At 71.8% G+C, this 114325-nt stretch carries 98 protein-coding genes, 2 tRNA genes and 2 pseudogenes (2 of these 102 only partly in view); 40 read left to right on the plus strand and 62 right to left on the minus strand.

The features are described from left to right. The 5 genes in view from WMF28_RS09675 to WMF28_RS09695 are tightly spaced (at most 50 nt apart) and all read right to left on the minus strand, a layout consistent with a single transcriptional unit that may run on beyond the window. Positions 1–790: the 5' portion of a hypothetical protein gene (locus WMF28_RS09675; protein WP_437601844.1), read on the minus strand. It extends 2837 nt beyond the left edge of the window; 790 of the gene's 3627 nt are visible here — the first part of the coding sequence; the start codon lies at positions 788–790; its stop codon lies off the left edge, out of view. 16 nt (positions 791–806) lie between these two features. Continuing rightward, on the minus strand, positions 807–1346 hold the full coding sequence (locus WMF28_RS09680; protein ID WP_437601845.1) for a hypothetical protein: 540 nt from the start codon (positions 1344–1346) through the stop codon (positions 807–809). Positions 1347–1396: 50 nt separating this feature from the next. Continuing rightward, on the minus strand, positions 1397–2758 hold the full coding sequence (locus WMF28_RS09685) for a PilW family protein (protein ID WP_437601846.1): 1362 nt from the start codon (positions 2756–2758) through the stop codon (positions 1397–1399). Further along, positions 2755–3366: a type IV pilus modification PilV family protein gene (locus WMF28_RS09690; RefSeq protein WP_437601848.1), complete on the minus strand. Its 612-nt coding sequence runs from the start codon at positions 3364–3366 to the stop codon at positions 2755–2757. The genes WMF28_RS09685 and WMF28_RS09690 overlap by 4 nt, the downstream gene beginning before the upstream one ends. After that, positions 3363–4196, minus strand: coding sequence for a pilus assembly FimT family protein (locus WMF28_RS09695; RefSeq protein ID WP_437601849.1), 834 nt, complete (start codon positions 4194–4196; stop codon positions 3363–3365). Before WMF28_RS09695 ends, WMF28_RS09690 begins: the two co-directional genes overlap by 4 nt. Here WMF28_RS09695 and WMF28_RS09700 point away from each other — a divergent pair. Next, positions 4169–5353, plus strand: a complete 1185-nt coding sequence (locus tag WMF28_RS09700) for a DUF6599 family protein (protein ID WP_437601850.1) — start codon at positions 4169–4171, stop codon at positions 5351–5353. The genes WMF28_RS09695 and WMF28_RS09700 overlap by 28 nt on opposite strands. 74 nt (positions 5354–5427) lie before the next feature. On the opposite strand, the gene WMF28_RS09705 is transcribed toward WMF28_RS09700, so the two are convergent. The 4 genes from WMF28_RS09705 to WMF28_RS09720 all read right to left on the minus strand — a co-directional run bounded on the left by WMF28_RS09705 (position 5428) and on the right by WMF28_RS09720 (position 10267). Next, positions 5428–6156: a peptidylprolyl isomerase gene (locus WMF28_RS09705; protein WP_437601851.1), complete on the minus strand. Its 729-nt coding sequence runs from the start codon at positions 6154–6156 to the stop codon at positions 5428–5430. Positions 6157–6207: 51 nt separating this feature from the next. Beyond that, positions 6208–7056: a MaoC/PaaZ C-terminal domain-containing protein gene (locus tag WMF28_RS09710; protein ID WP_437601852.1), complete on the minus strand. Its 849-nt coding sequence runs from the start codon at positions 7054–7056 to the stop codon at positions 6208–6210. Positions 7057–7155: 99 nt separating this feature from the next. After that, the gene (locus WMF28_RS09715) at positions 7156–7995 is read right to left on the minus strand and encodes a hypothetical protein (RefSeq protein ID WP_437601853.1); all 840 of its coding nucleotides are present in this window, start codon (positions 7993–7995) and stop codon (positions 7156–7158) included. A 10-nt stretch (positions 7996–8005) separates the two neighbouring features. After that, positions 8006–10267 (minus strand): protein kinase domain-containing protein, encoded by a 2262-nt coding sequence (locus WMF28_RS09720; RefSeq protein WP_437601854.1) that lies wholly within the window; start codon positions 10265–10267, stop codon positions 8006–8008. A gap of 125 nt (positions 10268–10392) precedes the next feature. On the opposite strand from WMF28_RS09720, the gene WMF28_RS09725 reads away from it, so the two are divergent. Both WMF28_RS09725 and scpB read left to right on the plus strand, forming a co-directional pair. Continuing rightward, positions 10393–11787: a segregation/condensation protein A gene (locus WMF28_RS09725; RefSeq protein ID WP_437601855.1), complete on the plus strand. Its 1395-nt coding sequence runs from the start codon at positions 10393–10395 to the stop codon at positions 11785–11787. Next, positions 11774–13408: an SMC-Scp complex subunit ScpB gene (gene scpB / locus WMF28_RS09730; protein WP_437601856.1), complete on the plus strand. Its 1635-nt coding sequence runs from the start codon at positions 11774–11776 to the stop codon at positions 13406–13408. The genes WMF28_RS09725 and scpB overlap by 14 nt, the downstream gene beginning before the upstream one ends. Positions 13409–13450: 42 nt before the next feature. On the opposite strand, the gene WMF28_RS09735 is transcribed toward scpB, so the two are convergent. Next, on the minus strand, positions 13451–13795 hold the full coding sequence (locus tag WMF28_RS09735) for a helix-turn-helix domain-containing protein (protein ID WP_437601857.1): 345 nt from the start codon (positions 13793–13795) through the stop codon (positions 13451–13453). Positions 13796–13872: 77 nt separating this feature from the next. On the opposite strand from WMF28_RS09735, the gene WMF28_RS09740 reads away from it, so the two are divergent. Beyond that, positions 13873–15468 (plus strand): lamin tail domain-containing protein, encoded by a 1596-nt coding sequence (locus WMF28_RS09740; RefSeq protein ID WP_437601858.1) that lies wholly within the window; start codon positions 13873–13875, stop codon positions 15466–15468. A gap of 200 nt (positions 15469–15668) precedes the next feature. After that, positions 15669–16298: a helix-turn-helix domain-containing protein gene (locus tag WMF28_RS09745; RefSeq protein ID WP_437601859.1), complete on the plus strand. Its 630-nt coding sequence runs from the start codon at positions 15669–15671 to the stop codon at positions 16296–16298. A 251-nt stretch (positions 16299–16549) separates the two neighbouring features. Here the strand turns inward: WMF28_RS09745 and WMF28_RS09750 are convergent, their stop codons facing one another. Next, positions 16550–17914 carry a TldD/PmbA family protein gene (locus WMF28_RS09750; protein ID WP_437601860.1) on the minus strand — a complete coding sequence of 455 codons (1365 nt, stop codon included), beginning with the start codon at positions 17912–17914 and terminating at the stop codon, positions 16550–16552. A gap of 168 nt (positions 17915–18082) precedes the next feature. Then, positions 18083–18835 carry a hypothetical protein gene (locus tag WMF28_RS09755; protein ID WP_437601861.1) on the minus strand — a complete coding sequence of 251 codons (753 nt, stop codon included), beginning with the start codon at positions 18833–18835 and terminating at the stop codon, positions 18083–18085. A gap of 196 nt (positions 18836–19031) precedes the next feature. On the opposite strand from WMF28_RS09755, the gene larB reads away from it, so the two are divergent. Then, on the plus strand, positions 19032–19784 hold the full coding sequence (larB, locus tag WMF28_RS09760; RefSeq protein ID WP_437601863.1) for a nickel pincer cofactor biosynthesis protein LarB: 753 nt from the start codon (positions 19032–19034) through the stop codon (positions 19782–19784). A 68-nt stretch (positions 19785–19852) separates the two neighbouring features. Next, the gene (gene larC, locus WMF28_RS09765; protein WP_437601864.1) at positions 19853–21265 is read left to right on the plus strand and encodes a nickel pincer cofactor biosynthesis protein LarC; all 1413 of its coding nucleotides are present in this window, start codon (positions 19853–19855) and stop codon (positions 21263–21265) included. A gap of 93 nt (positions 21266–21358) precedes the next feature. On the opposite strand, the gene trxA is transcribed toward larC, so the two are convergent. The 8 genes from trxA to WMF28_RS09805 all read right to left on the minus strand — a co-directional run bounded on the left by trxA (position 21359) and on the right by WMF28_RS09805 (position 32091). Then, entirely contained in the window at positions 21359–22000 is a 642-nt protein-coding gene (gene trxA, locus WMF28_RS09770; RefSeq protein WP_437601865.1) for a thioredoxin, read from the minus strand. Positions 22001–22185: 185 nt separating this feature from the next. Beyond that, positions 22186–23181: an ABC transporter permease gene (locus WMF28_RS09775; protein WP_437601866.1), complete on the minus strand. Its 996-nt coding sequence runs from the start codon at positions 23179–23181 to the stop codon at positions 22186–22188. After that, positions 23178–24707, minus strand: coding sequence for an ABC transporter permease (locus WMF28_RS09780; protein ID WP_437601867.1), 1530 nt, complete (start codon positions 24705–24707; stop codon positions 23178–23180). The genes WMF28_RS09775 and WMF28_RS09780 overlap by 4 nt, the downstream gene beginning before the upstream one ends. Positions 24708–24723: 16 nt before the next feature. Continuing rightward, on the minus strand, positions 24724–26316 hold the full coding sequence (locus tag WMF28_RS09785) for a trypsin-like peptidase domain-containing protein (RefSeq protein ID WP_437604234.1): 1593 nt from the start codon (positions 26314–26316) through the stop codon (positions 24724–24726). Beyond that, complete coding sequence (locus tag WMF28_RS09790; RefSeq protein ID WP_437601868.1) at positions 26316–27389, minus strand: S1 family peptidase; 1074 nt, start codon at positions 27387–27389, stop codon at positions 26316–26318. Before WMF28_RS09790 ends, WMF28_RS09785 begins: the two co-directional genes overlap by 1 nt. A 37-nt stretch (positions 27390–27426) precedes the next feature. Continuing rightward, the gene (locus WMF28_RS09795) at positions 27427–29271 is read right to left on the minus strand and encodes a Stp1/IreP family PP2C-type Ser/Thr phosphatase (RefSeq protein WP_437601869.1); all 1845 of its coding nucleotides are present in this window, start codon (positions 29269–29271) and stop codon (positions 27427–27429) included. Beyond that, the gene (locus tag WMF28_RS09800; RefSeq protein WP_437601870.1) at positions 29268–31250 is read right to left on the minus strand and encodes an FHA domain-containing protein; all 1983 of its coding nucleotides are present in this window, start codon (positions 31248–31250) and stop codon (positions 29268–29270) included. Before WMF28_RS09800 ends, WMF28_RS09795 begins: the two co-directional genes overlap by 4 nt. Before the next feature lie 73 nt (positions 31251–31323). Beyond that, the gene (locus WMF28_RS09805) at positions 31324–32091 is read right to left on the minus strand and encodes a hypothetical protein (RefSeq protein WP_437601871.1); all 768 of its coding nucleotides are present in this window, start codon (positions 32089–32091) and stop codon (positions 31324–31326) included. 287 nt (positions 32092–32378) lie between these two features. Between WMF28_RS09805 and WMF28_RS09810 the strand changes: the two genes are divergently transcribed. Continuing rightward, entirely contained in the window at positions 32379–32765 is a 387-nt protein-coding gene (locus WMF28_RS09810) for a hypothetical protein (protein ID WP_437601872.1), read from the plus strand. A gap of 36 nt (positions 32766–32801) precedes the next feature. Here WMF28_RS09810 and WMF28_RS09815 read toward each other — a convergent pair whose 3' ends face one another. Genes WMF28_RS09815 through WMF28_RS09830 form a run of 4 tightly spaced genes read right to left on the minus strand, consistent with a single transcriptional unit; the run spans position 32802 to position 37240 of the window. Continuing rightward, complete coding sequence (locus WMF28_RS09815; protein ID WP_437601874.1) at positions 32802–33914, minus strand: tetratricopeptide repeat protein; 1113 nt, start codon at positions 33912–33914, stop codon at positions 32802–32804. Continuing rightward, entirely contained in the window at positions 33911–35014 is a 1104-nt protein-coding gene (gene ltaE, locus WMF28_RS09820) for a low-specificity L-threonine aldolase (RefSeq protein WP_437601875.1), read from the minus strand. The genes WMF28_RS09815 and ltaE overlap by 4 nt, the downstream gene beginning before the upstream one ends. A 55-nt stretch (positions 35015–35069) precedes the next feature. After that, positions 35070–36644 (minus strand): GMC family oxidoreductase N-terminal domain-containing protein, encoded by a 1575-nt coding sequence (locus WMF28_RS09825; protein WP_437601876.1) that lies wholly within the window; start codon positions 36642–36644, stop codon positions 35070–35072. Then, positions 36641–37240, minus strand: coding sequence for a hypothetical protein (locus tag WMF28_RS09830; RefSeq protein ID WP_437601878.1), 600 nt, complete (start codon positions 37238–37240; stop codon positions 36641–36643). The genes WMF28_RS09825 and WMF28_RS09830 overlap by 4 nt, the downstream gene beginning before the upstream one ends. Positions 37241–37552: 312 nt before the next feature. Here WMF28_RS09830 and WMF28_RS09835 point away from each other — a divergent pair, with 312 nt between their 5' ends. The 8 genes from WMF28_RS09835 (at position 37553) to WMF28_RS09870 (ending at position 44832) form a co-directional block, all read left to right on the plus strand. Beyond that, complete coding sequence (locus WMF28_RS09835; RefSeq protein ID WP_437601879.1) at positions 37553–39184, plus strand: hypothetical protein; 1632 nt, start codon at positions 37553–37555, stop codon at positions 39182–39184. A gap of 342 nt (positions 39185–39526) precedes the next feature. Further along, entirely contained in the window at positions 39527–40075 is a 549-nt protein-coding gene (locus WMF28_RS09840; RefSeq protein WP_437601881.1) for a Spy/CpxP family protein refolding chaperone, read from the plus strand. 16 nt (positions 40076–40091) lie between these two features. Next, the gene (locus tag WMF28_RS09845; RefSeq protein ID WP_437601882.1) at positions 40092–40322 is read left to right on the plus strand and encodes a hypothetical protein; all 231 of its coding nucleotides are present in this window, start codon (positions 40092–40094) and stop codon (positions 40320–40322) included. A 58-nt stretch (positions 40323–40380) separates the two neighbouring features. Beyond that, the gene (locus WMF28_RS09850) at positions 40381–41067 is read left to right on the plus strand and encodes a response regulator (RefSeq protein ID WP_437601883.1); all 687 of its coding nucleotides are present in this window, start codon (positions 40381–40383) and stop codon (positions 41065–41067) included. Then, positions 41064–42431: an ATP-binding protein gene (locus WMF28_RS09855; protein WP_437601884.1), complete on the plus strand. Its 1368-nt coding sequence runs from the start codon at positions 41064–41066 to the stop codon at positions 42429–42431. The genes WMF28_RS09850 and WMF28_RS09855 overlap by 4 nt, the downstream gene beginning before the upstream one ends. Before the next feature lie 92 nt (positions 42432–42523). Further along, positions 42524–42898: a response regulator transcription factor gene (locus WMF28_RS09860; protein WP_437601885.1), complete on the plus strand. Its 375-nt coding sequence runs from the start codon at positions 42524–42526 to the stop codon at positions 42896–42898. Positions 42899–43016: 118 nt separating this feature from the next. Further along, entirely contained in the window at positions 43017–44138 is a 1122-nt protein-coding gene (locus WMF28_RS09865) for a hypothetical protein (RefSeq protein ID WP_437601886.1), read from the plus strand. Positions 44139–44379: 241 nt separating this feature from the next. Continuing rightward, entirely contained in the window at positions 44380–44832 is a 453-nt protein-coding gene (locus WMF28_RS09870; protein WP_437601887.1) for a hypothetical protein, read from the plus strand. A gap of 22 nt (positions 44833–44854) precedes the next feature. On the opposite strand, the gene WMF28_RS09875 is transcribed toward WMF28_RS09870, so the two are convergent. The 6 genes from WMF28_RS09875 to WMF28_RS09900 form a co-directional block, all read right to left on the minus strand. Continuing rightward, positions 44855–45841, minus strand: coding sequence for a hypothetical protein (locus WMF28_RS09875; RefSeq protein WP_437601888.1), 987 nt, complete (start codon positions 45839–45841; stop codon positions 44855–44857). Beyond that, a complete protein-coding gene (locus tag WMF28_RS09880; RefSeq protein WP_437601889.1) occupies positions 45838–48438 on the minus strand; it encodes a Kelch repeat-containing protein in 2601 nt (866 codons plus the stop codon). Before WMF28_RS09880 ends, WMF28_RS09875 begins: the two co-directional genes overlap by 4 nt. Before the next feature lie 19 nt (positions 48439–48457). Continuing rightward, the gene (locus WMF28_RS09885; RefSeq protein WP_437601890.1) at positions 48458–50086 is read right to left on the minus strand and encodes a serine/threonine-protein kinase; all 1629 of its coding nucleotides are present in this window, start codon (positions 50084–50086) and stop codon (positions 48458–48460) included. Positions 50087–50164: 78 nt separating this feature from the next. Further along, positions 50165–51205, minus strand: coding sequence for a diacylglycerol/lipid kinase family protein (locus WMF28_RS09890; protein ID WP_437601891.1), 1041 nt, complete (start codon positions 51203–51205; stop codon positions 50165–50167). Then, positions 51206–52474 (minus strand): hypothetical protein, encoded by a 1269-nt coding sequence (locus tag WMF28_RS09895; protein WP_437601892.1) that lies wholly within the window; start codon positions 52472–52474, stop codon positions 51206–51208. A gap of 144 nt (positions 52475–52618) precedes the next feature. After that, positions 52619–53887: a hypothetical protein gene (locus WMF28_RS09900; protein ID WP_437601893.1), complete on the minus strand. Its 1269-nt coding sequence runs from the start codon at positions 53885–53887 to the stop codon at positions 52619–52621. 342 nt (positions 53888–54229) lie between these two features. On the opposite strand from WMF28_RS09900, the gene WMF28_RS09905 reads away from it, so the two are divergent. The 3 genes from WMF28_RS09905 to WMF28_RS09915 all read left to right on the plus strand — a co-directional run bounded on the left by WMF28_RS09905 (position 54230) and on the right by WMF28_RS09915 (position 58804). Further along, positions 54230–55609, plus strand: coding sequence for an MFS transporter (locus WMF28_RS09905; protein WP_437601894.1), 1380 nt, complete (start codon positions 54230–54232; stop codon positions 55607–55609). Positions 55610–55778: 169 nt separating this feature from the next. After that, on the plus strand, positions 55779–57269 hold the full coding sequence (locus WMF28_RS09910; RefSeq protein ID WP_437601895.1) for a M16 family metallopeptidase: 1491 nt from the start codon (positions 55779–55781) through the stop codon (positions 57267–57269). Then, positions 57266–58804, plus strand: coding sequence for a M16 family metallopeptidase (locus WMF28_RS09915; protein ID WP_437601896.1), 1539 nt, complete (start codon positions 57266–57268; stop codon positions 58802–58804). Before WMF28_RS09910 ends, WMF28_RS09915 begins: the two co-directional genes overlap by 4 nt. Before the next feature lie 61 nt (positions 58805–58865). Here the strand turns inward: WMF28_RS09915 and WMF28_RS09920 are convergent, their stop codons facing one another. From WMF28_RS09920 to WMF28_RS09930, 3 genes are all read right to left on the minus strand, one after another. Then, positions 58866–59498: a hypothetical protein gene (locus tag WMF28_RS09920; RefSeq protein ID WP_437601897.1), complete on the minus strand. Its 633-nt coding sequence runs from the start codon at positions 59496–59498 to the stop codon at positions 58866–58868. Between the two features lie 45 nt (positions 59499–59543). Then, positions 59544–61136, minus strand: coding sequence for a DUF6600 domain-containing protein (locus WMF28_RS09925; protein WP_437601898.1), 1593 nt, complete (start codon positions 61134–61136; stop codon positions 59544–59546). Between the two features lie 229 nt (positions 61137–61365). Continuing rightward, a complete protein-coding gene (locus WMF28_RS09930) occupies positions 61366–64941 on the minus strand; it encodes a HEAT repeat domain-containing protein (RefSeq protein ID WP_437601899.1) in 3576 nt (1191 codons plus the stop codon). A gap of 342 nt (positions 64942–65283) precedes the next feature. Here WMF28_RS09930 and WMF28_RS09935 point away from each other — a divergent pair, with 342 nt between their 5' ends. Both WMF28_RS09935 and WMF28_RS09940 read left to right on the plus strand, forming a co-directional pair. Next, positions 65284–66438 carry a hypothetical protein gene (locus WMF28_RS09935; protein ID WP_437601900.1) on the plus strand — a complete coding sequence of 385 codons (1155 nt, stop codon included), beginning with the start codon at positions 65284–65286 and terminating at the stop codon, positions 66436–66438. After that, complete coding sequence (locus WMF28_RS09940) at positions 66435–67223, plus strand: MXAN_2562 family outer membrane beta-barrel protein (RefSeq protein WP_437601901.1); 789 nt, start codon at positions 66435–66437, stop codon at positions 67221–67223. Before WMF28_RS09935 ends, WMF28_RS09940 begins: the two co-directional genes overlap by 4 nt. A 116-nt stretch (positions 67224–67339) precedes the next feature. Here the strand turns inward: WMF28_RS09940 and WMF28_RS09945 are convergent, their stop codons facing one another. Together WMF28_RS09945 and WMF28_RS09950 are read right to left on the minus strand one after the other, a co-directional pair. Continuing rightward, positions 67340–67930 carry a serine protease gene (locus tag WMF28_RS09945; protein WP_437601902.1) on the minus strand — a complete coding sequence of 197 codons (591 nt, stop codon included), beginning with the start codon at positions 67928–67930 and terminating at the stop codon, positions 67340–67342. 143 nt (positions 67931–68073) lie between these two features. Next, positions 68074–68147: transfer RNA gene (locus tag WMF28_RS09950), tRNA-Pro, on the minus strand. Positions 68148–68311: 164 nt separating this feature from the next. Between WMF28_RS09950 and WMF28_RS09955 the strand changes: the two genes are divergently transcribed. From WMF28_RS09955 to WMF28_RS09970, 4 genes are all read left to right on the plus strand, one after another. Beyond that, a complete protein-coding gene (locus WMF28_RS09955) occupies positions 68312–68728 on the plus strand; it encodes a VOC family protein (RefSeq protein WP_437601903.1) in 417 nt (138 codons plus the stop codon). A 226-nt stretch (positions 68729–68954) separates the two neighbouring features. Further along, positions 68955–69947: a hypothetical protein gene (locus WMF28_RS09960; protein WP_437601904.1), complete on the plus strand. Its 993-nt coding sequence runs from the start codon at positions 68955–68957 to the stop codon at positions 69945–69947. Positions 69948–70120: 173 nt separating this feature from the next. Continuing rightward, a tRNA-Arg gene (locus WMF28_RS09965) sits at positions 70121–70193 on the plus strand. A gap of 693 nt (positions 70194–70886) precedes the next feature. Continuing rightward, entirely contained in the window at positions 70887–71315 is a 429-nt protein-coding gene (locus tag WMF28_RS09970; RefSeq protein WP_437601906.1) for a hypothetical protein, read from the plus strand. Positions 71316–71349: 34 nt separating this feature from the next. Here WMF28_RS09970 and WMF28_RS09975 read toward each other — a convergent pair whose 3' ends face one another. Beyond that, the gene (locus WMF28_RS09975; RefSeq protein WP_437601907.1) at positions 71350–71499 is read right to left on the minus strand and encodes a hypothetical protein; all 150 of its coding nucleotides are present in this window, start codon (positions 71497–71499) and stop codon (positions 71350–71352) included. A 293-nt stretch (positions 71500–71792) separates the two neighbouring features. On the opposite strand from WMF28_RS09975, the gene WMF28_RS09980 reads away from it, so the two are divergent. From WMF28_RS09980 to WMF28_RS09990, 3 genes are all read left to right on the plus strand, one after another. Then, on the plus strand, positions 71793–72893 hold the full coding sequence (locus tag WMF28_RS09980) for an IS1 family transposase (RefSeq protein WP_437601908.1): 1101 nt from the start codon (positions 71793–71795) through the stop codon (positions 72891–72893). A gap of 139 nt (positions 72894–73032) precedes the next feature. Then, complete coding sequence (locus tag WMF28_RS09985; RefSeq protein WP_437601910.1) at positions 73033–73683, plus strand: hypothetical protein; 651 nt, start codon at positions 73033–73035, stop codon at positions 73681–73683. Beyond that, positions 73664–74764 carry an ImmA/IrrE family metallo-endopeptidase gene (locus WMF28_RS09990; RefSeq protein ID WP_437601911.1) on the plus strand — a complete coding sequence of 367 codons (1101 nt, stop codon included), beginning with the start codon at positions 73664–73666 and terminating at the stop codon, positions 74762–74764. The genes WMF28_RS09985 and WMF28_RS09990 overlap by 20 nt, the downstream gene beginning before the upstream one ends. A gap of 168 nt (positions 74765–74932) precedes the next feature. On the opposite strand, the gene WMF28_RS09995 is transcribed toward WMF28_RS09990, so the two are convergent. From WMF28_RS09995 to WMF28_RS10015, 5 genes are all read right to left on the minus strand, one after another. Further along, on the minus strand, positions 74933–75223 hold the full coding sequence (locus WMF28_RS09995; RefSeq protein WP_437601913.1) for a hypothetical protein: 291 nt from the start codon (positions 75221–75223) through the stop codon (positions 74933–74935). After that, positions 75220–75786 carry an RNA polymerase sigma factor gene (locus tag WMF28_RS10000; RefSeq protein ID WP_437601915.1) on the minus strand — a complete coding sequence of 189 codons (567 nt, stop codon included), beginning with the start codon at positions 75784–75786 and terminating at the stop codon, positions 75220–75222. The genes WMF28_RS09995 and WMF28_RS10000 overlap by 4 nt, the downstream gene beginning before the upstream one ends. Continuing rightward, on the minus strand, positions 75783–76004 hold the full coding sequence (locus tag WMF28_RS10005) for a hypothetical protein (RefSeq protein WP_437601917.1): 222 nt from the start codon (positions 76002–76004) through the stop codon (positions 75783–75785). Before WMF28_RS10005 ends, WMF28_RS10000 begins: the two co-directional genes overlap by 4 nt. Before the next feature lie 520 nt (positions 76005–76524). Then, positions 76525–76716 (minus strand): hypothetical protein, encoded by a 192-nt coding sequence (locus tag WMF28_RS10010; protein WP_437601919.1) that lies wholly within the window; start codon positions 76714–76716, stop codon positions 76525–76527. A gap of 130 nt (positions 76717–76846) precedes the next feature. Continuing rightward, the gene (locus WMF28_RS10015; RefSeq protein ID WP_437601920.1) at positions 76847–77071 is read right to left on the minus strand and encodes a hypothetical protein; all 225 of its coding nucleotides are present in this window, start codon (positions 77069–77071) and stop codon (positions 76847–76849) included. 92 nt (positions 77072–77163) lie between these two features. On the opposite strand from WMF28_RS10015, the gene WMF28_RS10020 reads away from it, so the two are divergent. Further along, positions 77164–77670, plus strand: a complete 507-nt coding sequence (locus tag WMF28_RS10020) for a hypothetical protein (protein ID WP_437601921.1) — start codon at positions 77164–77166, stop codon at positions 77668–77670. Between the two features lie 127 nt (positions 77671–77797). Here the strand turns inward: WMF28_RS10020 and WMF28_RS10025 are convergent, their stop codons facing one another. Further along, positions 77798–78403 carry a LexA family protein gene (locus tag WMF28_RS10025; protein WP_437601922.1) on the minus strand — a complete coding sequence of 202 codons (606 nt, stop codon included), beginning with the start codon at positions 78401–78403 and terminating at the stop codon, positions 77798–77800. A 672-nt stretch (positions 78404–79075) separates the two neighbouring features. On the opposite strand from WMF28_RS10025, the gene WMF28_RS10030 reads away from it, so the two are divergent. Continuing rightward, on the plus strand, positions 79076–79876 hold the full coding sequence (locus WMF28_RS10030; protein WP_437601923.1) for a hypothetical protein: 801 nt from the start codon (positions 79076–79078) through the stop codon (positions 79874–79876). A gap of 80 nt (positions 79877–79956) precedes the next feature. On the opposite strand, the gene WMF28_RS10035 is transcribed toward WMF28_RS10030, so the two are convergent. Then, a complete protein-coding gene (locus WMF28_RS10035; protein WP_437601925.1) occupies positions 79957–80214 on the minus strand; it encodes an SEC-C metal-binding domain-containing protein in 258 nt (85 codons plus the stop codon). On the opposite strand from WMF28_RS10035, the pseudogene WMF28_RS10040 reads away from it, so the two are divergent. From WMF28_RS10040 to WMF28_RS10070, 7 genes and pseudogenes are all read left to right on the plus strand, one after another. Beyond that, a pseudogene (locus tag WMF28_RS10040) lies at positions 80132–81299 on the plus strand (IS3 family transposase). The gene WMF28_RS10035 and the pseudogene WMF28_RS10040 sit on opposite strands and share 83 nt — an antisense overlap. A gap of 395 nt (positions 81300–81694) precedes the next feature. Then, on the plus strand, positions 81695–83167 hold the full coding sequence (locus WMF28_RS10045) for a serine/threonine-protein kinase (protein ID WP_437604235.1): 1473 nt from the start codon (positions 81695–81697) through the stop codon (positions 83165–83167). Between the two features lie 97 nt (positions 83168–83264). After that, complete coding sequence (locus WMF28_RS10050) at positions 83265–84266, plus strand: hypothetical protein (RefSeq protein ID WP_437601927.1); 1002 nt, start codon at positions 83265–83267, stop codon at positions 84264–84266. Beyond that, entirely contained in the window at positions 84266–85681 is a 1416-nt protein-coding gene (locus WMF28_RS10055; protein WP_437601928.1) for a hypothetical protein, read from the plus strand. The genes WMF28_RS10050 and WMF28_RS10055 overlap by 1 nt, the downstream gene beginning before the upstream one ends. Positions 85682–86147: 466 nt before the next feature. Then, a pseudogene (locus tag WMF28_RS10060) lies at positions 86148–86486 on the plus strand (thrombospondin type 3 repeat-containing protein); the annotation flags it as partial. Between the two features lie 74 nt (positions 86487–86560). Next, entirely contained in the window at positions 86561–88033 is a 1473-nt protein-coding gene (locus WMF28_RS10065; protein ID WP_437604236.1) for a thrombospondin type 3 repeat-containing protein, read from the plus strand. A gap of 222 nt (positions 88034–88255) precedes the next feature. Continuing rightward, positions 88256–90184 carry a thrombospondin type 3 repeat-containing protein gene (locus WMF28_RS10070; protein WP_437601929.1) on the plus strand — a complete coding sequence of 643 codons (1929 nt, stop codon included), beginning with the start codon at positions 88256–88258 and terminating at the stop codon, positions 90182–90184. An 802-nt stretch (positions 90185–90986) separates the two neighbouring features. Here the strand turns inward: WMF28_RS10070 and WMF28_RS10075 are convergent. From WMF28_RS10075 to WMF28_RS10105, 7 genes are all read right to left on the minus strand, one after another. Next, entirely contained in the window at positions 90987–91178 is a 192-nt protein-coding gene (locus tag WMF28_RS10075) for a hypothetical protein (RefSeq protein ID WP_437601931.1), read from the minus strand. A 31-nt stretch (positions 91179–91209) separates the two neighbouring features. Further along, entirely contained in the window at positions 91210–91605 is a 396-nt protein-coding gene (locus WMF28_RS10080) for a DUF6884 domain-containing protein (protein WP_437601932.1), read from the minus strand. 81 nt (positions 91606–91686) lie between these two features. Further along, positions 91687–91902 (minus strand): hypothetical protein, encoded by a 216-nt coding sequence (locus WMF28_RS10085; RefSeq protein WP_437601934.1) that lies wholly within the window; start codon positions 91900–91902, stop codon positions 91687–91689. Further along, positions 91899–92186, minus strand: coding sequence for a hypothetical protein (locus tag WMF28_RS10090; RefSeq protein ID WP_437601935.1), 288 nt, complete (start codon positions 92184–92186; stop codon positions 91899–91901). The genes WMF28_RS10085 and WMF28_RS10090 overlap by 4 nt, the downstream gene beginning before the upstream one ends. Then, entirely contained in the window at positions 92183–92581 is a 399-nt protein-coding gene (locus WMF28_RS10095) for a hypothetical protein (protein ID WP_437601936.1), read from the minus strand. Before WMF28_RS10095 ends, WMF28_RS10090 begins: the two co-directional genes overlap by 4 nt. Before the next feature lie 65 nt (positions 92582–92646). Beyond that, positions 92647–94287: a YifB family Mg chelatase-like AAA ATPase gene (locus tag WMF28_RS10100; RefSeq protein WP_437601938.1), complete on the minus strand. Its 1641-nt coding sequence runs from the start codon at positions 94285–94287 to the stop codon at positions 92647–92649. A gap of 152 nt (positions 94288–94439) precedes the next feature. Next, a complete protein-coding gene (locus tag WMF28_RS10105; protein ID WP_437601940.1) occupies positions 94440–94598 on the minus strand; it encodes a hypothetical protein in 159 nt (52 codons plus the stop codon). Between the two features lie 494 nt (positions 94599–95092). On the opposite strand from WMF28_RS10105, the gene WMF28_RS10110 reads away from it, so the two are divergent. Continuing rightward, the gene (locus WMF28_RS10110) at positions 95093–95299 is read left to right on the plus strand and encodes a hypothetical protein (protein WP_437601942.1); all 207 of its coding nucleotides are present in this window, start codon (positions 95093–95095) and stop codon (positions 95297–95299) included. 233 nt (positions 95300–95532) lie between these two features. Here WMF28_RS10110 and WMF28_RS10115 read toward each other — a convergent pair whose 3' ends face one another. Then, positions 95533–96321, minus strand: a complete 789-nt coding sequence (locus WMF28_RS10115) for an ATP-grasp domain-containing protein (RefSeq protein WP_437601943.1) — start codon at positions 96319–96321, stop codon at positions 95533–95535. Between WMF28_RS10115 and WMF28_RS10120 the strand changes: the two genes are divergently transcribed. Then, positions 96322–96546, plus strand: coding sequence for a hypothetical protein (locus WMF28_RS10120; protein WP_437601944.1), 225 nt, complete (start codon positions 96322–96324; stop codon positions 96544–96546). 114 nt (positions 96547–96660) lie between these two features. On the opposite strand, the gene WMF28_RS10125 is transcribed toward WMF28_RS10120, so the two are convergent. The 8 genes from WMF28_RS10125 to WMF28_RS10160 form a co-directional block, all read right to left on the minus strand. Next, on the minus strand, positions 96661–98460 hold the full coding sequence (locus tag WMF28_RS10125; RefSeq protein WP_437601945.1) for a hypothetical protein: 1800 nt from the start codon (positions 98458–98460) through the stop codon (positions 96661–96663). 10 nt (positions 98461–98470) lie between these two features. Beyond that, the gene (locus WMF28_RS10130; protein WP_437601947.1) at positions 98471–98887 is read right to left on the minus strand and encodes a PAAR domain-containing protein; all 417 of its coding nucleotides are present in this window, start codon (positions 98885–98887) and stop codon (positions 98471–98473) included. 197 nt (positions 98888–99084) lie between these two features. Continuing rightward, entirely contained in the window at positions 99085–99840 is a 756-nt protein-coding gene (locus WMF28_RS10135) for a hypothetical protein (RefSeq protein WP_437601948.1), read from the minus strand. A 15-nt stretch (positions 99841–99855) separates the two neighbouring features. Next, complete coding sequence (locus tag WMF28_RS10140; RefSeq protein ID WP_437601950.1) at positions 99856–101193, minus strand: hypothetical protein; 1338 nt, start codon at positions 101191–101193, stop codon at positions 99856–99858. Beyond that, positions 101174–103576, minus strand: a complete 2403-nt coding sequence (locus WMF28_RS10145) for a hypothetical protein (protein ID WP_437601951.1) — start codon at positions 103574–103576, stop codon at positions 101174–101176. The genes WMF28_RS10140 and WMF28_RS10145 overlap by 20 nt, the downstream gene beginning before the upstream one ends. 11 nt (positions 103577–103587) lie before the next feature. Further along, the gene (locus tag WMF28_RS10150; RefSeq protein ID WP_437601952.1) at positions 103588–103998 is read right to left on the minus strand and encodes a peptidoglycan-binding domain-containing protein; all 411 of its coding nucleotides are present in this window, start codon (positions 103996–103998) and stop codon (positions 103588–103590) included. A gap of 615 nt (positions 103999–104613) precedes the next feature. Continuing rightward, entirely contained in the window at positions 104614–105777 is a 1164-nt protein-coding gene (locus tag WMF28_RS10155; RefSeq protein ID WP_437601953.1) for a hypothetical protein, read from the minus strand. Positions 105778–105834: 57 nt separating this feature from the next. Next, positions 105835–106257 carry a hypothetical protein gene (locus WMF28_RS10160; protein ID WP_437601954.1) on the minus strand — a complete coding sequence of 141 codons (423 nt, stop codon included), beginning with the start codon at positions 106255–106257 and terminating at the stop codon, positions 105835–105837. A gap of 51 nt (positions 106258–106308) precedes the next feature. Here WMF28_RS10160 and WMF28_RS10165 point away from each other — a divergent pair, with 51 nt between their 5' ends. After that, positions 106309–108342, plus strand: coding sequence for a hypothetical protein (locus WMF28_RS10165; RefSeq protein ID WP_437601956.1), 2034 nt, complete (start codon positions 106309–106311; stop codon positions 108340–108342). Positions 108343–108540: 198 nt separating this feature from the next. Here the strand turns inward: WMF28_RS10165 and WMF28_RS10170 are convergent, their stop codons facing one another. The 3 genes in view from WMF28_RS10170 to WMF28_RS10180 are tightly spaced (at most 3 nt apart) and all read right to left on the minus strand, a layout consistent with a single transcriptional unit that may run on beyond the window. Next, positions 108541–110208 (minus strand): hypothetical protein, encoded by a 1668-nt coding sequence (locus tag WMF28_RS10170; protein WP_437601958.1) that lies wholly within the window; start codon positions 110206–110208, stop codon positions 108541–108543. Next, positions 110205–114227 (minus strand): RHS repeat-associated core domain-containing protein, encoded by a 4023-nt coding sequence (locus tag WMF28_RS10175; RefSeq protein WP_437601959.1) that lies wholly within the window; start codon positions 114225–114227, stop codon positions 110205–110207. Before WMF28_RS10175 ends, WMF28_RS10170 begins: the two co-directional genes overlap by 4 nt. A 3-nt stretch (positions 114228–114230) precedes the next feature. Further along, positions 114231–114325: the end of a PAAR-like domain-containing protein gene (locus WMF28_RS10180; protein ID WP_437601960.1), read on the minus strand. Its footprint extends 226 nt past the window's final position; 95 of the gene's 321 nt are visible here — the last part of the coding sequence; its start codon lies beyond the right edge, outside the window; its stop codon occupies positions 114231–114233.

Here is a 114325-nt window from a genome sequence, read left to right on the forward strand (position 1 = left end):
TCTGGATGCGATCGTTCCGCGTGCGCACCTCGGTGATGTCGGCGGTGTAGGTCGGGAAGGGGATGAGCGGCCCCTCCCAGAGCGGCGCGGCCGGGTTCCTGGCGCCGACCTCCACGTCCTCGACGGCGCAGTCGGGCGGGTTGCCCCGCGCCGGGTAGCCTGTGCCGTTCTCGAACCCGAGGAAGTAGCTCCACATCCCCCGCATGCCGGTCGCGGCGTTGGGCACGCCGCCGCCGAGCCCGGTGCCCGCGTCGGGGAGCGTGTCGAACGTCATGAGCGAGAACCGGATCCGGTCCCGGTAAACGTCCAGCAGGCCGGGCCCCTGCGCGGGCCACGCGCAGGCCTGGGCCGCATCGTCGTACCTGTGCCATCCCACGCTGCCGTAGGTCGCCCCGGGCCCGGGCGTGCAGCCGTTGGAGAGCAGGCGATGGAAGGGGATATAGTAGTTCGCGTCGTACGGCGGCTCCGAGTCGATGCTGAACTCGTCGATGAACTCGGACTGGGTGCGGGGCTGCGCGTAGCACGAGAAGTCCTGGATCGGGCCGGTGAGCGACTCGACGAGCTTCGTCCAGCGGCTCTTCAGGTCCTCGGAGGCGGGGGGCGTGAGCGGGTTGCAGTCCGGCTCTCCGCCCGCCACCGTCTTCTCCATCGAGCCCGACGTGTCGACGAGCAAGAGGACGTTCGGCAGCGGTGGCTCGACATCGACGGCCTGCGCGCGCGCGCGCGCGGCGAGGAGGCTGACCGCCGCCGCGGAGCCCATCGTGACAAGGACCTTCGTCAGGTTTCGCATCGTGCGCTCCGGTTCGTCACTTCGAGCAGAGGACATCGGCAACGACGGACATGGATTCCTGGCTGCCCTCGGCGGCCAGGGCCAGGGCCGCGTTACCGGGCCAGGCGATGAGCCGCGCGTTCATGGTGACCGTGCAGTAATCGGCGTTCACGGCGTTCTGGCCACCCTGGTCGCTGCCGGCGCGATTCCCTATCGCGGGCTTGATCTTGTCGGTGATCTCCACCTTGGCGATCCACTGGACGGCGGCGCGCCCGAGGCTCCCCGGTGAATCGGGCTCGGGCAGCTCCACGAGGTCTTCCGCCGCGTTGAAGGTGTGCGGCAGGAAGGACCAGCATTCGTCGGTGATGACCGAGCAGGTCGCCGATCTGGGCATCCCGTCCAGGCCGCCCTGTCGCTCGATCTCGGCGATCGCGAGCAGCATCGCATATTCGGTGAGGTAATGCGTCTGCGTCATCCGGCGCTCATGGCCGCTGGCGATGGTCGACAGCGTGGCGGCGTGGGCCGCGAACAGTCCGATGGCGGTGAGCATCGTGATGACCAGCACGACGATGAACACGGCGGCGCCCCGCTCGCGGGAGCGCCTGCGGGACCGGGCGATGCTTGCGCTTACCATGTGACGTAGGCCTGGTTCGGGAGCGCGATGTCGGCGTAGAGCGTGCGCATCCGGGCGAACACGGGTGGGGCTCCGGCAGGTATGGCTCCAGCAAGCTGCGCGGCCGCCAGCGTGTCGACGCCGGTGACGATGCCAGGGATCAGGAATCTGCGCCTGCGGCCGTCGGGGCCCCCGGGGAGGTCGGCGTCGCGATCGGGCGCCCGGGTGCGGGTCGAGAGCCGGACCTGGACCGACCGCACGCGCTGCGGCGCGGCCCCTGACTGGCTGTTCTCGGCGGCGATGTTGTACACGTTCGTGTCGTCGATCGCGGTGATCGGAAACCGCTCGATGGAAGGATTTGTCACGCCCGGAACACCGCCCTCGTTCGCGATGGAGATCCCGAACTTGAGATCGACGGCGTACTCGGCGATGAGCTCGGTCGTCTCCAAGATCGGCTGATCTGCATCGTCGAGCTCGACCCGTACGAGCTCGGTGCGGCCGTCGTCGCCGGTCTGCGCCGGCGCGATGGGCGTCACGAGAGGGGTGTAGGGCGTCCCTGCGGTGCGGAGGCTCCGGATCTCGTAGCGGACGCGGTTGACGACGTTCACCCATCCACCGTCGCCGGTGTTGCCGCCGGGGGTCACGCCGCACCGAGCGAGCCCCTCCAGCCTCGGCAGGCCGGGATCCAACTTGAGGGTGATGGTGATGGCGGTGAGAGTGGGCGGAGCGCCCTGCACGGTGGCGCTCTCGATCACTCCATACTGGAACTGGGTCTGACCTCGGACCATGACGCGCAGGATGCGGTCGGGGGCGAAGATCTGGAGCAGACCCTGCCCGCTGCCGTTCGCTCGCGCGAGCGTGCGTTGCACGGCGGCGCTGTTCGGATTGAGCTCGACGATTAGGGTGCCGCTGGCGTCGCTGATATTCCTGAACTCGAAGAGCTCGGTGCTGCTCAAGCTGCCGCCGATGACGATGGAGTCCGGATACAGCTCGTTGGCATTGCTCTGGCCGTGATCAGGCGCGTTGCGGATCACCGACCCTCCACGCAGGATCGAGATGCCCGCGAGGTGCCGCAGGCCGATCGGCGTGGGCGGGACCTGGCAGACGTCCGGATCGACGAGGATGTTGGGCGTCGAGAGGTACGCGGCGCGCTGCAGGTCCGCGGCGAGCCGGTTCAGCCCGATCGTCGCCGCGAGGTGCGAGGCGGAGGCCCTCGTCTCGTTCTGGAAGAAGCGCGTCGCGTTCTTCGAGAGCAGGAAGGCCGCCAGCGACACGACAAGGCCGGCAGCCATCGCCACGATCAGCTCCACGAGCGTGAAGCCTCGCTGTCCTGAAGCGCGCGCCCGCGCGGGGGGGAGGCGGCGGCTCGTCGTCATCGTCGGTCCTCGCTCGTGTTCCGGAGAATGCCGGTCGTCAGGTACACCGCGCCGAAGCGCCCCGGATCCTGATCGACATTGACCGGGTTGATCGCGCAGTTGATCGGGTTTCCATTGCGCTCCCAGATGACGCGGATCTCGGCGCGGATGAGGCTCTCCCAGATCCGCGTACCCGTCGCGGGGTCGTTGAACTGGCGGAGGCGGACGTGCGTGCAGAACGCGGGCTGCGACGTGGTGTCGCCCGCGAGGATGTCGGTCCCGAACACGTCGGCGCTCGGCGCCGCCCCGAGCGCGATGTCCGGCGGGGGCGTCACCTTCGCCGGGAACGGGGAGGTGTTGATCAGCCGGAGCCAGTCGGTGTCGCCGTCGAGGTCGGGGACCCGCAGGGGGTCGTTCCACTGGAGCGCGTCCACCCGCAACCGCTCCGCCCAGGTCATGGCGATGTTGTTGGCGATCACGAGGTTGCGCGCGTTCGTGTTGCTGATGAGCGTCGCCTTCTGCAGCGCGAGCACCCCGGTGGCGCCGATCGCGAGCACGCCGAGCGCCGCCATGACCTCGATGAGCGTGTAGCCGCCGCTCGCCGCCCGCCTCGCGCGCGCCGCGCTCACAGGCCGAGCCTCGCGACGCCGTTCGGCGGGACGAAGACCGAGCGCAGGAGGCCGGTCCCGCTGTTGGTCACGTTCACCCGGAGCGCGCCGAGCAGCGGCACGAACTGCCCGCCGGGGTTGTAGCGGACGTACGTCCGCCCCCGCGGCGTGAAGCAGACATCGGCGTCCGCTTGCACGACGCCGTCGGGGGCGGTGGGATCGCGGAGCTCCACCGCGGCCAGCTCGATGCCCGTGGTGCCGAACGTCGTGACGGGGGTGGTCGTGGCCGGATCCATCCAGTTGATGACGCTGCCGCAGCTGTGCGAGAGCAGCGAGCCGGTGACAATGCCCTGGACCTGCGCCTGCCGCACCTGGAAGTCCCCGGCGGAGGCCGTCCACCGCACGAGCACCGCCGTCCCGCGCCCGATCGCCTGGTAGCGGGCGAGCCGGTAAATGCCGCTGATCTCCATCGCGGTGCGGTTCACGCGGCGATCGCGCATGCCGTTCACGAAGCTCGGCGACGCGGCGGCCGCCAGGATGCCGATGAGGACGACCACCGCGAGCAGCTCCGGGAGGGTGAAGCCACGCGCATTGCGGCGGCGCCGCGCGCGCGCTCGCGGCGACGAAGCCCGCGGTCGATCGGGATCACGAAGGGGAGGTCGCGAATAGGAGAAAGGACGCACCAGACGCCCGGGAAAGGCAAGCCGCATGCCTTTGGCGGTGCGCGCTAAGCCATGGAATTGCATGGTGAATCTCTCAAAGCGGTCCAGGGCGGGCGCTAACGATTGCGGCGCTATGAAAAAAGGTGCAAGGCGAACGGGCCATGCGATTCCCGCCGGAAAGGTGTTCATCGAGCGTCCCGTCCACCCACAGCGCGCCTGTCGCGTGCCGCGCCAGGCCCCGGCGCTTCCGCGCGGGGAGGTGCGCGCTGCTCGCGGGCGCGCTCGCCGCCGCGCTGTCTGCGGGCTGCAGCAAGAAGGAGGAGCCCATGGGCGCACCGCCGCCTCCGCCGCCGGCTGCCAAGCCGGCGGCGTGCGCGGAGGGGGGCGGGACGATCGGCGACGCGGCGAGCGCGCCGTTCTTCCCGCGCATGACGGGCGGGTTCTGCCTCGACCCGAACGGCGCCGAGAAGACGTTCGGCGAATCGGCGTCCCTGCCGCTCGACAGCATCTGCGACATGTTCGACGGGGAGTGCGAGATCTACAAGGGATTCGGCGTGCGGCGGGTGGTCGAGGCGCGGTACGTGAGCGGCGCCGGGGGCACGGCGACCGTCGATGTGCACCTCTCGAAGTTCGGGTCCACCGAGGGCGCCTACGGGATGTTCACGAAGCGCATCGTGGGCGACGGCGACCCCGCCGACGAGGCGACGCCGCGCCAGATCGACGGCGGCGGCGCGGCCGCGATGGGGGTCGGGAACGCGTACCTCTGGCGCGGGCAGTACCTCGCCGAGATCACGTACAACGACGAGGCGCTGGCCGAGGCGGCGCTCAAGTCGTCGAGCGAGAAGGTCCTGCCCGGGCTCGTGAAGGAGCTGGGCTCGAAGCTGCCCGGCGAGCCGTCGCTGCCGCCGGCGGCGGCGGCGCTCCCCAAGGACAACATGATCCCGCTCGGGATCCGCTACGAGACAAAGGACGTGCTCGGGGTCGGCGGCGCGGGGCCGGGCGCGTTCGGCTACTACACGGAGGTCGACAAGCGCTACCGGGTGGTCGCGATCGTGCGCGACGACGTCGATCAGGCCAAGGACGTGCTGTCGACGCTGGCGAAGCTGCCGGGCGCCGCCCGGGAGAAGGGCATCGGCGACGGCGCGGTGCGCCTCATGCACAAGGAAGGCGAGGGCCCCGCCACCGAGTGGATCTTCGCCCGCGCGGGCAAGACCGTCTACGGGGTCGGCGACGAGGCCCGCGTGCTCCGCAGCGGCATGACGGCCGACGAGCACGCCAAGCTGACGCTGCCCAAGGAAGAGAAGTCGGCGAGGCTGAAGAAGTTCGTCACCGCGCCGGCGCGCTGAGCGCCGCGGCTGGAGAACGGAGCGCCCCGGCGGCCTGCGGCGCTCTCGGCGCCGCGAGCCGGGGCGCCGCGCGCTCACTGCGTGCGGAGGATGACGTGGAAGCCGAACGGCGTCTCGACGAGCTCGCTCACCTGGCCGACCTTGATCTTCTCGAGGCCCGCCTGGAACTCCGGGACCATCGCGCCCTTCGGGAACTTGCCGAGGTCGCCGCCGCGCCTGTCGGCGCCCGGCTCGTCCGAGTACTCCTTCACGATGTCCGTGAACTTGCTCGGGTCGGCCTTGGCCTTCGTCATGGCCTCGGTCGCGCGGACCTTCGCCTCGTCCTTCGAGCGCGTGACGGTCGGGGGCGCGCGGCGGCTCCCCGTGTACATCACGAGCAGGTGCTTCGCGCCGAACATCTCCCGGGGCGCCTGCGCTGACTGCGCCGGGCGGGGCTGCGCCTGCGCGGGCGCGGGCGCGGGAGACGCGGCGACCGCGTGCGCGTGCTCGTCCGGCTCCGGGGCGACAGGGGCCGCGAGGCGAGCGAGCGGCGTCTGGTTGAACATGCCGAAGAAGCCGAGGAGCCCGATCAGCACGAGCGCGCTGAGCACCGCGTGCGGCGCCCACCAGTACGGTTCTTCCGCGACGACGCCGTCGTCCTCCGCGTCGTCGTCGTCCTCGTCGTCGTGAGCGTGGCCGCGACCGCGGACCGCGGCGGCCTTCGTTTCTTCCTCCTCCCCGTCGTCGTTGCCTTCGTCGGTCGACTCGTCCTCGTCGAGGTCCTCGTCGTCCTTGGCCCTGTCCTTCTCGGTCGTCTTGCTCATATCGCTTCCCTGATCCGGGCCTCGGCACTTAGCACGCGGCCGCGCCGGCCGTCAGCCGATCTCCGCCCACGCGCTCGTGAGCACGGGATCAGGGCGATCCTTGACGGCGGTGACCACCGCGACCTTGCCGCCGTCGAGCGTGTAGCCCCGCGTGATGAGGGTGTCGCCGGGCCACACCGGCTTGCGGAACTGCGCGCCGTAGGCCCGCAGCCGGCTCGCATCGCCGCCCGCCGCCTTCTGGATGATCGCGCGCGCCGCGAAGCCGTACGTGCAGAGGCCGTGCAGGATGGGGCCCTGCGTGAAGCCCGCCTTCGCCGCGACCTCCGGGTCGGCGTGGAGCGGGTTCTCGTCGCCCGAGAGCCGGTACAGCAGCGCCTGTTCGGGCGCGGTCGCCTGCTCGACCACCCAGTCGGGCTCGCGGTCCTTCGGCACCGGGGCAGGAGACTCGCTGTGCGGCGGGCGCGGCCCGCCGAAGCCGCCGACGCCGCGGGCGATGATCGACCACACCGTGTCGAAGAGCGGCTCGCCGTCGAGCGTCGTCTTCGTCGCGACGATCAGCTGCGCGAACTTCTTGAGATCGTAGATGCCCGTCAGGGTGGCGGTCGTGAGCAGCGTCCCGCTGGTCGGGAGCGGCCGGTGCACGCGGAGCGTCTGACCGCCGTGGACGATGAGCGGCAGCTCGGCCCCGGCCACCTCGAGCGCCTCGAACACGGCGTTCTGCGAGGGGATGACGCCGAACGTGGGGTAGACCTTCATGCCTCCCGGCGCGCCCTCGTAGAGGTACTCGAGCTCCTCGCGCCGGGCGCCGATGCCGAGCGCGTACGTGGCCAGGGTCTTCCAGTTGACGGTGAAGGCGCTGGGCTGGGTCGTGTGGCCGACCTTCGAGAGATTCAGCGGCATCGGGGGCTCCTCGCTGGATGAGAACGACCGAGGAGGCGTACAGACCTGGCGATGTCGCGTCAACTGCCGGCCGCCGGGCGATCACGGCGGGCAGCGGGATCAGAGCGCCACGCGGTACGCGATGAGGACTCCGATGTTGAACATGTCGACGCGCTCGGAGAGCGAGGCGCGATCGCGGGTCGGCGAGACCTTGCGCTGCTCCGGGAGGAACCAGCTCGAGTAGCGGAGGTGGCTCCCGACGCTCCAGTTCTCGGCGAAGGCCCAGTCGCCGCCGAGCGCGAGCCCCGCGGCGACCCCTTCGGTGCCGATCGTCGCCGCCCTCGGACCGACGTAGGCCGTGTCGGAGTACGGGTTGCGATCGGCCTCGACCGACCAGGAGTCGTTGACGACGACGCCGCCGAGCGTCGCGCCGACCCACCACTCCGTCTTGAGCGTGCGGAGGGCGTAGTAGCGGAACACTCCGTCGAGCATGAAGTAGCGGCGCGAGTGCTCGCGCTCGAGGCTGCGTGCGCCGCGCGCGGCGTCGGTGCTCAGCGTCGCCGCCCAGAAGATGCCCGCGCCGAAGCCGATGTCGCCCCAGCGGAAGAGGTTGTGGATGCCGAGGGAGACGCTCGTCTCGCCCTGCTCGCACGTGTCGGGGAACAGCGAGACGGGGCAGACGTCGGCGCCGGGGAGCGTCATCACGCCGCCGCTCACCTCCACCATGGTGTAGGGGCGATCTCGCTCGCGCGCGGCGGCGGCGCGGCGGGCGGCCCTGCTCTCGTCGGCGCGCCCCGGGGCCGCGAGCAGGAGCAGGGCGAGCGCGGCGCCGCACGCTGCGCCCGCGGCGCCGCGCTTCGGTCGAGCGCTCTCACGGCGCGGCGGTGCCGCTCGGTCGCGCTCCCCAGCGCGGACGTGGGTGGGCGCTCGCGATGTCGGGTACCAACCGCCTGGATTCACCTTCATTGAATTATAGCCAAGGACCCGTGGACGAGGGGAGCGGCGACGTGGCGTCCGTGGGCAGCGGCGGCGGCGAGGGGGGCAAGACCGGCGCGGGCGTGTCGCTGGCCGGCGGCGAGGCGGCGCCTGTCGTGGCGGGCGCGCCTGAGCCCCTCGGCGCCGGCGGCGGGGCCGGCGCGCCCCGGGGACCCGGCGCCGGCGGCTGGCCGGGGGGCGCGCGGCGGTCCTCGGCCGGCGGGGGCCGGCGCGGCGGCGGCCTGCGGTCGGGGCCTGCGGTCGGGCGCCCGGTGCTCTGCGGGGCGACCTGGGGGGGCGGCTCCGGGGGGGCGGCCGGCGGGCGGTCCGAGAGCTCGGCGACGAGGTGCTGGGCCGTGGTGAGCTCCGGGTGCAGCTCGATCGCGAGCCTGGCCAGGCGGATGGCGCCGGCCCTGTCCCCGGCGTACTTCCGCCCGAGGGCGTCGGCGACGATGCGCTCGGACGACTCGCGCCGGAGCTCGACGAGCCGCGCGTCCCTCGGCCACCGCGCGAGCGCCTGCGAGACGATGTCCCTCACGTTCTCGCCGGGCGGGGTGTCCCACGCGTGCCTGCCCATGCAGTCGCGCGCGCGCTCGATGTGTCCCTCCAGGGAGTCGCTCGCGGCCGGCCCCCCGAAGGCGCCGAGGTGCCGCCCGCCGAGGAACGCGACGAACCCCACCGCGCCGGCGCACGCGAGGAGGGCGGTGGCGCGGGCGATCATCGCGCGGCGGGGGAGCGGCGGCGCTGCGGACGCGACGCCCTGCATGGTCGACGGGGCCGGCGCGGAGTCGCGCAGGGGGTCGACGCCGAGGCCGACCGGCGTCCGCGCGGGCTCGTCCGCCGCGCTGCCGAAGTCCCCCGCGCTGCTGAAGGAGGAGCGCTCGACGCCGCTCGCTCGGGGCGAGGAGGAGCGGTCCGCGTCGCGCACGGAGGAGAGCTCGACGCCGCTCGATCGGGGCGACGAGGAGCGGTCTGCGTCACTCACGGAGGACCGATCCTCCTCGCGGCGAGGCGACGGAGGGTCTCCGTAGAGCGCTGCCGCGCTCCCCGGGAGGAGCGGCTCGAGGTCGCTGACGTGGGCGCTCTCCAGCGTGGGCGCGGCGATGCCTCCGATCTGGGCGGCGAGGGCGGGGGAGAGGTCGAGCGACTTGGTGCGCGACTTCGAGGCCAGCTTCATGACCGCGCTGGCGCGCAGGAGCCCCGGCTGGGCGGCGATCTCGTCGGGGTCGAGGCCGCTCGCGCGCACGGCGAGGGCGAGGTCGCGGCCCAGGGCGCGCGCGTCGGGGGCGCGCTCCGAGGGCTTCTTGGCGAGGTTCTGCATGACGACCTGCGCGATGGGCGCGGGCACGTAGCTCGATCGCGCGATGCTGCGCAGATCCGCGGGCGGGGCGTGCGTGTGCTGGACGAGCAGCGCGACGGGGGAGTCGCCCTCGAACGGGGCGCGCCCGGCGAGGCACTGGTAGAGCATCGTCGCGATGGAGTAGACGTCCGCCGGCGGGCCGACCCGCTGCCCCTCGGCGCCTTCGGGCGAGATGTACTTGGCAGTGCCGAAGATGAGCCCGGCCTGGGTGGTCATCGCCTTGTCGGCCCAGTCGAGGCGGGCGATGCCGAAGTCGAGCACCTTCACGTAATCCGGGTCCTCGCCGCGGCGGACGAGCATGATGTTCTCGGGCTTGAGATCCCGGTGGACGATGCCCTGCGCGTGCGCCTCGCCGACCGCGTCGCAGACCTGGAGGACGATGTGGAGCGCCCTCGGGAGCGGGAGCGCCTCGCTCTCGCCCGCGGTCCCGGCGGCCGCGAGCGCGGAGAGCAGCGAGAGGCCGTCGAGGTGCTCCATGACGAGGTAGAGCTCGCCGCCGAGCCGGGCGTCGGTCGTGGCGGGGATGCTCCCTGTCATGAGCACCTGGACGACGTTCGGGTGGACGAGCCGGCTCGCGATCTTGGCCTCGCAGTGGAAGCGGCTCACGAGCTCGGCGTTGCTGCTGAGCTCGCGGTGGAGGACCTTCACGGCCACGTCGCGCTCGATCCCTGCCTGGAAGGCGCGGTAGACGCGGCCCATCGAGCCGATGCCGATGAGGTGGCGGAGCTGGATCTGCCCGCCGAGCGTGAGGCCCACGTAGGGGTCGCGCTCGGCGGCGCCGAACGAGGCGCTCTTGCGCGAGCTCGCGAGCGGGGTGCCGTCGAGCGGGCAATAGAGCACGCCCGCGTCGTAGCGTTCACCGCACGAGGGGCAGCTCTTCGCGGGGGACGGCTTCATCGACCGCGCTGATCCTAGCACCGCTCCCGCCAGAAATTCTCGCACGGAGCGGCGTTTTGGCGCGTCGCGCCGCCCGGGGACGCTCGGGCGTGGACCGACCGGCGCCTTGCGATTACGGTCGCGGCGTGAGCGGTTCCAAGGCGGGCGCAGCGAGGGCGCGCAGCGGCAAAGGGCGCGGCAACGCGGGCGCCACCCCTGCGCCCGCCGCCCGCCAGGGCGCCGCCTCGGCCCGCGACGCCGCCGCCGTCGCCGCCTCGCCGGTCCGCGAGGCGGCGGCCGACGCGGGGCCGCGGGAGGGCGAGTACGTCGTCACGCTTCCCACGTTCGAGGGGCCGCTCGACCTGCTGCTGCACCTCATCCAGCAGCACGAGCTCGACATCCTCGACATCCCCGTGAGCTTCGTCACGGAAAAGTACCTCGAGTACCTGAAGATCATGGGCTCGCTGTCGATCGACCTTGCGAGCGAGTATCTCGTGATGGCGGCGACGCTGGCGCACATCAAGTCGAAGATGCTGCTGCCGAGCGTGCCTGCGGGGCAGGACGACGACGGGATGCCGGGCGAGGAGGAGGATCCGCGGGCCGAGCTCGTCCGCCGGCTGCTGGAGTACCAGAAGTACAAGGTCGCCGCGGCCGAGCTGACCGAGCGCGGCACGCTGGGGCGCGACGTGTTCACGCGCGGCATGAGCGAGAGCGAGGTGCCCCAGGGCCCGGCTCCGTTCACGTCGACGCCGATCTTCAGCCTGCTGGACGCCTTCGAGCGGGTGCTGAAGCGGACGAACGTCCAGATCGATCACGAGGTCGTCTTCGATCGCATCAGCATCACGGATCGCATGGTGGAGCTCACGGAGAAGCTCTCGGCGCGGCGGTCGATGCGCTTCGAGGATCTGCTGCTCGACAGCGTGTCGAAGGGGGGAGTCATCCCGCGCTTCGAGCTCGTGATCACGTTCCTGGCCGTGCTCGAGATGTGCAAGCTGAGGCTCATCCGGGTCCACCAGACGGACCCGCTGGCGCCGATCCACATCCAGCTCTCGGCGGCGGACGGCGCGCCTGCGGCAGATTTCGACCCCGAGGACGGGGCGCCGGCGGTGGAGCGGGTCGAGACGGCCGGGGTGGAAGAGGCAGGGGCCCCGCCTGTTGCCGGCGAGGGCGGCGTGGCGGAGCCCGCGGAGATGGCCGAGCCTGTCGACGAGAGGAGCGTCGAGGCGGAAGCACCGGAGCCTGCGGAGATGGCCGAGCCTGTCGACGAGAGGAGCGTCGAGGCGGAAGCACCGGAGGCTGCGGAGGCGCTGAGCGACGAAGCGGCAGGGCCGGAGCTCGCCGGGCCGGCGGAGGAGGCGAGTCGCGTACACGACATCGCAGGGGGCGAGCCTGCGGCGGAAGCAGATGCCAGCCCCGCTCTGGAGGGGACGGAGGGCGATGCGCTCGCGGATCCGAGCGACCTGTCGGCCCCGGAAGACATCGGAGCGCCGCCGACTGAGGTCGATGAGGTGGACGTAGGGAGTGGCCGTGACGGTGGCTGATGCCGTGGCGAAGCGGCGGCGTGTGGCGAAGACGACAGGACAGAGCGCGCCGGCGCAGCTGAGGGCGGCGGCGCATGCATGGCTCGGCGGAACGAAGCGGTCGCGGGGCGCGAAGAAGGAGCCGCGGGCGCCGAGGACGGCCGGGCAGGGCGCGCCGGCGAGAGCGGGCGCGCAGGGCACGCCGGCGCGGCTGAGGGCGGCGGCGCACGCGTGGCTCGGCGGAACGAAGCGGCCGCGGGGCGCGAAGAAGGAGCCGCGGGCGCCGAGGACGGCCGGGCAGGGCGCGCCGGCGAGAGCGGGCGCGCAGGGCACGCCGGCGCGGCTGAGGGCGGCGGCGCACGCGTGGCTCGGCGGAACGAAGCGGCCGCGGGGCGCGAAGAAGGAGCCGCGGGCGCCGAAGGGGGCGCGGCAAGATCCGGCCGCTCGTCTCCGCGCCGGCGCCTGGGCCCAGCTCGGCCATCCGGCGCGCCGCACCGATGTTCCCGCCCGGAGCGCGACCTCGGCGCCTGCGCAGGCGCCCGGCCTCTCTGCGGTCGCGCGCAAGCACCTGAAGGGAGTGCTGGAGGCGCTCATCTTCGTGGCAGAGCGACCGGTGCCGGCCCGCGAGCTCGCGCGCTCGGCGAACGCAGAGCACCGCGTCGTGCGCGAGCTGCTGGCCGAGCTCGTCGCGGAGTACGACGGGCGGGGGTTCCGCCTGGACGAGGTCGCCGGAGGGTACGTCTTCCGGACGAGCCCTGCATTTGCGCCCTTCGTTCGCGAGGTGACCGATCAGAAGCCGGTCAAGATGTCTCGCGCCCAGACCGAGGCGCTCGCGATCGTGGCTTACCGGCAACCGATCACGCGGCCCGAGATCGATGAGATCCGCGGCGTCGATTCCGGCGCGGCGCTCAAGTCGCTCCTGGAGCGTGATCTCGTGAGGATCCTGGGCAAGAAGGACGAGCCCGGTCGCCCGATGCTGTACGGCACGACGGCGCAGTTCCTCGAGTTCTTCGGCCTGAAGGCGCTCGGCGAGCTGCCGACGCTGCGCGAGTTCACCGAGCTGACCGACGAGTCGCGCCGCGCCTACGAGCGCGAGCTCGGCGAGGAGCCGCCGGATGTGGCGGTGGCGACAGCGGGACAGGAGAGCTTCGCCGGCGCGGAGGGATCGATCCGGACGACCGTCGTCAGCGCGGGGGAGGACCTCTCGGAGGACGTCGGCGTGTCGCCGACTGCGCCGCGGGAGGGAGATGTTGCGATGGAAGCGATGGAAAACGATGTGCGTGAGGAGCGCTCGGTCGTTGGGGCGGATGCCGGGGCTGGCGAAAAGGACGCTGTCCGGCACGGCAACGATGTCGAGGAGGATGCGTTGCGCGACGAAAAGGGGGAGGCCGAGGACGAGGACGAGGACGAGGACGAGGACGAGGACGAGGACGAGGACGAGGACGAGGACGCCGAAGACGAGGGCGAGGACGCCGAGGGCGAGGACGCCGAGGGCGAGGACGCCGAGGGCGAGGGCGCCGAGGGCGAGGACGCCGAGGGCGAGGACGCCGAGGGCGAGGACGCCGAAGACGACGAGGACGAGGACGACGAGGACGACGAGGACGAGGACGAGGACGAGGACGACGACGACGACGACGACTGAGTTGTCATCTCTCGCTGGTCCTCAGGCGCATCGGCCCGTCGCTCACGACGGTGGAGCGTCCGTCGGGTCCGGATAGGCTTCGGCCAGCTTTATCGCGGCGCTCCTCAGCTCGGGGTGGGAGAGGAGCTTGCGGAAGAGCCGCCAGAGCTCGGGGTCCGAGAGCAGCTGGAGCGGCGAGGCGGTCGCCTGCTTCCTCTTCTTGCGGGGGATCGCCTCCGGACCTTGGCGCCGCAGCTCCTCCATCCTCCCGACGAAGCGCTTCGTTGGAAAGAGGTCGCCGTGCTCCCAGGCGAGCACCGTCTCTTGCTCGATGCCCAGCGCTCCGGCGAGCTCGCGGGCCGTGCAGCCAAGCTCCTGCCGGAGCTTCTTGATGTCCTCGGGGGCCATGCGAGGCGAGGGTAGCGGCCTCGAAAAAAAAAGCGACGCCGAGCAACCGGCGGCGAGCTCCCGCCGAACTCCGTGTCATGACCCAGCACCCCCCGATTCGCCCCGCGTGCACCTCCCGCGCTCTCCGCGCCCTGCCCCTCGCGCTCGCGCCGCTCGTGGCCTCGCCCCTGTCCTGCGCGCCGGAGCTCGCGGCTCCCCCTCGCTTCCATGAGGAAGCGGAACCCGAGACCGCCGACCCCGCAGCCGCAGCCCCCGAGCTCCAGATCGAGCCCGAAGCGCCGCTTCATGCAGCGCCTCCGGTGCTGCGGCTGCGGGTGCCCCTCCCGGGCGCCTCCCTCGAGGGCGTCGATCCCGCGCGTGCGCTGCTCCTCCGCGGCAAGATCGGCGCGGCGCACCTCCGGCAGATAGAGCAAGGCGAGCTGTCGAAGGCGCTCTTGGAGCGCGTCGTCCCGTCGATCGTCTGGCTGAACGGGACGCCCCCGGGCGACCTCTCGCTGACCGTCGCCCCGCTCGCCCCGCTCGCGCCCGGCGAGACCTACGTCGTCGCGAGCGGCAGCCCTGTCTTCTCGCACACCATCGAGATCGCCACGGAAGGCTCACTGCCGGTGCTCCCGCGGCTCTGGCCGCCGCCCGGCGTCGGGGCGAGCCTTGGCCTCGGCGTGTGGTGCGGCGATACGCCCCTCCCGGAGACGGTCGCCGCGGTGACCCTCGAGCCGAGCGGGACGGCGGGCGAGCTGCGCCGCGGCGCCGTCGACGACATCGGCGCGCGCTGCGTGCGCTTCGAGGGAGCGCCGCTCCCCACGGCGCCAGGCGAAGCGGACGAGCTGCGTTTCGTGGGGCCGCCCGTCGCGTTCCCGGGCGAGCCGGCGGCCGTGAGCCTCGATCCCCGTCCGTTTGTGCTGGAATCGGAGCCCCTCCCCACCGTGGCGGCGGCGTGCGCGCTGGACGAGGTGCCTCTGGGGCCGGGTTGCGCTCGGATCGCCGATGATCGGATCCTCGTCCGTTCGCCGGATGTGCCGCTGCTCTGGGCGATCGCGGGCGAGGGGCTGGACGAAGTCCTCGCCCTGGCGCCGGGCGAGCCGTTCGTCCTCGCCCCCTTGCCGCCCCTCACGGCCGTGGAGCTCGCCATGGCCACCGTCGATAACGCCGGGCGCGTGGAGCGACGGACGTTCTCAACCATGACGCTCGCGCCCATGCCCCACGTGATCATCAACGAGGTGCTGGCAAATCCCGTCGGGCCGGAGCCGGGACAGGAGTGGGTCGAGCTCTACAATGACGGTGGGGTCCCAGCTGACCTTACAGGGTATGTCCTTGCCGATGTGGGTGGAGAGACAGAATTGCCCTCTATTTCGCTGGAGCCCGGCGCGTACGCGCTGGTCGTCAACGAGGGATTCGTCTCCGATGATGAGCTCGATCCTCCGGCTCCTCCCGACACGCTCCTGATCCGTGTGCCAAGACTTGGTAGCCATGGGCTGTCCAACTCGGGAGAACCGCTCAAATTGATGGATGGAGGAGGTGCAGTCTTGTCCAGGTCGCCCGCCACGCCCGGGCCGAAAGCGGGGATGAGCCTGGCCCGCGTCGGGCCCCGCGCTCCCGATGGTTCGGTTGGCTCTTTCATGACCAGCTGGCCGACACCCGGTCGCGTGAACATAATGAACCAGGAGATCCCCTGAAGGATGGGGAGTTCGCCTCCGTACAGGGCGATCTCTCCGAGGGGCCGAGAAAATTCGAGCAAAGCGGGTGACGGACCCGTCTATGAGAGCTAGGTTTCAATCGAGTAGACAGACGGGTGGGGGGGGCCGCCACCTGAGGAGACGCTGCCGCGCTGTGAACGCGAGCTGTGCGGCAGGTGCCTTTCGCGTGGAGTTCGGCGATGGCTGGTGTTCGTGAAAAGCTGTTGACGGCATCGGACCTCGCAGCCTTGTGCGAGGTCGACTTGAAGACAATCCATAACTGGGTAGATCGAGGGAGGATTGCCCATTTTCGTACGCCAGGGAGACACTTGCGCTTCAAGGCGGCAGATGTGGCTGAGTTCCTCCGTGCATGGGGTTATTCGGTGCCCCGGGAGCTCGCCAAGGCGACCTCCAAGTCGATGATGGCCATCGGGAGCAAGGACACGATGGCCCACGTGGCGCGATCCCTGGGGGAAGGCGTGCCCATCCGGCACGCGAGCCACCCGTACGATGCGCTGATCTTCGCGGGGGCGGACCCCGCGGACGTGTACATCGTCGACGTTCGGGCGGTGTCCAGCGACGTGGACGTCACCTCTCTCTTCGAGGCGCTCCACCGAGCGAACTCCCAGGGGACGTTCGTCGCCTTGGCGGACGAGCCGATCAGCCTGCCCTCGTTCGTGGGCAGGATCGGCCGCAACGACGCGCAGCAGCTGAAGGCGTTCCTGATGCCCGAAGCGGCCGCGCAGCCTGGAGCGCCGCTTCAGGCGGCCGCCGGCGGGGCCCCGGAAGAGCCCCCACGGAGCCTGGCCGTAGGCGGGTCCTCGCGCTGAGCGAGGGCCCCGGCCGTCCTACGCCAGCAGGAGAGGCTCGGCGAGGACGGCCGCGGGCGGCGGGCAGGTGACCCGCCAAAAGACGCAGCACTGCAGAGCGACCCGCTGAGGACAGAATCCCCCCTCCCGCAGCACAACCCGGGGCCGGTTGAGGGGTCGCTCGCAACCCTGCTGCCGAGTCCGCTCCTGCGCCTTCTGGATGAGCTGAAAACGAAGAGCCCGAGGAGCCCGGCTCCTCGAACGGGAGCGGCTCAGCTTCCGGCGATGGTCATGGCCGAGACCCGGAAGGTCGGAGAGGACGTTGCCGTCCGGAGATCCAGGTCGCTTCCGACGGCGTCGATCCGCTGCAAGAGCTCGTCGAGGTTCAGCGAGATCGTGACCTCGCTAACGGGGTAAGATATCTCACCATTTTCGATCCAGAAGCCGGCGGCGCCCCGGGAGAAGTCGCCGGTCACGGAGTTGAAGCCGAAGCCCATCATCTCGGTGACGTACAGCCCGCGCGGCGTGGAGCGCACGATCTCGTCCGCCGGCGTGGAGGTGGGCTGCAGGATGAAGTTCGAGGTGGAGGGGCCCACGCCGCCGCCGCCGCCGCGCGAGGCGCTGCCGGTCGAGGGGCGCTTGAGCTTCCGGGCGCTGTAGCTGTCGCAGAGGTAGGTCTTCAGGATGCCTTGCTCGACCACGACGTTGCGCCTGGCCAGGAGGCCCTCGCCGTCGAACGGGCGCGAGCCGGGAGCGCGCGGGATCAGGGGGTCGTCGACGATCGTGATGAGATCGCTGGCGACGCGCGTCCCCTCGCGGCCGACGAGGTAGCTCGACTTGCGCCAGACCGCGCTGCCCATGATGCAGGAACCGAGCAGCCCGAGCATCGAGCGGGCGACGTCCGGGTCGAAGACGACGGGCGCCTCGCAGGTCGCCACCTTGCGGGCGCCGAGCTTGCGCAGCGTCCGGCGGGCCGCCTCGCGGCCGACGGCGTCCGGGGCGTCCAGGTCCGCGAGGTGGCGTCGGCCGGTGAAGTAGAAGCCGCGGCGCTTCTTGTCGCCGTTGTCGTCGGCGATCGGAGAGACGACGAGCTGCGCGTACGAGCCGGCGATGCCGCCGCGGAACCCGCCGGACAGGACGAGGGCGTAGGCGCCCGCGCTCCGCGAGAACGTCGCGCCCTCGCTGTTCGTGATGCGGGGGTCGGCGTCGCGCGCGGCCTGCTCGCCCCGGCGCGCGATGTCGATGGCCTGCGCTGCCGTGACCTCTCCGCCCGAGGGATCATAGAGATCGAGCGCGGGGAAGCTCCCCTTGGCGATGAGCTCCGGATCGGCGGGGCCGGCGAACTCGTCCTCCTGCGAGATGTCGGCGAGCTCCAGCGCGTCCGCGACGAACCGATCGAGGCCGCGGGGCGTGAGGTCGGAGGTCGAGGTCAGCGCGACGCGCTGCTTCTTGATGATCCGCATGCCGAGGCCCTTGTGGACGGCCTCCTCGACGAGCTCGGGCTCGCCGAGGCGCACCTTGGTGGTGAGCTCGGAGCCGGAGCGGGCGATCGCCTCCGCGACGTCGGCGCCGCCTTTCCTGGCGCGGGTCACCACCTGCTCGGCCAGCTCCGTCAGTTCTGCGATCTGCTGATCCATGCGGGCTCGTTCGGACATGGGGCGACAGGGTGGTGGAGCGCGGTGGCTCCGTCAACGCGGTGACGCGGCCTGCCACCGCGGTGGCTCCGTCGACGCGGTGACGCGGCCTGCCACCGCGGTGGCTCCGTCGACGCGGTGACGCGGCCGGCCGTGCCCGCGGGATGCGTCTCAGCCCGGCCGGTTGGAGCGGCCGCCCTTGCCGAGGCCGAGCCGGCGCTGCGGGCGCGTCGAGGCGGGCCGGGGCGGATCGGCCGCGGGCGCCGGCTCGCTGGGGACGGCGCGGGGGCTCGGGCCGAGGGGGGGCCCGGCCTTCTGCCCGCCGCCCGGCGGCTCGCGCCGGAGGAGGGCGCTCACGGTGACCGCGAATCCGGCGGCGAGCATGGTGTGCATCCAGAGGAGCGCGTAGCCGAGCGGACCGCCGGCGACCGGGTGGACGCCGAAGTCGCCCTCGACCTGCCGGTAGGTGCCGTCGATCGCGAGGCGCCGGGACAGGGCGATGACGGCGATCAGGGCGATCGCGAGCGGACCGCCGGAGAAGATGGCCAGCGCACGGACCGATCGCTGCGCGGTCGGCCTGCCGCCGGCGCTCGCGGCGAAGCGCTGCGCGGCGGCGAACCCGGCGGGCACCGAGGCGACGTCGAGGAGGAGCAGCACGAGGTCGACGGCGGACGGGATCCGGCCGGTGTCGACGAGGTACGCGAAGCTCCAGTCGGGCGCGAAGACGAGGAAGTAGGCGCAGACCGGGGCGAAGACGAGGACGGCGAACAGGAAGACGAGGGCGAGCGGCCGATCGCGCGGGCCGGGCGCGAGCCGAGCCTCCGCCGCGCGCAGCGCGCCTGGGCGGTGAGGGGCTGCCGCGCTGAACCAGGCGAGCAGCGCGCCGAGAGCAAAGCCGACGAAGGGAGCGACGAAGGCGGGCACGCGGCGCCGAAAGTAGCCCTGTCGCCCCCTCTTGCGCAAAGAGACTGGAAGATTTTAGTGGGGCCTGCGTCCGAGGAGCACGCGCGCGCGCCGAGCTTCCGGAGGCGTACAGGCGCTCGCCCGGCCAGCCAGGGGGACGGGCGGACGGGGCGGAACGTTTGCCCTGGCCGCGCCGCCGCGCTAAGCGGCTGCGCACATGGAGCCGCGCCTCGTCCGGGAGATGCTTGAGCGCGTTCGAACCGGCGAGCTCGCCGTCGAGGAGGCGCTGGAGGCGCTCCGAGGCCTGCCTTTCCGGGACCTGGGCGTCGCGACCGTCGATCACCACCGCGCGCTCCGGCAGGGCGTGCCCGAGGTGATCTTCGGCGAAGGGAAGACGCCGGAGCAGATCGCTCTGATCGCCCAGGAGATCGCGAGGGCCGGGCAGAACGTGCTCGTGACCCGGATCGACGCCGCGAAGGGCGAGGCGGTGGCGTCGCTCTTGCCGGCGTTTCGCTATGTTCCCCTGGCGCGGACCGGCAGCATCGAGGTCGCGCCCACGCCGAAGCGCGCCACCGGGCCGGTCGCGGTCGTCACCGCGGGCACGAGCGATCTCCCGGTCGCCGAGGAGGCCATCGAGACGCTGCGTGCCGTGGGGCTCGAAGCGAAGCGGCTGTACGACGTCGGGGTGGCGGGGCTGCATCGCTTCCTCCATCGCATCGAGGAGCTGCGCAAGGCGTCCGCCGTGATCGTGGTCGCGGGTATGGAGGGCGCGCTGCCGAGCGTGGTCGGCGGGCTCGTGGCCGCCCCGGTCGTCGCGGTCCCGACCTCGGTCGGCTATGGCGCGGCGCTGAGCGGCTTCACCGCGCTCTTCTCCATGCTCACGTCGTGCGCCTCCGGCGTCGCCGTGGTCAACATCGACAGCGGCTTCGGCGCGGCGATGGTGGTGCATCGCATGTTGCCGAAGGAGTGAGCGCGGGACGAGCGCGACCGCGGGAGCGCCGCACAGCGCAGGCGCCCGGCGAACGGAGCAGGCGAGATATGGGACACGGGCACGATCACGGGCACGACCATGCGCACGGGCATGATCATGCACACGAGCACGGGCATGATCATGCGCACGGGCACGCGCATGATCACGCGCACGCGCATGATCATGCGCACGCGCACGAGCACGAGCACGGGCACGGGCACGCGCATGATCACGAGCACGCGCACGACCCTGCACACGAGCACGGGCATGATCACCCGCGCACGCCGCTCCTCGAGGAAGGCGCGGGCGCCGGCAAGATCCTGTTCTTCGACGCGTTCAGCGGGATCGCGGGCGACATGACCATCGCCGCGCTGCTCGATCTCGGGGTGCCGCTCCTCGTCATCGAGCGCGCCGTCGCGGCGCTGCCCATCGAGGGATTCCACCTGCACCGTGGGCACGCCCACCGGAGCGGCATCGTGGCGACCTCGTTCGACGTGCACGTCGAGACGCCGCAGCCGGAGCGCACCTACGGATCCATCGACGCCATGCTCGCCGCAGCGCCGCTCGATCCGCCCGTCGCCGCGCTGGCGCGCCGGATCTTCCGGCGCCTCGGCGAGGCGGAGGCCGCCGTGCACCGGATCCGCCTGGAAGACGTGCACTTCCATGAGGTCGGCGCCGTCGACGCGATCGTCGACATCGTGGGCGCCGCCGCGGCCATCGCGCACATCGGGGCGGAGGTCGTCGGATCGCCGCTGCCCATGGGCCGCGGGTTCGTCAAGGCGCGGCACGGGATCCTCCCGCTGCCTCCGCCTGCCGCGGTCGCTTGCCTCCGCGGCGTCCCGACGTACGGCGTGGAGCTCGACGCCGAGCTTGTCACGCCCACAGGCGCGGCCATCATCGCCGCGCTGGCGACCCGGTTCGAGCGCTGGCCGACGTTCGCGCCCGACCGGATCGGCTTCGGCGCCGGCCAGCGAGAGCTGCCGGACCGCCCCAACCTGCTGCGGGTCGTCCTGGGAACGCGCTCTGGCGGGGAAGAGAGCCTCGGCAGCGCATCGCACGTGATCGTCGAGGCGAACGTCGACGACCTCACGGGCGAGGTGGCAGGGCACGCGATCGAGGCGCTGTTCGCGGCGGGCGCGCTCGACGCGTGGGCGGCGCCGATCACGATGAAGAAAGGGCGGCCCGCGCTGACGATCGCGGCGCTCGCCGCCGCCCCCCAGGCCGATGCCGTCGCGACGGCGCTGCTCCGCGAGACGACCAGCATCGGGCTCCGGAAGATCCCGGTCGCCCGCACGGAGCGGCCGCGGCGGATCACGACCGTGAAGACCGCGTACGGCGCCATCCGGGTGAAGATCAGCGAGGGGCCGTTCGGCCCGCCGCAGATCAAGCCGGAGTTCGACGACTGCGCCGCGGCGGCGAGGACGCACGGCGTGCCGGTGCGCGAGGTCGTCTCGGCGGCGCTCGCGGCCGCCAAGGGGTGACGCCGCCGGCCGCCGAGCGGTGACGCCCCGCCGCAGCGCCGCGCGCTTGCCTCCGTGACGCGCGCTCGCCCGGCTGGACGCGCGAAGGCGCGCTCAGTCGGGGCGCTCGATCGGCAGCGCCTCGGCTTCCCACAAGAGAAAGCCGCCCTCGAGGAACGCGACGGGGACGCCCTCCTGGGCGAGCTTCGTGGCCACATCCTTCGACTTGTCGCCGGAGCGACAGTAGAGGACCGGCGCGCCGGTCAGCATGTGGAGCTCGGCGAGCCGGCCCTCGATCTCGTCCAGCGGGATGTGCACCGCGCCGGGGATATGGGCGCGGCCGTACGCGGGGCCCTCGCGCGTGTCGACGGCGACCACCTGACCCTCGCGGATCAGCTGCGCCAGCTCGACCGCCCGGATGGCGCCCTCGGCGCGCGGGAGGAATGGATCGAGGAGCTCGCGGAGCTGCTTGCGGTTGAGGACGCCCTGCTCGGCGGCCACCGGGCGGCCCCGGTGGAAGACCATGAACGTCGGGACGGACTGGATGCGCAGCGTGGTGGCGATGCGCTTCGACCGGTCGATGTCGACCTTGACCACCTTGGCCTTGCCTTCGAGCTCGCGCGCGATGGCGTCGACCTCCGGCGCGACCGTTTTGCACGGCCCGCACCAGGTGGCGGTGAAATCGATGAGCACGGGCAACTCGCTGCGGAGCACCTCGCGCTCGAACTCCTGCTCGCTGATCTCGGGAACAGCCATGGCGGGCGAATTCATAGCGGGCCTTTCCATCGAGATCGAGTGGCGCGAGGCCCCCGCCGCCGAGATCGCGGAGATGAGGCCGATTTCGGCGAAATCTCGGCGCTACCTCGGCGCCATCTCGGCGCAGGGCGCCCCCGGGCGGCCGCGCCGCCGGCCGCGGGTGCTCCGTCCAGCTGCCCGCGCCCTCAGCGCGGCATCCGCGCGCGCACGGTGCGCGCGTCGACGGCGTCGCGCAGCGCGTCGGCGATGAGGTAGGAGCCGCCGACCGTCGCCAGGAGCAGCAGCCCGGGGAACACGAGCAGCCGGATCTCGCTCGGGTGCCGCGCCGCCTGGCCCAGCGTCTCCCCCCACGACGCCACGCGGGAGGGCGCGCCCATCCCGAGGAACGAGATCGCCGCCTCGAGCAGGACCACGGAGGCCACGCCGAGCACGGAGCTCACGATCGTGGGGCCGAGCGCGTTCGGGAGGATGTGGCGGTAGAAGACGCGCAGCCGGGTGCTGCCGAGCGCGTGCGCGGCCATCACGTACTCCTCGCTCGACGCCCGCAGCACCTCGGCGCGCACGAGGCGCGCGATCTCCGCCCAGCGGACGAGCGCGACCGCGAGCACCAGCGACAGCGCGGAGGGCTCGCGCTCGATGGCGCGCACGATCGCCACGACGAGGATCACCGGGAAGGTGTCGACCGTCTCGACGAGGCGGACGAGGCCGTCGTTCCAGACGCCGCGCAGCGTGCCGGCGAGCCCGCCGAGCACGACGCCGAGGAACATGCCCACGAGCACCGCGCTGAGCGACAGGCCGAGCGCGGTGCGCGCGCCGTAGATGAGCCGCGCGGCGAGATCGCGGCTCTCGAAGTCCGTGCCGAGCGGGTGGTCGAGCGAGGGCGACGCGTTCGGGCCGGCGTCGGTGCGCTGCTCCGGGCCGTAGCGGATGGGCGGCCAGATCGCGACGCCCACCTCGAAGCGCACCCGGAGCTCGGCCTCGGTGAGCGACTCGAGCTCCGCGGCGTCGGTGACCGCGGGCAGGATCTCGGCGCCGTCCGACCCGAACCGGGCGATCGGCGCAGGGGCGGCGAGGAGCTCGGCGAAGATCGCGAGCAGCGCGAGCACGCCGAGCAGGACGGTGCCCGCGGCGACCCGCTTGCTGCCGACCATCCGGCGGAGGAACGCCGCGGCGTGGGTCACGCCCCGTTCCTCCGCGAGAGCACCGCCGGGCCGAGCCGCGGATCGACGAGCACGTAGGCGAGATCGGTCGCGATCACGCCGAGCGCGGCGATGCCGGCGGCGCCGATGGAGATGGCCATGAGCCAGCTCACGTCGCGCGCCTGCACGGCGAGCAGGGTGAGCTCGCCGAGCCCGTGGAGCTCGAAGACGCGCTCCACGACGAAGGCGCCGCCGAGCGCCATCGGGGGCTCCAGCACGGCGAGCGTCACGACCGGGAGCGCGGCGTTGCGCAGGCCGTGGACGGCGATGGCGCGCGCGGTGCCGGCGCCGCGCGCCCGCGCGGCCCGGATGAAGTCCTGCGTGAGGACGGCGACGAGCGCGGCGCGCTGCTGCCGCGTCGGCGCGGCGATGAGCGAGAGCGCGATGAGGCACGTCGGCAGGAGCAGCGACCGCGCGCCGCCCGAGAGCAGCGCGGCGGCCACGGCCACGACGGCGGTCGGGAGGACGGCGAAGATGAGCACGGCGGCCGCGATGGCGGAGTCGCTCCGCCGACCGCGCGAGGCCGCGCTCAGCGCGCCGAGCGGGACGGCCACGGCGTACGCGAGGGCGATCGCTCCGAACACGAGCGTGAGCGTGACCGGCGCGCGCCGCGCGAGCTCGTCGAGCACCGGCTCGCCGGTCGCCGCGACGCCGAGGCGGTGGGTGACCGCGCCGAGCGCCCACTTGCCGTACCGGGTCTCGAGCACCGTCGCCGCGAGCCGCGCCGGGCCGGAGAACACCTCGAAGTCGCTGCGGTACACGTTCCAGAAGGACTTCCACCGCGTGACGCACGCGCGGGCCTCCGCGAGGTCCTCGCCCGGGGCGATGCGGTCGTCGATCTCCGCGATGTGGGCCGCAACCTCGACGAGGGCGCGCGCCTGAGCGAGCGTCGCCGCGTCGCGCGGCGGCTGGAGCGCGGCGATCACCGGCTGCAGGGCGAACGTGTCGAGCTCGAGCAGCTCGGAGGCGCGCGACGCGGAGCCGTAGCGGACCAGGCGCCGCACCGCGCTCCGGACCGACGCGCTCCGGAACTCGATGCCGCGGTCGTCCCAGAAGCGCGTCCAGAAGGCGACGGCGTGCGCCGGATCGGCGGCCTCGTCGGCGCGCGGCAGGCCCATCCGCGCCGCGACCGGCGCGAGCGCGAGGGCGACGCGGGTGCGCGGCTCGGGCGCGAGCGCGTCGAGCGGCAGGATGTGCGGAAGCGCGGCGCCGCCGAGGCGCCGCAGCTCTTCGGCCGCGGCGGCCGCGCCGTCGCCGCCGGCCGCGATGGCCTGCGCGGCCGCGAGGGCGCGCAGGCGCACGTCGCGCGGCTCCAGGTTGATGAAGCGCGGGAGATCGAGGAAGCGCTCCCGGCGGAGCCGCGCGAGCTCCGCGCTGGAGAGGGAGCTGGCGAGGAGCGGATCGTCCGTGGGATCCGGGACGAAGGAGAGCACGAAGAAGGTCAGCAGCGAGACGCCGACGAGGGTGGGGAGCGTCCAGAGGAGCCGGCGGAGCGCGTGGCGGAGCATGTCTCTCGCGCGGGGATCAGCGCAGGATGGCGTCGAGCAGGTCGATGCGCATCCCGAACTTGTAGGGGGAGGCCTTGACCACCTCCGTCTTCTGGCCGGAGATCGTCTCGTCGTTGCCCTCCAGGTAGCCGCCGGCGTTGATGCCGATGACCTTGCCCTGGCCGTTGAAGATGGGGCTCCCGTTCATGCCGCTCGTGCTGCGGGCGTCGTGCTGGATCAGCCAGGCGTCGGCCGCGGCCGCGGGCCGCCCGTTCGCGCCGGTGGTCCGGCCGATGTTGGCGGCCAGGAAGGTGGCGACGGGGTTCGCGGCGTCCGTGAGGCGCTCGGGGAAGCCGATCAGGTACACGTCGTCGCCCGCGCCGGCCGCGGCGAGCTCCTCCCGGGTGGCGAGCTCCAGGACGGCGGCGGCGCGCCCGGTGATCGACACGATCCCGATGTCCGGGGTGAGCTGGTCCGCGCTCTCGCGGTACAGGGGGTGTGGCCGCATGCTGGTCACGGCGAAGCTTATCTGGCCCCGGCCCTCGTTCTCGAGCGCCACGATCGCGCCGCCGCGGCGCTTGGCCGCGGAGATGCAGTGCGCGTTCGTCACGAGGATGGAGGGCCGCACCGCGAACGCCGTGCAGAACCCCTCGCGCCCCGAGGCGAGCATGAAGATCCCCTTTCTGACGCGGTCGTGGAGGTTGCGCCCGAAGTTCGCGTTCGAGGGGTGAAGCGTGCCGAGGCGGCGCTCGATCTCCTTGCGCCGCGGGTCCTCCGGCGGGAGGCGCGCGAGCTCGGCGCGGAGCTGGCTGATCTCGTCGTGGGAGGAGCGGTTATAAACGATGAGCCCGGCGAGGCTCGCGAGCGCGACCACCAGGAGCAGGGCGAGGACGTAGGTCGTGCGGCGCTGGCCGGCGGTCGCGGCGCGCACCTCCTTGTGGAGCATGGCGTTGATCTCGACGGTGCCGCGGGGCTTCGCGCGCCCCGTGGCGGCCGAGACGGCCGAGGAGATCATCATGGCGATCGTCCGCTCGCCGACCCGCCGGGCGCCGGCCGGCGGCGCGGCGGCGACGTGCCCGGAGTGGGCCGCGGTGGGCGCGGGGCAGCCCGCGGCCGGTGCCGGGGGGGCCGCGGTGGGCGCGAGATAGGCAGCGGCGGGCGAGGGATAGGCAGCGGCGGGCGAGGGATAGGCAGCGGCGGGCGAGGGATAGGCAGCGGCGGGCGAGGGATAGCCGGCGGGCGCGGGGTACGCGGCGGGCGCGGGGTACGCGGCGGGCGCGGGGTGAGGCGGCGGCGCGTGCGCATGCGGCGATCCCGGCGCATGTCGCTCGACGAGCTCGAGCCGCACCCGCGGGCCCTTCGTGCCGAAGGTGAGCTCATCGCCCGAGGCGATCGGGTGCCGCTTGATCCGCTGCCCGCCCGCGTAGGTCCCGTTGCGGCTGTCGAGGTCGTAGAGCACCCAGCCCGCCGCCTCGAGGCGCGCCTCGGCGTGGTGGCTGCTCGCGTCGCGATCGTGGTTCGGGTCGAACACGACGTCGTTGTCCGGCGCGCGACCGAAGCGCACCACGCGTCTGTCATGGAGCTCCACGGACCCGGCGTTGCGCCCGAACGTGTGCACGACGCGCAGCATCACGGCGCGGGGACCCCCTTCAGCAGATCGATGCGCATCCCGATCCGGAACGGCGAGCTCTGCGTCACCGTCGTCTTGCGCCCGTCGATCGTCACGTCGTTCTCGTCGTCGATGTGCGCGGCGTGGATGCCGATCACGTGCCCGTACTGGTTGAAGATGGGGCTCCCGCTGTTGCCCCCGCGCGTGACCGCATCGTGCTGGATGAGGACGGCGCGGTCCGGCGTCGTCGCCTCCTCGTCGATGCCGGTCACCCGCCCGATGCGGCCCTCCAGGAACGTCGCCGAGGGGCTCAGCGGGTCCATCAGACGACCGGGGAAGCCGAGGACGTAAGCGTCGTCGCCCGGCCCGATGGCCCGCAGCTCGGCGTCGTTCGCGAGCTTCACCGTGTGCGACGCCCTGCCGTCGATGCGGAGCAGGGCGACGTCCGGCGAGCCGGCCCCCGCCTGCCCGGGCTTGTACGCAGGGTGGGCCGACATCGCGACGATGCGGAGGCGGGTCTTCCCCATCGAGTCGTTCTGCGTGGCGATCGAGGTGCCGCCGCGCGCGCGGCAGTCGCGGACGCAGTGCGCGTTCGTGGCGAGCAGATCGGGCGCGATGGCGAAGGCCGAGCAGCAACCGCCGATGCGGTTGTCCACCTTGTAGCCCATCACGTAGAGCGCCAGCCGGTTCTGCTCGAAGATCGCGCGGCCCGAGAGCACCTGCTCCGGGATCTCGCCCGATGGCCGCGCCGCGGGCGTGACCCCGAGCCCGACCTCGCCCGCGAGCGCGTCGGCCGCCTGGCGCGACCGGTACGCGACCACGCCCGCCACCCCCACGGCGACGAGCGCCGCGGCGACGCCGAGCCCGAGGAGCAGGTTGTTGCGCGCCACCCGGCGCTGCGCCTCGTCCGCCTTGGCGCGCACGAGCGCGAGCGCCTTCTCCTCGCGCTGCATCGCCTGCACGACGGCATCCCTGATGATGCGCTGCGCGGTCTCCACGTCGACGCGGCCGTCCGCGTCCGATCGTCGCGGGGCGGACCCTTCCTGCGGTGCGGCCGGAGTCTGCCGGCCGCGCTTGTCGTTGCTGCGCAGCATCGCGGTTGGGGGCGCGCGCACGTGCGCTGCGCGCGCCCTAACGGAGCAGGTAGTAGCCGGCGATGGTAACGCACGCGACAGCGCTCACGATCATCAAGATCACGAGCCACTGCGGCGCGCCGTCGGTCGGGATCATGATCGGCTCGTCGCCCTGGACGGGCGCGCGGGCCTTGCGCTCCTCCAGCGCTTCGTCCGGGGGAAGCGCCGCGATGACGGGGTCGTAGTCGTCGCCGTCATCGCCCAGATCGCCGTCTGCACCGGTCAGCCACGACTTCGGTGAGGGGGGGCGCTGCGAGATCTTCTTCTCGTCGAGCTCTTTCACCTTGCGCGCCGGCTCGGAGGCGACGGCGTTCTGGGCCAGGAGGTGCTCGGGCAGCGAGTACTTCTGGTAACGGAGCTCCTCGATGTCCACGAGGTCCGCCTCGGCGAGCCCGTCGCCGTCGAACTTCGCGACGACCACCGTGATGTTGTCGTGGCCGCCGGCCTGGTTGGCCCGATCCGTCAGCACCTTGCAGGCCTCGATCGGATCGTCGACGGTCCGCAGCACCTCGCGGATCTCCTCGTTCCGCACCATGCCCGAGAGCCCGTCGGAGCAGAGCATCAGCGTGTCGCCCCGCTTGAGCTCCACGAAGGTGAGGTCGACCTGCACCGAGTCCGCCGTGCCGAGCGCCTGGAGGATGATGTTGTTGTGCTCGAAGGTCTCGGCCTCCTCCTCCGTGAGCTGGCCGGCCTCGATGAGCTGGTTCACGAGCGACTGATCGCGCGTCACCTGCACGAGCCGATCGCCGCGCAGGACGTACGCGCGGCTGTCGCCGACCTGGCCGAGGAACAGGTGATCGTCCATGAGCGCGGCGATGGTCGAGGTGGTCCCCATCCCCCGCCGGGTCCGATCGAGCTTCGCCTCGCTGAAGATCCTGAGGCCCGCGGCCTCGATCGACTGCACAAGCCGCGCCGCGAGCTCGTCGTGGTCCTGCGGGGGGCCGCCGGCGCTCATCCGCTGGTAGATGATGTCGACCGCGAGCTGGCTCGCGACCTCGCCGGCCGCGGCGCCGCCCATGCCGTCGCACACGCCGAGCAGCGCGCCGCGCTCGCCGACCACCTGGTAGCGGTCCATCTCCATCAGGCCGCGGCTCGCCTTGGTGAGATCCGCGACGATGAAGTTGTCCTCGTTGTGCTCGCGGACCTGACCCACGTCGGTCCGGCCGAACAGCCGCAGCACGACCTCGGGTCGTTGCGGCTCGGCCGGCGTTGCTGCCTCGCTGTCCATGTCGTCGGGGCGCTGCGCGCCCTCGGCCGGCTCGCGGCCCGCCGTCGCCTCGCCCGCAAGGGGGCGCCCGGTCGAGCCGTCGCCGACGGCGGCCTCCGCGGCGGGGGGCTCGTCGAGCGCGCCGTCGTTGCGCGACGTGGCGATCGCCGGGGCAGCGCGGGCGGCCTGCGCCTGAGCGGCGGCCGGCGGCGCGTCGGGGATCGCCGCGTCCGCGAGGTCGTCCGACGACCTCGTCGCGCTTCCATCCGCGTCGTCGTCGCGCAGCCCGCCGGCGGTGAGCCGCACCCGCGGCGGTGGGGGGAGCTTCCTCCCGACCTTGTCGGGGCTCGGGGCGCTGGGCGCTTTCATGGGTTTCACGGCGATGCCAGCCTTCTGCTCGCGCGCGGCGTTCACGGCCGAGCGCATCTTGGGCGGCGTGGGCGGCTTCCAGTTCACGGGCTTGCCTGCTTCCAGAGACCCCGCCTTGCCGGACTCGAGCGACGCGGCGCCGTGCGGGGAGTCACCAAGGGCCTTGCCCGCGTTGCTGCTCGAGTCGGTCCCTACCGACGCCGCGCTCGGGAGCCCCTCGACTTCCAGCGCATCGGTCGGCGTTTCGCGGACGGTCTGGTCGCTCATCGGGAGAGATCCACGCGGAACAGGTGCTGCCCGATGCGCACGAAATCGCGATCCAGGAGGCTGACGTCCTCGCGTATGGCGACGTACGTCCCGTTCGACGACTCCAGGTCGGTGAGCGCGTACTCCCCCGTGGCCGGGTTCCTCCGGATGGCGGCGTGGCGTCGCGAGAGGAACGGATCGGCCGTGAACACGATGTCTCCCGTCTCCCGTCCGATCACCGTCTCATCCCGGTAGAGGTGGTACACGTCTCGCGTCACGCCCTCCACCGTCCGCTGGCAAAGTCTCGCCCGCCGGTGGATGGCGGGCGAGCCAAACAGCAACGTTCCATGCTGGATGGCATGGCCGAGGCCTCGCTCCCCGTCGTTCACGGTCTGAAACTGTAACACCTCGAGGCCCAGGAGGAGCAAGTCGCCATCTCGAAGGGGGTGCGTCTTCCGGATGCGCAGGTAGATGCGGTTGACGCTGCCCAGGTCGCGGAGAACCCAGGACCCGCTCTGCGGAATGATCCGGGCGTGCCGCGGCGAGACGTACAGGTCGTCCTCGAGGACGATATCCCCCTCGCTGCGGCCGATGTCGATCTGCGAGCCGGTGAGGGAAAAACTTTTTCCCTCGGTCCCGTCTTCGACGATCACGATGAGCTTGCCCTCGGGCGCCCGGGTCGGCCGCGTGTCGGTCGGGACCCACGCCGGCGGGCGCACCGAATAGGACGCCCGCAGCGGAGCGAGCGGCGCCTGGGAGGGCGGCGGCGTGCTGCCCGTCTCGATCGAGCTCGGCCCGGCGGCGTCGCCCTGCGGCGGTCGCGGCGGGGCGCGCCCGACCTCCGGGACGGGCGAGGGCGCAGGCTGCGGGCGGTCGGCGGCGGCCCGGGACGGGCGCTCGGAGACCGGCCGCTCGCCGTCGAGCGGCGCCCCGCAGTACTTGCAGAACCGCGTGCCCGAAAGGCACTGGCCATGGCAGCGCGCACACTCGATCGGCGGGGTCGGCGTCTGGCGCGACGACGCGATGTCGAGCACCGGCGAGCCGACGATCTTGTCGAGGGGGCTCCCGCTGGTCGCCGGAGGGGGCAGCCGTGGGGGCGGCAGGGCGACGGGGGGCAGCGGAGGAGACGCCGCTCGGCCCGGCGGCGAGGCGCCGGGGCTCTGCCGCTGCGTGTCCCCGCCGCCGGGGCGCTCGTCGCGCGATCCCGATCCGGGCGGAGGCGCGGCCTCGGGCGGAGGCGCGGCCTCGGGCGGAGGCGCGTGCCGGAGCGCAGCGTCCTGGACCCCCCGCGCCGTCGTCCCCGTCTCCTCGAGCGGCGGGGGCGCCACGTCCGGCGCGGCAGGGGAGAGCGCGGCGTCCGGCTCGCCGCCCCTCCCCCTCCTCGACGCGACGCTCGCCGGCTGCGGTGCGCCCGCCGGCGCGGCGCCGTCCTTCCGGTGGAGCGGCGCGCCGCACGTCACGCAGAAGCGGTAGCCCGGCGGGTTGTCCACGCCGCAGCTCGGGCAGGAGAGCCCCAGCAGCGCCTCGGTGATCGAGGGGGTCGCGATCGCCGCGGGCACCGGCGCGTCGCCCCGGCCGGTGATCCTCGGCCCTTGCAGCGCCGGCGCCATCTGGATGGCGCTGTCCAGCGCGCCCGCGGCCGGCGTCGCGGCGCCCTCGCGCGCCGGACGGGCGGTGATCTCCGCGCGGCCGTGCATCGCCGGCATCGCGGGCTCCGTCCTCGCCGAGCCGATCGGGCTGAACGAGAACACCGGCGCCTCCGGGCGAAGGCGCCCCGGGGCGCCGCGAGCGCCCGGCGCCCGGGCGCTCGCGCGGGCGTCGTTCGCCGGCGGCGCGTCGCCCTGCGCGGGCGCCGCCACGGCCGGGAGCGACACCTGCGGCAGGCCGCTCGGCGGCGTCGGCGGGGCGACGCGCGCCTCGCGCACCTTGAGCCGTCGGCCGCAATCCTGACAGAACGTCAGATCGCCCGCGTTGTCGCGACCGCACACATCGCAGATCACGCTGCCGAGGGGACCGCGGAGCGACGGTCGAGTCAAGTAGACGGTGCGTTCTCTCGATCGGCAGGGGAGCCGCTCAGCGCCGACCGAGCTCGGTCCGCACCTCGAGCAGGAGCTCGAAGCCCACGAATTGCGCGATGGCGGTGGCCCGCTCATAGTTGGCCGTGTCCTTCCAGCCCGAGATCAGCACCGGCCGGTAGACGCAGCTGACGCCGAGGACGGCGCGGCGCGACACCTCCAGCTCGACGCCGACGCCGCTGAAGATGAGCGCGCCGCCCGTCTCGACGCCCCACTCGTTGCCGTAGACGATGCCGCCGATGCCGGCGGAAAAATACGGGGCCGCTCGGTAGCCGATGTCCGGCAGGTACCTCATCTCGGCGCGCAGCTGCTGGAAGATTCCAAGCCGGTAGAGGTTGCTCGAGTCCATCTTGGTGAACTGGTACGCGCCGCCGAAGTACCAGGGGCCCGGCGAGCGGTAGCCGCCGCGGATCGCGAGCCCGCCGCCGCTGCCCAGGATGCACGAGTACAGGGGCCCCGACCGCGGGCAGACGGCGCCGGGGTCGAGGCTGATCTCCGCCACGAGGGCGACGCCGTACTGCACGTACTCGACGTGCAGCGGCGGCGGCCGGGCGGCGAGCTCGACGCGCGGCTTGACGGGAGGAGGCAGCGGCTGCGCGGGGGTGGCCTCGTTCCCCTGCGCGGCGCCCTCGGTGGGCGTGGCGAGGCCGCCGTCGAGCCTCTCGTCCGCGGCCTCGCCTGTCCTGGCGCCGGCGGGTGCGTCCGGCGCGGCGCGGGGGAGGTCGCTCTCGGTCTTGCGATCCGGCGGCGCGGCCGGTGCTGTCAAGGACAGCAGGGCTCCTGCCGCGAGGGTCGCGGCCGGGAGCGCGCCGGGCGGAGGTCGTAAACGCACGAGCTGCTTGAGATACGCGAGAGATCTGCCGCCGGCAACGCCCCTCCGCGGCGCGGGGGACGGGGCCCGCGGGCGGCCGTCCAGACCCTGGCCTCTCGGCGCGCCGGCGGCACGCCCCAGGAAAAGAGGGGACGGGAAGGGGAGGCGAGCGGTCTCTTGAAGCTCGACGCCATACGCCGCTTGACGGCGACTGCGAGGGTCGCCTAAACGAAGCCACCTTCATGGAGATTCACCTCGACAAGCGTGCCGTAAAGCAGATCCGCCTCTCTGCGGCGGATGCCGTTGAGGAAGGCGACACCGAAGCGCTGCGCGAGGACGTCCTCGAAGCGTTCTCGGAGGAGCAGGTCGAAGAGATCGAGCGTCGTCTGGACAGCGGTGATTTTTTTGAGTTCTTGACCGACGTGCTCGACGAGTGGGGGGGCGACGACGTGGACGAGCTCTTCGAGCTCCTCGAGACGCAGCTCGGCGACATCGGCATCGATCTGAAGTACGAGCCGCGCGAGGACGACGATGACCTCGACGAGGCCGAGGACGACGACCTCGCCGACGATGACGACGAGGAGGACGACGACGCCGAGCTCGAGCCCGCGGACGACGAGGACGACTGATCGCGGGCGGGGCGCCGCCAGGGCGGCGCCCCCGCGTCAAGGGGCCTTTTCGCCGTCGAGCTCGCGGACGATGTAGTCCGCGCACGGGCGCTGCGCTGCCGGGAGCGACGGGCAGATCGCGTGCGCGCAACGCGCGTAGCGCGAGTCGGGGAGCTCCCGGGTGATCAGCGCCGCGGTGGCGCACGCTTCCCTGGTCCGGCCCTCCTCGCGCCACAGCTTCGCCTCGGCCCAGAGCGCGTCGTCGCGCAGGATGGACGCGGGGTGGTTCGTGTAGAGCTTGCGCAGCTCGCGGCGCGCGGCCGCGCGATCGCCGAGCGCGTCGCGGTAGAGGCGCGCGATCTCCAGCTGTGCGTCGTCGAACTTCTCGCGATCGTAGCTGCCGGTCACGGCGGGCTCGCGCGGCGCGAGCATCTCCCTCAGGTAGCCGATGGCCTCCTCGGGGCGCCCGAGGGAGGCGGCGAGCTCCGCCGCGTGGAAGAGCGCGTTGTCCGTCAGGTTGCCGGCGGGGTACGGGTGCGCGCGCGCGGCAGCGACGAGCGCGCGCAGCGCGCCCTCGCGATCGCCGCTGCGCTCGAGGAGCAGGCCCGTGTGGTAGGCGACGTCCTGATCGAGCGCTGTCCCGCGGAACGACGGGCCTTGTTGCCGCAGCCACGCGAGCGCGCCGCCCGCGCCGGCGCGCTCCTCCTCCCGCTGGATGAGCCGCTTCAGCGCGTTGCGCGCGAGCCCGTGCGACGGGTGTCGACGCGTCGCCGCGAGGAGCCTCGCGAAGCCCGCGTCGGCGTCGCCGTGCTCGATCGCGAGATCGGCGAGCTCGAACTCCGCGCGCACCGAGCGCGGCCCATGCGGCGAGTCGGCGAGCAGCCGCTCGTACGACGCGCGCGCCTCGCCCCAGGCCTCCGCGCGCTCGAAGGCGCGCGCTTGCATGAGCCGCGCCTCGTCGCGGTCCTTCACGCGCAGCGCGCGCGAGGCGGCGCCGTCGAACGAGCGGGCCGCCTCGTGGTAGCGCCCCGCGTGGTAGGCGCGCTCGCCGGCGGCCAGCGCGGCGAGGTAGGCGTCGCCGCGCGCCGGCGCGCACGCGGGGCCGAGCAGCGCGGCGATCGCGAGGGCGACCGCCGCGGCGGAGGCGTTCGCGGCGATGCGACGGCTCATGCGCGCACGCCCGCGGCGCCGCGATCGCGCGGCGAAGGCAGCACCTCGGCGAGCGCCTCGGCGAGGGCGCTCGCCGCGTGCGCGACCTGCTCGGGCGCGACGTCGAGGTGGGTCACGGCGCGGACGGTGCACCTGCCCGTCGTCCCGATGAGCACGCCGCGCCGCCGCGCTGCGTCGACGAGCCGCTCGGCCGGGATCCCCGGCGCGTCGACGTAGAGGATGTTCGTCTCGGGCTCGTCGATCGTCGCGGGCGGCGCCTCTGCTCCGGCCGAGCGGGCGGCGCGGTGCGCCGCCTCGCGCATCGCCCGCGCGATGGCGCGCGCGGCCTCGTGGTCCTCGGCGATGCGGCCCTGGTGGTGCGCGAGCGCGTACAGGGCGGCGGCGGCGAGCACGCCGGCCTGCCGCATGCCGCCGCCGAGCATCTTCCGGAAGCGCAGCGCGGCGCGCGCCACGTCGGCGCCGCCGCACAGCGCGGAGCCGACCGGGGCGCCGAGCCCCTTCGAGAAGCACACGCTCACCGTGTCGAACGGCCGCGCGAGCTCGGCGACCGTCCGGCCGGAGGCGACCGCCGCGTTCCAGAGGCGCGCTCCGTCGAGGTGGAGCGCGAGCCCGTGCGCGCGCGCGACGGACGCGATGGCGAGGACGTCGTCTTGCGGGAAGACCCGCCCGCCGGCGCGGTTGTGGGTGTTCTCGATCGCGACGACGCGCGTGCGCGGCAGGTAGTACTGCGGCGGCTTGATCGCGTCCTCGACGTCCGCCGCCTTGAACAGGCCGCCGCGCCCGGCGAAGACGAACTGCACGCCGCTCCAGGCGGAGGCGGCGCCGCTCTCGTAGAACGCGCAGTGCGCGCCCTCGCCCGCGATCACCTCGTCGCCGCGCTGCGTGTGGCAGAGCAGCGCGATCTGGTTGCTCATCGTCCCGCTCGGCACGAACAGCGCGGCTTCCTTGCCCGTCAGCTCCGCGACGCGCTCCTCGAGCCTGCGCACGGTGGGGTCCTCCCGGTACACGTCGTCGCCGACCTCGGCCGCCGCCATGGCCGCGCGCATGGCCGCGGTCGGTCGGGTCACCGTGTCGGAGCGGAGATCGATCATCGCTTGCATCCTGAAACCTCGGCTGTCGGCCCGCGCCGACATGCTAGCACCGCGCCCTGCGCCCCTACGCGGGGCTCTCCGCCGCGAGCCTCGGGAAGCGCTCGGCCATCCGCCACGCGATGCGCGTCGCCATCGCCATGATCGGCACCTGCGAGTTCACGCCGATGCTCGTGGGGATGATGGATCCGTCGGCCACGAAGAGCCCCGGCAGCTCGAAGCACTCGCCGTCCTGGTCGACGATCCCGCGCCGGGGATCGTTCGCCACCCGCGCGCTCCCGAGCGGGTGGAACGCCATGCACTCGATGCGGCGCGCGTCGATGGGCGCGCGCTCGGCCGCGAGCGCGGCGTCCATCGACGTGATCGGCGGCTCGCCGATCATCGCGGTGTAGACCTCGCGCGCGCCGGCGGCGATCGCCATCTCGCTGAGGAGGGTGATCGAGCGGCGCAGCCGCGCGAGATCCCGCGGCGCCATCGCGTACGAGACGAGCGGCTCGCGGCCGGGGCCGGGGCGGACGCGGCCGCCGCCCTCGTCGTGGATCATGGCGCCGAAGACGGCGCAGCGCGGCAGCGCGCGGACCCGCCGCCGCAGCGCGGGCCCGACGCCGGGGAGGCCCGCTGCGAGCACGTTCACCGCCGAGTAGACGCCGACGAGCTTGATCCCCTCGGCGTCGAAGTGGTCGGAGTAGACGCTCTGGAGCGCGCCGTCCCAGCCGTTCAGCGCGTCGTCGAACCGCGCGACCACGCGCACCGCGGGGTGCAGCGTCACGTCGTTGCCGAGCGCGCCGCTCGCCTTGAAGGCGCCCGCCGTGCGGAGGAGCAGCGGCGTGTGCAGCGTGCCGCACGCCGCGACCACGGCCTTCGCGCGCACGCGGAACCGGCGCGGCGGAGCCCCCGGCTCGCCGCCGAGCAGCCTCCCCTCGACGCCGGCGGCGCGCCCGCGCTTCACGTCGATCCGCTCGACCAGCGCGTCGGCGACGACGCGCGCGCCGTGCGCGGTGGCCGACGGCAGGTAGGCGACGTCGACCGAGCGCTTCGCGCCGGCGGGGCAGGTGAAGTTGCACCGGCCGTTCCCCTCGCAGGCGTCGCCGGTGTTGCGGCGGAGCGGGCGCATCGGGATGCCGAGCCGCCTCGCCCCCTCGACGAACCGCGCCGTCGACGCGGAGCGCATCGCCTCGGGGACCTCGCGGACGTCGAGCCGCTGCTCGACGCTCTCGTACGCCGCCTCGAGCGCTCGCTCCGACAGCTCGTCGAGGCCGAGGTCGCGCACCCACCGCGCGTGGACGCTGCCCGGGATGCGGAAGCAGACCCCGCCGGTCACCACCGACGAGCCGCCGACGGCGCGCCCCTGCGTGAGCGAGATGATCGGCGTCTGGCCCACGCCGAACGCCGTGACCATGCCGCCCTCGCGGAACAGCCGCCGCAGCGACTCGCTGGGCTTCCAGCGCTGGTAGTCGTCGGGGCGGTAGTAGGGGCCCTCCTCCAGCACGATGACGCGGCGCCCCGCCTCGGCGAGCAGCGCCGCGACGACCGCGCCGCCGGCGCCGGAGCCGACCACGACGACGTCGCACGGCTCGTCGAACCCGGCCGGCAGGTCGCGCCCGCGGACGATCGGCGCGCTCGACGCGATGGCGTGGGTCACGCGTCACCCCCTGCGCCGGACGTGGCGGCGGGCTGCGCGCGTGGGCCCTCGTCCGCCTCCCCGCGCGGCGCGGCGGGAGCGACCGCGGCCGGGCGGAGCTCGGGCAACCTGCGCCGCGCCGCGGTGCTCTCGCGGTCGAGGCCCGTCAGCGCGAGCTCCGCGCCCTCCTCGAAGGCGGGGATGCACATGGGCACCTTGAAGGCGACGAGCAGCATCGCGAGGAGCCCGGAGCGGCTCGACTCCAGCGCCTCGAGGTAGGCGAGCCGCCGGCCGAGCGAGAGCCGGCTCATCCGGCCGAAGGCGCCGATCACGAAGAGCGGCAGCAGCTCGAGGCACGCGGCCAGCAGCGCGAAGCCGCGCCGCGTCTCGGGGCTTGCCTGCCCGAGCGAGAGATCCAGCGCCGCGACCGCGCGCTCGCACACCTCGGCGCCCGGCGGGGCGAGCTCGCCCCGTTCGTCCTCGTCGCAGAGCATCGCCTCGGCGGCGGACCACGCGACGCGGCGCGCCCACGGCGAGAGCCCGCGCCCGGGGCGGTCCAGCCGATCGAACCCTCGCGCTGCGCGTTCGCGCGCGCCCTCTCCCGCGTCCTCCTGCATGGCCGCGAGAGCCTAGCCCGGATCGACGCCGCGCCGAGATCCAAGGCGGCGCGCGTCGCGGCCGGGTGGCCTCGGGCGCTGGCCTCGGCCACGCAGAGGGGGCGCCCTTGAAGATCGGCCGCTGCTCGCCGCTGCGTTCGCGCGTCGTTGCAGAACGACATCCTGGCGGTCCGCGGGAGATGCGCGCCGCGCGCTCGCGTCGAGGCACGGGTCGCGCCGGGCCGGAGCGCGCTCCGCCGTCGCGCGCGCGGGCGGGCGTCGCGGATCCGGTTCTGGTATTCAGCTGAACAGCCGGGGGAACACGGAGGAACGATGGCGGAGCGATCGCTGCAGCACCGGGATTCCGAGAGCAAGGACGACGAGACGCTGAGGAGAGAGGCGCGCGTGCACCTCGCGAGCGAGCCTGCGCTGCAGCTCGTGGCCGAGCTGATCGCGCGCCTGCGCGAGCTCGATCTGCCGTGGTGGACGCCGGTCAAGCTGCGCGAGCAGTTCGGCGCGGTCGAGCGGATGGACTGGTTCCGCGAGCGGGGCGACGTTCGCCAGCAGATCACGACCTCCCTCACCGGCCTCTCGCCGCGGGCCGCCCGCCGCAAGACGCCGGACTTCCAGGGCGCGCTCATCGACTCCGTCATCGACGAGGGCGACATCACCCCGCGCGCGTTCGAGGCCGCGTTCGATCCGCGCGATCTCTCCGTGTACGGCCCGGCCGGGGGTTACTGGCAGTTCTTCCGCGAGTCGATGCCGTGGGATCAGGACACGCCGCAGCACCAGGAGATCGTCGCCTGGCTGCTCAAGGCGCTGCTCGCGGACCGGAGCCCGTTCGAGGGCATCGGCAGGACGCCGATCCTGACGCCGTGGGACGTGCGCACGGCGATCGACGGCCGGCTCTGGCAGACCCGGATCCCGCTCGAGGTCCGCGTCGCCATCGACAACGCGCGGCTCAAGCAGGAGCGCGAGCGCCCGGGCGTGCCGTTCCACGCCGACGGCGAGCTCGCGATCGCCGGGCCGGACGTGATCGCCGCGAACATCCCGCCGCGCGAGATCCTCCCCGTGGTGCAGCTCGCGCAGAAGGCGATGCGCTTCGACACGCCGCGCGCCGCCACGCCGAGGGCGGCGCCGGCGGAGCTGTCGTCGGGCCGCGGTGGCGCGCCCGCCGCCGCGCTGGGCAGCGCGCCCGCGCCGGCGGCCGGCGCTCCGGCGGCGCCGGCGCCGGCGTCGTCCGGCGGTGCGCCCGTGTCGAAGCCGGCGGCGTCGGCGCCCGTCTCGCCGGGCGGTGCGCCCATGCCAGCGTTTGCGGCGTTGGCCCCCGCCTCATCCGGCGGCGCGCCCGCGTCGGCGGCGCCTGCCTCCGTCTTGTCCGGCGTCGCGCCTGATCCGGGCCAGGCCGGCAAGCCCGCTGCGGGCGCCGCTCCGGGCGGGGCCTCCTCCGGGGCGGCGAGCTCGCCGTCGGGAGGTCTCCCGCCCTCGGTGAGCAGCTCGCCGACCGGCTCTCCCGCGGGCCCGAGGCCGGCCGGGAGCATCACGTCCCCGAGCGCCATCGTGGCGAAGCCGTCGGCTGCGGCGGGCCCCGCAGCGGCGTTCATCTCATCGCAGGTGGCCGAGCCGCCGCGCAGCAGGCTCCCGAGCGACCCGGGCACCTCGTCGGCGCGCCCGTCGACGCCGCCCGCGCCCCCCGCGCCCCGCGCGTCGACGCCGCCCGCGCCCCCCGCGCCCCGCGCGTCGACGCCGCCTGCGCCCCCGGCGCCCCGCGCGTCGACGCCGCCTGCGCCGAGCTCCTCGCCGGCCGGGGTCGAGTCGCTCGACGACCTCGAAGAAGAGGGGGACGACGACGGAGCCGACGGTGCTGCGCCCGACAGCGAACGCACGAATCCGTGGGCGGTCTCGGGCGACGAGAAGGCCAAGGCCGACCTGGACGACATCGGCGAGGTGGAGCCGGCGAAGTAAAGCTGTCCGAGGGCGCGAAGCCGCCCGCGCGACACGACGCACCGCTCCGTCGCAGCACGGCGCGGCCGCAGCACGGCGCGCCGCGTCGTCCAGCACCGAGCGCCGCGCGGCTGTCTTCATCTTTCTTCACGCGCGTTCCTGCACATCCTTCACATGCCCTGCGCAGCTTCGTCGTGGCTCGGGGCCGCGCGTCTGCGGCTCCGACCTCGCAGCTCGGGGCCGCGCGTCTGCGGCTCCGGTCACCTGCGGCCGGGGCCGCGCTCGCGTCCGGACGAACCGGGGCCGCGCGGACATTCCCCGTGCACGTATCGACAGCGGAGACGCTCACGGAGGGTACTCATCATGTTGGGATTCGTCGTTGGAACGGCCTGTCTGATCGGCCTGATCATGACCCTGAGGCGCGGCGGCCGGTACGATTGCGGTGGGCACTGGGGCGCGGGGCCGCGCTCCTTCGGCCGGCGCGGCTTCGGCGGCTTCGGCTTCCGCCGTCGCTTCTTCCTGTCGTTCCTCTTCGACCGGCTCGGCACCACGCCGTCGCAGGAGAAGGTCATCGTCTCGGCCGTCGACGAGCTCCGCGCCGCCGCGGACGCGCACCGCAGCGAGATCCGCAGCACGCGCGCGGACGTCGCGGCCGCGATGCGGAGCCCGAGCCTCGACGAGACGCGCCTCGGCGAGCTCTTCGCGCGGCACGACACCGCCATCGAGTCGCTGCGCAAGGCCGCGGTCGGCGCGCTCGGCAAGGTCCACGCCGTGCTCGAGGATCGCCAGCGCGAGCAGCTCGCGGATCTCATCGAGATCGGGCCGGCCGCCTTCCGCGACCTGGGGTCCGGCAGGGCCGGCGGGCGCGGCCACCGCGCCGATCCCTACAGGACCCACGGCGAGTGGGCGTGAAGGAGGCAACGAGACCATGATGCGACGCCAGATCACGATCACGCTGCTCGTCCTCGGCACCGTCTTCGGTTACGCCTCCGGCTTCTCCTCGCTGCGATGCCGCGCAGAGGCCCGCCGCGACGCCTTCCAGCGCCACGTCGCGTCCCTGTGCGTGGACGCCGCGCGCGGGGCCGAGCGCTCCTCGTGGCGGAGCGCCGCGCCCGCGCGCCCCGGAGCGCCGGAGCCCGACACCGGCGCGGACCGCTGAGCTATACACAAAGGAGGCGGCAGCCGCGCGCTGCCGCCCCTGCTCCCCGGGGTCCTCCATGGCGCTGCGGCTGCTGCTCATCGACGACGACACAAGGCTCCACGCCCTGCTCGCGAGCTACCTCGAGCAGAACGGGTTCATGGTGACCGTCGCGGGCGACGGCGCGCGAGGCCTCGCGGCGCTCGCCGCGGGCACCTTCGACGCCGTCCTCCTCGACGTGATGATGCCCGGCATGGACGGCATCGAGGTCGTGCGCCGCATCCGGCAGAAGAGCTCGATGCCGATCCTCATGCTCACCGCCCGCGGCGACGAGGCCGATCGCGTGGTCGGCCTCGAGATCGGCGCCGACGACTACATCGCGAAGCCGTTCAGCCCGCGCGAGCTGCTCGCGCGCCTCCGGGCCGTGCTCCGGCGCGCCACGCCCGACGCCGCCGGCGAGCGGATCGTGGCCGGCGACATCGCCATCGACGTGCCCGGCCGCGTGGTCAGCGTGGCGGGCAAGCCGGCGGAGCTCACCGGCATCGAGTTCGACATCCTCGTGGCCCTCGCGCGGCGCGCCGGCCGCGTCGTCGCCCGCGACGCGCTCCTCGAGGAGGCCGGCCGCGGCGACGTCAACGTCGGCGGGCGGACCGTCGACGTGCACATCTCGCACTTGCGCCAGAAGCTCGCCGACGATCCCAGGTCGCCGAAGCTCATCAAGACCGTGCGCGGGGTCGGCTACGTGCTCGCCAAGGACCGCGCGTGATCCGCTACCGGTCCTGGCTGTACGAGAACGGGCGGAAGGTCTCGATCGGCCGCTTCCTCAGCGCGCGGCTGCACCGCCGGATCTTCATGTGGTTCGGCGCGACCATCCTCATCACCGCGTTCGCCGCAATCGCGACGGTCGGGGCCATCGACCGCGTCGGCAACTCCGGCTGGCGGCGCGAGCACGCCCGCGCCCAGTCCTTCGTGGGCCACCAGTTCCAGCGGGTCTGGGCCGATCCCGTGGCCCGCGACGCCCTCGCCCGCGTGATCGCCGAGGATTTCGACACCGACCTCGAGCTCCGCGACGCGACGGGGCGGAGGCTCGCGCGGTACGGCCAGCCCTGCCGGGCCCACACCCTTGTCGCGCCGGTCCGCGGCGAGGGCGGTCCGCTCGGCACCGTGCTCCTCTGCCCCGGGCGCGGCCGGTCTGGCGCGTCGCTCCGCCTCGCCCTGCCGCTGCTCGCCGTGGGCGTCGTCCTGTGGGGGGCCTCGGGCCTCATCTCGCGCCGCCTCGCCCGCCCGCTCGTCGATCTGGCCCACGTCGCCCACGAGATCGGCGCCGGCAAGCTGTCGAGCCGGGTCCGGCTCGACTGCCACGGGCAGGGCGAGGTCGGCGTGGTCGCCGAGGCGGTCAACGACATGGCTGGCCGCATCGAGCGCCAGATCGCCGACCAGCGAGAGCTCCTCGCCGCCGTGTCGCACGAGCTCCGCACGCCGCTCGCCCGGATCCGCCTGCTCACCGAGATGGCCCGCGGGAGCGGCGGGCCGAGCGTGTCCGTGCTCGACGATCTCGATCGCGAGGTCATGGAAATCGACGCGCTCGTCGGCGATCTCCTGGCGAGCTCGCGCATCGATTTCGCGGCCCTCACCGTGTCGCGCCTCAGCCCGGCCGAGACCGCGATCCGCGCGCTGGAGCGCGCCGGGCTGGACCCGACGCTGCTGGAGGTCGCCGAGGGGACGCCGGCGTTCGCGGCGGACGCGACGCTGCTGGCGCGCGCGCTCGCCAACCTGCTGGAGAACGCGCGCGCGCACGCGGGCGGGGCCGAGCGGCTGCGGGTCCGTCCCGGCGGTCCGAGCCGCGTGGTCTTCGAGGTCGAGGACCGCGGCCCCGGGTTCGCGGAGGGGGAGGAGACGCGCATCTTCGAGCCGTTCTTCCGGCGCGAACGGGTGCAGGGGGGCGAGAGCGGCGCCGAGCGCGGCTCGCTCGGCCTGGGCCTGGCGCTGTGCAAGCGCATCGCCGAGGCGCACGGGGGCCGCGCGTTCGCCGAGAGCCGCGAGGGCGGCGGGGCGCGCGTGGGCATCGAGCTCGCGCTGCGTCCGCCCGCCAGCGCCGAGCGGCTCGCCGGCCGCCCTCGCCGCGCCTAGCCCGATCCCGATCGCGATTGGACCGGGCGGGCGGGGGCGTTCCCGCTTGACCGCGCGATGGCGCGGGTGCGACGCTCCGTGAGCTCGCGACCATGCGTATCCTTCTCTGTGAAGATCAGGACGCGATCCGGCGCATGATCGAGGCGCTGGTCGGCGCGAGCGGCCATGAGGTCATCGGCGTCGGCACCGGCCGCGAGGCGGTGGAGCGCGCCTTGACCGAGCCCTTCGACGTGATCCTCCTCGATCTGATGCTCCCCGGGAGCATGGACGGCTTCGAGGTCTGCGCGCGCCTCCGCGCGGATCCGGCCACCGCCAGCCTGCCGATCATCGTGATCAGCGCCCTCGACGACCGCGAGGCGCGCGCCCGCGCCGAGGAGCTCGGCGCGACCGCGTACTACGCGAAGCCGTTCCGGCCTCTCGAGCTCCTGGAGCACATCGGCGGGCTCAAGGCCGCGCTGCGGCGCTGACAGGCTCTCGGGCGGCTCCCCCCGCGACGGCGGCTCCCTGGCCGGCGCAAGAGCGTGCTGGAACGCAGCGCGGGTTTTGACTACACCCGCCGTCATGCACACTCGGTGGCGCGGGGTTATGGCTTCGATGCTCGCGGCGGTCGCCCTGGCGGGGCTCGCGGGCTGCGACGGGGACAAGGGCAAGGCGCAGGTCACCGTCGATGCGGGCGCGCTCGACGCCGGCCCGGCGCTGCCGGTCGTCGGCGGCAAGCTCGGCGCGGCGCTCGCCGAGGCGGCGGCGCCGGGCGGCCCCGAGAAGCGGCCGCCGCCGGGCAGCGCGGCGGACGGCCCGCCGGAGAACGGCGTGTTCTCGCCGCAAGCCGCGGTCGCCGCGCTCCCGAAGGACGTGCCCTACAAGCTCGAGGTCATCGACGACGGCAGCGAGCCGCGGGCCAGGCTCGCCCCGAAGATCGACCCGAAATCCGAGCAAAAGCTCACCATCACGCTCGGGCTGCGCATGGGCGGGCCGCAGGGGATGCCGAACCTCGATTTCGGCGTGAGCCTCAAGGCGGAGAAGCCGGCGGACCCCCCCAAGGACGGCGCGGCCGCGCCCGCGGCGCCGACGAAGGTGACCGCGAAGGTCACGTCGGCGACGCTCGCGTCGATGTCCGTCGGCGGGCCGCCGAGGGAGCTCGCCGACGCGCTGGCGAAGCTGAAGGGCAGCTCGCTGCGCTACGATCTCTCGCCGGCGAACGTGGCCAGCAATTACAGGCCCGAGCTGGCCAAGGACGCCGATCCCGGGCTCCAGCCGGTGCTCGCCGCCCTCGGGGAGGCCATCGCGCTCCTCACGCCGCCGCTGCCGGACAAGCCCGTCGGCGCGGGGGCCTACTGGATGGTCACCGACCGCGTCGTGGTGTCGGGCGCGCAGCTGCCGGTGCTGCGGTACCGGGTCTTCAAGATCGAGAAGGTGGAGGGGGATCTCGTCTCGTTCAGCGTGGATACGCGCCAGTACGCGGAGGGGGCCGATCTCAAGCTGCCGGGCCCGAACGGCGACGTCACGCTGACCATCGACCGGGTCGACTCCTCCGGAAAGGGCACGTTCATCTGGTCGCCGTCGAGCTACGCGCCGGGCACCGCCGACGCCTCGCAGCGGCTCCAGGCGCTCCTCGTGCCCCCCGGCGCCAGCGCCCAGCAGGCCGCCCAGCGCAGCGTGGCCCAGGTCGAGCTCACGGCGAAGTTCGCGGCGCCGGCAGCGCAGTAGCCGCCGGCCCGCCGCGCAGGGGCGAGGGCGGCGTGCGTCCCGGTCGCCGCCCGTGGACCGTGGAGAGCCTGGCGACCGCGCCCTGTCCTGGAGCGGCGCCGCGGCGCCCGGGGGCGTTGGCTAATCCCGTGCATGAGCGCCCATGCGGGGAGGCGTGGCGGCTGTCCGACCCGGCCGGCAGAGGCGGGCGGGCAGGGGGCGCCACGGCGCAGGCGGCATGACCTACGGGTGCGGGCGGAACATGCACGGGTGCAGTCTCGAGAGCTACCTCGAGGAGCCGGGCCTCACCGAGGGACAGCGGAGGCGGCTGCGGCTGTTCCGCACGGTGGAGGACGCCGTGAGCGATCGCGTGGAGCAGCTGTGCACGTGCAGCGGGCTCGACGTCACCGACGTGGCGATCCTCGTCGTGTCTCCGGCGGCGCGCCGGCTGTTCTTCCGCAGCGCCGCGCCCGGCTGCGCTGAGCCGCCGGGCGCGAGCGTCATCCTCGGCCATCGCGCGCGGCTCCACGCGTTCCTGCACGCCGCGCTGCCGCCCGCGGACGAGGCGCCGCTCGACCCCTACGCCGACCTGCTCGCTCCATCGCCGTCCCAGTGCGTCCGCGTGCTCATCGTGGACGAGGACTCGCTCACGATCCTGAACTACGGCACGTTCGTCGTGGTGAGCCTCGACCGCAGCGAGATGCCGACCGCGTAGCGACCGGCCCTCCGCGGGGAGGTCAGAAGCGCACCGTGAGGCGGAGCGGGCCGAGCGCCGCGCGCGGCGGGGCCGTGCGCGGGGCGCCGGCGGCGTTGCCATCGAGGACCAGCACGAGCACGCCGGCGCCCGCCGCGACGAGGCCGGCGCCCGCGACGATGTCGCCCGCGAGCGCCTGGACGCGCGCGGCGTCGGCGGCGTCCCCGTCCCGCGTCGGCGCGTCCGACGCGCTCGCGACGCCGAGGAGGCCGATCGCCACGCCGGCCGCGACGGTGGTCAGGCCGCCGGCGAGCAGCACGATCGGCACGACGCGGACCGTCGCGGCATCGGGCGTGGCGCGGAGCGCCGCGCCACCGGGCCGCGCGCTCGCCAAGGGCGCCCGCGGCCCGGCGGACGCGTCCAGCATGGCGGCGTCGCGCTCCAGGGTCATCACGACGACGAGGCGGCTCCCCGGCGCCGCGGCGATGGTCCGCTGCGCCTCGCGGTAGCCCGGCGCGCTCGCGGTCACCGTGTGGTGCCCCGGGTTGAGCGGCCGCGGCCGATCGAGCGCCGCCACGGGCACGTCGACCCCGTCAATCTTCACCGCGAGGCCGGCGACGTCGTCCGGGGAGAACCTCAGATCGAGCGCCGCGATCTGGCGCTCGAGCTCCTGCACCGCCTGGCGCGCGAGCTTCTCGTACTCCTTCGTCGCCGGCGCGGACGGCTCGACAAGGAACGCGCGGAAGTTCTCCAGCGCCTCGACGAGCTGGCCGGTCTGCTGCTGAGCCACCCCGAGGCTGTAGAGCGTGATCGGCGCGCGCTTGATCGCGAGCGAGCGCTCGTACCGCTTCCGCGCCTCCTCCCAGCGGCCCTGCTTGGCGAACTCGGAGCCCTCGATGAAGATCTCGCGCGCGACGGCGACGTCGGCCGCGCTCTGCGCCGCGGCGGGCGCAGGCGCGGCGAGGAGCCCCGCCGCCGCGAGGAGGAGCGCGAGGGGGCCCGCGAGCGCCCGCGTCCGGCGCGGCGTCACGGTCTGAACCGCTCCCCGTCGGCCACGAGCAAGAGCCCGTCGAGCCCGGACCACAGGATGAGCTCGGTCCCCGTCCAGACCCCCACGCCGTAGCTGTGCTGCTTGGCCGCGGGCGACATGCTCGCGTGCCACCCTGCCGCGGGATCGTACAGTTTCCCGTCCTTTCTGAACATCGCGTCGTTCCGCCCGCCTGCGATGAGCGCGCGCGCGCCGGTCCACCCGGTCCAGCCGGTGCGCCGCTCGCTGCGGCTGCGCCGCGAGGGGGCGTCCTTGTTGTCGATGGCGAGCCAGGTGCCCGCGGCCGCGTCGTAGCTCGCGCCGTCGTCGAGGGTGGCGTCGTTTTTGTCCTGGCCGCCCCAGACGAGCAGCCGGTTGCCCATCCAGACCGCGAACGCATCGGCCCGCGGGCCCGGCGCGCCCGCGGTGGGCAGCGCTCGCCACACGTCCGTCGTGGGGTTGTAGGCGTACCCCTCGTTCGTGGTCGCCTCGCCGGCGCGCCCACCGAACAGGTAGAGCTCCGTGCCCGACCAGGCCCACGCGACGCCGTCGCGCGCGGGGGCCGCGCCGGCGCTGGAGATCGGCGCCCACGTGTCGGCGACGGGGTCGTAGAGCCCGCCGCCGGCGGCGGGGGCGCCGCCCGCGGTGCCGCCCCAGATCAGGAGGCGCGTGCCGGTCCACACGGCGAACGGCGACCGCCGCGCCGTGGGGGCGTTCGTGGTGCTCATCGCGCGCCAGGTCCGCGCCACCGGGTCGTACGCGCCGCCGGTGGACAGGCCCGACGTGCTCGCGAACGAGCCGCCGCCCCACACGAGCACGAGGGAGCCCGTCCACGCCGCGCCGGCGACCACACGGGCCGAGGGGGCGCCCGCGCCCCCCAGCGACGACCACACGTCGCGCGCCGGATCGTAGAGCGCCCCGTCGCTCACGTCCCCGCTCACCGTGCGGCCGCCCCACACGAAGAGCGCGTTCCCGATCCAGGTCGCCGCGGCCAGCTGCCGCGGCGCGGGCGCGCCGATCCTCGTCATGAGGACCCACGCGGGCGTGCACGCGCCGTCGCGGCACTCGCGCCCGCTCAGGCAGGCGTTCCCGCACGCGCCGCAGTGCTGGGCCGAGCCCAGGCTGACGCACGCCCCGTCGCACGCCGCGAGGCCGCTGCCGCAGGGCGGGATGCAGGCGCCGCCCGAGCAGATCTCGTCGCCGCTGCAGTCGGCGCTTGTGCAGCACTGGCGGCACGCGATGAGGCTGCAGCACTGCTGTCCTTCGGCGCAGGCCGTGCTCCGGCACACCGTGCCGCCGTCGGCGCACACGTCCGCGGTGCAGCCGTCGCCATCGGAGCAGTCCGCGTCCGAGCAGCAGGCGCGGCAGTCTGCGCCGCAGTCGTGCGGCGTGAACCCCCCGCACGCGCACGCGCCGGCGGCGCACGCGGCGCCCGGCTTGCAGACGGTGCCGCACGCGCCGCAGTGCTGCGGATCCCTGGCGAGGTCGGACTCGCAGCCCGGAACGTTCGGATCGCAGTCGGCGAAGCCCGCGTCGCACGCCAGCGCGCCCGCCTCGCAGTGCTGGTGCGGCCCCGCGGCCACGCCGCACGCGCCGCAGTGCCTGGGGCTGGTCTGCATGTCGACGCACGAGAAGCCGCACGCGGCGAGGCCCGAGGCGCAGGTGGGCATGCACGCGGCGCCGTCGCAGAACGGCGTCTCCGGCGCGCACTGCGCGCCGCAGGCGCCGCAGCTCGTCGGGTCGGTCGCGGGCGACTCGCAGCCGGGCGCGCCGTCGCAGTCGAGGAGCCCGTTCGCGCACGCGCAGCCGCCGCCCGGGTCGCAGATCATGCCGTCCGCGCAGGTGTCGCCGCAGGCCCTGCAGCGCTCGCTCGTGCCGAGCGTGGACTCGCAGCCGTCATCGGCCGAACCGTTGCAGTCGTCGTACCCCGGCTGGCACCCGCACACGCCCGCCTGGCACTCCATGTTCGGCCCGCAGGTGACGCCGCAGCCGCCGCAGTTCGCGGGGTTCGACGAGCCGTCGGTCTCGCACCCCGTGTCGTCGCGCTCGTCGCAGTCGAGGAGCGGCGGCGCGCAGGCGCACTGCCCCTCGTCGCAGATCGCGCCCGAAGGGCAACGGAGGGAGCAACCGCCGCAGCGCTCGGGATCGCTGGTGAGGTCGACCTCGCAGCCGTTGGTGACGATGTTCCCGTCGCAGTTGTCGAAGCCGAAGACGCACTCGGACGAGCAGTGGCCGCCCACGCACAGCGTGTTCAGGCACGGCGCGCCGCAGGCGCCGCAGTTCGTCGGATCGTTCAGCACGCTGGTGCACGACCCGCCGCAGCACGACTCCCCGGCGCCGCAGGCGTTGCCGCAGGCGCCGCAGTGCGCTCCGTCCTGGCTCAGGTCGACGCACGCGCCGTCGCAGCAGGCGTCCGCCGCGCAGCCCGGCGCGCACGCGCCGCCGTTCGGGGGCTCGGCGCCGCCCGCGGGCGGCTTGTCGGAGAGGGCGCTCTCCGCGAGCAGCGAGCAGGCGCCGGTGAGCACGGCCAGCGCGAGCAGCAGCGGCCAGCGCGCGCCGAGCGTGGTCTTGCGATGTCGCGCCTCGCGCGCGGGTCTCACCTCCGGCGGCATCGCGGCTTCAGAAGTTCGGCCGAGCCGGGACCGGCAGGGCAGCGCCAGGGGTCTTCGAGCTCGTCCGCGGGACCGCGCTCCGTCGCGCGCCCGGGTTCCGGGGAGCCGCCGCGGGCTCTCGCTCGGCGGCGCCGCTGTCCGCCGTCCCGCGGCGCGGCTCGCCGATTGCGGGCGGCGCTTTGGCCGAGCGCTCCGGCCCGGCGTGGCCCTGGCTCCCGGCGCTCTGCCCGGGGAGCGGCGCGGCCGCGGCGGGCGTGGCCGCGGCGGGCGCGGACGGGTCGCGCGGCGCGGCGGGCGGCGCCGCCGGGGGCGGCTCGGCGCCGGCGTCCCGCGCGGTCATGGTGCGCAGGGAGAACAGCGCGAGGCCGATCGTCACGAGCGCCGCGACCGCCGCCAGCGCGAGGACGGCGGCGCGCCGCCGGCCGCCGGTCTCGCGCGCGCTCTCCTCGCGCGCGGCCGTCTCCACGTCCGCGCCGCTCCTCGACGCGCGCGCGGGCGGCCGCTCGGACAGGCGCCGCTGGCCGCCGTCGCTCAGCCAGTGGACGGCGATCGACGTCCCGGCCACGTCCTCCTCGACCCCGTGCTCGGTCGCCCACCGCGCGAGCGCCACGCCCATGTCGCGCATGGTCCGCCACCGCTCCGAGCGCTCCTTCGCGAGCCCGCGCTCGATGATGCCCCACAGCGTCGGGTCGCCGACCCCGAGCTCGGTGATCGGCGCCGGATCCTTGACGATGATCGCCGCCACGAGGTCGTGGTAGTTGCCGCCGAGGAACGGCCTCTGGCCCGTGATCGTCTCGTAGAGCACCACGGAGAAGGCCCAGATGTCGGTCTGCCCGTCGACGTCGGTGATGCCGCGCGCCTGCTCGGGCGACATGTAGTCGGGGCTGCCGAGCACCGTGCCCGCCTTGGTCACGTCGCCGCCCGCGGTCTCGCTCCACACCTTGGCGATGCCGAAGTCGACGATCTTGGGGGTGACGTCCCCGCGATCGTTCTTCACGAGGAAGATGTTCTCGGGCTTGAGATCGCGGTGGACGATCTTGCGGTCGTGCGCCGCGGCGAGGGCGCTCGCGATCGGCAGCAGGATGCGGAGCGCGGCCGCGGGCGAGAAGCGCTTCCTGCGCTCGATCGCCTCGACGAGCTGCTCTCCGCGGAGGACCTCCATCACGATGTACGGATCGCGGTGATCGGACTCGCCGAAGTCGAGCACCCGGACGATCGAGGGGTGGTCGATCCGCGCCGCGGCGCGCGCCTCCTGCTGGAGGCGAAGCGCCGCCTCGGTCGAGGTGACCTCGCGCCGGATGAACTTGAGCGCGACGTCGATGTTCAGCACGTCGTTGTGGGCCAGCCACACCATCCCCATGCCGCCTTCGCCGAGGACATAGCGCAGCCGGTACTTGCCGCCGATCACGTCGCCCTCGCGGTAGGTGCGCCGCGTCGACCGCCCCGGGCCGGGCGACGGCGCGCTGGCTTGCCGGAGCGACGACAGGAGCGCCAGATCGAGCGACTCCGGGTCGCCCGAGTCGGGGGCGCTGCCGCGCGGGAAGGCCGCAGAGGAAGGGGAGGAGCGGCTCGCGCTCTCAGCCCGCAGCGTCGAGCTTGTCGATGGTGCGGGCGCGGAGGTTGAGCGCGGCGACATGGAGCGAGGGTATTCTAACTTTGCTGGGCTCCCACAGCCATGGTCTCGCGCTGACCACGCGCGCAGAGCAGCGCGCGGTCAGCGCAGGGGAGCGCGGTCAGCGCCGGCGCGCACGCCCCCGCCGGGGGCCCACACGTCGTGCAACGTGCGACGAGCTGAGACAGGGCGATGGCCGGATTTATGCTCGACGAGGATTTTTACCCGCGGGCCGATGCGCACCGTGAGCGGGCCCACGTGCTCGTGTACGTCACCGTCGCATACATAGCGGACCACACCGGAGCGGGCCTCGAGCACCGCGCGCCGGGCGATCTTCTCGAACGTGTGCGCCTCGCCCATCGGCTGCGCTCGCCAGATGTCGCGCAGCTTCCTGACGAAGCCGAGCGCGGAGGTGTGGATGCCCAGCATGTGGAAGCTCTCGGGGCGCTCGTCGTAGCGGTGGAACGGGCGGAACCCGAGGCCGATCTGGTCGACGGTGCCGGCGGCGATGGCGAGGTAGTCGCGGTCCGGGAAGGCCGAGCCGTCCTCGAAGTGGACGCGGCCCTCCCAGCGCGCGGCGACCTGGGTGTCGGTCTTGAGGAGCACGGCGGCGCTCGCGCGGGCGAGGACCTTCGCGGCCCAGAGCGCGCTCCGCTCCTCGCTGCGGTTGTACTCGGCGATGAACCCGTGGACACAGCCGGTGCCGAAGATGAAGCCGTAGTGGGCGCCGATGTGCATCACGTGGCGCTCGATCCAGCGCAGCGGGTGCCGGCCGCGGTCGGTGTAGCGGGCGATGAGCCCGGCGAGCAGGCCGTCGGGGCGCCCGCGGGGGACGCCGACGGCGTTGGCCACGGTGTTCATCGTCCCGCCGCGCAGGAAGGCGATCGGCGGCAGCGGCTCGTCCTCGTAGACGTCGAGGAAGCCGGTGATGGTGACGTGGTTCGTGCCGTCGCCCCCCGAGATGCCGAGCACGTCGATGGAGAGCTTCCTGAAGTCCTCCGCGATCCGGGCGAGGTCCTCGCGGGTGCGCGCGGTGCGGACCACGCCGTGGTCGCCGAGCGTGCGCGCGAGCCGGACGGCCGCGCGGGGATCGCCCTGGTTCTGGCGCGAGCGGGGGTTGATGATGACGCCGATGCCGCCCATCTAGCGCCGGCCTTGCGGCGTCTTCCACCGCGGCTTGAGGTGGACCCGCATGACGTCCGCCATCAGGCCAAGGTGGGCGCAGTGGTCGGGCTTGTCGTCGCCGGTGTACCCGCGGAGGTGGAAGTCGCCGCGGTCGTAGCGCCGGATCATGTCGAGGCCGAGCACGTCGCGGCGCGAGGCGCCCCTCGGCTTGCCCCGCAGCTGCTGAACGACGAAGCTCGCCGTCTCCTCGGTCGACGCGTAGCCGGGCGGCAGGATGGAGGAGTGGCTCATGAACATGAACGCCTCGCCCGCCGCGGCGCGCCGGGCGAACGCGATGAACGGCTCGATCTGCGCGACCTTGAGCTTGCGCTGCCGCTCGTCGGCGTACCCCGCGTGCAGCGAGTCGAGCAGCACGAGCGCGTCGACCCGCTTGCCGGCCTTCTGGCGCAGGATCTGCTCGATGGCGCCGTAGCCCGCGCTCCACGCCGAGAGGCCGAGCTTCCGGATGTAGACCTTCTTCTTGCCGGTCTTCTTCGCCACCGCGCGCTCGATGCTGTCGAGCAGGTGCTCGAAGACGTAGGGCGCCGAGAACGTGCTCGAGTACGCGCCCGAGCCGATCCCCAGATCGATGCCGACGAGGAAGGCGCCGTCGGCCGTCTTCACGAACTCCTTGCGGAGCGCCTCGTGGCCGTGGAAGTGGATGAGGACGTCGAAGCCGCCGCGCTTCGTGACCCCGCCCCGGTGGGGCATGATCATCTGCCCGATCGAGGGCGCGCGGGACCACCGGTCGTAGACGCCCCAGCCCGGATCGGGCGTCATGCACGGGTTGATGTCGCCGCGGCGCTTCTTCGAGGGGGCGGAGAGGCTGCTCGTCGCCCCCGGCCTGTCGCGCCGCGCCGGCCTGCGCTCGACGCGCTGGTCTGCGCCGCCTGCGCTGGAGGGCGGCGGGGTGCCTGCGCCGGCTCCGTCCGCCGCCGGCGCGCCGTCGGCGTGCAGCGGCGGCGCGCCGTCGGCCGGCGGGGGGCTGTCGGTCGGCGCCGGGCTGCCGGCCTGCGGTGCGCTGCCGGCCTGCGGTGCGCTGCCGGCCTGCGGTGCGCTGTCGGCCTGCGGTGCGGCGGCCGGCGGGGCGGCCTGCGCGGCGGGCGGGGGCTCCGGCGGCGCGCCGGGGTGCCCGGCGGCCGGGTCCTGCGCCGCTGCAGGGGGCGCGGCGAGCCACCAGGTGGCGGCGAGCAGCGAGAGGAGCGCCCATCGCCCGGGGGGCCTGCGGGCCTGCAGAGGATGTCTCATGTCGGGAGGGCCTCCATTCCATGAAATGGCGTGTGGATCGAGCGCTCGCTGCACCGGCGCCGCCGCGGCGCTGTCCTCCGCGACGGCGCGCGGGCGTTCAGCGACGGCGCAGGGGGCAGGCGGGGCGCCCTGCTCGGGCGGGCGTCACCCCGGCGGCTTCCCCTGGGGGAAGGCTGCGCCCGCGTCGGCGGCGGCGAGGATGCGCTCCTCGGCTTGCGAGGCGAGCTTCTCGACCGCCGCGGCGGCGTCGGTGGGGGGCAGCGAGCGGAGGAACTGGATGAACTCCGGCTCGAGGCCGGGCTTCACGCCGCTCAGGACGAGCACGATCGGGATGGCCGGCTTCTCGACCTCGGCGAGCTCGGTGGCGCGGGCGCGCCAGCGGCTCGCCCCGATGGCGAGGCGGAAGGCCCACTGCGCGCCGAGGCCGATGAGGAGGCCGGCCATGACGCCCGCGACGAAGAGATCGGCGTCCTTCGGGGCGAGGAGCGCGGCGGAGAGCCCGCCGATGGCCGCGCCGATCACGATGCCGGGCTCGCCGCTGTTGTGCGCGGCCGCGGTCTTCAGGATCTCGGCGGCCTGCATGCCCGGGCGCCCGCTGCGCACGGCGTCGCGCAGCGGCAGCAGCGTCGCGAGGCGGCGCATCGAGGCGGCGCGCACGCCGAGGTAGCTGATGAGCAGGGCGCAGACGGTCAGCCCGACGCCGACGCTCACCGCCACGCGCCGGGAGAAGACGCCCTGGGGGAGCGGCTCGCGGACCACCGCGGTGGTCGCGCGCTCCCGGTCGCGCTCGGCGGTCGCCTTGTAGGCGGCCTCGGCGTCCTTCGTGGCCTGCGCGACCTTGTCGGCGGGGATGTCGGCGAGGAGCGAGAGCAGCTGCTTCGCCGCCTCGAACTGCTCGGCCTCCTCGGCGGCCGGCGGCGTGATCGCGGCCGCCTTGGCGATGGCGTCCCAGGCGGGGATCGCGCTCACCCGCGCCCCGAGGAGCGCCTCGGTTGCCTCGCGGCAGCCCGCCAGCGTCTTGACTTGCTTGTGGAGCGGCTGGGCGGAGGCCCACGCGCCCTGCTTGTCCGGCTCCTTGGGCTTCGGCGGCGGCGGCGTGTTGCGCTGCGCGCGCCTCCTCGTGACCGGCGGCGGCGCCGGGGGCTCCTCGCCCGGGGCGGGCATGCGCGCGGATTTCGCGGCCTTCTTGAACAGGTCGATCTCGACGATGAGCTTCTCGCCGGCGAGGGCGCACGCGCGCGCGGGGGCGAGGCGAGCCTCGGACTCCTCCGCCTGCCGCCGCGCGCCCGGGTCCAGGACGAGCCTGCCGTCCACGGTCACGAGCCGGAGGACCGCCACGGCGATGCACAGGACGAGGATGGCCGAGGCGATGAAGGTGGCGCGGACCTCCTCGCGCCGGGTGTACTCGTTCACGCTCGCTCCCTCGGAAAGACCGGAGATGGGCAGGTCGGCGCGAGAGCGACCGCGCGGCCGGCCCGCCACGGAGCGCCGCGATCGGCGTCGGGGCCGTTACGGCAGGGGGACACCGAAGGAGCGCGAGCCCGTCGCATGCTGATCACCGTTAGACCAGATGCCGGACCGATACCACAGCGTCGCTCGCGATGAGGTCCGCGGCTTCCCCTCGCGTCGACGTCCGGGCGGCCCGGCGCGGTGGTCTGCGCTCCCGAGCGCCCTGGAACTTGCTCAGCCCCGGGACGCCTCGTGTAAGGGTGCAGAGAAGGCGCGGAGAAGGCGCGGAAAACGCGCGGAGAAGGCGTGGAGGCTGCCGTCACATCCCACAAGTCCGTCGAGCCCGCTGTCGTCGCGCTGCCCGAGCAGGGAGCGGAGGCCGTGAGGCGCGGCGCCCCCGCGGGGGCGCCCGGTGCGGCTGGGGAGCCCGGCGTGGCGGTGGCGTCCGGAGCCCCGGCCGCGCGGGGAGCGAGCCGGGGCCTGTGGATCTCGTCGACCTACTTCGCCGAGGGCCTGCCCTACGCGATCGCGCACAAGGTGGCGGGGGAGTTCTTCACGGCGGCGGGGGCGAGCCTTCCGATCATCGGCCTCGTGTCGCTCTACGGGCTCCCGTGGAACCTCAAGTTCCTCTGGAGCCCGCTTGTCGACCTCCACGGCAGCCCGCGGCGCTGGCTCCTGGGGGCCGAGATCGCGCTCGCGGTGATCCTCCTCGGGCTCGCCGCGACGGCGGATAGCGGCGCGCTCTGGCTCGTTGCCGCGCTGTTCGGGCTGGTCGCCGTCGCGGCGGCGACGCACGACATCGCGGTCGACGGCTTCTATCTGCAGGCGCTCGACAAGGACGCGCAGGCTGCCTTCTCCGGCCTGCGGGTCGGGGCGTACCGGCTCGCGCTGCTCGCGGGCGCGCTGCTGGTCGCGTTCGCGGGCTGGGCGTCCTTCGGCGCGTCGTTCGCCGTCGCGGCGGCCGGCCTCGCGCTGCTCGCGGGCGCGCACGCGGTGGGGTTGCCGCGCCCGGCGGCTGCGGCGGCGCCCGGAGCTGCGGCGGCGCCCGGAGCTGCGGCGGCGCCCGGAGCTGCGGCGGCGCCTGGAGCCGCCGGGCTGCGGCGGTATGTCGAGCCGTTCCGGGTGTTCCTGCGGCAGCCCCGGATCGCGTCGAGCCTGGCGTTCATCCTCTGCTACCGGGCGGGGGACGCGCTCATGTTCGCGATGTCGTCGCCGCTGCTGAAGAGCCTCGGCCTCGACACGGCGGCGCGCGGCAACGTGGGCGGGATCGGGACCGTCGCCTCGATCGCCGGCGCGACCCTCGGCGGTGTGGTCATCAAGCGGTGGGGGCTCGCGCGCACCATCTTCCCCATCGCGCTCGTGCAGAGCCTTGCGATCTTGCTCTACGTCGCTCTGGCGTGGTCGCGGCCGACGCTCCCGTGGATCGTCGCGCTCGTCACGCTCGAGCAGCTCGCCGCCGGCGTCGGTACGGCGGTGCTCGTCGTGTTCCTGATGCGGCGCTGCGTGGACGGGTACAAGTCGTCGCACTTCGCGATCGGCTCGGCGCTCATGTCGGTCTCCGCGACCTTCGCCGGCAGCGTGAGCGGCTACCTGGCCGCCGGCGTCGGGTTCACCGCGTTCTTCGCGATCGCCTTCGCGGCGTCGATCCCGGGGGTCGTCCTGTCGCGCTGGGTGCCGCGGGACTAGCGCGTGGCGGCCGCGCGCGCCGCCTCGCACCTCTTCATCTTCCGCTTCCGCGTTCGCGGTGCTTTCGTTGTCCGTGACAACTTGACAATGGCACCCTTGCCGGGCGCGCCTCGCCGTCCTGGCTCCCGCCCGCTTGCATCCCGGGCCCAGTCGGCTCAACCCTCGCCCCATGCAGAACCGCGCGCGACACCTGCCGCTCCCGCGCTCCGCCCGGCCGCTCCTGGCAGCCGCGGCCGCGGCCCTCTCCCTCTCCGGCCCGAAGACCGCACCGGCAGCGCCCCCCGAGGCCACGCCCTCGCCCCCGAAGGCCGCGCCGGCCGCAGCCCCGAAGGCCGCGCCGGAAACGCCCCCCGCCGCCTCCCCGCCGCCCAAGCTCGACGTCCCCTTCACCAAGTACGCCCTCAAGAACGGCCTCACCGTGATCCTGCACGAGGACCACGCGCTGCCGATGGTCGCCCTCAACCTCATGGTCAAGGTCGGCTCGCGCTTCGAGGAGCCGGGGCGCACCGGCTTCGCGCACCTGTTCGAGCACCTCATGTTCATGGGCACGCGCCGCGTCCCCACGAAGCAGTTCGACGCGTGGATGGAGGCGGAAGGCGGCTCGAACAACGCGTGGACGAGCGAGGACCGGACCGCTTACCACGAGGTGGCGCCGGCCCACGCGCTGCCCCTCCTGCTCTGGCTCGAGGCCGACAGGTTCGCGTCCCTCGCGGACAGCATGGACGCCCCCAAGCTCAACGCGCAGCGCGACGTCGTGAGGAACGAGCGCCGCCAGACCAGCGAGAACGAGCCCTACGGCAAGGTCGGGCTCCTCCTGCCCTCGCTGATGTACCCGAAAGGACACCCCTACCACCACCCGGTGATCGGCTCGCACGAGGACCTCCAGGCCGCGACGGTCGACGACGTGACGGCGTTCTTCCGGCGATGGTACGTGCCGAACAACGTCTCCCTTGTCGTCGCCGGCGACTTCGATCCGCAGAAGGCGCGCGACACCATCGAGCGGTACTTCGGCGGCATCCCGGGGCAGCCGGTCCCCGCGACGACCACGCCGCCGCCCGTGAAGCTGAGCGGCGTCGTGCGGCAGACGATCGAGGACAACGTGAACCTCCCCAAGGTGGTCATGTCCTGGCACAGCCCCGCGCGCTTCGCGCCCGGCGACGCCGAGCTCGACCTCCTCGCCACGGCGCTCGAGCAGGGCAAGGCGAGCCGCCTCTACAAGGCCCTCGTCTACGACAAGGCGCTCGCCCAGGAGGTGAGCGCCCTGCAGAGCTCCGGCGATCTCGGCTCGACGTTCACCGTCGAGGCGATCGCGCGGCCGGGCGTGCCGCTCGACAAGCTCGAGGCCGCCATCGACGCCGAGCTCGCCCGGGTACGCGACGAAAGGCTGAGCCGCGAGGAGCTCGACCGCGCCAGGAACCAGTACGAGACCGCCTTCGTGACGGCGCTCGAGTCGGTCGCCGGCCGGGCCTCGATGCTCAACCGGTACGAGACGTGGACGGGCCAGCCCGGCTTCGTGGAGCAGGACCTGAAGCGCTACCGCGACGCGACCGCGGCGTCGCTGCAGGCGGTCGCGAAGAGCACGCTCGACCCGGACGCGCGGGTGATCCTGCGGGTCGTGCCGAAGGGCAGCGACGAGACGAAGAAGGCGGTGACGAAATGAGAGCGAGGAACGCAGGCGCGGTGATCGCGCTGCTCGCCGCGGCAGCCGGCTGCGAGCCGAAGGCTCCGGCGCAGTCCCCGGCCCGGGCGGAGGCGCCGCGGCCCAGCGCCCCGGCCACGGCCGCCCAGCCCGCGGACCCGATCGGGCCCAGGCCGGAGCTGCCCAGGCCGCAGCCGTTCACGCCGCCGGCGCCCGTGGTGCTCGACGGGCCGAACGGCGCCAAGGTGTGGCTGCTCGAGCGCCACACGCTGCCGATCGTGTCGGTGTCCGTCGCCGTCGCGTCGGGATCGGCGGACGATCCGAAGGGCGCGGCGGGCCTCGCCCACATCACGGCCAGCATGCTCGACGAGGGCGCAGGGCCGCGCAGCGCGGTCGAGCTCTCCAGCGCGATCAACGACCTCGGCGCGACGCTCTCGGTCGGGGCGCGCGCCGACGGGAGCGTCGCGACCCTGTCCGTGCTGAAGAAGAACTTCGGCAAGGCGTTCTCGCTCCTCGCCGACGTCGTCGCGCGCCCGCGCTTCGAGGCGAAGGAGTGGAAGCGCGTCAGCGAGCTCTGGCAGAACGACCTGAGGAAGCGCGGCGACGATCCGACGCGGGTCTCGGCGCTTGTCTCGACGGCCGCGCTCTACGGACCGGGCACGCCGTACGGGCACCCCGTCGAGGGCCTGCTCGCGGACGCCAGGTCGATCGGGCTCCCCGCCGTCAAGGCGTTCTACAAGGCGGCGTGGCGCCCCGATCGCGCGGTGATCACGGTGGTCGGCGACATCACCCGGGACGAGGTGATGCAGGCGATCTCGCGCGACCTCGGGACGTGGTCCGCCAAGGGCGCCGCGCCGGCCGCCAAGGGCGCGCCGGCCGGCACCGCGCAGGCCGCGCCGGCCTGGAAGCCGCCGCGCCTCGTGCTCGTCGACCGCCCGGGGGCGCCGCAGTCGGTGATCGGGGTCGTGCGGGAGGGGGTCGCCGCGAGCGATCCGCGGCGGCCGCTGCTCCAGCTGATCAACACAGCGCTCGGCGGCTCGTTCACGTCGCGCTTGAACCAGAACCTGCGCGAGGACCACGGCTGGTCCTACGGCGCCGCGTCGGCGTTCAGCGAGACGAAGCAGCAGGGCGTCTTCGTGGCCCGGGCGTCCGTTGTCACCGAGGCGACCGGACCCGCCCTGAAGGAGATGCTCGCCGAGCTTGCCAAGATGGCAGACTCCGGGCTGACCCGGGACGAGCTGGCGAAGGTGCAGGCGCACGACCGCGCGGATCTCGTGTCCGCCTACGAGACGGCGAACCGCACCGCCCAGCGCCTCGGGACGCTGGCGCGGCTCCAGCTGCCCGAGACGTTCGACGGCGCCGCGAGCGAGGCGCGGCAGAAGGCGACGCTCGCCGGCCTCGCGGAGCTGGCGAGGGCGGTGGATCCGAAGGAGGCGACCCTCGTGGTCGTGGGCCCGCGGCAGGAGATCCTGCCGCAGCTCCAGGCGATCGGCCTCGGCGAGCCGGAGGCGTGGGACGTCGAGGGGCAGCCGATCCAGCCGAAGAAGGCGCCCTGAGCGGCGCCGCGCTCCTCCCGCCGCGCGGGCAGCGGGAGGAGCGGCCGCCGCCGCCGCGCCCTCAGGGCGAGGTCGGCTCGAAGTCGAGCGGGTTGCTCGGCGCGCCCTCGTGCAGGATGCCGTCGCCGAACCAGTAGACGTAACGAGGCTCCTGGACGCCGTCGAGGTAGGCCTCCAGCCGGACGATGGCGCCCTCGGTCGTGGTGAACGTCATCGCGTCGATGTCCGAGCCGGTCTCGGCGTGGAGGTACGCGATGCCCTCGTCGACGAGGCGCGTCGCGTCCGTCTTCTCGAGGTCGGTCCCCACGATGTCGAACAGCTCGGACGACGTGTCCACCGAGGCGTAGAGGTCGAAGCTGCAGACGACCTTGGAGCTGTTTGTGTCGCAGGTCGTCCAGAGCTTCCACGTCCCGCCGGCCGCGTATTCGACGAAGATGCCGACCCCCTCGCCCGGCTCGCTGCTCAGGACGGCGTCCGTGTCGATGGCCACGCGCCTCGGTTCGTCCGTGGGCGGCGGAGGGGCGTTGTTGTCCTCATCGTCCTCGTCGTCCCAGTCGTCGTGCTGGTGGTGGTCGTCGTGGCGGCCGTCCTCGTCGACGACGATGCAGCCGGTCGACGCGAGGGGCGTAGCGGCGAGAAGGAACGACCACAGCCCGAGTGAACGAAGCTTCACGAAGTCAGCGAAAAACGTCATCGGATCTGCTCCTGCCCGTGGACATCGCAAGACGTGGACCAAGCGCTACCTCGACCGCGGGCGAGAGGGCGCCGGCGCCGCCTTGCCCGGGGCCGGGCCCGACGGGATGTGGATCCTGGGGCGCGGGGACGACGGCGCGCTCGGGACGGCGTGCGGCTTGGCGGCCGGCGCGCTCAGCTGCGGCGCCGGAATGACCTGCGGCCGCTGCGCGGGCGGCGCGGTGTGGACGCGCGGCGTGGACGGCGCGGTGTGAACGCGCGGCGCGGGCGGCGTGGTGTGGACGCGCGGCGCGGGCGGCGCGGTGTGGACCCGCGGCGCGGGCGGCGCGGTGTGGACGCGCGGCGCCGGGACCCCCCGCGGCGCCGGGGCGGGGGCAGGCGACGGGGGCGCGACGGTCGCCCGCGACCCGCGGTGCGGCGCGCTCGCGCCGGCACGGGGCAGGGCGGCTCCGTCGGAGGAGCCCCGCGGCCGAAAGCCGGGCCTGGCGACGGGGGCCGGAGCGCCGCCGTCGTGCGCCCTCGGGGTGCGCAGCGAGGGCGCCGCGCGCCGGTCGCCCGCCGGCGAAGAGGGCGCCAGGAGGGGGCGGCGCGACGGCGAGGGCGCGGGGCGCGCGCTCGGCGCCGCGCTCTTGCGCGCATAGGCGAGGGCGCGAGGATCCGCCTTGGCGCGGTGCCTCGGCGCGGACGACGAGGGAACGCCGGCCTCGGCGAGCGAGGGCGACGCGGGGCGATAGCTGCCAGGGCGGATCCCGTGGGACGGGCTCGAGCGCCCCGCGCCCCGCCTGCCGTCCGGGCGGACGTCGTCGCGCCCGGTCCGGCTCATGGTCGGCCGCGCCGGCCTGTAGGTGTGCGAGTGCGCGGCGATGCGCCGGACGATCTCGCGATCGCGGACGACGTGCCGGTGGACGTGGTGGTGGAACACGTGCGTCGTCGGGCAGAAGACGTACGCCGCCGGGGGCACGGTCCACAGCGACAGCGCGACGCCGCTGCTCCAGTAATACGTGGGCGGCATCGGAGCCCAGCCGACGTAGCCGTAGTCGCCGACGCGCCAGACCACCCACGCCGGGGCGTAGACGCGCCCCGGGATCCACGACCAGCCGTGGGCGGAGATCCAGACCCAGCGGCCGTAGTGGAAGGGGATGTGACCCCACGCGTAGTCGCTGACCCACATCCACTCGCCGTCGTCGGTCAGCTCCCAGCGACCCGCGGTCTGGTAGGGCGCGAAATCCGGGCCGACCACGACCGCGGAAGGCACCCAGACCCTGCCGTAGCTCGGGTCGTCGAGCCAGGTGCCGTACGGGGCGAGCGGCTCCTGGAACTCGACAAGGACGCTCGGATCGGCGTCCTCGTACGCGTCCACCGCGATCTCTGCGCTCACGCCGACCTCGGCCTGGACCGGCTGGGTCTCGACGGGCTGTGAAGGCGCGGTCTCACCGGCGGCGGCGGGCTCGTCGGTCGTGTAGCCCTGCGGCAGGCCCTGGGCGGCGGCGCTCGACGGCGCGGCGATGAGCGCCACGATCAGCGTGGCGAGCAGCGGCAGCGCGCCTCCGAGCCGGCGGAGCCGGGCCCTGAAGATGCCCGACGCCGCAGGCGCAGGGCGCGTAGGGGGAGCGGACGGGGGGAGAGGCATCGGGTGCATGATGGGTCCTTCTCGAAGGGGATGCCAGGCAGAGGTCGGGCTGGCCTCGGGCGTCCTCGGACCTCTTCAGACGTCCTCGCGCGCCGGAACAGTCACTGCGCCGTGCAAGCCTCGTTCCGGAGCTCGGCGCCGGCGCTCGTTCCACGCGGCGCGGCGCTCGTTCCACGCGGCGCGGCGCGGTGCGGCGCGCCACCGGGGTCGCGCGCCGCGCGCCATCGCCTCCGCTGCCTCACTCGAGATCGCTGTCGTCGAGCGCCGGCGCCTCCTCGCCCGAGGGCTGTGGCTCTCGCGCGGGCAGCGCCTTCGGCAGGAGCGACAGCCGCGCGTGCGCGTCGGCCAGCTTGCGGTCGGCCTCGCGCAGCCGCCGGTTCAGCACCCGGATCACGGCGTCGGCGATCTCGGCCGTCTCCCGCACCGCCTCGTGGAAATCCTCGGCGGAGACCCGGAGCAGCTCCGCGTCCTCGGTGACCACGGCCGTCGAGCCCCGCGGCTGGCTGTCGAACAGCGACATCTCGCCGAAGACGTCGTTCGCGCCGAGGCGCGCGATCTCGCGGCTGTCCAGGGTGAGGCTCACCTCGCCCGAGATGATCGAGTAAAGCGCGCCGCCCGGCTCGCCCTGGCGGAAGATGACGTCGCCCCGGACCAGCGAGACCACGAGCGAGCCGCGCGCCAGCGCCACGAGATCGTCGCCGGCCACGCGGGAGAAAAGCGGGACACGCTGGAGGAAAAGGACCTTCTCGATCGTTGTATACATCTCGTCCTGGGGCTCGATACCGGTGCCGCCGGTGACCGCCCAGTATCGTGCGTAACGGGCCACGGCGGGGTCGTCATCGGCCCGCAGCGCGACAAGGCGCTCGCGGGCGCCGGGCGGCGACGTGACGGCGATCGCGATGGCGGCGGCCTCGCGGACGAGCGGGTCGGGGTCGTGGGTCGCGGCGAGCGCGTCCCCGGCCGCGCCGGCGATGGCGTACCGGGCGACGGCGTCGAGCGCGAGCGCGGCGCTGTAGGGCTCGCCGCGCGCGAGCTCGCGGCGGACCCAGGCGACGGTGTCGGTCTCCGGCGGCATGGGCCTCAGCGGGAACGCGACCGAGAGCTCGAGCAGGCGCTCGACGAGGGAGACGAGGCGCTCGCGCAGCCGGTGGTCGAGGAGCGACTCCAGCACCTCGAAGGCGTTGGCCCGCAGCGCGGGATCGGGGCCGAAGACGTGGGTGCGCACCAGGGCGACGACCTCGCGCGGGTAGGCGAGCTCGCACAGCCGGAGCACGCGGATGAGCCCCTTCCGCAGCCGGCGGAGCAGGTGCTGATCGAGCAGCGGGCCCGCGACGCGGGGGCGCACCGCGATGTACGCCTCGCGCATGCGCACGTGCTCGATCGTCTCGTCGTCGATGCAGGCGCGGATGGTCCGGAGGGGCACCGGCGGCGCGCGCAGCGCGAGGCGCAGGCGCGAGGCCGACGCGAGCACCTTCTGGCGCAGGGCCTCGTTCGGGTGGTCGATCTGGGCGAGCAGCGCGTCGAGGGCGTCGTGGCTGGAGAGCCGCGCGAGCACCCGCGGGATCGCGAGCCGCGCGGCGCGCGGGGTGCCGTCGTCGCCGAGGCGCGCCGCGAGCTCGGGGATGGCGTCGTCGCCGAGCGCCTCGATGGCCCGGGCCGCGGCCGGCGCGAGGGCGCGCTCGGCGAGCGCGTCGGCGAGCAGGGGGAGCAGGCGCGGATCGGCGACGCTCGACGAGGACCGCACGGCCGCGCGGCGCACCGCGGGGTCGGGGTCGGCGATGAGCCGCGCGAGCGCGCGCTGGAGCGACGCGTGGCCGACCAGGCCGAGGATGCGGGCGGCGGCGAGGCGGTCGCGGGGGGAGGGGCTGTCGAGCAGGGCGCGCAGCCGCGGCGCGCCCTCGAGCATGCCGTCGAGGCCGCAGTAGCGCAGGAGCGCGGCGATCGCGGCGGCCCGGAGCTCCTCGTCGCCGGGCGCGTCCGCGGAGGCGCGCCGGGGCGCGCCGCTCTCCCGCGCGAGCGCGAGCAGCTCGTCGTGGGCGTCCTCCCGCAGCTGCGCGGCGAGGGCGTCGACGGCGGCGACGCGGACCGCGGTGTTCCTGTCGCGGATCGCCGCGCGCGCGATCTCGGCGCCCGCGTCGTGCGCGAGCTCGGCCCCGAGGCGCACCGCGAGCGCGCGCACCCTGGCCGAGCCGTGGCGCGCGAGCGCGGGCACGGCCTCGCGCACGAGGGAGGGGTCGAGCTGCCGGAGCTGGTCGACGGCGAACAGCACCTGCGTCACGGCGCGGCTGTAGAGCGCCTCCTTGAGGACCGCGCGCGTCTGGGGCCCGTAGACGACGCTGTCCGGCGCGATCTGGCGGCGCATCAAGGTGCGGCGCATGGCGTCGAAGTAGCCGCGCCGCACGAGCGGGAGGAGGGCGATGATGGCGACGCAGAGCGGCAGGGAGTAGAGGCCGAGGCGCGCGGCCTCCTCGACGAGCGCGGGGCCTGGCGCGGCGGTGGGCGTGACGGCGAGCACGACCAGCGCGCCGAGGCCGTAGCCGAGGGGCTTGGCGATCACGGAGACGAGCGTCCGCACCCGCTCTCGGAGCGCCGGCGGGAACGGGAAGAAGAGCAGCTGCATCGTCGCGTCGTAGATCGTGAGCTGGAGCGCGTTGTCGCTCAGCTTGAGGATGGAGCCGAAGGCGAGAGAGGGGCTCGCGATCAGCGCGACGGTGCTGGCGGTGAACGCGGCCGGCATGGCGAGCAGCCCGCCGAGCACGCCGTGGCGCCGGAGGACGATGGGCGTCACGCCGAGCTGCACGAGCAGGCCGAGCACGCCGATGGCGCCGTAGAGGAACCCCATGTACCGGGCGAGATCGTCGCGGTCGGGGTAGGCGGTGAGGGCGATCGCCTTGAACTGGTAGTCGCCGATCGTGAGGACGGTGAAGAGGAGGAGGGTGACGAGCGCGACGGTGAGGGCGTAGCGCGATCGCCACACGTCCATGCGGGGGAGGTGGGCCTGGATGAGCTCCTCGTCGACGGACGGGGGCCGCTCCAGGGGGTGCCGCCGCGCGAGCACCGTGGTGAGCGAGGCCATGCCGAGGAGCGCGGCGATGAGCACGAAGATCAGGTTCTCGGTGCCGATCCACGTGACGATGCCGCCGGTCGCGAAGCCGCAGACGACGGTGCCGACGACGCGCCCGCTGCCGATCAGGCCGAAGAGGCGCTTGGCGCTGCGCGGGTCGTGCAGGTCCTGGGCGACGGCCCAGACGAGGACGGCGGTGAAGTTCGCGATGATCTCGGACCAGATGTAGAAGACGAGGTAGGCGGCGCGCACCTCCTGGCCGATGAGGACGCGCAGCAGCGCGAACGTGGCCGCGCCGAACAGGGCGAAGGCGACGCACAGGCGGGCGCGCGGCAGGCGGCGGGCGATGCGGTCGTAGGCGAGCGCGGCGACCGCGGAGGCGGCGCCGTACACGATCCACATCGGCGCGATCCAGGTGACCGGGAACCTGGTGAGGAAGAGCGCGTCGCGCGCCGAGCGGCCGACCACGAAGATGAGGGCGGCGAGGAAGAGCAGGCAGAAGAGCAGCGCGGTCCGGTGCAGCTCGACGCGGGTGAGGGGGACGCCGAGGACGGCGGTGTCGGTGTCCGGCGCGGCGCCGCTCGGCTGCAGCCGGCTGGGCCGGTTCGAGGTCGGGCGCACCGACGGGGCGGACCCGGGCGCAGGCGTGCCGTCCGGGCGCGCGCTGAGCTGCCGGGTGCGCGTCATGTCCGGAGCGGCGGCGCGCTCTTTCGCGCTCGGCTTCGGGGGGGCGGTGTCGGTCGGATCCACTTGCCTCAACCTAGCCGAGGTCTCTCGACGCGCGCGTACCGCAGGGCACGCGGTGCATCCGGCGGCGCGCCGGGGCGAGCGGACCGTCGCGCTCCGGCGCCGCTGCCAACTTGTCAGGAACGGACAGCGAGGAGGGCCAGCTCGTCATTTCGCGCGTCTCCGACGTGGGCTCCGCGGGCGCTGCGGCGCGGGCGTCTGCGGGCGTCCCCGGTGCTTCCGGGAGCGCCGGAGGCGGGCTTCGGACGCGGCTCCGACGGGGGCAGAGGCGCCGGTTTCGCTGCGGCTCCGGGGCTGTGCGGGGCATTTGCGGCGTGGTACGAGCTGTGCTGAAAGGACGCGCCCATGGACACGACAAGGTATCTCGTGCGGCCCCGGCCGCGAGGGCGGCGGCACCTCCACCGGCTGTGCGCGGCGGCGCTCGCGGCGGCGGCGCTCGCCGGAGGCGCGCGCAGGGCCGATGCGACGGTGACCATCAGCACCGACGTGGACCGCACCCTGGACAGGCGCCCGGACGCGCAGAACCCGCTGTGGATCAGCCGCGAGGACTGCCTGACGGACAACGATCTGCACTTCACGGTCACGCTGAGCGGCTTCTCGAGGGGCCAGACGCTCGCCGTCTGGGTCAGCGAGTCGCAGGACTGCACGCTCTACTCGAACCGCGACACGGGCACGCGATGCCGGCCGGTCTGGGCCGAGTCCAACCTGGATGACACGATGGAGATCACGCTGTCGGCGAGGGCGATCGCGGAGGCCCTTGGCGCCGAGGGGTGCGAGAGCACGAGGACCAGCACCGGCGCGGTGCCGGTCGCCATGTACTTCATGCGGTTCGAGTCCCTGGACCAGGACGGGCCGGATCACGCGAAGTGGGAGACCACCAAGATGGATCTCCAGGGCCCGAAGCCGCCGACGGACGTCGAGGCGCACCCCGGCGATGGTCGTCTCCTCGTCGACTTCAAGCAGAACGAGGACGAGGACGTGGAGGGCTACTATCTCTACTGCGATGGGGAGGGGCAGTCCTCTGCCGACGCGAGCGGGGCGGGGGGCGACGGCGGCGCCGGGGCGGTCGGCGGAGGGAGCGGGGGCGGAGCGGCGGGAGGCGGCAGCTCCGGATGCCAGGCGGCGGGCCTGGTCCCGGGCGAGGTCCCGGACATCGGAAAGCAATGCGGCAAGGTGGGGCGGGCCAACCGTGGCGAGGCGTTGAACCTCGATAACGGCAAGTCGTACGTCGTCGGCATCGCGGCCTATGACCTCGTGGGCAATGCCGGACCGCTGTCGGAGCTGTCCTGTGCGACGCCGATCGACGTCGACGGGTTCTTCGAGAAGTACCGGGAGGCCGGCGGGCAAGCGGGTGGGGGCTTCTGCAGCGTCGAGGGGCCGGTCGGGGCAGGTCGGTGGGGCTCGGTGCCGCTCGGCGCGGTCGTGGCCGGCGCGGCGCTCGGTTTGTGGCGCAGGAGCCGTCGGCGGCGCGCGCGTTCCAACACGCAGGAGAGCCAATGAACTGTCATCTCCGTCATCTGGCGGCTGCGTGCCTCGCCGGCAGCGCGGCGCTCCTCGTCGTCTCCGCGGCCGGCGCGCAGTCGACCCGGAGCGACTGGCGGCAGCAGGATCGGTCGAGGATCCAGCGGGAGGAGCGCTATGGCTCGCCGCAGAGCTTCGCGTTCGAGCTCCGCTTCGCCCCGTACTCTCCGGAGGTCGACGAGGAGCTCTCCGGCGCGAGCCCCTTCGAGGGGACGTTCGGCGACGGCTCGCAGTTCTATTTCGGGATGGAGCTCGACTGGCTGCCGCTGCGGATCCCGTACGTCGGCGTGATCGGCCCGGGGTTCGGCTGGGGATACACATCGGCGTCGGCGAAGGCGTTCGAGGCGGGCAGCGATACGAGGGCCGAGGCGGAGGAGACGTCGCTCACCATCATGCCGATGCACCTGTCGGCCGTTCTCCGCGCCGACGAGCTGATGCGCAAGACGGGCGTTCCGATCGTGCCCTACGCGAAGGCGGGCCTCGGCATGGGGCTCTGGTACACGTCGTCGGGCCCTGGCACGGCGGAGGTCGATGGCGTCCGGGGCGAGGGCATCAGCTGGGGCACGCACCTCGCGCTCGGCGCGATGCTCGCGCTCAACTGGATGGACCGCCGCTCGTCGTCCCAGCTCGACGTGACGACGGGCATCAACCACACCTACATTTTCGGCGAGTGGATGTACGCGAACCTCGACGGGCTCGGATCGAGCCCGCAGATGCACGTCGGCACCTCGACGTGGATCCTGGGGCTGGCCCTCGACATGTGAGGCGCCGCGCCCGGCGCCGGCGCGGGGGAGCGCGGCGCCGGCGCGGGGGAGCGCGGCGCCGGCGCGGGACCGGCGCGGGAGAGCGCGGCGCCGGGCGCCCGCTCACGGTGGCTCGCTCACGGTGCGCCGTCTTCGAGCGGGGGGGCGCCGTCGTCCTCCTCGATGACCGTCGTTCCCCGCGGCCGACTCGTTGTCGGGCGGCGCGGGGGGCTGTCGCTCTCGAAGGTCTTGACGGTCTCCGGAGAAGGCGGCCCGAAGATGGGCACGACGAACTCGCGCGCGGTGCCCTCGCGCTCGTAGGCGATCTTGAGCTCGCTCGCGCTGGCCAGGGCGCGGTAGGCGGCGAACAGATCGTCCGGGCGCTCCAGCGCCTTGCCGTTCACCTGGGTGACGACGTCGCCCGGCTTGAGCTCGACGGTGCTCCAGTCCGCGGGCAGCGCGAGGATCTTCCAGCCGATGAACGCGCCGGCCCGGACGACCTCCTCGACCGGGACGCGCCGCAGGATCCAGGGCGGCCCCTGCAGCAGCACCCGGTCGACGTCGGCGCGGGCGAGCTGCCCGGCGGGCGCCGCCGGCTTGGCCGGGGCCGCGCCCGTCGCTCGCGGCGCCGGTGCTGCCGCCGGAGCGGCCGCCTGCTGCCCGCCGCACCCGGCGAGGACGGACAAGGAGAGACATGCGCCGAGCATGAGCCTTCCGCGCGTCGACATCGGCGGGACTATGCGCGGGGGACTCGAGGGGGCCAAGTAAGCTGCGGGCGCGGCGAGGGTGATGGAGACGAGCGGCAGACCAGGGGAGCGGCCTGACCGGGGCGCGTCGGGCTCGCGCGGGGGACGGAGATCGTCGGAGAGGGTCGGGGAGGCGGGATTTGAACCCGCGACAACGAGCACCCAAAGCTCGTGCACTACCGGACTGTGCGACTCCCCGGGCGGAGCGTCCGCGAGCGGGACCATAGACGAGGTGTCCTGCCCGGGCAAGACGGCTCGCTGCGGCGGTCGGGCGCTCGAGGCCGGCGCGGCGCGGGACGCGCGGTTTTCGAGCGGTTTTTCAGGTGCGGCACCGCGCGAAAGGCGCTGGAATGAGGGCGTCGCATGAGCGAGACGCTGTCGTCGCTGTCGGTCCATCACCTGGCCGTGGTCGCGCGCGATCTGGAGCGGGCCGAGGCGTTCTACGCGGGCGTCCTCGGGCTGCCGGTGGTGCGGCGCTGGACGGACGAGGCCGGGGCGCCGCGGTCGGTGTGGCTCGGGCTCGGGGGCGGCGCTTTTCTGGCCGTGGAGCGGGCAGCGGCCGCCGGGCCGACGCGCTCGGACGAGGCGCCGGGCTGGCACTGCGTCGCCCTGGGGATCGCCCCGTCCGAGCGGGAGGCGTGGCGCCGCCGGCTGACCGCGGGGGGCGTGGCCGTCGAGCGGGAGAGCGCCTACACGATGTACGCGCGCGATCCCGAGGGGAACCTCGTGGCGCTCAGCCACTACCCGCACCCGCAGGTGCCGCAGGTGGGGGCGGGCTGATGGCGTGCCGTTGCGGAGCGGAGGGGGGAAGGGCGGCGCGAGGGGCCCGCCGGCTCCTGCGGAGCGGGCGGTGGGGCCTGCATGTGCAGTGCGCGTGGAGCGCCGTGATGGGAAGGTGGAAGATCGGGCGGCGAGCCAGGCTGCTGGAAGCTGCTCGAGGGCAAGCGCGTCGAAGGGGAACGATCGAGCCGGAGGTTTCAAGATGCCGCGTTCAACGTCCGATTCCGTGTCGCCTGATGCTCCTGTGTCGCTCGCGCTCCCTTTCGGGGCGATCGGGCTTGTGGGAGGCTGGCTCACGGCTGACAGGTTCCTTCTGCCGGACCGCTCGTTCCATTGCCTGCTCGCGGGCGTGACGCCGGTCGTCGCGGGGCTGCTGGGCCACTACCTGACGGGGCGGATCGGCGGCGTGGGGAGCGGCCGCGCGGTAGGGGCGAACGGCCCGGGATGGGCGAATGGCCCGGGTTGGGCGAACGGGCCGGGTTGGGCGAACGGGCCGGGTTGGGCGGACGGCCCGGGACGGTGGACCCGGCGGGGGCCGATCGCGGCGAGCCTGCTCGTGCTGTGGGCCATCGTGGTGGCCGGCGTCGTGAATGGCATGACCGTCGGGCTCGTGCTGGGGCCGGCAGGGATGATCCTCGGTGCGCCGTTCGGTGCTGTGTGCTCGCTGCCGTTCGTTCCGGCGCTCGCGGTGGTGCTGCTCGCAGCGAACCGCGTCGGGAGGGCGCGAGCAGGCTCGATCGTGGCGCGGGCCGATCGGCGCGCCGTGGGGTCCGCGACGGCGGCGGTGATCGCGGTGGCCGCGCTGATGACGCCGGTGCTCTTCGAGAGGCCGGCGGCGCCCGAGGTGGGGCGCTTCGTGGCGGCGCTGGGGATCGCCGTGGTGGGGGCGCTGTTCGTGGTCGACGCGGTGGCCCTGGCGAAGGTGCTGACGCTGCCGTGGCGGCAGATGGGGGCGGGGGAGGCTGGAGACGGAGGGGTGGACGAGGTCGAGGCGGCGGCGATGATGGAGGAGCGGGGGGAGACGATCGACCTCGGCCTCGGGGACGAGGTGCAGGTCGAGGTGGTGCGGCCGACCCACGCCTACCGGGGGGCGCCGCAGATCGCCCGGGTGGTGCGGGGGAGCCGAGAGCGCGCCGCGGGGGCGCTGCGGGCAGGGCTGGCGCGGGGTGGGATCGCGCTGGCGATCGGGGCGGCGCTCTGGGGCGGGCCGTGGACGTGATCGAGGAGCGGGGAGGGCGGCGGAGGGGGGGGATGGTGGGGCGGCGGGGTGGGAGAGTGGAGCTGGGGCAGCGGAGGCGGGAGAGCGGGCTGAACGAGACGTGGCCGGGGATCGGGCTTGATGCGTGAGGCGAGGTGTGCGAGGGTCCCGCCCCCGTAGCGGCTGTTGCCCCTGCCCCCGTAGCTCAGTGGATAGAGCAGCGGTTTCCTAAACCGAAGGTCGCAAGTTCAATTCTTGCCGGGGGTGCTCGAAATCCCGAGGGATTTTGGCTCCGCACCAGATGGCCGAGCAGGCTGCGGGCAGATGGCTCCGCAGCCTCGATCGCCTGGTGCGTGTCGCGGACCGCAGCGAGCAGCGCCGACTCGGCGAGGTGCGCGAGGTGGCGGTCAGCGCGGGTAGCACGAGCTTCGTGGACTGCCGGAAGGACCACGAACGGACGCGCCAGGCGGCCGCGAGCGAGGATGCGCGCGGGCGTTGTTGGGGAGATCCGTGCCTGCGCGGCTGGCGGGACCCGAGGCGCAGCTCGGGGACGGGGCTGGCCGCACCGGGACGGCGCTGCCGTGGTGTTGGAATATTTTAATTGAGCGGGTGTCGAGAGGCTCCGGTTTGAGTTTCAACTCTGGCCGGCGGTTCTCGAGGGTAATGGCCCGAATAGCCTCGCGAATCCCGCATCTGGGCCACTCGAAACCGGCATCTGGGCCACTTGCTACGGCCATGTGTTCGGGCTCACGTCGAGCAGCGCTCGATCTTGACCGATGGCCACGGCGTCCTTGACGGGCGACGCGGCCCACCTTTGGCCGGTCGATGTGCGCAAGGTGCACCGCTAGGTCGATCGGCAGCGCGATGCCAGCCACATCCTCGGCTAGCGATGCGGCGCCCCGTAGATGGCACGGGCTCCGGATTGCTCGTCGGGGCGCCCGACGATATCGTCATAGGCCGATGGGCTTCCTGGACGTCGTCATCGGCTTCGTGGTCTTCACAATTTCCCTCATAGTGTACGACAGGATGAAGCGACGCGCTGCGCTGCGGGCGGCGGAAGCGACACGGCGCGCTGCGCAAGAAGCTGCGGCTGCGGAAGCAGCCCGTCGCGCAACGGAACACGCCGCTTTTGAGCAGCAGCGGTGGAACCAACTCTGTGGGCGCTTTGGCCCTGACTTGGCTGCACGCATCTACCGTGGCGAGCTGTGGGTCGGCATGACCGCGGGAATGCTGATGCATTCGAAAGGCCCGCCGGAAGACATCGACGAGAAGGTTCTCAAGACCAAGACGAAGCACGTCTACAAGTACGTCCAGACGGGCATCAACCGGTACGCGCTCAGGGTCACACTCGACGACGGCGTTGTGACCGGGTGGGACGACAAGACGTAAGGCGCCCCGAGAAGCTCACCTCACGCCCCATCTGCTACCACGACCGTCCGTCGTGACGCTCTGCCCCACCCAGCCGTCGTTCGCGCTCCGCCAGGACGACCGCGCCGACGGCGGGCACCTCCGGGAGCTCCACGCGCTTGGTGATGCTGTGCCCGCCGTGTTCCAGGATGAGCCGCGCTCGCACGCGGCGAGGATACCACGCGCGCCGCGCTGCCCGTTGGCGCGCGTGACCGACGACGCAAAAGAGCCGTCAAACAGGCTGTAATCGCGCATGCGGGCTATGACATCGCGCGTCCGAGCCACACGGAAACGCCGAGAAACATAGGCGTTCGGTGCTATCTTTCCAGGGTACTTAGCAAAGCGCCCCGCCCTCAGTTCGCACCTGAGAGCGGGGCTGCAACACACCCTGTGGTGGCCCACAGAGCGCGCGTCGCACCGCGAGCATGGGCCGGCCCGGGGAGAGAGGCAAGGCCCGTCATGCCCGCACCGCTCCCGCTGGAGACGCGCGTCCGCATCGCGTCCGCCCTGGTAGAAGGCAACTCCCTGCGCGCCACCGCCCGCATGGTCGAGGTGGCGCGGGGGACCGTGCTGGACTTCGCCCTGCGCCTCGGCGAGGGCTGCATCCGGCTCCACAGCCGCAAGGTGCGCGCTTTGGCGGCGCATGTGATCCAGATGGACGAGATGTGGAGCTATGTGCAGAAGAAACAGGCGCGCGTGACCGCGAAGGACGCCGCCGAGCACGGCGACGCGTACCTCTACGTCGCGCTGGACGCGAACACGAAGCTGGCGATCTCCTACCACGTCGGCAAGCGCGACGGCGAGAACACTGAGACGTTCGTCAAGGACCTTCGCGCGCGGCTCACGGTCGTCCCGCACGTCACGAGCGACGGCTGGCAGCCGTACATCGAAGCGATGTTCGCGAACTTCCGCGGATCTGCCGATTACGCCCAATGCGTCAAAAACTACCGCGGCGGGGCGCAGCGCTCACCCGACCACCGGTACGAGCCGCCGCGCGATCCGTTCATGACCAAGACACCCGTCTTCGGTGCGCCCAAGAATGAGCTAATCTCGACATCTTTTATCGAGCGCTTCAATCTCCAGACGCGTCACACGGTCGGCCGCACGCGGCGGCTGTGCCTGGCCTTCTCGAAGACGATTCGCGGGCACCGCGCCGCGATCGGCCTGGGGATCGCCTCCTACAACTGGGTCCGCGTGCATGGGACGCTCGGCACCACCCCGGCCGTCGCGGCGGGGCTCGCCGAGCGCCCCTGGACCCTCGCCGAGCTCGTCACCGCGGCTCTCGCCGAGGAGGAGACGGCGCCGCCCGTCCCGCAGCCGCTCAAGCTGGAGCCGCGCCCTGGTGAGGAGCCTACGCCCGCTCGCGAGCTCCCGGGCGGCCGTGGCTGGCTCCGCCTCGTCTCGGGCGGGTCAGCCACGGCGGCGCCCACCGCGCCGCAACCGCCGCCCGTGGCGCTCGTCGCGGCCCCTCCGGAGCCGGCGCCACCGTCAGAGCCGCCGCCCGCGCCGGGGCCGAGGCGGATGGTGCAGCTGAACTTGTTCGGCGATGACCTGGGATGACCCCCACAGGTCGAAGGCGACAACGCAACCAACGTGCCAGGCCTGACAACTTCATTAATCTACGTAGTTACGGTCACTTGCATGATTAATGAATAAAATTCGTTGATTTCTGTGTCGCCCCGAGGCACCATCGTGGGCGATGCAACAGCAACTCCTGGGGGTCGCCTCGAAGGACGAGGCGGCGGCGGATCTCGCGGATGTCGTGGGCAGGCTGGACCGATGCCTTAAGCGCGCTCTCCAAGAGTACGTCGAGTCGTATGCGCACCTTCGGCACCGGCACTCGGCGCGGACCCGCTCGTCCACTATCAACGATCTGATCGTCGCTCACGTCAAGGAAGAGTTTGACAGCTCAGATGTTGCCGTTGGACGATCGGTTCACAACACATACGAGCTCACCATAAAAGACAAGTACAAGGCCCGCTTTAAGAAGCTGTCCAAGTCTTTTCAGGCGAGCAACATACCGACTCAAATGTCCATTGAGTTTGTTGGACAACTCCAGTTTCCTTTCTTGCAGATCACGAACCTGCACGTTGGCTACGTCGCATCGCAAGACGCGCTGACCCTGACCGATTCCCCTCGGTACATCGTGTGCCCAAGCGGATCCAGTCATCGGTGGAAATTGGAGATTACTGGCGAGGGAGACAGGCTCGATCTCGTTGCGGACTCCGCTCAGCCGATGGTCGCGAACGATCAAGTGGCCACCAAGAAGCGGGTTACGCTTCGCCGCGAGAGCAAGCAGGCTGACGCTTCCGAAGCTGAGCAGGTCGCCGATGTCGCTGTCGAGAAGTAGCGGACCGGCCAGCGGTAGCTTCAACCAAGAGTTACTGGTATTGGCCCGCGAGGCTCGCGGGCTGAGCCAGAGCGACTTGGCGACGCAAGTAGGCATGTCGCAAGGCCACCTTTCGAAAATAGAGACAGGCCTGATAGTGCCGTCGCCGGACATCATCCGCTCGGTCGCGCGTGTCCTCCGGTTTCCGGAACGGTTCTTTTCGCTAACAGACAGGGTGTACGGGCCGAGTATTAGCGAGTTCTATCACCGCAAGCGCAAAGCTGCTCCGCTGAAGTTGATCCACCAGATCCACGCGAACATCAACCTGCACAGGATGTTTTTAGAGAGGCTGTTGCGCTCAGCGGAGACGCCGAAGATTGACATCCCTCGGTACGATCCGGACGAGTTCGATGGAGACGTGGAGGAGATCGCCCGTGTCGTGCGCGCCACATGGCAGCTCCCAAAGGGGCCGATTCGAAACCTGACAGAGGCCATCGAGGACGCTGGTGGCATTGTGTACAAATTTCAGTTTGAAACGCCGCTTGTCGACGCGGTGAGCTGCTGGGTTCCAGATCTGCCGCCCATGTTCTTTCTGAACACTGGGATGCCGGCCGACCGCGAGCGGATGTCACTTGCTCACGAACTCGGCCACATGGTGATGCATCAGATGGCGAGGCCAGACATCGAGGACGAGGCGAACAAGTTTGCTGCCGAGCTGTTGATGCCCGCGGAGGATATTCGTCACCAGCTGCGCGACGTCAGCCTTGCGTCGCTCGCTGGCCTGAAGCCGTTCTGGCGCGTGTCTATGCAGGCGCTACTTGTGCGAGCGTCCCACCTGAAGACGATCAACGAGTCCAGGTATGACTACTTGTGGGCGGAGCTAAGTCGGCGCGGATATAAAAAGCGCGAACCGGTGGAGTTGGACTTCCCAAACGAGTCACCGTCGACGATGAGAGAGATTCTCGACGCTCACGCGGAGCAGCTGGGTTATACACTCAATGACCTGGAGCGCCTCTTCCCGCTCGATGCGGAAGAGTACGTGTCGAGATACAACTACAGGCCGCAGGTGGCAGCCAGTGCAAGATTGAGGGTGGTCAAGTAGCGCACCGGCGCCGTGAGCGGCACGTACTCATGCGTGTTCCTCATGACGGGCTTGCTCATCGCCGCCACCTCCGGAGCTTCAGCGCCAGCGCTTCCCGCGCGATGCGCAGCCGGCTGAGCGCCGTGTGCGGGCTCATCCGGTGCTTCCGAGCGTACACCGGGCGTGCGCTTACTCGTCGCGCCGGAAGAAGCTCTCGATCGCCTGGAGCACCTGCAACGCACCTCGCGCCTCTGCGACGAGATCGCGGTCCTCTTGCGTCTTCGCGTTGATCTGGGCGTCGAGCACGGCGGTCCAGAGCTTCTCGCGGTTCCAGGGGCGGACGGGGAACGGGAGGAGCGCCAGTGCGGCCTCTGCGACGGCGCTCAAGTCGGCCTCGGTCAGCACGACGTCCGTCAGGATCGGGGTGGGCGGCTTCGGCAGCTTCTTGCGGGCGCGCCTCCGCTTGGCTCGGTCGTTCATCGCCTCCACCTCCTCAACTTCAGCGCCAGCGCTTCCCGAGCGATGCGCAAGCGACTCGCAGCGCTCGACGGGTTCATCCCGCGCCGCTTGGCGTACGCGACGAGCGACTCCGGGTCGTCCACGGAGAGCAACGCCTCGGCTTGCCACGGCGGCAGGCTCGCCAGCGCTTCCAGTACCTCGCGCGCCTGGAGTTGCGCTTCCAGGCTTGGACCGACGGGCTCATGCAGCCTGCCGAGAGGCTGCGCAGTGAGCACGGCACGCCGCACCCACGCGCTGTTGATGTAGTGGCCGGCCTTGCGCCAGCTGATGCCATAGAGCCACTTCCGGAGCGCCCTGCGGGCGTCCTCTGTGGGGTCCGGCCGGTACATGCCACGACGCACGGAGCGCCACGCGCCCATGAGCACCTGCTGCTCCACGTCGGCACGGTCGCGCGACGGCACGCCGCTGGCGATGACCACGGCGACGATGACCGAGCGCTCCGCAAGGATCGCCTGCATCGTCGGTCGCTGGCTTCGATGTCGTGCGGCAGGCGGGCTCTGCGCCCCCTTCCGCCGGGTCTTCACCCGCTCCTCCCGCAGCTTGGGCAGCGGTCAGCGACGACCACGCCGGGCGACAGGATGCGCTCGACGCTCGTCTTCGCGACGCGAGCCGCCAGCAGCACGAGCGCGGGCGAACCGCGTTCGGCGCCGCAGGCGATGCGGCACAGCGTGCGGATGTTCACGCCGTCCATGGCCTCGGAGACGGCGCGCCAGGTACCCAGGCGGGCCTTGACGCCGCGCAAGGCGGCGCGCAGCCGTCGGGTTTCGTCAGGGGTGAGGGAGAGGGAGGGGCTTCGGTGGTACGGGCGGCGCGCGGGCGCACCGCTCCCTTGCCCGCGGGGTGGCGGTACAGCTACAAGCATGACGTTCGGCTCCGGTTGCTCGGGGTCGGATCACGCGGCCCGGGGTGCTTGCAACACCCGCGGGCCGCACTTGCCTGCAAGCCTACGGACCAACTACGCGGTCACAACAGATATCGATATCTGGGCCACTACATTGTTGGGTCTGGGCCACTATGCGTGAGGAGAGGTGGTATCTGGGCCATCACCTTCTCGAGAGGCTCCGGTTTGAGTTTCAACTCTGGCGGGTGGCTCTCGACAGGCTCCGGTTTGAGTTTCAACTCTGGCCGGCGGCTCTCGACAGGCTCCGGTTTGAGTTTCAACTCTGGCCGGCGGCTCTCGACAGGCTCCGGGTTGAGTTTCAACTCTGGCCGGCGGTAGCGCGCGACCTCACCAGCTGATCCAGCGCGCTGCCAGTCAGGCGTCAGCACTTCCGGCCCGAGGAGGCGAACAGCAGGTCGGTCACCACGCCCCGTGGTGGCCGGCTCGGCGTCTGGAGCCGAACCGTCGCCATGCGTCCCTGTGCCGTCTGCTCGACCACGGCGAGCACCTGATAGCCCCGCGCCTGCAACTCGCGTGAGAGCACCTCCGCGTCGTTGTCGTCGGTGACCACCACGGCGAGATCAACATCCCTCGTGAACCGCGGTTCCGCCCGTACGGATACTCAAGGCCTCCCACGAGGGCGAGTCGCCTGTTGAGCCCCTCCAGGTCCGCGACTACGCGGCCGAGGGCGTCCTGAAGCGCGCTCACGGGGCGCGTCGCGGCCAGGGGACAGGCCGCCCCTCTGCATCGCCAAACTCGGCGCCGGGACGCTCCCTCAGCCAGTCGGCAAGACGCTCGTCGATGTCCTCCTCGCTCGCCTCGGGCAGCCGGCGCCGGAGATTCTGCCGCATCAGTGCCACGCCGGCGTCGTGCAACTCGAAAGCCAGGCGTAGGTTCTCTGCCAATCGCGTCGGGTCTGCGGCAGCCACTCGTCAAGCCTACCGCGTCTCCGGGGCGCAGGCGAGCGAGCGACGTACGCCGTGCTGCACTCTGCGCCTCCAAGGGCCATGGAGCAGGGGCCATGGAAGGCTGGAAGGAGGAGTTCACGGACAACGTGTACCGGTGCCAGAGCGAGAGCTCGGACCGTAACGGGGCCGCATGGCGACGGACGCGCAGTGCATTCCGGGAGGTGCTCGCGCCTGTCGCCGTGTTGCTTGTGCGGTCGTGTCCGGTTGCCGTCGCATGGCTCGGCCCCATGAGCGCGGCGCAGGTCGCAGGCGCCGAGCTCGCGGGCGTGCCCGTGGTGCACCGCACGTGTACGGGCGATGGGTCGCCCTCGTGCAGCCAGATCGCGGACAGCTGGCTCGACGGCGACGGGAGGCGCCTTCCGGGTTGCCGGCGCGCGCTCAGGTTGCCGGCGGGACCGCTCGTGCTCACGGCCTTCTCGGCTGGGGGGCACATCGTCAAGCGCCTGCTCGCCGACCCGCGCGACCGGGCCGAGGTTGCGGCCGTGGTGCTCGCGGACGCGACCTATCCTCCGTCAGGCTGCTCTTTGCGTGGGTTTCTCCATATCTTTTGTCCCCGCTGAGAGCGACGGTTTGCGGGAGGGGAGGCGTGATCCGCGTGGGTGCTGGGGCCGAAGCCGCCGTTGAACTTGTGGGCACAAAGTCCAGAAGTTGAACTACAGGCTCGGAACGGCTTCGCGCGGCACCGCTTCATCCATGCCTGTCCTCGGGCTCCAGCAGCTCCCGGAACCTCGCCGCGTCTTCCTCGATGTCCCCCTCCTCGTCCTGCTCGCTGCACAGGCGCAGGTACTCCTTCTCGGCGATGTCGAGCACCCGCTCGCGCACTCGCCGCGCGCCGCGCGGCGCGATGCCGGCCGCGCGGACCATGTTCTCAACCGCGTCCGCCGCGGCGGCGATCAGCGGCAGGCTGTCCGCGTCGTCGATCCCGAGGGCGATCGCCCGCGCGAGCACGACCTTCACCACCTCGCGCCCCGTCTGCTCCACGAGCGTCGCACGCTCCGGAAGATCGTCGGCCGAGCCGGCGACGCTCCGTCCACGCGGGGTCGGTTCGTCACCGTCAAGCGGCGCCAGCTCCGCTGCCGGGACGAGCACCCGGATCGCGCGGGCCACGCCGGGCTCTCGCGCGATCAGCCCCCGCTGCTCCAGGGCGAGGATCATCCGGTGCACGGACGGCGGGCTCACCTTGAAGTAGTCCTGCATCTCCGCCTCGGAGGGCGCGTGCCCGTGGACGGCCGTGTAGGCGCGCAGGAAGGCCAAGTAGCGTCCTTGCGTCTCGGTGAAGCGCGGCTTCTGCATGACGGCGGTCGGGATTTCAGTACAGCTCGAAGAACCGATGGGTCCCAAGGTAGACCACGAACCGGCTGAGCAGATCCTGAAGCGATCCGCCCGAGAGCGGCAGGAAGTCGCCGGCGCCGCGGTAGGTCATGCGGTGGACCATCTACCGGCCGGGATCGGAACCGTCCCGCACGAGCTTCATGACGGGGGTGTACCTCGTCGGGCACGTGCTCGGGACACCGAGCCCGAGCAGCCATCCGGCCGGTGCCGAGCTCCCGCGCCAGCGCCGTGATGTCCTCCACCCTGCCGCCCACCGGCTCGCTGATCACGATCTCGCCCCTGCGCACCTCGACGACATGACCGCGCAGCCGCGACTTCTTTACGAGGAACGCCCGCACCGTCTCCACCTCCTTCGCCGGGATCGCGCTTGCGGGCGTGTCCATGCGGCGGACGCAGACGAGCTTCAGGTCGGTGTGACGCGGGCGCGAAATCGCCATGCGGAGAAGCGCGCCCCGTTCTCGCGCCGACGTCAACCACGTCCGCCCCTTCTCCTCGATCCTCCTCGGAGTCGGCTACTCGGCTCGGTCCGATCGACCGGCTGCGCGTTCAGCGGCCCTCCCGGCGGCTGGGCCGCTGCGCCTCCCGCGGCGTGGGGATGGAAGCCCCCCCGCGACGCCTGCTATCGCTGGCCCGATGGTGAAGAAGAAGCCTGCGTGGCTCTCGATCCTGCCGGGCGATCTGGATCCGTCGCGCTTCACGCTCGACCAGCTTCGAAACGTGAAGGCGGCTCACGCCTTCCTCACCGAGAGGATCGAGGGCCCGCCTGGTTTCGCCGAGTACATGCGCGCGTACCGCTTTCTCCTTTTCTTCGGCATCGCGTGCGTCGCGGAGAACAAGTACCCGGCGCTGACCCGCTGCTGGAAGGACTTGGAGAGGTTCTTCATGAGCGACCCGGCCTTCGAGGACGGCGTTTTCGTCCAGAGCTGGGCGCTGATGGACTTCCCCTTCGGCCCCGAGCGCCAGACTGCGCTCGACTACTTCGAGGAGTTCCTCAAGGGGACCGAGGCGGGGCCGGGGTTTTTGCGCTTCATCGACGAGGCGCGCAAGAGCCGTCTCGGCCTCTACCAGGACGCCGGACGGACGAAGACCGTCGCGAACTTCCGCGAGCTGATCTCGGGCCGGACCATGTCGGCGTTCCCGTCGGTAGATGCCTACGGCAAGGGCGAGATCCTCCTGACGCGCGCCATCCGCCACGGCGAACAGGTCTTCCTCTGGGGCGACCCGAAGGGCTTTCCCAAGGAGATGAAGAGCCAGATCCAGAACATGGTGCGCGACAAGCTCTTCTACTTCATCGAGGAGACGACGCCCGAGGCCCAGTTCGAGGCGTTCATGAAGCTCGCCGGTCCGTACTGGATGTCGTGCGTCACGAAGAGCGACGCGATCCCCATCCTCGAACCGGACCACTACCGAACGTACCTCGACCGCCGCGCGTAGCTTGCTCCCGGAAACCGCCGGGAGACGTCACGTCGGACCACCTCCGCGCTCGAGCCGCTGCTCGTGCCTTGCCCTGCCACCTACGTCCCGCAGCATCTCTCGAACTTCCGCCCGCTGCCACAGGGGCAGGGTCTTGCCGTCCGATCGACGCCGCGCGTGCGCCGGGCTTGCGCCCCGCCTGCGCCGCCTTCAGCAGCGGATCGAGTGGTCCTCCCCCGCTTCCGTGGACACCCCCGGAGGCACCAGGAGGCAGGGATGGGACGGAGAAAGAGGAGGGCGTTCACGCCCGAGTTCAAGGCGGAGGCGGTACGGCTGGCGAAGGCGGGCGACCGGAGCATTGGCCAGGTAGCGAAGGACCTCGACCTGACCGAGACGGCGCTGCGCGACTGGATCAAGCGCACGGACACCGACGCGGGCCACGGCCCGCCGGGGGCGTTGACGACGCTGGAGCGTGAGGAACTGCAGCGGCTGCGCCGCGATGTGAAGCGGCTGGAGATGGAGCGCGACATCTTAAAAAAAGCGGCGGCCTTCTTCGCGAAGGAGAGCGAGTGAGGTTTGAATTCATCGACGCGGAGAAGGCGCACTACCCGGTGCTGGTGCTGTGCGCGGTGCTGCAGGTCACGCGCAGCGGCTATTACGCATGGGCCAGTCGCTCGGTGTCCGCGCGAGCCAAGGCCGATGCCCAGCTCAGCGCGCAGATCAGGGCTGTGCACAACAAGAGCCGGGGAAGATATGGCAGCCCGCGCATCCACGCCGAGCTGCGTGCTCGCGGCATCCGTGTCGGGAAAAAGCGGGTCGCACGGCTGATGCGCGCGGAGCGGCTCGCGGCGCGCAGCAAGCGGCGCTTCCGCCGCACCACCAACTCGCGGCACAAGGGCCCGATCGCGCCGAACGTGCTCGAACGGCAGTTCGACGCCCAAGCCCCCAACCAGGTCTGGGTGACCGACGTGACGTACATCCCCACCGACGAGGGCTGGCTGTACTTGGCCGTGATGTTGGACCTGTTCTCGCGCCGTGTGGTCGGCTGGGCCGCGAGCGCGACCAACGATCGCGCCCTGGCGCTCGCCGCGCTGACGCCCGCCTTGAGAGCGCGCCGCCCGGCGCCTGGGCTGGTGCACCACTCGGACCGCGGTAGCCCCTACGCCAGCGACGATTACCGCGGGTGCTCGGGGCGCATGGGCTCATCCCGAGCATGAGCCGCGCCGGCGACTGCTGGGACAACGCCGTGGCCGAGAGCTTCTTCGCGACGCTGAAGGCGGAGCTGGTCGAGCACGAGCGCTACCCGACGCGAGCGGCCGCCATCGCGTCGCTCGGCGACTACATCGAGAACTTCTACAACCTGAAACGACGGCATTCACGGCTCGCCTACATGAGCCCGATCGAGTTCGAATTGAAGACCTACGTGACCGCGTTCGCGGCATAATGAAGCTGTCCGCGGATGCGGGGGAGGACCACGATCGAATTTGCCCAGGACGGATGACGTAGCCCTCACCGAGGGGTGGGCCGCTGAAGGACTTCGGAGGGGGCACCCGGCCCGATTCGTCGATCATCCCGTCCTCTTCCTGGCCCGAGGGGACGAGGAAGCGAGGCGGCTCCGATGGTCCCACGTGCACTGCTGCGGCCGCGTGCTGCGGGGGTGCTCGCGGCGCTGCCGAGTAGCCCGAGGACGGGCCTCGTCTCGGCGAGCGGCGTTGCCAGGGCGATCGCGTCGCGTCCGCCGCCACCCGGACGGAAGCGCCGGTCCGGGCCATCACGAGCATGACGGCGCAACCCCGTTTGCTGTAAGCTCGGCCGCCAACTCGAAGGAGGCAGATCGTGATGATCGCCGGCCAGCAGGTGACCGACACGCTGAGGTTATCGCGTCCTCTCGGCCAGGGCGCCATGGGGAGCGTGTGGGTCGCCGACCACCTCACGCTCAGGACCCAGGTCGCCGTCAAGTTCATATCGCCCGCCCACGCGCAGAACGGCGATCTGGTCGAGCGGTTCCGGCGCGAGGCGATGGCCGCGGCGCAGATCAAGAGCCCCCACGTCACGCAGGTCTACGATCACGGGATGACCTCGGATGGCGCGCCGTACATCGTGATGGAGCTGCTCGATGGCGAGGACCTCAAGCGCCGCATGCAGCGGCTCGGCGCGCTGTCGCCGGCGGAGGTCGCCCGCATCGTGTCGCAGGCGGCCAAGGCGCTCGGACGCGCGCACCAGCTTGGCATCGTCCATCGCGACATCAAGCCGGACAACCTCTTCCTGATCGACCTGGAGGGAGAGCCGTTCGTGAAGGTACTCGATTTCGGGGTCGCCAAGCACATCGTCGAAGGCGAGCTCGCCATGACGGCGACCGGGAGCGTGCTGGGGACGCCGCTCTACATGAGCCCGGAGCAGGTCCTGAGCTCGAAGCACGTCGATCACCACGCGGATCTCTGGGGGCTCGGCGTTGTCGCCTACCATGCGCTGACCGGGCAGTTTCCGTTCTATGCCGAGACGTTCGGTGCGCTGTCGGTGGCGCTGCACAACGGCGTGTTCGCGCCTCCGAGCCATGTCCGGCCAGGGCTGCCGAGGGGCATCGACGCGTGGATGCACCGGGCGCTGCAGAGCAGGCCGGAAGCACGTTTCCGTTCGGCGAAAGAAATGGCCGAGGCGCTCGATGTGGCGGTCTTCGGGGCGCCGCGCTTCTCGTTCTCGTCGAGCGGGGAGATCGGGGCCACTGCGCAACTGCCCGGCGCCGAGCGGCTGGGCCAGCCGGGCTCGATGAACACAGGCTCGCCGCATGGCGCGTCCGGCTTGGTGCAGACCGCTTCGAGCGGGCCGCCTGGGCGCACGCTCGGCGGAATGGCGGCTACCGGAAGCGGGGTGAAACGGCGGGCGCCTGTGGTCGGCATCGCCGGGGCAGCAATCGCGGCAACCGCAGTCGCAGCAGGTGCCTACTGGGCAACGCCGGGACGAGCGCCGGGAGACCCCACGGCGCTCATGGCGAATGCCCCCGCGGCAGCACCGAGCGCGAGCGCTGCGGAGCCGAGTGCGAGCACCGCGGAGCCGAGCGCGAGCGTTACGGCAGACGCGGCCGTCGTGGCGCCTGTCGTGTCGGGGCTGGCGACGGAGGCGGAGACGACGCCCGTCGCATCGGCAAAGGCCGTGGCCCCAGCAGCTTCGAGCGCGAGTGCAGGGGCGGCGCCGCCTACCAAGGCGACGAGCGCGCCTCGGCCGAAGCCGGAGCCTTCGCGCCCTCCGGGGGCGGCGAGCGCTCCGACCAAGCCACCGTCGAAGACAGTGTTCAAGGACACCATCGGTTTCTGACGCGTCGTGGCCGCGCAGGAAGAGAGGGTGAGGTTCGCCTCCACGCATGTCGAATGGGATCATCCACATGGCTTCATCACGCATTCGGATTGCTCTGGTGGCGAGCGTTGCCCTCGGGATGACGGTGGCGCTCGGGCCGGGCACCGCACAGGCCGAGCCGTCCGCCGCGGATCGACAGACCGCGCGGACCCTGTTGATCGAGGGACGCAACAAGCTCGAGGCAGGTAACGCCGAGGGGGCGCTCGCGGATTTCAGGGCCGCGCACGCGATCATGCACGTGCCGAGCACGGGGCTTGATCTCGCGCGCGCGCAGGTTGCGCTCGGCCTGTTCGTCGAGGCGAGCGCGACCGCGTACGAGGTCATGGCGCTGCCGGTCGCGCGCCGGGAGCCCGCGGCGTTCGCCGAGGCGCGCGCGGCGGCCGCCGGGCTCTCGACCGCGCTGCAAGCGCGGATTCCGTCGCTCCGCCTCCGCGTCCTGGGCGCGCCGGAGGAGGCGATCGTGGCGCGGGTGGACGGCGAGCCGGTCCCGCGCGAGGCGCTCGGCCAGCCGCGGAAGCTCAACCCCGGACCGCACGAGATCGTGGTCGAGGCAGGCGGCTTCGTGACGGAACGGCGGGAGGTCACCTTGAAGGACGCAGAGACTGCGCCGGTGGAGGTCGAGGTCGTCCTCGTGCCGATCCGGTCGAGCGAGGTCCCCATCAAGAGGGCACCGCCAGCGGCGCCTGCGCGTGCGCCTCGCGAGGAGCACGCCCCGGTGCCGGCGTGGGCGTGGGTCGCGGGCGGAGCCGGGCTCGCGGCGCTCGCGGCCAGCGTGGCGTTCGCGGTGGATCACGCGGCGGCGCGCGCGAAGATCGAGAGGGACTGTCCGGGTTCCATGTGCGATCCGCGGGCGTACGACGTCGAGCGCATGCAGGCGCTGCGGGCGCGGTGGAACTGGAGCCTCGGCCTCTCGGTGACGCTCGGCGTGGTCGGGGTCACCGGCGTGGGCGCCGCGGTGGGCGGGGTGGTGCTGCGGCCGCAGGCGAACAGCGAACGGTCGACCCTGGTGCCATTCCTGGGGCCAGCGGTGCGGGGCGTGGCGTGGACGGGGGTGTTCTGATGACGACGACGAAGCGATCGGGCTGCGCGATCGTCGCGGCGGCGGTGTGCGCAGCCTGCGCGCCGGAGCTCTATCTAGCGGAGGAAGAAGAGGGATCGGGCGGCGCGGGCGGCGACGCGCCGGGAGCGACGGGGGGCGAGGTGCTGTGGGCGCGCGCCCTCGGCAGCGACGCGGACCAGGCGGGGCCGAGCGTGGCGGTGGCCGGGGATGGCGCGGCGGTACTGCTCGGCAAGCTCGCGGGCGAGGTGCGGCTCGGCGCGGAGCAGGTGTCCGCCGTCGGGGGGGAGAACGTGTTCCTGGCGCGCGTCGCCGGGAGCGATGGGGCGGGGCTCGGGTTGCGGAGGTTCGGGGCGTTCGACCCGCAGGTCGTCAATGCGCTCGTGGCCGATGTGAACGGCGATCTCCTGGTCGCCGGGGAGTTCTCGGGGACGCTGGAGTTCGGCGGCGCGCCGCGGACGAGCGCCGGAGGGCGTGACGGCTACCTCGTGCGGCTCGACCCCGAGGGACAAGAGTCGTGGCTGCTGCCGCTCGGCGGGATCGGGTACCAGGCCGGGACCGCGGCGGCGTCGGGCGAGGACGGGCGTGTGGTGGTGGCGGGGCGGTTCTCCGGGACGCTGGCGCTCGGGGCGACCGCGCATGTAAGCGCGGGAGGGAGCGACGTGTTCGCCGCGAGCTTCGACGCGTCGGGAGCGCTGCTGTGGAGCCGGCAGTTCGGGGACGGCTTCGATCAGCGGGCCCGGGCCGTGGCGGTGGACGCGGAGAAGAACGCGATCGTGGTCGGCGAGAGCGCGGGCGCGGTCGATTTCGGGGGCGGTCCGATCGTGAGCGCGGGCGACTACGACGTGTTCGTGGCGAAGCTCGACGCCGAGGGGGAGCACGTGTGGAGCCGGGGGTTCGGCGACGCGGCGACGCAGCGCGCGCTGGCGGTCGCGGTGGACGGGGCGGGCAACGTGGTCGTGGGCGGGGAGATGGCCGGGATGGTCGATTTCGGGGGCGGGCCGCGGAACGCCGGCGCGGAGGGGTCGGTGTTCGTGGCGAAGCTCGACGCCGAGGGGGAGCACGTGTGGAGCCGGCGGATCGGCGAGCAAGGCGCGTCGCTGGGGCAGGTGGTCGTGGACGGGGCGGGCAATGTGCTGGTCGCGGGGAGCTTCCGGGGCGAGGCCCGGATCGGACGGGGATTGCTTGTGAGCGCGGGAGAGGACGACGCGTTCGCTGTGAAGCTCGATCCAGGCGGCGAGCTCGTATGGGCGCGGCGATTCGGGGGGACGGGGGCGGACAGGGGGACGGGGGTGGCGATCGATCTGGACGGGGCCGCGGTCGTGACCGGGGCGTTCAGCGGGAGAGTCGCTTTCGGCGAGACGTCGCTCGACAGCGGCGCGGGGGCGGATGTCTTCGTGGCGAGGCTGTCGCCGTGACGGGGGAGTGGCGCATGGGGAGGGCGACGAGGTGGCGGAGGCAGTGCGGGTCGGGGATCGTCCCGAGGGTCGCGGCGTTCGCGGCGCCGGCTGAAGCGTGGGCGGGGCCTGGAGATGTCGAGTGCCGTGGGATGCCCGAAGCGATGGATAACGGCCGGACTATGTGTAACGCTGATCAGCGCCACCACGACATCGACAGCCTGGATGACGTCCGCGATGGCGATGGCGTGCCCGATACGATAGAGAACGATTCGTGCATGCGCAGCCCAGGTCCGAAGACGACAGACCGGAACCCGTCAGCCGGTGATATGGCGCGATCGGGAGGAGCCGCGATGACTTTCCACGCCTTGCCTTGGATGTCCCGCCATCTCGCGCACGCCAGCGCCGCGCGACGCGGGATCGTGCCGCTGCTCGGGGGCCTGCTCACGCTCGTGGCGCTCGCGCCTCGGCCGGCGAGCGCGACGCTGTGGGACACGGACAACGACGAGGTCGCGAACGGCGTCGACAACTGCCCTGGGATCAGCACCGGAGCCAGTACGACGGCGATGGCGACGGTCAGGGCGACGCTTGCGACAATGACGACGACAACGACAGCACCCCAGATGACGCGGAGCTCGACGACGACGATGGGATAGCGGACACTGCCGACAGGTGTCCGACGATTCCAACGCCTATGGCTGCGGATCCAAACTTCGACAATGACGGCGATGGCGTCCCGGATGTCTGTGACAACTGTGATGCAGATCGCAACGAGGACCAGCTCGACAGCGATAACGACTGGCGGGGGGATATCTGCGAGACCGACAACGACGCGGATGGTGACGCCGACTTCAACGACAATTCGAGCCGAATACGAGTCAGGGAAACACCGACCAGAGCCTGCCCGGCGGCGACTACCTCGGCGACGCGTGCGACAGCGACGACGACGCCGACGGGGTGCCGGACGCCTCCGACAACTGCATCGACATCCCAAACCCGGGACAGGAAAACAACCCAAAGAGCGGGCCCGACGACGGGCTCGGCGACGTCTGTGACGCCGACGACGACAACGATGGCGCCGACGACGAGGACGACAACTGCCCGTTTACCGCGAACCCGCCCGAGACCCCTGGCGGGCCCCAGGCCGATAACGACCACACCGGCGGCGGCGACGCCTGCGACCCCGACGACGACAACGATGGCGTTCCCGACGACGTCGACAATTCACTCGCCTCACCGGGCGATTCCCTGATTGACACGGATGGCGACGGTGGGGGCAGCGCCTGCGACCCCGACGATGACGGCGACGGCGTCTTCGATGTCATCGACAACTGCCCGCTCCTCTCCAACCCGGTTCAGCCCGGCAGCTTCCAGCAGCTTGATACCGACGACGACGGTGAAGGCGATCCTTGTGACGCCGATCGTGACAACGATGGCGTTCCCAACGCCTCCGACAACTGCTCGCTCATCCCAAACCTCGCGCAGCTCGACCGCGATGATGACGGCATCGGTGATGCCTGCGAATGCCTTGATACAGCGCAGCTTGAGTGCGATGACGGCAATCCATGCACGCTGAACGATACGTGCCAGAATCGCGAGTGCACGCCGGGCGTCGCCGTGGTCTGCCCCGATCCTCTTGCGGCAGTGTGCAAGCAAGGCTGGTGCAGCGATGATGACGGCGCCTGTCGGCTCGTGCCCCGCCAGGAGGGGACCCCCTGCTCCGGCGGCATCTGTATCGCAGGGGGCTGCTGGATGGAGTCGCTCAACGAGGACGAGGCAAGCGGGAGCGGAGGGGGGAGACGGGGCAGGTGGGGAGGGTGTGGCTGGCGGAGGAGCGGCCAGCGCCGGGAGCGCAGGTGCAGGCGGCGCGACCGGAGCCGACGCAGCCGGCTCCGGCGGGAGTTCCTGGGAGGCGGCCGGCACGGGCGGCGCCGCCTGGACGCCTCCCTCCGCCGTCGAAGGTGCAGGAACGGCGCGTCTCCACGGAAACGGCTGCGCGTTGGGCGCCACGCCCCGAGACGCCGGCGGCGTCCCGGCATGGTCCGTGCTTGTGCTTCTGGCTCTTGTCGGAACCAGAGGGCGTCGCGCCGCCGGTTAAGTTGCTCGGACACCACACCGGCCCTCACAAAGGCACCCCCCTCGTCACACCCTCTTGCCGCCGGAGAGAACAGGGGTGTAAAACGAAGATCTCGGCCGAACCGAGCGAGGGTTCATGCGACGATTGGGGTGTCTTTCATTCGCCGCGACGGCAACCTTCAACCTGGCCGCATGCGCTTGCGATCCGATGAGCTGCGGCGAGGATTCGCCCCGCTGCGTGACCGCCACGGCGGGCGCATCGAGCACCAGCACCGCGACCGTGAGAGGCGGCGGTAGCAGCGCCGACGCGTCTGCCTTGTGATGGACGCCCGGCGACGCCGCGCAGCTCGCGGGGAATGTACCTCCCGGATCAGGGAAGCGCTTTCAATCGTGTTCTCCTACACCTACCGCGGAGGGTTCGCCGTGGCTCATCGCCTCCTGTCCCGTTTCTCTCGCCGGTGCACTCTGCGTGGTGGCACGCTCTCGTCCGCCGTGACGTGGCATTCCCGCCTGCTCGTCATGGGCTTGTCGATCCTCGCGGCGACGGTCCTGAGCACGCGGAGCGCCTGGGCCCAGTGCACTCCGCCCGTGCCGAACGATTCAGATGGCGACTGCGTCAGCAACGTTGGCGCGGACGCGGACAACTGTCCCGACATTCCCAATCCCGAGCAGGAGAACGGAGACGGGGACAGGCACGGCGACGCTTGCGACAATTGCCCGAGCATCAGGAACGAAAGCCAGGCGAACCGGGATGAGGACAGCAGGGGCGACGTCTGCGACAACTGCCCGGATCTGAAGGCCGAGGACTTCGGCGACAACGACGGCGACGGAGCCGGGAACCCGTGCGATCCTGACGACGACAATGATGGCGTCCTCGACGAGGTCGACAACTGTCCGTTCGTCGCGAACCCGCCCCTACGACCGGGTGAGCCGCAAGCCGACAACGACGGCGACGGCCTGGGCGACGCCTGCGATCCCGATGACGACGAGGATGGCGTCCCCGATTTCGGCGAGGGAGATGAGCCGCTCGACAATTGCCAGTTCGTCGCGAACCCGCCCGAGACCCCCGGCGCGCCCCAAGCCGACAACGACGGCGACGGCCTGGGCAACGCGTGCGACAACTGCCCCGATGACGACAATGGACCGCTGGCGCCGGGGCCCGATCTGGATATCCAGATCGACAACGACGGCGACGGCCTGGGCAACGCCTGCGACCCCGACGACGACAACGATGACGTCCTCGACGAGGTCGACAACTGCCCGTTCACCGCGAACCCGCCCGAGATCCCTGGCGAGCCGCAGGCCGACAACGACGGCACTGGCGGCGGTGACGCCTGCGACCCCGACGACGACAACGATGGCGTCCTCGACGAGGTCGACAACTGTCCGTTCGTCGCGAATCCGCCCGCGACCCCTGGCGGGCCCCAGGCCGACAACGACGGCACCAGCGGCGGCGACGCCTGCGACCCCGACGCCGACAACGACGGCCTACTCAACGGCGCCGACAACTGCCCTTCGGTCCACAACCTCTTCCAGGAGAACGCCGACGGCGACGCCCTGGGAGACGCCTGCGATGAGGACGACGACGACGACGGCTGGCCCGATAGCGCCGACAACTGCCCTTTCACCGCGACCGAGGACCAGGCCGATGCCGACCGCGACGGCCGCGGCGACGCCTGCGATCCGGACCCCGCGCTCGACCGCGACGGCGACGGCGTGATCGACACCGCGGACAATTGCCCGCGCGTCCCGAACCCGGACCAGACGGACGCCGACCGCGACGGCGTGGGCAACGCCTGCGACGACGGCGACGGCGACGGCATTTCGGACGCCGCCGATAATTGCGCCTCAGCCCCGAACGCCGACCAGGCCGACACGGACGGCGACGGCCTCGGGGACGCGTGCGACGACGACACGGACAACGACGGTTTTCCTGACGCCTCCGATACCTGCGTCCTCGTCCCGAACGCCGACCAGGCCGACGCGGACGGCGACGGTCTCGGCGACGCCTGCGACGGCGACGACACCGACGACGACGACGACGGCATCGCCGATGTCGACGACAACTGCCCTCTCGCCGCCAATCCCGACCAGGCCGACGGCGATGGCGATGACACTGGCGACGCCTGCGACGACGACGCCGACAACGACGGCATCGCCGATGTCGACGACAACTGCCCTCTCGCCGCCAATCCCGACCAGGCCGACGGCGATAGCGACGGCACCGGCGACACCTGCGACGACACCGCCGGCGCCGGCGGAGGAGGCTCTGGCGCCGGCGGCGCGGCGGGATCCACCCCGGAGGGCGCCACCGGCGTTGCATGCGCGCTCGATCCCGGCGGCGCGCGCGGCGCAGCGTTCGCCCTCACGGCATCGCTCCTCGGCGTCGCCTCCCTCCGCGCGCGCCGGCGATCGCGACGGAGCACGGTTGCCCTCCACCGGCAATGAGCCGGAGCGACGGCCCACACATTGGCCCGATGCCGCCGGCCACCGGCCACCCGCGCGCATCCCGCCGAACTCTCCGGCAGATCCCGCGGTGACGCGTCCACCCGGGTGCCACGTTGCAGCTCGGGTCGTCGCGCATCACGGTCGCTGGTAACCAGCCGCCCTCTGCCGGCTCGAACACAACGGACTCATCCAAAAATGCCTCCGCGGCCGACGGCCGGCCGGACATGGTGTACGGTGTACAAGGAGCAACGCGACGTGGCCGAGTCGGGAGCGCAAGAGAGCAACGATCCGCACGGATGGCGCCAGGAGGCGAGGGGCCTGACGGCGGCGGTCGCCGGCGGGGCGATCGTGGGAGTGCCCCTGCTGTACACGATGGAGATCGTGGTTCCACGGGATGATACTCCTGGCGTGGCAGCTGGGCGCGATCCTGGCGCTGGTCGTAAGCTTGCGCGTGTCTGCTCCTTGTCTCCGTCTGGCACTGGCGTCTCCTCGTCCTGCTACATAACCAGCCAGCCCGTCAGAACACGACCCGCGTCGCGCCGTCACTCACCAGCCGGAAGGTGACGACATGGTTACCTCTTCCTCAGCAACAATTCGTCGTTCCTGAGGACGTCCTCTCGGTCCGAACGGATACCAGCCGACCACAGAAACACCTAGTGCCAGGTGCGCTAGATCGCTGTAAAGGGTTCTACTGAAGCGACCCTATCCGCCGCTGTCCACTGGTCCTGTCCTGGAATGTACCCTCAGCGTCTGCTCGTCCTCAATCTCCCCCTTTTCCCTTCATCCGGGCAATGTGGGTGAGCTAGGCTGCGGCGTCGACCTGAATCGACAGGTCGTCGGCGTCCTCGCGCAGGTAGACGGCCGCCTCGCTGCGCGCGGCGTCGAACCCCACGTCGACGACGCGGCGCTCGCGGTCCGCAAGGACGGCCGCGCCCACGGCCGGCGCCTTGAGCAGTTCCGCGAGCTTGGGTAGGGCGTGGCCGGATGGCGGCAAGATCCTCGGGATCGCCGAATCTGAGCCCGGATCAGGCCCACGGGCGGCGTGCGATCTGGCGGAACACGGTCGAGTTCGAGCCAGAGCCGGCGTGACGGCGCCGGTCTCCCCCGGGGGACCACGGGAAGCGGGGAGAACCAGTCCGCGCTCGCCGCATAGTGAGACTGTACGCGCAAGCGGGGGAGGACCACTTGTTGTACAGGCGCAGGCTCCGGTCATACGGGCGGATCACCGCCTTGGGGGCCACCGCGCCGTAGAACGCCGACACGATGAGCACCGCGTCGCAGGTCCTCTCGGCGTAGTCGTACGCGGCCCGGAAGAGCGCCGACGTGTAGAGCTCGCGCGCCGGCGCCGGGTGCTTCTGCTTGGAGGCCGGGGAGCCCACGAGCGCGACCCGCGGGGCGCCCGGCTCCTTCTCCGTGAACATGGACCTCTCCCATCGCGCCGCGGAGCGGCGCGTGTAGAAGCGCGCCCGAGGAAAGCTCCCCATGCGCGCCACGTTGATGCTTCAGAAGAGCGCCGGCCCCGCTCCACGCCGAGGGAGAGCCTCGACGGTGAGCAGGTGCCGATCGGCGACTTCTTCTTCGGCTACGCTGACGACCCGGGCGGTGCTGTAGCCCTCCGTCTCCTTGCGGCGGACGATGACGCGTTCGCCCGCTTCCGTGATGAGGTGCACCGCACCGCCCGGTGCCGTCTCGATGCGGACGACGCGCAGCACCTTCATCGCGACCCCCTCGACGAAGAGCGCCGGCCTCTTTGCTTCTGCTCGCGCAGGCGCCGGCCGACCATCTTCGCGATCGCCTCAGCGCCCGCGTTGTCGATCGCCTGGAAGAGCACGTCCTTCTCCGGCCAGGAGACGGAGATGCCGAGGAACAGCACCCCGTCCAACCGTCGAGCCTCTCGGATGAGCTTCACCACGGCGGCGTCACCCCGCACGTGCGCCAAGTTGACGAGGACCGTCCCATCCGATCCCACGGCGAACGGCGCCGTCGCGAGCTTCCGGTTCACGAGGACCGTCTCGCACCCGTGTTCGGGGATTTCTGCGAAACGGCCTGCGCGAGCGACAGGAAGAAGTCCACGACCTCGTCAAGCAGGGGGAAGGGCGGCGGACCGATCTCCTCGAACGGGTCTGGGATGTCCAGCACGCGCCCGTCTGGGCAGCCAAGCATCAGGGCGTCGATCCAGTGATCCGTCTCGGCGGGCGGCACCACCCAGTAGCCGACGAGGCCGAGGTCAGCGAGCAGGTCCTGGTAGGACTTCATCATCGCGATCGCGAACTGGTGGTAGCAGCCCCACTGCGGGTCCGCGGCCGTGCATGCCCGAAGGAGCCTCCGGGTGAGGCGACGGCGGATGCGATCCAGGACCGGCGGCGGCATGGTCTTCTTCGTCGCGAGTCTCAGCATTCAATCCTCCAACGAAGAGGGCGGCGCGCAGGAGTGCCTGCCCGCCGCCCTCGTGTTCTTGTTGGTCACCAAGGAACGCGAGCTGCGCTGCCGTCGCGGTCCGGTTCCCTCCGGACGCCGACGTGCTTGGCGATCAGCCCGGGCGTGTGGCCGCGGTTCCCCGAGGCGCGAGCAGCACTGCATGCACGGCCTCGGCGACGTGCCGAGCGTGAACGCCGTCGCTGCCGTCGAGGTCCGCGATGGTGCGCGCCACCCGGAGCACACGGAGGTAGGACACCGCGGAGAAGCCCAGCCGCTCGGTGGCCTCGGCGAGGACACGAGCCCCGGCCGCGTCCGGCGTCGCGACCTGGTCGAACTCCCGGGGGGGAGAGCCGGGCGTTGGTCCGGGCTGTCGCGCCCGCTCGTGCTCGCTCCTTCTGCGTAGCGCGAGCCGCGATGACGCGCTTCTGCACCTCGCACGAGGGCTCGTCCTTCGATCTGCTCTGGAGCGCGGCGACGTCGACCGGCAGGAGCGCCACCTGGACATCGAAGCAGTCGAAGAGCGGATCGCTCAGCCTCGCCCGGTAGGCGCGCAGGCGCTCCGGGGAGCAGACGCAGCGTCGCGCGTAGTCCCCCGCGAACCCGCAGGGGCACGGGTTGATAGCGGCAACGACGAGCGTCCGCGCCGGAAAGGTCGCGCGCGTGCGTCCCCGGGCGAGGGTGACGCGGCCCTCGTCCAGGGGCTGCCGCAGGGTCTCCAGCACGCTGCTCCGGAACTCGGGCAGCTCATCGAGGAGAAGTACCCCGTGGTGGGCCAGCGAGACCTCGCCGGGTCGCACTGGTTCACCGCCACCTACGAGGCCGGCCGCGCTCACCGTGTGGTGGGGCGCGCGGAAGGGGCGGTGGCCCACCAAGCCAGCCTCCGGCATGAGCAGCCCGGCCACGGAGTAGATCGAGGTGACCTCGAGCGCCTCCTCGAGCGAGAGCGGCGGGAAGATCCCCGGCATCCGCCGCGCGAGTGCCGTCTTCCCGGCCGCGGGCGAGCCCATGAGCAGGAGGTTATGTCCGCCCGTCGCGGCGATCTCCAGCGCCCGCCGCGCGGCATGCATCCCACGGAGGTCGGCTAGGTCCGGTGCCGCCGCCGGGGGCACGACGGGGAAGGGCGGTGGCTCCCCCGCGCTCTCCAGCAGCACTCCCTTGCGGAGGTAGCGCACGAGCTCGAGCAAGTGGTCGGCCACGAGCACGCGCATGCCGTGCACGCTGGCGGCCTCCCGGGCATTCGCCTTGGGGACGATCGCCCGGGTGATGCCGTGGGCGATCGCCCCACGCAGGCTCGGGAGCACGCCGCGCACGGGTCGGATCGCGCCGCCGAACGAGAGCTCGCCGAGGAACAACATGTCCTTCAGCGACGCGGTGGAGATCTGCCCCAGCAGGGCGAGGAGGGTGAGGGCCATCGGCACGTCGAAGGTGCCCCTGCTCGCGACCTCCTCCGGCTCGACACGGACGGAGACCCCGTGCTGGTGGAGATCCACGTTGAGCTGTTGCAGGGCGGCGCGCACCCGGATGCGGGTCTCCCTCTGGCGCGCCTCGCTGAGGCCGGTGATCTCGAAGGAGGCGGAGGCCGGCGCCTGTGTGATCGTCGTCTCGATGCGAACGAGATGCGCCTCGAGTCCGAGTAGGGACACCGAAAGTGCGCTGGCACGCAGCGCGTTCTTGGACTGCTTCATGTCATGACTCCGAAGAAGCGAAGGCGGCGCACGGAAGTCCCGCACGCCGCCTTCAACTGCTTCTCTGGTTGTGGTTTACGGGTGAAGGCTGGGCGTGCGTCGGAACGCCGCTGAGGCGATCTCTGCGAGGGCGACGGCGACGACGGACTCCGCTACGATGACGGCCAGATTGCCTCCGAGATGGCTGCCACAAGCAGGCCGGCGACTGCCGTGGCGGCGCCCTTCTTCGTCGCGTCTGCGGTGAGCACGCGGATGATGTAGGGCTGGGCGGCGTAGGGGTGCTGAGGGTCGGAAGTGGATCCGTTGGACATGAGGACTCCTGTCCGCCCGAGCGGGCGCGGTGATACAAATGCGGGGATGAATGAAGACGCGGCGCGGGTGTGTGGAGCAGCCCGTGAAACGACTGCGTTCAGCTCATGCAGGCGAGAATTACCTGCGCGATCATCGTCAGGACCGCGGCCGTGATGCGCAACGCTTTCATAAAGAACTTGGTGTTGCTCATGGGTGCAGTGCCCCCGTGGAGGAGCTCTCCTTCACAGCTCTTATCCCTGCGTGTCGCGACTGCTTGCCTCATGGTGACGAAATGCGCGACGGTCGCGCCCTTCGCGGGGCGATGACGCGAACTGGTCCAGAGCGAGCTACCCGGGCAGGGGGGATCGGCCACCCTTCCTGCTGGCTTACGAGCGAGCCGCGCGGTTGGCTCGGCCCGGAGGGCCGAGAGCGCGCACGATGTGCAGCTGATGCAGGACGCGCGGCGAGCAAAGTGCCGGCGCGGCGAGCGCCGCGGATCTATCCTGTCATCGTCGTGATCCGTCTGAGCCGCGAAAGTTTTTTCCGTGCGGACGTCGCCGCGTTGGAGCGGCTCGCTAGGTGGCTCGGTTTGCCGGAGCCGCGGCGCTGGCGCACGGAGCGCGAGCGCAAGACGAAGATCGTCGAGGCGATCGAGCGGCACGAGAAGCGGCTCGCGAAGGTGGACGGGGCCGGGCCGCGGGGCAGGGAAGGCAGCCGGTAGCTCCTGCAGGCTGACGACGTGCGCCCAGCCGGGCCGGCCGTGGTATCGCGCTCTCGTGCTGCGAGCCGCCTCTCGTCGTACATGAAGCTGCGATGCGATGAGGACGCGTCATCTCGAGCGCCCCCCTGTCACTCATGCCGGCTTGCGCGCACGGCGTGTGGGCGATCCTGACGAGGATGAGCCTGCCTCGATCTTCCAAGCTCGTGGTGCGACATGAAGACGAGCCCGAGCCCTCATCCGACGCGCCGCACCCAGCGCTGGTCTACCTCCGACACCATGCCCCGTGGCACGGCTGCCCGTTGCAGCACGCGTAGCACGCTCGCCGCGTCGCACCCGCAGAGCCCCGAGGCCCACGCGGGATTTGCCTCGACGACGCCCCAACCTCGCCCCGCCATTCGTCCGATGTCCACGACCACCGCGGGCGGTAGCTCCACGTCGGCGTCGGCGAGCAGCGCGTGGATCGACGCGGATGCTGCCTCGACCTCCGCTGGATCCGCTTCCCAGTCGCCCGCCGCGCTGCGCGCGATCTCCCCGCCCCGGATATAGGGCGAGAGCGCCGCCACCTCGCGCTCCACCACGAAGAATCGGAACTCCACCTCGAACACCACCGGCTCGCTTACAAGAACAGGCAGATCCGGCGACAGCCGTGGGTCCGGGTCCACCGCAGCGCCGTCCGCATACACGCGTGCGGGGAAGATCTTCTCGTCGGTCGGCTTGATGAACGCGCGATCGCGGAGGGCCAGGGCATCCTCGAGCGTCGTGAGCCGCACGTCGCGAAGGCGATGGCGCTGCGGCAGGCGCGGCAGCCAGTCGGCGGTCGGTTCGAGCAGCGCGAGCCCGAGATCGTCCTGGATCGCGTCGGCGAGGATCGTCTCGCCGTAGAACACCGGGTCGCGCGCTGCGAGGCCCTCGGGGCAGCGGAACGACTGGAGGCGCTCGACGTCCCAGCCGGCGGCGAGCGCCGCGGCGAACAGCGCGTTCGAGTCAGGGCTGTAGCGGCGGGAGAGGATGAGCGTCGGCACGTGCTCGGATGTACCACGGTGCCCCCCACCACCGCGGCGGATGTCTGGACCGTGGCCCTCGCGAAGGAGCTGGGCGTCAGGTGGCGGAGGTGCTTTGGGGGCATCCGCCACCCCGAGCCGGCCGGCATCGAGGCGGTGCAGATCGTCGAGGGGGCGTCCGACGGTTCAGCGTCCCTCTCGAACTTCTGGGCAAAGTGTCCAGACGTTCGCGGCACGGTCTGCTGAGCTCGCCCGGGGGCGCGCACCTCGTTCCATGCCGCATGCGGGGCACCAAGGTCCGCGGACGACGTGTGGGTGAACATCCATCTCGGCGATCGGGTATCGCAAGATCGAGACGGTTCACCGCGGGGGCGCACCTCGCCTGGCGAAGTGCGCGTAGTAGCGCTGGACCATGTCCTGCCACCTCGAGTACTCCGCCGGGTCCCCGAGGAGCCGCTCCTTCCAGGCCGCATCGACCGCCGACCGCATCTCGCCGGAACCCAGGCCGTAGCGCCGGAAGATCTCGTCGGCCGTGGCGGGGGACAGGGCCAGCTCCGCGCAGAGCGCGGCATACTGGGTGAGCGGAAGGATCATGTCCGGCGACTCGGGGAGGGGCGCTGTACTGCCGTCGCCGGCCGTGCTCGAGGGCCTGAAAAGCGGCGATGCTGCGAAGGTCTGGGAGGCAGCTCCGGTCACCGTGGCCGGCGTGGACGCGGTTTGCGTCAGCAGCTCAGGGGGGATCGCAAGGTTCAGCGACGTCTCCCGGAGGTCTGCTGCGGCCGGCGGAGCGGGCTTCGACGCTGCCAGAGCTCCGGCACGCCTCGTGGGGTCCATTGCCGCGAAGGGGATCACCGGGCCGTGAGGGGGAGTCTGCAACGGTGACGTCTCTGCGACCTCCCGGGGGGCTCGCGGCTGCTGCGGCCGGGCTGTCGGTGTGGACGGCACGGGAGTCCCCGATGCTCCGGCCGTGAACGGGAGAGCGGGGCCACGGGGAATGTCCGAGAGCGGCGCGGTTTCCGCGATCGCAGGAGGCGGGCGCTTCACCACCTTCGCCGCACCGGATTGAGGGAACGGCAGCGCCGGCCCTCGCGGAATGTCGGGCAAGGGGGCGGTGCCGGTGAGTGACTCCGCAGCGCGAGGAGGCTTCGGCTCGGCCTTTCCGGTCACGAGCTCGGCGTGCATGGGCACGAAGGGGACCACTGCGCCTCGGGGGACATCCAGCAGGGGCCCCGTGCCCTGCAGGGCCGCCGGGCTCACGATCGAGGCCCTGGGACCGGCGATCGCCCCGGAAGACAGGGCGGCAGGCGCGGACGAGGCGGCGACAGATGCTGGCGAGCGCTCGACATTGCCAGCCTCTCGCGCTCGGGCGAGGAGCATCTCCAGCCGACGCGCGTGATGCGCCTGGAGCCGCTCGAAGTCCTTCGCCAGCGCCGCGTCACGCTCCAGCGCTGCCTGCCAGCGCCCATTCAGCGCGGCCCGCATCTCCTCATCGACCAGGCCGCGGCGCCGCAGCACCCGTTCGCGTTGCTCCGGCAGCGCGTCGAGCTCCGCGCAGAGCGCAGCGTATTCGGCCAGGCCCAACCCGGGCTCGCCGAGCGGTACCGCCGCAGAATGCTCATCTGCAGGCCCCTTCGCCGGTCCCCGCGCCTCGGCTACCCTCGACGGCCGCAGCACCCGAGGGGCGATCCGGAGCGGCCCCAGCTTCCCGGGCTTCGCGTGCAGCTCCTCGAGGAGTTCGCCGACCTTCGCGTCCTCTGCAGCGCACCGCGCCCATCGGCGGCGGAGCCGCGCGACGTCGTTCATTCCCAGGTCGTTCTCCTGCAGCAGATCGAACGGGGCCGGGTGCGCCCCGAAGGCAGCAAGAAAGCTCGCCCAGGCGGTCGGGTCCTCCGCGAGCGGCTCGACCTGACGATCCAGCCAGTCCTCAGCGTGCGCCAGCTCCTGCTCGTACGCCGCAAGCAGCTCCAGCTCCGCGGCCAGCCGCTGCTTCCAGGCAAGATCGGCCCGCGCGAACGTACGCGGCGCCAGCCCCTCGACCGCGAGCACATCCGCGAGCGGGAACCCCTCCGCCACCGCTGCCCTGACGGCCGCGTACTGCGCCAGCGAGATCCCTCCACTCGCTTCCTGCGCCATCGCTGCGGGCTTCGTGGCTGCCACCATCCCCTGACGCCTAGTCGCCGACCAGCACCGTCCCGGCGGCGATCACGCTCCCATTCGGGGCATCGGCCGGGTCGTTGCAGGTCAGCGCCGGATCTCCGAGGTGCGCGGCGGGCTTGTTGTTGATGAGCACGGTCTTGCTGCCTGTGTGCACCCTGGCCTGGTTTGACGGAGGACGCTGGAAGGTGCCCCCCGCGGGCGCATGCGCAGGCGCGTTCATCGCGGTGCTGCCCTGGATCGCGGCTGGCTTGCCCTCGACGAGAACGTCTGCGCTCAGATCGCCGGACAGGTTCCCGCTGAACGGCATCGGCGTCGGCGTGGGCACAGGCCCTCCCGGCGACGGGACCATCAGCACATGCGTGTCGATGCCGACGATCTTGTCGCCTTGCTTCGCCGCTGGCTTTCCTGGTCGGGGGGATCGCGATCGCATGTTCCTCCGTGCTCTCCTGTGCTGGTTACCGGGGCGATGTACCGCGCGTGTCTCCTGCTCGAGTGGACTCGATCAGACCGACGGCACTCCGGCAGCTGTCTGCCTCCTTCAGGACAGGTGAGGGCGCCGTGGGTCGTTGTTCTGCTCGGGCCATCGGGCGATATCGATCCTGTCGAGTGCGCGGGCATCCACCGGCGTCAGCCGCTCCCCTCGTCACCCGGCTTCCGTGCGTCGACCCAGAGGGGTGGATCGAGGGGCTTGCCTGTCTGCGGGTCGAAGCGCTGGAGCCGCTTTCCCTCCGGTGCGCTCTGCCCCGCGGCCCGCGCCTGGCCCGGCTGGAACGGAATGTCGGGTCGCGGAACGAACTCCGTGATGTCGGCTGTGCCCTGGGGGATGCCCGCCCGTTCCGGTGGGCCCGGCGGGCCGCCGCGCCGGAGGGGCGCTGGCGGGCTCGGCGGCGTGGCGACCACCTCGGCGCGGGGCGGCGCCGGGGGCTGGCTGCCGGCGCTGGCGGGCCGGGCGTGCGCGTTTGCGGCCCAAGGCGAGACCTCGTCGCGTTCAGTCGGCGAGCGCAGCGAGGCGAACGCCGGCCCCTGAGGGGGCGCGAATGCTGGCGGCGCCGCGGGCGGCGGCGGGGCGTGCGCCGGCGCGGCGTCCTCCGCCGCCGGGCGCTGCGACGGTCCGAGCGACGTCAGGGAGGGCCGCTTCGCCTCGAGGCTGCGCCGGGTCCTCGCGAAGGCCGAGCTGAAGCGGAGCGCCTGGATGCCCTGGTTACGCTTCGCCGAGAGCGCGAGCTCCGCCGTGTGCTCGGCGTCGGCCCGCTCCCAGTCCGCCGGCGCGACGCCGAGGCGCGCGAGCACCTCGTAGAGGTCCGCGCCGCGGAAATAGACCACGTGGGCCAGGACCTCGGCATACCGCTCAAGCCGCATGACGCTCCCGTCCTTTTCGCTCACGTTTGCCCTCCCTCGTCACGGCGCGTCCGCGTCGGGCGGGACGGGCCTCTTCAGGCGGCGCAGGTTGTCGCACGACTCTTCTCGATAGGGGCACACCGCCGTGAAGAGCTCCACCGCCTTCTCGACGTCCTTCTGCGTCCCGCGGCCGGTCTCGTACATCTCCGCGAGCCGCTCGCAGCTCATCAGCCAGCCGACGTCGCGCTCGTCGATGCGGCAGCCCATCTTCGTGACCTCGAAGATCTTCTTGTCGACCTCGGGCCCGCTTCCCTGCTTCCGGATACGCCCCAGCGTGCGCCGGCATGCCAGGTCGCGGCCGTGCTGGCAGGCGGCCATGTTGAAGAAGCTCGCCTTCTCCGGGTCCTTGGGCACACCCTTGCCGCGCTCGAACAGCTCCGCGAGCTCCTCGCACCGTTTGAAGTCGCGGCTGACAGCGCACGCGCGGTAGGTGAACTCCGCCACGGCTTCCGGTCCTTGCGGTTCAAAGCCGTCCTCCTCGACACAGCCGATCGCGAGCGAGCAGGCGCCCCGGCCAGCGCGGCACTCGGCCTGGGAGAACCTGCAGAGTTTGCGACCGAGGTCTTTCGTGAGGCTCTTCCGCTCGGCCGGCGTCCTGTCCGACCAGGGGTAGCGAAGCACGGGCCAGCACGCGCCCATCTCGCCCGCGCCGCACATTGCGAGGAGCTTCGTCGCCAAGGCCTCCGCGCGGGGGTTGTCTCCACTCCGCCGGGCCACCGCCATCAGCGTCGAGCACGCGGCGATATGGGACGCCGCGCAGGCGTCCTCCGCGATCTTTTGTGCGGTCTTGCCCACGGTATCCTTGTAATACGCGTGCAGCTCCTCTGGGTGGCGGAGGAAATCCAGGGCGAGGGCCAGACAGCCCTGCTTCTCACCGTGATCGCACGCCAGCTTGTGTTGACCTGCCTCCGCCAGCTCTTCCGTCGCTTTGATCGGCCAGTCGTGCCAGTGGTAGTACTCCACGGCGAACTCCATGCACGCCTTCGTGTTCTTGCCGTGGCACGCCTTCATGTAAAGATCATCCGCGCGCGGCGCGTCCTCCGCCACGCCGAAGCCGTGGAGGAATAGCCAGCCCGCAGCGCGGCAACCCTCCATGTCTCCCCGCTCGCAGCGCAGTAGGTCCGCCGAGGGATCCTCCGCCGGCGGCAACGAGAAGAGCACGATGTCTGGGGCCTTCACCGGCTCGGGCGGCGCGGCGCTCGGGGCCGGCGGCGGCAGCATGACGACCTGCCGCGCCTCGGCGTTCCTCGACGGCGCGCTCGATGCGCCGCATCCGGCAACCAGGGCCGAGAGAGCCACCATGGCGAAGGCTGAGCCGTCAGGCAGATGCGTGAGCATCGCCGCCTCCCATGAGCGAGGTGGCGCCGTCCAGGAACATCGAGGGCGTGAGCGCGTCGATTCGCTCCTTGGCCTCTGCCCCTGCGCCGAAGCTTGGATGCCAATAGATATCATTCCAGGCGGTCTCCTTGAGCTTGTTCTCGATCGCCGGAGGCCAGGCGGCGCCCGGTTCTGCCTTCCCTGAGCCACCCGACATGTACTTCCAGCGGCACTGGAATTGCGCCTTGCCCGCGTAGTCCGCGTGCTGCCTCCCGTTGTTCGTGATCGCCACGGCGGGAAAGTAGTGCTTGTACAATCTCAGGCTTGGAGGGTCGCCGAGCTCAGTTTTGTAGTTGTGTGCGACTTCAGACATGAACATGCTCAGCGTCATCTCACGCCCACCGTGTGCCCACATCGACCGGGCGAGGACCCCGCGCGGGATGAAGAAGATCACCCACGGCTGCAGGTTCGTGAAGCCGGGGGTGTTCCTGATCCCCCAGAGCATCTGCGCGATGGTGTAGTTTTGTTCCGGGGAGCTGCCGTACATGCGGGCGAGCCGGCTCACGTAGAGCACGTCGTTGGGCGTCATCATCGCCTTGCTGGGCCGCAGCGTCAGGACAAGGCGAAACAGTCCGACCGGGCGCGCCCTCTTGATGAACGTGGCCATCTCGCCGAGGTCCTCGGGAGGAGGCGGCGTGACGCCCATGCCGCAGAAGCCGAGCATCTGCCCTGGGCCGACCTTGTTCTGCGCGCCTCCGTCGACGATGCCGGCCTGCATGAACTCGACCAGCGCTCCACGCCCCGGACTCTCCCGGCTCTCCCCCTTGATCTTCGCCCAGAAATTGGCGCCGTTGCCGGTGTCCATGAGCTGCACGAGCGGCTTGTCCTTGTGCACCCGGAGGGCGTAGTGGATATGCGAGCCGTCGAGCTGCTTCTTGAGGTCGATGACGACGGCGCTCGTCTTGGTATCGAGCGCCAGCGCCTTCTGATACTCCCAGGTCGCGAGATCCTCCTTGAGCTTCGCCTCTATCTTGGCGCGCGTGATATCCGCATTGACCGCATCCCCTCGCTTCTCGAAATATCGAAGATCCTTGAGGAGCAGGGGATCTTTCTTTGGCTTCGCGAGCTCGAAGTCTTGCTGGTAATCAGGGGCGACTCTGTTCTTCTGCGAGTAGGGGCTCTCGACCTCCTGCGCTCCGGGCGTCTTGCGCGCTGCGAAGTGTTTCAGGAGGATCTTTTCACGAAGGCATTCGTCCTCGTACCTGCTCAGGTAGAGCGTGACCTTCTGAGCTCCGGCGTCGGGATCGAACACGAAGATGGTCCCTGGCGTGAGTGGCGGCGAGAGCTGCCTGGCGCGCTCGACCTTGAGCAGGTCCTCGTACGCCACGGGCGGAGACGATGCTCCTGCATCCGGCCCCGCGCTCGCCTTGTCCGCAGCAGCGGAATGGAGGGTGTACCAGCGCCCGCCCTGCGGGGGCGGCTCATCGCCGGGGGCCGCAGGCTTTCCCGAGAAGATGGCGAGGCCTCCGGTCGCGAATTGGGCCGCGTAGCCGATGCTGTCCAGGCGCTCGATGCGGAAGCCTCGTGTCAGCGCTCCGTATGTCGCAAGGTGCTGGCAGGCGACGACGATCGGCACGGCCGGATCGTCGTTCTTCTGCTCTTGCCAGCGGGGCCCCATCGGGTCCTCGAGTAGCCTGCCATCCTTCATCGGGCCCACGACCGGCGCCTCCTCGTCGTTGGCCAGCAGCGAGTCGTCGGGGGGGCCCGAGCCGTCGGGGGGGCTCGATGCTTCTCCCTGCGGCCGAGCGTTCCCCAGGTCGTCCCGAATCGGGTCTGGTTTCAGCCAGGATTCGACGTTGTAATGCCCGTAAGTGACCTTGTACTTCTTCGACTTCCGCGCCAGCGTGCTCCGGTACCGCCGCTGGATCCGGCTGAAGATGTACGTCTCCCAGTTCTCCGAAGCGGGGAACCGCGCCACGCCCTTCTTCGTCCCCATGTCGTAGCTGCTACCGGGGCCGCCGTACGTGGCGCCGAAGAGGACCTCCGTGACCGCCTGGGCCCACTGCTCCTCCTTCGGGTCCGCGCACCAGTTCATCAGCGGCCCGGCCTGCGTGAGCCACACCTGATCCATCGGAAAGACGCGGATCCGCTGGTCGATCCACGCGAGGACATCGCCGATCGTCTCCGGCCGGGAGATCGCGCCCTCCGGCACCTCGTGGCGCTCCGGTCGTACCCCGTCGTCGCCGAACACGGTGCCGTCCGGCGCCCCCGCGGCCATGTCGTTGATCGCGACCGTCAGCCGCGGCGGCTCGTCCCCGTAAGGGTACGCCTCGGAGAGCTTCGTCAGGAAATCGCCAGCCGGCGCCTGCGCCGGCCCACCACCGCCCTGGTTCCCGTCCGCCATGTCGATGCTCCTCAGCCGCCGTGTACCCGCGCGAGCTCGCTCGCCGTCTGCGCGTCGAGCTCCCCCGTCTCCCCGAGCTCGTGGTCCTTCTGGAACCACGCGAGCGCCGCCCGGAACCCCTTGTCCGCAGGCGGGTTCTCCTTGATAGCCCCCTCATAGTAACCGAGGTTCTTCAGCCGCCGCAGCGCCCCTTCCACCGTCGTGACCTCGGGCAGCGCGGCGACGCGCACGGTCCACTTCTTCTTCGGGCCCGTCGGGTACTTCCCCGGCCACATGGTGATCTCGACGAGCTGCGCCGTCTCCGGGATCTCCACCGCGATCGCCCCGTCCGCGTCGGTCTCGCCTTCGAACCGCCGGCCCTCGGCGATGAGCTGGTAGCGCTTGCCTCCGTACGGCTCCAGCTCCTCGTCCGTGAGCTGCACCTTGAACGGCTTCGTCTTCTCCTCGTCATCCTCCCCCCGGGCTCGCTCTGGTCCCCTGCCACGTTGATAGGCCTTCTTCGGTCAATACCGGTCACGTTCACCCGCCGTAGTTCTGAGCTGGTTGTTCGCATCGGCGACGCCGCGGAGCTCATTACGAGCGTTGACGCGCAGCGGCGCATCCTTCGCGTAGAGCGATCCTCCGACCGAGCCAACAACGGAGCGCGTTTCGATGGATATCTGCGTGGATGCAGGCTGAACGTGACGGGTGGGGGAAAGGAGCTGGCGAGGCCTGAGAGATCAAGGCAGAGGCGAAGAGGAAGGAGTTGATGGCCGAGGGGGCCTCGTGTCCGGGCGTAGGCGGCGCACGCAAGACCGAACTGTGCAAGGCCGACGGGCTTCCATCAAAGCTTTCGGCTACGGACTGCAGGTGCGAGCATCTGGTCGGGCCTTGCCGTGGCGAGGGGCATCATCCACGAAGGGGGTTGCACCCGAATAAGGGCCGCGCTCGTCCGGGTGGCCCAAGTGTTATCCGTCGGGGGAGGACCAGTCCGTGGCGAGCGCGCTCCAGGAAGTACAAGCGAGCCTCGCCGTCAGCGAAATTTCCGCAACCCTTGCTCACCGCTTTCGGCGCGATAAAGCTGACTCGACCAGCGCCTGCCAGCGCGGCCTGAGCGTCGGATCGCGCGGAAAGCGCTCTTGCCATACCGCATGGAGCGCCGTCCAGGCGTGCGCATCCATCTTGTAGTGGTTGAGGATCTGGACGAACTGATCGGGCAGCGCCGTGACCGTGGCGCAGATCTCTGCGTACTGGGCGAGCGATATGCTGTGGAGATACTTCAACATCTCCGCGGAATGACCGCCGGCTGTTGCTCCGCCTGATGCCGCCGGCTCGCGATGCGGTGCTGGCGGAGAGCCCTGGACGAAAGGAAGCACGCCAGCGCCGGATGGGGGCGCGGGCAGATCGGGGGCCGACGGTGAGCGCCGTGGCACCTGGGGCGATCCGGTTGGTGGCGAAAAAGGAAGCGCTCTGCCTGCAAAGGCCACGGGAGCCAGCATGGCGGTTTGTGAAGCAGCATGCTCATCAAGGTCCGGCTCGTCATGCGCGCCTGGACGCACGTGGCGCGCGGCCAAGGGCGCATCCTTGAACGGCAAGGCATCGCCAGAGCGGCGCGCTCCTCCGTCGATGGGCAGGGTCATACATTCACCGAGATCGCCAGGCGGTGCGGTCAGGTTCGGCGAGTTGGGACCCTGTGGACCCGTTGCGAACGGGAGCACCCCGCGCGCGATCGCGGAGGGCGGCGCACAAACTGTCCGAGCCACATCGTGCTCCACCGTCGCAGGTGGCGGCGGATAAGCTTCGGGGGGTGGGGCCACGAAGGGAAACCGCGAACTGGACGGTGTCGCGAAGGGGGATGATGTCGCAGGCAGGGGCGGAACCGGAGCGACCACGACAGGGGGCGTTAGCGGCGCGATGCTCAGGGGCAACGGCGTCATCGTGGCGGACGGAAGCGGTGAAGCCGCGGGGGCAGGCGCAGGAGCAGGAACGGCAGTCGCCTGGAGGGCGCGCTGCCGCTCGAGGAAAGCCTGCGTGTATCGGTTCGTCAGCTCGAAGCGGCCGCGCTCGAGCTCCGTCCCCATCCTCTCCAGCCACGTCTGCTGCGTGTCTGCCCAGTCGTCGATCGTCAACCCCGTGCGCGCCAGCACCTCGTCACGCAGCATCCCCGTGTCCATCTCGGCGCGCATCTCCGCATAGCGCTCGAGCGTCACTACCGTGCCCATCGACCCCATTCTAGACCCTGACGCCGGTGCTGTCAGCGCGATGGAAGAGCCCCGTGCTCAGCGCCCTCGCAACGCCGCCTCGAACCGGCGCTCCAGTTCGGGATCCTCCACGAGCCGCCGACTCCAGTGCTGGCTACCCTGGACGTAATCGGCCATCGTCACGCCTGCGCGGGCGAGGGCAGCTTGCACGTCACCGCTCGCCTGCATCAGACGCGTTACCTGCGCGAACTGATCGAGAGAGATCGGCGGAGAGCGCCCGCTCTGCGCGGCCTCGTAAGCGGCCGCGTACGCCGAGAGGAGCGGGGAGATGCCGTCTTCCGCCTCGTCGAAGGCCGCGGAGAGGCGGGCCTGCCACGTGGTGTCGAGCGCCTCCCATCGGTCCTCATCGAGACCGTGTCGCGCGAGCACCTCAGCGCGCGCCGGTCCGGCCGCCGACAGCTCGGCCATGACCTGCGCGTACGCTTCGATGTCGAGAGCCACGCGGGGATTCTAGTCGCCGCGGCGACCGGGAGCAGCTAGAAAACAGTGTCGATGCGTACCGAGCCCGCTGCGGCCGACCCCGCGTCGGTCTGGATGACTCACCTGGAGCGAGCGCACGACCGCGCCCACGCGGCCGCCCGGTCCATCGAGGATCACGCCGAGCCCAGCGCACACCTCGCGCCCGCTGCGCGCCGCATCGAGCACGGCCTCGCGGCGATGTACGACGCATTCGACGGGCGCGCGGACCGACCCACGGCGATCGGCGTGGCGCACGCGCGCCTCTGGGACGCGGCGATCCTGGTGGCGCGGGCGGGCCTGCCGGGAGCGCTCGTGGCGTTGCGCGAAGCGTGTGCAGAGCTCGTTGCCGCCGAGAGGCGATTCCCGCGCGTGCCGCTCGCCGGACGCGCCGCCGTGGAGCTCCAGGCCGGTTCCACCCTGCCGCCGCTGCACACCATCGAACGGGCCTCGCTCATGCCGTCCTTCCGCGCGCCGCCAGTCCCCGAGCCCGAGGGGGAAGCGGCGGTGATCGAGCTGCCGGAGCCCACGACGTTCGAGGAGCTCGCCGCGGTGGCTGAGAGGGCGCGTCGCATGGCGCAGGAGCGAGCGCAGGCGCTCGCAGGGCGCCTGAAGGCGCCACCCGCGGTCAAGGCGAAGGTCGAGGCGCCCGTGGAGGTGCCCTCCGGCTTCGCCTTCGCCCCGCCGCCGCCGCTGGACGAGGGCGCCTTCGTGCGGCGGTGGGCGCGCGAGTGCTTCGACGAGATCGGCATGCTCGGCCTCCAGCGCGCGCCGCTCCCCGGCGACGACTGGCGCGCGTGCCAGGCCCTGGAGACACGCTTGATCAACGCCATCGACGCGCTCGCGGCGCTCGGCCCCATCGCGATGGCGCATGTCGAGCCGATGGCGATGGATGCTCCGGTCGCGAATCCAATGAGCATGTTCGCGGTCGCGATGATCGGCGGCTGCATCGAAGGCCGCGATGCGCTCGCGGGCGCGGAGCGTGTGCTGCACCGCTTCGGGCCCAACGATCCTGCTGTAGCCGAGGCGTTCGCTGCGGCGATGAAGCTCGCGCCGAACCCGTTTGTGCGCAGCGTGCTGCGCTCGCTGTACGCCTCCGCCGAGTTCGGGTGCCGCGCCATCGCTGTCGAGGTGCTCGCGCATCGTGGATGGCTGGAGCCGGACGATCTCGCGGCGCTGGCGGAAGAGCAGGAGCCACGCATCCTCGCCCTCGCTCTGCCGGCGCTCGCGGCCGCGCGACATCCGGCGCTTGAGCGGGCCCTCGGGCGCGCGCTCGCACAGGGCGATACACACCTGCAGGCGGCCGCGCTCGACGCGACGGCGCTCGCGGCGCACCCGCGGGCGGCCGCCGCCGCGCGGGCGGCCGCAGATGGGGCGCTCGGTGACAGGGCGCTCGTGCGGCTCGCGATCGCGGGCGGTGAGAATGACGCTCGATGGCTGCTCGGGCGCATGCAGGAGAAGACCACGCCCGCCGCGGTGGAGGCCGTGGGATGGGCGGGATGGGTGGGTGCGGTGCCGGCGCTGCTCCAGCTGCTGGAGGCCGAGGACAAGGAGACGAAGCTCGCGGCCGGCGCGGCGCTGGACAGGTTGCTCGGCGCGAACCTGGTCGACCTCATCGAGGTAATGCCCGAGGCGCTCGCGACGGTCGACGTCGTGGACCCGGATCCCGAGTCGCCGCGCAGGCGCGAGTCGCTCGCCGCGCTGGTGAGCCATCCGAGAGACCAGCCGCCGGCAGGCTCCGCCGAGACGCTCGAGGTGCCCTCGACGGACCCGGCGAGGTGGAGAGCGTACTGGGCGGCGTACGCGGACCGCCATCCTCCGCGGCTCCGGGTGCGGCGGGGGCAGGCGTACTCGCCGTCGGTCTCGCTCTACGAGCTCGACCGGCTGTCTGCGTCGCCAGAAGATCGGCGACGGCTGCACCGCGAGCTCGCCGCGCGGACGGGGAAGCTGACGCCGTTCGATCCGTTCGATTTCGTGCATACCCAGGAGCGGAGCCTCGAGACCTGGGCGTCATTCGTGCGGGCCTCGGCGGAGACGCCCGGCTCGTGGGGGCGGCCGAACGTGCGGTGATGCCGAAGCAATGGGCCCAAGGCCGGCTGGCCGAAGAGCTCGGCCGTTGATGTCCAGTGCATCCACGCGCGCGCGAAGGCTCGTCTTTTCGGCCACCACGTCAGGACGGGCGAGGACCAGGACCTACGTTCCAGGTGTGCAGGAGGGCGATGCCACTCACGGGAGCGGCCGTCATCCGTCAGCGCAAAGACGTCCCGCTCAGGATCGCTCCACGAAATAAGCTCCGGGCACGCCGCGGATACGCAGGCGGCCCGGAGACGTCTGGTCCGGCGGATCCCAGCGCGGCACGTCCACCACGAGCGGCGCATCGGCTGCAGTCGGGCCGAGCGTAGCCCACATCCGGGCCTCGGGGTCGCGCGCGTGGATCCGCTGAATCGCCGCGACGACCGCATCGCCATCGTCGCTCGTCGCCTCGGTGAACGGCGGCGAGTAGAATGGGATGGGAACACGGCGCTCGAGGACAACCGAATACGGCGACTCCCACACCGAGCAAACCGAGTCGCTCGCTGACGGAGCAGGCTCGGCACCCAGCTCACGCGCGACCTCGGCGCCGACGACGCGATCGATCCGCAGCGCAAATCGCGACTTGCGGCGTGGATCAACGCTACGCGCCCAGCGCTCCAGGAAGACGCGCCAGGAGTCCGCGACCGCCGCTGACACATCGGCGTCAGGGTCCTCGAACAGGATGCGCCCGTGCTCGTCCATGACATATCCGGACTCGACGTACACGCGCGTAGGACGTCCACGCATCGCGCGGAGCGTCGCGTACGGGCCGAATGGGCGAGTGCCGATCACGCGAAGACCGCCCGCCGCCTCCTCCATCTCGAACAGCGCCTCCTGCGCGGGCAATCCGTGGCGCTCGAGGAGCGCAGACAGCTCCGCACGTGAGCAGGTGAGCGCCGGATCGCGCGACGCATCGGCGCGAATCAGGCTCTCCAGGGCCGCTGCCGAAAGGCGCGGAATCAGTGCGTCGAAATCAGGCGCGTAGGAGCGAATGAACGTCCCGCCCTCATCGAACGTGGTCCATCGCTCGATCCGGCCTGCGCGAGCGCGCACCTGCGCGAGAGACGACTCCTCCTCGACCGATACCCACCCGTCTGCCGACGCGAAGCGCACGCCGCTGGGGACTGGTGCTTCGGGCGTGGCGCTGGACGGATGAGCATCGACCGTGCACGGTGCATCGCCGCGCGCGAGATCAAGTGTCACCCGCTCCGAGTTCATCGCGCGTATCACGCGCGCAGCATCGCGGACCGACGAGGTCCACACGCGCGTCGCGTCGCGTGCCCCGATGAGCGCGCCGCCGTCCCCAATGAGGATCCCTGGAAGCTCCCAGAACGTATGAACACCATCGCTCGCCTCGGGGACTCGTTGCGCGCCGACCGCCGCCGCGAGGCTCGCCCCGATGCAAGGCGTGAACGAGACACGCATCACACGCGGTCGCAACGGCTCGACGCTGTCGAACAGCGTGACCTTCTCAATGAGCACGAACAACGAATCGGCGAGGCGGATGAGCGGATCGCCGTGTGCTGATCGTCCGTGGACCCGACCGCGCTCGTCGACGAACAGCTCCTTTCCTGACAAGAGGCCAACGGCGAGCGCGACCGCGTTATCCTCGGTTCGACCGGACGGGACGGCGCGGGCGAATCGCATCGGGTGTACGACAACGGCCGCCCACGTCAGGCCGCCGAAATGTGCTTCGGCGTCGAGCACGCCGGCGAGCGGCGGAAGGCCTCGCTCGCGAAGCGCGGCATCGAGCGCCTCGCGCGTGCCGCGAGCCGTCTCGTCGATGCGTGCGCCGGCGCGCTGGAGGGCCTCCTTAGCGCGTGGCGATAGGCTGGCGAGTAGCGGATCTGTCTCTTCGATCATCGTTGGTACGTCGGCCGTCCGTAGTTGATGAACGGCTGGTAGTTGGGGTTTTGGCTGAGTGAGGCGTCGTTCATGATATATGCTGCGTTTTGCGCTTGCAGCCATTGGCCATTCGGCTGTGTGAAATTACGAAGGACTCCTGGGTCGGTTGGAGGTCCATAGCCGGACGCCACTGTGAACGTGCAATTGTTCTGCGCCTGCAAGTTCGCCATCAACTGACTGCAATTCGGGCATGGCGCGCGGGCCCCGCTCTCATCGGTCGACGCGACGTGCATGCCGTTCAGCGCCTGCGCTACGCGAGGATCACCTGGCTGGAGCGAATTCTCCGGTAGACCGTTGGCCCGCTCATACGCACGAATACGTTCGCTGATCGCGCGCGGTTCGGCACAGGTGGTGGGTGGGCGCCCCGGTGGAACCGCCTTACGGTCGCCGCTGTCGTACGAAGGGTAGATCGGCGGATCGCCCGCGGTAGGAGGTATCGCCGCAGCGACCACCGGGTGAATGGCGATGCCGGCGCCCGACGTACCGCTGGAGCACGACGGAGGTTCGCCGCCGATAGGAGGGGTGATCGTCGTGTCAACCAGCCCGTAGGGATCCATCAACCGGTACGGCCTGTTGCGCACATACGTGAACGCCCAGAGCCCTCCCTCAAGGCCTATGGGATCACGGCATACGTAGCGCCCCGTCTCTGCATCGTAATAGCGATATCGGTTGTACGCCAGCTTCGTCTCAGGGTCCTCGTACTGCCCAACCAACCGCAGCGGCGTCGTCGTCTCCGAATCGCTCTCCAGCCGTCCCCACACCGACGTAGATAGCTTGGCCAGCACGTCGCCCGACGACGAGAGGAGAAGGCGCGGAGCGTAGCGCGTGTCGTTCACATAATAAACGGCCGGCGAATGGACGCGGGCGCCGCCGCAGCGAACGGCGTCGCGATGCGCGACCGGCGCGAAGGTCCCGGGTTCGAACGCGTACGTCCGCTCTTCGATGATCGTCTCGCCGCCCCCGACGACGCGCTTTCGAACCTCGTGCGTGAGGAAGGCGCCGTCATGGACGAAGTGGGTCACCTCGCGCGTGCCCTCGGGGCGCGTGGTGCGCTTGGCCACGCGACGCGCGAATGCATCGTACATGAACTCGACGGTGCCGCCGTCGGGCGTGACGACGGCTTCGAGCAGACCGCTGCTCGCCCAGCGCAACTTCGTCGTGCGCACGGTGCCGTCTTCCTGCTGTTCGTGCTTTGCGATCAGGCGCGCGTCGTCGTCATAGACGTACTCGGTAGCGCCGCGACGAACGAGCTTCCCCCCTGGCCCATACTCGCGGCGCTGCGCCCCGGTGCCCGCTTCGTGGATGTTTGTAGCCTCGTCGTAACGATAAAACTCCGCGCGCACATGTGACGGAAGGCGCTCGAGGACCTGCCCCAGCGCGTCGTGCTTGTAGCGCGTGATGTTACCGTCGAGTTCATGCTCTTCGAGTAGCTCGCCCGCCGGCGAGAAGTAGCAACTCTGCTGGTCGACTGTGCTGTCGGGCAACGCGCCGACCCATTCGGGCTCCCCTTCGCCGACCCGCGCGCGTCGGGCGCCGGCGCACACCACGCGAACGCGTTCGCGCTGCCCGAAGGGACCGCACTTCGTCTGCACGCGACCGCCACCTGGCAAGATGCGCTCGATCTCATCACCCATTGCGTCGCGACAAAACGTGATCGGCTCCTCGTCCCCCATGAAGAGACGCGAAGGCGCGCCCATGACATCCCGCTCGCAGCGCTCCTCGTAGCCGAGCGACGTGCGCTTGAGAACACGCCTGTCGCCCATGTCGTACTCGCTCTCTACGGAGTAGAGCTCGCCTTCGATGGCCAGCGTCTCGCGCACACGCCGGCCGCGCGCGTCATACTGGAACGTGACCGTGACGTCACCGCTCGACGCAGACACCACGCGTCCCATTGCGTCGTAATCGAATGCGTCGACGCGATCGTCGTGGTAGGTGCGCGAGATGAGGCGCCCCAGGGGGTCGCGCGCTAGCTGGCTCACCTCGCCGGCTGCGTTGGTGACGGTCTTAATGTACCCGGATGCATCGTCACGATAGCTGATGACTCGCCCGTCGAATGTGTGCTCCTCACGGATGCGTCCGGCTCTGTCACGCACGAGGCGGTGCACCTCGCCTCGTTCGTTGATGATCTTCACGAGCGCGCCCTCGCGATCGTAGCGGTACCGGATACACGCGCCGTCGGGTTTTAGCACCTCGTGCACCAAGTTGAGCCCAGACCACCGGAGTTGATAAACGCGCCCGTCTGGATCGGTGATCCGGATTACGCGTCCTTCGGCGTCGCGAACCAGCATCTGTTTTGCTCCACCCTCGCTGATGGTGGCGGCGAGGAGCCCGTTGTCGTCATACAGATACCGAGTCTCCCTTCCGTGCTCGTCGAGCATGGATGTGATCCGCCCGAAGTAGTCGTACTGCATGCGACGCGTGGCGCCGTTCGGTTCGACGACCTCGATGCGGTTGCCATGTGCGTCGACGGTGATGCGCGTGGTGTCACCGCGAGGTCCGCGCGCGCCGATGAGCTGCCCGCGTGCGTCAAGCTCGTACCGTATCACGTCGCCGAGGACGTCGCTTATGGCAACTAGGTTGTTGCGGTCATCGTATTCGCGCGCGATCACGTTGCCGCACCCGGTCGTTATCGCAGTACAACGCCCCTTCTCGTCGTAGCTGTAGCTGGTCGTCGTCCCGAGCGGGTCGACCGTCGCCAGCAGACGGCCGTCCTCGTCGCGCTGCCACGTCCAAAGCGCGCCCTCCGGGTTCTCGTAAGACACCAACTCGCCTCGTGTGTCGAACGTGCTGCTCTCGACGTGACCGCCAGACACGGCGCGCTCAATCCTGCCGAGCCCGTTCGCCTTGTAGCGGCGCACCTGGCGCGAGTCGGTCACGGCAACGAACCCGTCGGGGCCGAAGTCCAGCTTGTTGTGGAACATCCCCTTGGCCGGCGAGCCATCGGCTAAGCACGAGGGCAGGTCGTCGTCGAGCGCAGGGTCGAGTTGGCCCGGATGCTCGGCCCAGGTCTCGACGCATCGCCGCGCTCGATCGTAGCGATAGAAGACATGCAACCCGGCGGCGTAGATCTGCGTCGTGAGGAGGTGCTCCTCGTTATACGCGAATCGCGTTGCATGGCCCTGCGCCTCGACTGCGGCGACCAAGTTGCCGTAGGTGTCGTATTCGTAGCTGCGGAAAGCGACCCATTTTCCCTGGTGCGGATTGTTCTTTGTCTCGAATGCAGTGATCCGCCCGCGCTCATCGCGGCGGACTCGCACGAAGCGGTTCGCGCTGTCGATCACGGCGCGTAGCGAGCCATCACGATAGACTAGATTGATACGGTTCTCGTTCCGGTCAGCGATCGACGTGAGGACGTAACGGTTTCGCCCTTGTGCGGTGGTGTGAATGCAGCGGAAGAACCGAACCAGGCCATCGTTGGTCGTCAGCGCGAAGCCCCACGGGTGGCGCGCGAGGGTCGCCCCGTCACCGAGCGCAACGTGTCCGCCGAGCTCTGGGATCGTCGCGACATCGATGTTGCCGTCGTGGCGAACGAGCTCTACCCTGCGCCGCCGCGCATGAACCTCCCAGGCCAAGGAGTGCGACCAGCCATAGCCCAGCCCTACGTCGCGGTCGGCCGCGGCGGTCGAGTAGACGCGCTCGAGCAGGAGCGCGAGCGGTCCACCCAGCGCGAGGTCGATCGCCGGCAGGGTATAGACACGACCGGTGCCGATATCGATGGGATCACCCGCTGCTGTCCTGCCCCCTCCGCCGTGTTTGGGGTTGGTGCAGCCGCTCCCGCTCCCGCTGCCGCACCCCTGGGCGTTCTTACCGTCGCTGCCGGCGCCGTCGCCGTCGCCGTCGCCGTTGCCGGCACTGCCCCTCTTGCCCCCGTTGCCGTCTCCATCTCCATCCCCGCTCCCGCCGCCTCCGCCCAGCACCGCAATCCCAGGGCACATCCCCGGCGGGGCCGCCGCGTCCGGCGCCGGTGAGGTCGCCATCGCTCAACCCCCTCCCTTGTTGAGGAACCCGGGGCTCCCGGTGATCCCCACCATGCCCAGCTCCACGAGCACGATCGGCGCGCCCATCACGATGAACG

Origin of the sequence: Sorangium sp. So ce590, from assembly GCF_051521365.1 — a bacterium.
GTDB lineage: Bacteria > Myxococcota_A > Polyangia > Polyangiales > Polyangiaceae > Sorangium.

What these genes read in the sequence shown, in the direction of transcription:
- WMF28_RS09685 (WP_437601846.1), bottom strand. Translation starts at nt 2,758, where the DNA reads ATGACGACGAGCCGCCGCCTCCCCCCCGCGCGGGCGCGCGCTTCAGGA.
- WMF28_RS09700 (WP_437601850.1), top strand. Translation starts at nt 4,169, where the DNA reads ATGCGATTCCCGCCGGAAAGGTGTTCATCGAGCGTCCCGTCCACCCAC.
- WMF28_RS09695 (WP_437601849.1), bottom strand. Translation starts at nt 4,196, where the DNA reads ATGAACACCTTTCCGGCGGGAATCGCATGGCCCGTTCGCCTTGCACCT.
- WMF28_RS09705 (WP_437601851.1), bottom strand. Translation starts at nt 6,156, where the DNA reads ATGAGCAAGACGACCGAGAAGGACAGGGCCAAGGACGACGAGGACCTC.
- WMF28_RS09710 (WP_437601852.1), bottom strand. Translation starts at nt 7,056, where the DNA reads ATGCCGCTGAATCTCTCGAAGGTCGGCCACACGACCCAGCCCAGCGCC.
- WMF28_RS09720 (WP_437601854.1), bottom strand. Translation starts at nt 10,267, where the DNA reads ATGAAGCCGTCCCCCGCGAAGAGCTGCCCCTCGTGCGGTGAACGCTAC.
- WMF28_RS09735 (WP_437601857.1), bottom strand. Translation starts at nt 13,795, where the DNA reads ATGGCCCCCGAGGACATCAAGAAGCTCCGGCAGGAGCTTGGCTGCACG.
- WMF28_RS09740 (WP_437601858.1), top strand. Translation starts at nt 13,873, where the DNA reads ATGACCCAGCACCCCCCGATTCGCCCCGCGTGCACCTCCCGCGCTCTC.
- WMF28_RS09745 (WP_437601859.1), top strand. Translation starts at nt 15,669, where the DNA reads ATGGCTGGTGTTCGTGAAAAGCTGTTGACGGCATCGGACCTCGCAGCC.
- WMF28_RS09750 (WP_437601860.1), bottom strand. Translation starts at nt 17,914, where the DNA reads ATGGATCAGCAGATCGCAGAACTGACGGAGCTGGCCGAGCAGGTGGTG.
- larB (WP_437601863.1), top strand. Translation starts at nt 19,032, where the DNA reads ATGGAGCCGCGCCTCGTCCGGGAGATGCTTGAGCGCGTTCGAACCGGC.
- larC (WP_437601864.1), top strand. Translation starts at nt 19,853, where the DNA reads ATGGGACACGGGCACGATCACGGGCACGACCATGCGCACGGGCATGAT.
- trxA (WP_437601865.1), bottom strand. Translation starts at nt 22,000, where the DNA reads ATGGCTGTTCCCGAGATCAGCGAGCAGGAGTTCGAGCGCGAGGTGCTC.
- WMF28_RS09780 (WP_437601867.1), bottom strand. Translation starts at nt 24,707, where the DNA reads ATGCTCCGCCACGCGCTCCGCCGGCTCCTCTGGACGCTCCCCACCCTC.
- WMF28_RS09785 (WP_437604234.1), bottom strand. Translation starts at nt 26,316, where the DNA reads ATGCTGCGCGTCGTGCACACGTTCGGGCGCAACGCCGGGTCCGTGGAG.
- WMF28_RS09790 (WP_437601868.1), bottom strand. Translation starts at nt 27,389, where the DNA reads ATGCTGCGCAGCAACGACAAGCGCGGCCGGCAGACTCCGGCCGCACCG.
- WMF28_RS09795 (WP_437601869.1), bottom strand. Translation starts at nt 29,271, where the DNA reads ATGAGCGACCAGACCGTCCGCGAAACGCCGACCGATGCGCTGGAAGTC.
- WMF28_RS09810 (WP_437601872.1), top strand. Translation starts at nt 32,379, where the DNA reads ATGGAGATTCACCTCGACAAGCGTGCCGTAAAGCAGATCCGCCTCTCT.
- WMF28_RS09815 (WP_437601874.1), bottom strand. Translation starts at nt 33,914, where the DNA reads ATGAGCCGTCGCATCGCCGCGAACGCCTCCGCCGCGGCGGTCGCCCTC.
- ltaE (WP_437601875.1), bottom strand. Translation starts at nt 35,014, where the DNA reads ATGCAAGCGATGATCGATCTCCGCTCCGACACGGTGACCCGACCGACC.
- WMF28_RS09830 (WP_437601878.1), bottom strand. Translation starts at nt 37,240, where the DNA reads ATGCAGGAGGACGCGGGAGAGGGCGCGCGCGAACGCGCAGCGCGAGGG.
- WMF28_RS09835 (WP_437601879.1), top strand. Translation starts at nt 37,553, where the DNA reads ATGGCGGAGCGATCGCTGCAGCACCGGGATTCCGAGAGCAAGGACGAC.
- WMF28_RS09840 (WP_437601881.1), top strand. Translation starts at nt 39,527, where the DNA reads ATGTTGGGATTCGTCGTTGGAACGGCCTGTCTGATCGGCCTGATCATG.
- WMF28_RS09845 (WP_437601882.1), top strand. Translation starts at nt 40,092, where the DNA reads ATGATGCGACGCCAGATCACGATCACGCTGCTCGTCCTCGGCACCGTC.
- WMF28_RS09850 (WP_437601883.1), top strand. Translation starts at nt 40,381, where the DNA reads ATGGCGCTGCGGCTGCTGCTCATCGACGACGACACAAGGCTCCACGCC.
- WMF28_RS09860 (WP_437601885.1), top strand. Translation starts at nt 42,524, where the DNA reads ATGCGTATCCTTCTCTGTGAAGATCAGGACGCGATCCGGCGCATGATC.
- WMF28_RS09865 (WP_437601886.1), top strand. Translation starts at nt 43,017, where the DNA reads ATGGCTTCGATGCTCGCGGCGGTCGCCCTGGCGGGGCTCGCGGGCTGC.
- WMF28_RS09870 (WP_437601887.1), top strand. Translation starts at nt 44,380, where the DNA reads ATGCACGGGTGCAGTCTCGAGAGCTACCTCGAGGAGCCGGGCCTCACC.
- WMF28_RS09885 (WP_437601890.1), bottom strand. Translation starts at nt 50,086, where the DNA reads ATGTCGCCGCGCTCAACCTCCGCGCCCGCACCATCGACAAGCTCGACG.
- WMF28_RS09890 (WP_437601891.1), bottom strand. Translation starts at nt 51,205, where the DNA reads ATGGGCGGCATCGGCGTCATCATCAACCCCCGCTCGCGCCAGAACCAG.
- WMF28_RS09895 (WP_437601892.1), bottom strand. Translation starts at nt 52,474, where the DNA reads ATGAGACATCCTCTGCAGGCCCGCAGGCCCCCCGGGCGATGGGCGCTC.
- WMF28_RS09910 (WP_437601895.1), top strand. Translation starts at nt 55,779, where the DNA reads ATGCAGAACCGCGCGCGACACCTGCCGCTCCCGCGCTCCGCCCGGCCG.
- WMF28_RS09915 (WP_437601896.1), top strand. Translation starts at nt 57,266, where the DNA reads ATGAGAGCGAGGAACGCAGGCGCGGTGATCGCGCTGCTCGCCGCGGCA.
- WMF28_RS09920 (WP_437601897.1), bottom strand. Translation starts at nt 59,498, where the DNA reads ATGACGTTTTTCGCTGACTTCGTGAAGCTTCGTTCACTCGGGCTGTGG.
- WMF28_RS09925 (WP_437601898.1), bottom strand. Translation starts at nt 61,136, where the DNA reads ATGCACCCGATGCCTCTCCCCCCGTCCGCTCCCCCTACGCGCCCTGCG.
- WMF28_RS09935 (WP_437601900.1), top strand. Translation starts at nt 65,284, where the DNA reads ATGGACACGACAAGGTATCTCGTGCGGCCCCGGCCGCGAGGGCGGCGG.
- WMF28_RS09940 (WP_437601901.1), top strand. Translation starts at nt 66,435, where the DNA reads ATGAACTGTCATCTCCGTCATCTGGCGGCTGCGTGCCTCGCCGGCAGC.
- WMF28_RS09945 (WP_437601902.1), bottom strand. Translation starts at nt 67,930, where the DNA reads ATGTCGACGCGCGGAAGGCTCATGCTCGGCGCATGTCTCTCCTTGTCC.
- WMF28_RS09955 (WP_437601903.1), top strand. Translation starts at nt 68,312, where the DNA reads ATGAGCGAGACGCTGTCGTCGCTGTCGGTCCATCACCTGGCCGTGGTC.
- WMF28_RS09970 (WP_437601906.1), top strand. Translation starts at nt 70,887, where the DNA reads ATGGGCTTCCTGGACGTCGTCATCGGCTTCGTGGTCTTCACAATTTCC.
- WMF28_RS09980 (WP_437601908.1), top strand. Translation starts at nt 71,793, where the DNA reads ATGCCCGCACCGCTCCCGCTGGAGACGCGCGTCCGCATCGCGTCCGCC.
- WMF28_RS09985 (WP_437601910.1), top strand. Translation starts at nt 73,033, where the DNA reads ATGCAACAGCAACTCCTGGGGGTCGCCTCGAAGGACGAGGCGGCGGCG.
- WMF28_RS09990 (WP_437601911.1), top strand. Translation starts at nt 73,664, where the DNA reads ATGTCGCTGTCGAGAAGTAGCGGACCGGCCAGCGGTAGCTTCAACCAA.
- WMF28_RS09995 (WP_437601913.1), bottom strand. Translation starts at nt 75,223, where the DNA reads ATGAACGACCGAGCCAAGCGGAGGCGCGCCCGCAAGAAGCTGCCGAAG.
- WMF28_RS10020 (WP_437601921.1), top strand. Translation starts at nt 77,164, where the DNA reads ATGGAAGGCTGGAAGGAGGAGTTCACGGACAACGTGTACCGGTGCCAG.
- WMF28_RS10025 (WP_437601922.1), bottom strand. Translation starts at nt 78,403, where the DNA reads ATGCAGAAGCCGCGCTTCACCGAGACGCAAGGACGCTACTTGGCCTTC.
- WMF28_RS10030 (WP_437601923.1), top strand. Translation starts at nt 79,076, where the DNA reads ATGGTGAAGAAGAAGCCTGCGTGGCTCTCGATCCTGCCGGGCGATCTG.
- WMF28_RS10035 (WP_437601925.1), bottom strand. Translation starts at nt 80,214, where the DNA reads ATGCTCCGGTCGCCCGCCTTCGCCAGCCGTACCGCCTCCGCCTTGAAC.
- WMF28_RS10045 (WP_437604235.1), top strand. Translation starts at nt 81,695, where the DNA reads ATGATCGCCGGCCAGCAGGTGACCGACACGCTGAGGTTATCGCGTCCT.
- WMF28_RS10055 (WP_437601928.1), top strand. Translation starts at nt 84,266, where the DNA reads ATGACGACGACGAAGCGATCGGGCTGCGCGATCGTCGCGGCGGCGGTG.
- WMF28_RS10070 (WP_437601929.1), top strand. Translation starts at nt 88,256, where the DNA reads ATGGGCTTGTCGATCCTCGCGGCGACGGTCCTGAGCACGCGGAGCGCC.
- WMF28_RS10080 (WP_437601932.1), bottom strand. Translation starts at nt 91,605, where the DNA reads ATGTTCACGGAGAAGGAGCCGGGCGCCCCGCGGGTCGCGCTCGTGGGC.
- WMF28_RS10085 (WP_437601934.1), bottom strand. Translation starts at nt 91,902, where the DNA reads ATGAAGGTGCTGCGCGTCGTCCGCATCGAGACGGCACCGGGCGGTGCG.
- WMF28_RS10095 (WP_437601936.1), bottom strand. Translation starts at nt 92,581, where the DNA reads ATGCTGAGACTCGCGACGAAGAAGACCATGCCGCCGCCGGTCCTGGAT.
- WMF28_RS10100 (WP_437601938.1), bottom strand. Translation starts at nt 94,287, where the DNA reads ATGAAGCAGTCCAAGAACGCGCTGCGTGCCAGCGCACTTTCGGTGTCC.
- WMF28_RS10105 (WP_437601940.1), bottom strand. Translation starts at nt 94,598, where the DNA reads ATGTCCAACGGATCCACTTCCGACCCTCAGCACCCCTACGCCGCCCAG.
- WMF28_RS10125 (WP_437601945.1), bottom strand. Translation starts at nt 98,460, where the DNA reads ATGGTGGCAGCCACGAAGCCCGCAGCGATGGCGCAGGAAGCGAGTGGA.
- WMF28_RS10130 (WP_437601947.1), bottom strand. Translation starts at nt 98,887, where the DNA reads ATGCGATCGCGATCCCCCCGACCAGGAAAGCCAGCGGCGAAGCAAGGC.
- WMF28_RS10140 (WP_437601950.1), bottom strand. Translation starts at nt 101,193, where the DNA reads ATGCTCACGCATCTGCCTGACGGCTCAGCCTTCGCCATGGTGGCTCTC.
- WMF28_RS10145 (WP_437601951.1), bottom strand. Translation starts at nt 103,576, where the DNA reads ATGGCGGACGGGAACCAGGGCGGTGGTGGGCCGGCGCAGGCGCCGGCT.
- WMF28_RS10155 (WP_437601953.1), bottom strand. Translation starts at nt 105,777, where the DNA reads ATGGGCACGGTAGTGACGCTCGAGCGCTATGCGGAGATGCGCGCCGAG.
- WMF28_RS10165 (WP_437601956.1), top strand. Translation starts at nt 106,309, where the DNA reads ATGCGTACCGAGCCCGCTGCGGCCGACCCCGCGTCGGTCTGGATGACT.
- WMF28_RS10170 (WP_437601958.1), bottom strand. Translation starts at nt 110,208, where the DNA reads ATGATCGAAGAGACAGATCCGCTACTCGCCAGCCTATCGCCACGCGCT.
- WMF28_RS10175 (WP_437601959.1), bottom strand. Translation starts at nt 114,227, where the DNA reads ATGGCGACCTCACCGGCGCCGGACGCGGCGGCCCCGCCGGGGATGTGC.